This window comes from Hydrotalea sandarakina, from assembly GCF_003254115.1.
GTDB lineage: Bacteria > Bacteroidota > Bacteroidia > Chitinophagales > Chitinophagaceae > Hydrotalea > Hydrotalea sandarakina.
Genome location: NZ_QKZV01000003.1, coordinates 115,344 through 230,686 on the forward strand (window position 1 = coordinate 115,344; position 115,343 = coordinate 230,686).

The window sequence follows — 115,343 nt, forward strand, 5'->3', positions numbered from 1 at the left end:
TTTGTTATACAAAAGCAATCAACAAAATCCTCAATTCATACAATGGTTTAATACAAGCTGGTTTGCCGGTGGTGCGCACCCGGCTAAATTAGTACCTTATAACGGATATATAGCCCCACCCTTAGATGGTGTATGGGTAACGGCACCCTATTTTCATAATGGCTCTGTTCCAACCTTAGAAGGCGTTTTAAATAGTAAAAAGCGTCCCAAATATTGGAGCCGAAATTTTATAAAACCTAGTTATAATTATGAATCAGTAGGTTGGAATTATACAGAACATCAAGAAGCTAATAACAAAAAAATTTACAACACTACCTTACCGGGCTATGGAAATTACGGCCACAATTTTGGGGACGAACTATCTGAAGCAGACAGAAAAGCTATTATTGAATACTTAAAAACATTGTAATCAATAATTTTTTAATACAATCCCTTGATAAATTGATAGTGTTCCTCTTCCGGCACATGTTGCTTCAACAAAGCCTCATCTTTTTTTAAGGCAATTACATATGCATATAAGCGAAAAATTTGAATCACTATAAAAAGAATTAATAATAAAGCTACTAAAGTAAAGATTACAGTATTCATAACATTTTTTTTATTGAACAGATAGAATATATTTTGCCAAGTTTTCTCTATCAGCATCTGATAATTGACTTAATGTAGGCATTTGCGGATAATCGGGCCTTTTTTTACCCGGTGCTTTTATCCATTGTTCTAATCCTGAAATATTATTTTTATAAATACTTACCATTTCGGTTATTGGGGGACCCACCAATTTGGTATCTTTTTGATGACAAATACTACAATTGGTTTTAAACAATGCAGCCCCTTTTTCTACCGGACTTAATGCATTATCTGACAATTGTGATGCTTCATCCTTGTTAACATTTAGACGAGCATTGGCTGATAATTTTTCAAATTCAGCAGTTTTAATAGCCATTAATTCCCTATGTGGATTTAAAGCATTAGCTCTGTACACATGTCTGCCACTTCCCATAAATAAAACGGTAATAGTCATTAATACAACAATACCGCCGAAGCGTTTATTAATGGCTTCTTTAGGACCGCTCAAGGCTTTCCATATCCACCACATAGCTATTAATGCCAATGAAGCACCTAATAAAATAATACTTAACAATCCCCATCCAAAACCCTTCGAAGGCAAAGAAATAAGTACAATCGGACCAATTAAAAACTGCGCAACACTTGCACCCAATGTTAATGAATAAGCAATTTTTTTAACATCATATCTTGTATAGTTATTCGGAAAAATGGTTTCAAACGGATAATTTTTTCTACCAACGTACCAAAATAAAAACAAACCTGTAACGGCTAACGATGCAAATAAAAAATGAAAATAACGCGGAAAAACATTTGGCAAAAACAAAGCACTGATAAAGCCATGAATGCTTGACCATTTTTCAGGAAATAACATTAAGTTAATGTTCACTAAAAAAATGAGTGGGATAAACAAAAACAACAACACCGATAATGCAATAATTCCAATATGTAAAATTTTAAATCGCTCCATACTGTGCCAAGTGTACTTATGTAAATAAGTAAGCAAAAATGCAATGGCTACTAATGGAATAATTAAAATCCACATGATGCCGGTAAGTGCATTAGCTGAATAAAAATATATAGTGTACAATGCATTAATACTTAACAAAGGCGCAACACCTAATACTACTGCCAAACTTTTATTTACCGTAATTGTTCGGGCTACTTCGTATGCTAATGTATCGTAAAATTTATTTTTTAACCCTTTTATTTCAGCCCATAGTGTTACAATAGATCCACCTAACATTAGGTTTACAAAAACAATGTGTAACAAAAAAGAAAAAACCAATAAAACTACCAATAGCCATTCCGGCAAAGGCAAAGGAATAGGAATATCGCGAGGTACAGGAGTATTTACCTGTAAAAAGTGTACGAATAAAATATTCATATAAAACTATTTATTACTGAAAATTATTTTTGCGCTGTTTTAATGGTATCGTTTGTATGTGCCGCTAATTTTTGTTGAATAGCAGCATCCATATTATTCAAAGGATTAATGACAACACCGGATGTTTGAGCTCCGTCTAATGTTTCATGACTTTGCTGTAAAAACTTTATATATGCAGCCAAGGCTTCTGCCTCTTTTTGATTACCCGGAAATGGTGGCATAAATGTTCTTCCGTTATGCATATTAGGTATGTATGCGGCCATAGCACTCTCATCTAAAGGTTTATTAAAACTGCCATACATTCTTTCAAACACATAGGTAATTGAGTTAATGCCTTGTGTGGTATGACATCGACTGCAAGAGAGCATAAATACATTTTTACCTGCCTCAATTTTATTGCTTTCCGTAACTTCAGGAGTAGAAGTATAAGTGGCATACTTCAATATTCCGTCTCTTTGGTATAAAGGATAATCTTCTTTTCTTAATAAGTTCGAGTACATATATCCTCCAATAACATAAGGCTTTCTGATAAATTCACGTACACGCTCAAAAATGCCTAAAAAGCCGAATGCCATTACGGTAGGAAATACAACCATGTACCACCTAATTTTAGAAGGCTTAATAACACCAAGCAAAGCAATTAAGAGAACAGATGCTGTAGCACCTAAAATAATATATTTTAAAAGATTATAATACTGCTGAAACTCTATGGTTCCAACTGCAGTGCTCATATTATCTCGCATGGCAGCGGGCATGGCTTTGTAATAATATATGGCACCCAGAATTGACAATGGTGTCCAAAACAAAACCCATTTAGCGGTTGTTGATATTGTTTTTGTACGTAAATCGCTTCCTCTTTTTGTAAAAATAAAAACCAAAAAATAGCCGAATGTCCCGGCCACAATCATGGCAGTTGGTGTTCGGAATAATAATTGCGGCAAATAAATTGGATTGGTAAATCCGTTAATAAAACTGTGATGCGTATTCCAGTTGCCCGGATCCATCATAAAACCTAAAATAGCAACAATAATAGCCATTGTAAACCACGAAAAAACAGATAAATACCAACCAAACCGAATATGCTTCAATTTAGCCTGCAACGAGCGATTGGCATTTTTCCAAGTTAAATAGTAAACCATTATTAAAACTACTTCAGTAACAAAAATGGTCCACTCAGTAAACCATGCCCAATAAAAAACTCTTATTAAACTTCCAATAGAAGCAGGACTAACCAATGCTGCAGAAAACCAAATACCCACACCTGTCATAGCCCCCACAGTAGTTGTAATAATAAAAGCAACTTTCATCATTTTTTCTGCAACAGCATCCCATTGCAAATTGGTAATTTCATCAGGCTTACTATTCTTCACCCCTTTCTGCTCAAGCCAAGTAATATATGGCACAAAACCAACTGCAATACCATGATTAATGAGTACATGTATAATAGCAATCATTGCTATTAAAAATCTATCATTCAACCAATCTAAATGAAACATAGGGAAATCCATAAAACAATATTTGTAACTGCAAAGCTACTTTAGCCTAATGGGCCACCTATTTACCCTTTTACGGAAACTATGTACTTATTTATGGAAACTATTAGTATGGAAATTTTATAGACAAAAAATTAATATATACAACTTTTTGTATTTGAAATTTGCTTTCTAAATAATTCGGGGGTTATAGAGGTATATTTTTTAAAGAATCGGGAAAAATAAGAATGATTCTCAAAGTTTAATGCCCATGCAATTTCATTGATGGTTAATGAAGAATTAACCAAAAGTCGTTTAGCTTCAAGAATAATTCGATTGCGAATATGTGTACCTGCAGAGTGGCCAAAATGACTAATACACAGCTCATTTAAATAATTCGGGGTTATATATAGCATTGCTGCATAATCCTTGGGCAATCGTAATGTTGTATAATGTTCTTCAATTAATCTATCAAACTTTTGTAAAATATTGGCTCCTTGTCTTAATTCATAAGGCTTACTAACGTTGTTTAAAGGTCGGCTCATCCACTCTAATAGCTGCAATAAATATAAGCGAAGCATATATCGCGCACTTTCATCATTACGGGCATATTCATGCTTAATTTGTTGAAATAAAATCTGAACATTGCTTGATATACTTTCAACATTAACAACAGAGCCATTTCCATTCGCAATAAAAAACGGATAATTTTTTAAATGATTCAAATTGGCCAGAAATAATGAAATATAAGATTCAGTAAAATTAATTAATATGCCCTTGGGCTTGTAATCAAATTGCCACTCATGAACTTGTCCCGGATTGAGAAAATAGATTGTATTTTCTTTTATTTCAAATTTCGTAAAATCAATAATATGATATCCGGAACCCGATTCAATAAACATTAACTGATAAAAATTGTGTCGATGTGGAAACTGCATGTTATTGTGATACGCCAAAAAATCAGCTAACTCAAACACCAAAATTTCGTGTTCAGTTTCACTTGCATCTACCATATTACAAATATCCAATACCGGAATTTTTTCTTTGCTAAAAACCATACAGCCAAAATTAATTTTTATAAAAAAAATGTATGGTGACTTTTAACACATTGGTAATTTTACATGTTATACGGTAACTTTTACTGCTATTAAAATCATGCACCAACAGCATTCTAAAGGCTTTAAAATTATAGAACAATACCTGGCTGGTATGCAGCAAACAGCTTTCCCTTTTCAAATAGCTGCATGGCATGCTATTCAGAGTGGAAAAAGTGGTTTGGTGAATGCACCTACCGGTATGGGAAAAACATTTGCAGTTTTTTTAGGCAGTATCATTCAGTTTATTGATGAACATCCCAACACTTATACCCAACAAAATAATAATGGATTACAATTACTTTGGATTACACCATTAAAAGCATTGGTAAAAGATTTAGCCCGTGCCATGGAAACCACTTTAAAATATTTGAATATTCCATGGCAAGTAGGCATACGTACCGGTGATACAACAACCCAAGAAAGACAACAACAAAAAAAACAATTACCCGAAATTTTATTAATTACCCCCGAAAGTTTACACTTGTTGTTTACGCATAACAACCATGCTAATTATTTTAAAACATTAAAAATAATTGCAGTGGATGAATGGCACGAATTGCTGGGAAGTAAAAGAGGTGTTCAAGTTGAATTGGCAATAGCACATTTAGTTCAATTGCACCATACACAAAAAATTAAACACAAACATAAGCTATGCATCTGGGGTATTAGTGCTACCATTGGTAATTTAGAAGAAGCAAAAAATGTTTTATTATTTCCATTAAAAACAAAAGGTGTAATTATACAAGCCCCCCCCACTAAAAAAATAAATGTTCATACCATTATACCCGATGAAATAGAAACCTACCCTTGGGCAGGCCATTTGGGTCTTAAATTGGCACACAAAATTATTCCGATTATTGAGCAAAGTAATTCAACCCTAATTTTTATTAACACCAGAGGAATGACAGAAACCTGGTACCAAACTATTTTAACGGCTGCACCACAATTAGCAGGTGCCATCGCCATTCATCATGGAAGTATAGAAAAAGAATTGCGTTTGTGGGTGGAGGAAGCATTGCATCAACAAAAATTAAAAGCCGTAGTTTGTACTGCCAGTCTTGATTTGGGAGTTGATTTTAAGCCTGTTGATACGGTTATTCAAATTGGTTCACCTAAAGGTATTGCTCGATTTATTCAACGAGCCGGAAGAAGCGGTCATCAACCCAACGCAACATCGCACATTTATTTTTTACCTACACATTCGTTGGAATTAGCAGAAGTAGCAGCATTAAAACATTGTTTACAAAATAATATCATTGAATCGAAGCCAACCCTTTTATTGTGTTATGATGTGTTAGTGCAATACCTATGCACATTGGCCATAGGTGGCGGTTTTAATGCTAAAGAACTGCTTGAGGAAGTTCAACAAACATATTGTTACCAACAGCTTAGTATTGACGAATGGAATGAAATTTTATTGTATTTAACAAGTGGCGGTGCCGCTTTTCATGAATATGAAGATTTTAAAAAACTGGAGTTAGATTCGAATGGAAAATATGTAATAAGAAATAGAAGATTGGCTATGCAACATCGCATGCATATTGGCACCATTGTAAGTGATGCGATGTTAAAAGTAAAATGGATGCATGGCAGTTATTTAGGGGTAATTGAAGAATGGTTTATTAATAGATTGAATATTGGCGACAGTTTTGTTTTGGGAGGAAGGAATGTAATGCTAACCATGATAAAAGATATGACGGTTTGGGTAAAGGCATCTCAAGCAACAAATACCATAATTCCCAGTTGGATGGGTGGAAGAATGTCATTAACAGCCAATTTAGGGTCAGAATTAAGAAATATTTTTTCAAATGCATTGCATAGTCAATTACCTGAAATGAAAGCATTGGCACCTTTGTTTCAATTACAACAACAACTATCCGTTATTCCCAATAACAATGAATTACTCATTGAAATAATTCAAGAAAAAAAACATTGGCATATTGTTGTATATCCTTTTGAAGGCAGATTGGTGCATGAGGCCATGAGTGCATTAATGGCATACCGACTTTCTAAATTACAACCCGTTTCATTTTCCATTGCCATGAATGATTATGGATTTGAACTTTTATGTGATGAACGGATTGATTTAACCCCGCAAGTAGTTGTACAATTATTTAGCACCGAAAATTTAATTACCGATTTACAAAACAGTGTAAATGCTACAGAAATGGCAGCCCGTGCATTTAGGGAAATTGCAGTAATTGGTGGACTAATTTTTCAAGGATATCCCGGAAAAAATAAACGTACCCATCATTTACAAGCTTCAGCAACTTTATTATTCAAAGTATTAAATGAATATGACAGCAAAAATGTTTTGCTGCAACAAGCGTTTAAAGAAGTATTTGAAAAACAGATGGAAGAAGTTCGTTTAAGAAGTGCATTAAAAAGAATTCAAGAGGCTGCCATTCGTATTACCCATCCCAAACAATTTACTCCTTTCAGTTTCCCAATTGTTGCCGATGGTTTAAACAGAAACCATATTTCATCTGAACAATTGGAAGATAGAATAAAAAAAATGCAGCAACAGCTTATTCATTAAAACTGTTGCTGCTTCAAAACACCCATTCCTTTACTTGTTAGTCAAATATTTTATTTGGCTGGAATATAAAATAATAAACAAGACAATGAATCCATAACCCAAATATGCCCCTAATCCCGTAATAGAAGATTTACCCAGCAAAATAATAGAAGCAATAACTGGAAAAATTTCTCCAATTATCCACATATAATATCCCTGCATTTTCAATTTTCGCATATCAATGGCACCTAAAATACAAAGTATGGCACCAATAAGCGTTACAACCAGTATGGGTAATTTATTTACGACTGATAAGCGAACAAGTTCTATTGCCTCAGGTGAATAGAACTTTTTAGCAAAATCAGGCATTTTATCGAAATCAGGACTATTAGCCATTTGCTGCATGGCAGCAAGGCTTTTATCAGCAGTCATATATTGATAAATGCCGGATAGTATGGCAATGCCACTTCCAATAAATGTAAGTATGGTAAGTACTTTAAGCATTCCATATCTGGGCGCAATGGGTTCATTGCCTTTTAAGTTGTATTCCATCATTGTAATAAAAAATTAAATTGATCTAAAAATATTATTCTCAATTCATTCAGCAAAATTTAATGTATTAAATTTTTAAGCATTGTTTTTACATTTGCTACTATGTTTGCGCCATACCTTTTTCCATTTAAAAACCAGCACTTATGGTTAGTTGCCGAAAAATGTATTTTTTGGGAAGAAGAAGGCGCACTTATTCTCTCAGACACACACATAGGGAAAACTGCTCATTTTAAAGCCAATGGTATAGCTGTTCCTGAAGCCATTTTTAAAGATGATTTGCGTAGGCTATGGCAAGTTATTTCGGTATTCAATCCAAAAAAAATATTAATTGTTGGTGATTTATTACACAAAAAAAACAATCAAGAAGTAACTCATTTTTTAAAATGGAAAAATGAAACCACAAAAGTTCCATTTCATTTAATAAAAGGCAATCACGATATATTATCTGAAGAATGGTATAACGATGCGGGTATTATATTGCATCAACACCAATTGCTGCTTCCACCATTTTTATTTATTCATAATCCCAATGAAACTGAAAATGATGAAGAAAAAGATGTATATACCATCTCCGGACATATTCATCCCGGCATTCGTTTAAAAATAACAGGCAAACAACAAATAAAATTGCCTTGTTTCTATTTCGGTAAACACCAAGCAATATTACCTGCCTTCAGCAATTTCACAGGTTTAGCTATGCTAAAACCTACTAAAAAAGACAAAGTTTTTGCAATAGCGAATCAAAACATAATTGAAATAAAATGATTGAAATTGCTTTTCATCCATTATATGCACATGCCCTTCCTGCCGGTCATCGATTCCCAATGGAAAAATATGAACTAATACCAGCACAGTTATTACATGAAGGAAGCATAACCAAAGAAAATTTAGTACAACCCATACCCGTTGACGATGAAATTGTTTTATTAACTCATGATAAGTATTATGTTCAAAAGCTAAAAACACAAACACTTTCATTGGCTGAAGAACGTAAAATCGGTTTTCCTCAGTCAGTTGCATTAACCCACCGTGAATGGTTGATTACGCAAGGCACCATTAACTGTAGTTTAAGCGCATTTAAAAATGGTATTGCATTAAATGTTGCAGGTGGCACCCATCATGCTTTCAGCGATCATGGCGAAGGTTTTTGTTTGCTGAATGATTTTGCAGTTGCAGCCAATTATTTATTATGGGAAAAGTTAGTCAATCAAATATTGATTATCGATGTTGATGTACACCAAGGTAATGGTACAGCTGCTATTTTTGAACATAATCCTAACGTATTTACATTTTGCATGCATGGTGCACATAATTATCCATTCCATAAAACCATTTCAAATATTGATGTTCCATTACCCGATGGTACGGATGACTACACTTACTTAACACAATTACAAGAAGCCATTCAGTATTTATTACCTTTAGTAAAGCCCAATATTGTTTTTTATTTATCGGGAGTAGATGTTTTACAAACCGATAAATATGGTAAGCTGAATATTTCGATGAATGGTTGTAAAAAGCGAGATGAAATAGTTTTTAAAGCATGCAAACAACAAGGCATACCCGTTGTTGTAGCAATGGGTGGTGGCTATTCGCCCGATATTCGAACAATTATTGAAGCCCACTGCAATACTTTCAGAACCGCTTTACATTTGTACTGATTTATTTCTGCGAAGTTGGTTATAATCAATGAAATAAATAAACTTTGCTGAAATTTGATTACTTAAGGGAGAAGCAAATGCCTCAAACAAATTATCCATGTATTTTTTGTATTGTTCCCCATTAATAGTAACATCGGGACCTATAGCGTTCTTCCAGGCAATAATCAACCTGCTTCCCAATCTAAAATCCCAGGTATAAAAAGCATCAACATTTAATGCATTAAAATTATTATCATAACCGGGAACAACAGGAATTTCAAGATTTTGAAAATTGCCTTCACTATCCACATGAAACATTTTTACATAGTGCACTCTACTCCAATAATGCCTTACACGCAAAGTAACATTCATTCTTGCCTGAAAATTATATATAGCATTGAATACATTATCCATGCGAATTACTCTGCGTTGGCCAATAACAGGTACATTGGTACCCGATTCAAAAAATACCCAGCCGAATTCGCCGGCATCAAATTCTTTTTTACTATTTAAACTAACAGAAAATTGATTATTGAACCTAAATCTTATTCCTCCTGTGACTACTGAGTAAGGAATATGTTCACTGTAGTCATATGCAGTTGCATAACCTATTCCATAATTAAAAAACAATTTTTTTCTACTATCTGAACTACCAAATACTCCGGAAAAAACATAAGGTACCCTTTTAAGTTTTGCACCGGGAGTTCTTAATTCAAAATAATCGTTACTCCATACAGGGCTACCTTCAACAACTAATTTCGCATCGTAAAAGTTTTTAAACACCTTTAAAAAGGTAGTGTAATAATATAGGCTGCTAAATGAATAGGGTTTATATAAATTTTGATATTTTAAACTAAAACTGTATATTTTAAAATTATAATTTTTACCGGGTTTATATTGGTTATAAGATACGTTTGCAGTATAACTTACTTCATTTGGCGCTTTCAAATAGCCTAAATCATTAGGATCGTATTGATCGCTTTCAATATTGTTAGAAAAATTCCATTGCCACAAACCACTCACTTTTCCAAAACTATTCATTAGTTTAAATCCGTTATGTGCATAGGCCCCTCCTACTGTGCTATAAGCTGCTTTGCTTTGCAATGAATATTGGTTGGCTTTATCAAACAAGCGTAAGTCAACTGCACTCACATTAGCCAATTGATCACCGCCACGTCTAATAACATTTGTGTTTGTAAATGAAATACTGCTTCTATTGGCCAAAGCTTGATCGAGTACAATGATATTGTAATTTGAAAGAGGTTCTGTTTCAATATGGTGCACACTACCCTTATTGTCGCGTACATCTGCAAACATTGGCGCGGTTACTGCATTAAAAACACCTATTCCCAAATTATGCTTGGTACGACCTGAAAATTTAGTGGCATTATATAATTGTGTTAGGGAAGGATTTTGCAAAATAGTATAACCACTATCAACTGCTAATTGATTAATACTGTCATATAAAGTTGGTGTTTTCCCTATACGTCTGGAATAAAAAATTCCGGCTTTATTAAACAATTCGGTTCCTTCGGTAAAAAAGGGCCTGTTTTCCGCAAATTGAACTTCATAAGGTGATAAGTTAAGAATTACATTATCACTCAATGTTTGTCCAAAATCAGGTACTAATGTCATATCCAACGTAAAACTTTCATTAATGCCATATTTTACATCCATACCGCCATTATGTAAAACATTTTTAATAGTTCCGGTAGCCGTAGGCACCGTACTATATCCTGCTGACACATAGGGCAAGAATGAAAGTCGCAAAGGAGGTTGTAAATTCTCTAAACCGCTTAAAACACCGAATTGATTTACCAAACCAGCAATATTGGGATTGACAGGATTCCAATAGCTTACTTCATTTAAGCGCCGGGTTGATCGATAAAAATTAACACCCCAATCTTGCACATTTTTTTGTGCAAACCGAAGACTCATGTAAGGAATTTTTATTTCTACTATCCACCCATCATTCACTATATTCACATGGCTATCCCATACCGCATCCCAATTATAGTCAACGCCATTATTCAAATTAAAATTCCCGGAAAGTTTTGCATCGCTTTGAACATTGGCTGCAGTTACCATAAACATGAAAGCATTTTGCCCATCATGATAAGTATCAAATGCAACGCCAAAAACGTCTACATCTTGCCGCTGTTCACCATCGCGTAAGGTCATTTGTCTGCGAATTAAAGTGGGGTCATCATGCAAATAGGCGCTTACATATATTGCATTATCATCATACAAAACTTTAACTTCCGTGCTTTGAGAAGCGGTTGCACCAAATTGAGGTTGATTTACAATAAAATTATTGGCAACTTCAGCTACTGCCCATTCATTTTCATTTAAAATTCCGTCTATTTTAACGGCATGTTGCGTACGAAATGCCTTGAAATGTTTTTGTTGGGCAAAAACCTGACAAGCCAATAAAATTAGCAAAAAAGATAATTTTAATTTATTATCCATGGGTTACATGAGCTTCTTTCAAAACTACACGAAAACAAAATTTTGCAATAATGAAAATAGGATGAATGGCAGAAATAAAGGGATGTAATGAAAAAAGCTGCTTGATAATGAGCAGCTTTGAAAATTGGCAAAATTAGATGTGAATTGTTTAATTAAGTTTCTTTTTTAATGTGGAAACCTGTGCCTGCAAATTATTCACCATACCGGCTAATTGGTTTACATCCCAGCGTTGCACGGTATTGGCTTTTTGTAAAATGAAAACGGCTTTCCAAACTTCCAAAATATCATCAGTAGAAACCGAATAAGGTTCATAAACCGGATTATCACTTACCAAGGTTAATTTATTTTTAGCTCTGTTATTTTTTAAAATGCGTTTGTAAACAATGCCGTCTTGCTTAGATAGCACAACATAGGTATTACTCGATTTAACTTCTTCAACATTTTCTACTTTTTCACCCACAATTACGCTGCCACTTGGCGTAGGTAACATACTATCGCCAATAATTTCAAAAGCACGGTACTGACCGGGCGCTAACATGGGTAATGTAAAAGTGTTTAGCTCATCTAAAAATTCAGTATCGGCATAACCGGCTAAATAACCTGCAGCAGCTTTAACCGGAACAAAAGATATTAATGCAGTATTTTCGGAAGCCATCTTCAACTTCCTACGTTGTTCTATATAACTGGTGCCTTTTGCTGCCGATAAATCTTTCAGTAACAATTCATCTAAACTGAGTTTATACATTTGAGCCACATCTTCTAAAACTTCTAATTTAGGCTCTGCACGCTCTTCTTCATATGCACCAATTAAGGAACGTTTAATACCTAATTTTTGTGCAAATTCTTCTTGGGTATAACCTCTTAATTTGCGTAAATAGCGTAAGTTTTTTCCAGCAAAACTCATAAACTAACGATTTTAGCGGCAATATACTAATTTTTTTAGTAAAAAAATATTTTTTACCAACTTGCCCTTGCAGAAGGTGAAATACTTAAGTCGGAGAATTGGTTTGCCCGGTATTTATAATATGCCGTAATAGCTATCATTGCTGCATTATCGGTACAATATTCAAAAGGAGGAATAAAAGTTTCCCAACCTTTTTCTTTTCCTAAGGTTTCAAAAGCATGCCGTAATCCTTTATTAGCACTTACACCGCCTGCAATACACAATCGTTTAACACCGGTTTGTTTTACTGCTAATTGTAATTTGTGCAACAACATGGTAATAATGGTGTATTGAATAGATGCACATAAATCATTCATGTGAGCAGCAGCAAAATTTGGAGGTTGTTTTTGTAAGAAATATAAAACGGAAGTCTTTAATCCGCTGAATGAAAAATTTAATTCGGGCACTTGTGATTGGGCAAACTTAAAGGCATGAGGGTTACCTGACTGAGCATATTTGTCAACTAAAGGCCCACCCGGATAAGGCAATCCAAGCAATTTAGCCGTTTTATCAAATGCTTCTCCGGCAGCATCATCAATTGTTTCGCCCAGCACTTCTAAGTTTAATGGGCTATGAGCTAAAACAATTTGTGTATGCCCCCCACTTACCGTTAAACATAAAAATGGAAATTGAGGTGCCGGTTCTATAATTAAATTAGCTAAAACATGTGCTTGCATATGATGCACTGCGATTAAAGGTTTTGCCAATGCCAATGCTATTGATTTTGCAAATTGTGTTCCAACCAATAAACTACCTAACAAACCCGGGGCCTGTGTAAACGCAATGGCATTTACGTTAGCTAAACTAATATTTGCTTTTTTAATGGCAGTATCAACTACCGGTACAATATTTTGTATGTGTGCTCTGCTGGCTAATTCAGGTACTACGCCACCATACTCAGCATGTATGGCTTGCGTTGCAATAATATTTGAAAGAATTTTTCCATCTACACAAACTGCAGCAGACGTTTCATCACAAGAAGACTCAATTGCTAAAATAGATAATGACACAATTTTTTTATCAAAGGTACATGCTATTTACTTCTAATAGCCACTACCGGATCCATTTTGGCAGCAATAGATGCGGGAATAATGCCTGATAAAATTCCTAAAACAATACAAATACTTAATGCCAATAAAATGATATTAGGGGCAATAAATATTGGAAAGGGTAAAACCTTACTTAAAGCAAGTGTTAAAACCCAAACTAAGAATAACCCTAACAAGCCGCCTATTACACATAAGAAGGCGCTTTCTAACAAAAACTCGGTTAATATGGTTCTTTTTTTAGCACCTATGGCTTTTTTTAAACCAATTTGTGCGGTGCGCTCTCTTACTGTAACAAACATAATATTGGCTACGCCGAATGCACCTACCAATAAACTTAAACCGGCTATTGCCCATCCGCCTAAATTTAGCGACCCAAATAATCCATTCAATGAATTACCTAATAAGTTTACGTCGTTTAGAGCAAAATCATCGGCTTGTTGGGGGCTTAATTTACGAGCTTGCCGCATTATTCCATCCAGCTCATCCGACAAACTGGTTGTGGCAATATTTTTTTTGGCCTGAACCATTATAAAAGGGCTACTTTGTTTTATGACATAAATGGAAGCAAAGTAGCGATAAGACAATAATATGCAATCGTCATAGTTAAACCCGCCTAATAAGCTGTTTCCTTGTTTTTCCAAAACCCCAACAACTATGGCTTTATGGTTATTAAAATCAAGCTGTTTACCAATTGCTTTGTCAGGATTACCGAATAATTCCTCAGCAACCTTATGTCCTATTACAGTTGAATTGGTGCCATATGTAAAGTCATAATCATTGATATAACGACCGGCAGCTAAATTAATAGATTGAATTTTCATGAAATTTTCCGTAATGCTATATATGTTCACATTGGTTAAGCTGTTATCACCGTAAGAAACGGTAGCATTCCGCGAAGCAAAAAAAGCAACAGCATCGGATAACTCACTTTTTGACTCAATAAATTTCATTTCTTCATAGGTGGGTGTCGGTCTTTTTACAAACTTCCACCATGGGTAATTATCACCACCTCCACTATATTCCCATTTATCAATGTAAATTGTATTAGTTCCTAAAGTTTGTACTTCACCACTTACTTTTCTCTTTAAACTATCAACAGTAGCCAATACACCAATAATGCAAAATATTCCAATGGTAATACCAAACAATGATAAAAAAGTACGCAGCTTATTTACCCGTAATTCTTGCAGGGCCATTTTAAAACTGTTCCAAACAATGTTGAGCATTTTCAGCATATTCCAAAAATAGTATGTTATTTCTCAAAATTTTAAAATAATGGTTCAATGATATAATTACGTGATGAACGCAAAAAATAAACCATGAGCAATTACATACCGATTCGAAAATTCAATGCAAAATTTCAAATTATAAATATTTATAGTGGTTTTGTTATTAAAATATACTAAAAAACAGCGTTTCAACAGTAAAATTCAACAAAAATTTACAGCTACTGTTATATGTTTCAAATACGTTCCAAAAAAATAAAAAAAGTATTTGTCTATAACATTACATCGGTTTGTATTTTTGCACAGATTTATTTATCAAATTCAATTTTGCTATATGACCTGGAAGCAAGCTTTTACCTCATCAGTAGGAAAGAAATTAGTAATGGGTTTAACTGGAATTTTCCTCATTTTATTTTTAATAGTACACGCCGGATTAAATGCCTGCATTTGGGCTAACGATGGTGGCGTTATGTTTAATCGTGCTGCTCATTTTATGGGTAGTAATGTAATTCCGAGAATATTAGAAATTGGGCTGTTTCTTTTCATTTTTATCCACATTATACAAGGTTATGTTTTAGAAGCCAGTAATCGTAGCAAAAGAAAAATCGGTTATGCGGTTTCGTATGGTAACAGAGGAAGTAAATGGTATAGCCGCAGCATGGCCATTTTAGGTACCATCTTACTTTTATTCTTTATTGTTCACTGGAAACAGTTTTGGATACCTTCACGTTTTACAGGTATTGAAGAAACAACATTACCTAATGGTATTCAAGTACACAACTTATATGCCTTAATGCAAAGCACTTTCTCAGAGTTGTGGGTGGTTATTTTTTACATTATTTGCTGTATTAGTTTAGGTTACCATTTAGCCCATGGCTTTCAAAGTGCATTTAAAACAATAGGTGTACATAACAAAAAATATCAGCAAGCGCTTAGCTCATTTGGCTATGGTTTTGCAATTGTAATACCACTCATTTTTGCTTTAATGCCAATTAGTTTTTATTTCCATTGGATTAATTAATACAACAAAAATTCTCTAAATGAAAAAAACTTGGTTCAACAAAACAAGTTTAACGTTTAGAAAAACACCAACTTTAATCTACAAAAAAGTAGTACCATGATACTAGATGCAAAAATTCCATCAGGCCCTATTGAACAAAAATGGACCAATTATAAAGGCCATTGTAAATTGGTAAATCCGGCCAATAAGCGCAAGTTAGAAATAATTGTTGTAGGTACCGGATTAGCCGGAGCCAGTGCTGCTGCCAGTTTAGGCGAATTAGGTTATAAAGTAAAAGCATTTTGTTTTCAGGATAGTCCTCGCAGGGCACACTCCATTGCAGCACAAGGTGGAATTAATGCTGCTAAAAACTATCAAAATGATGGCGATAGCACTTTCAGATTATTTTATGATACAATAAAGGGTGGCGACTATCGAAGCAGAGAAGGTAACGTTTACCGCCTTGCCGAAAATAGTGCCAATATTATTGATCAATGCGTTGCGCAGGGTGTTCCCTTTGCCAGGGAATATGGTGGCGTTTTAAGCAACCGTTCTTTTGGTGGTGTACAAGTGCAACGTACTTTTTATGCTGCCGGACAAACAGGACAACAACTTTTAATAGGTGCTTACCAGGCATTAGAACGCCAAGTTGCATTAGGCAATGTAAAAATGTATGCTCGCCATGAAATGCAGGAATTGGTAATTATAGATGGAAAGGCACGAGGAATTATTGCCCGCGATTTAGTTACCGGAAAATTAGAACGCCATTTCGGTCATGCGGTTTTACTATGCAGCGGTGGCTATGGCAACGTTTTCTATTTGTCAACCAATGCAATGGGCAGCAATGTTACTGCAGCATGGAAAGCACATAAAAATGGTGCTTTAATGGGTAATCCCTGCTTTACACAAATACACCCAACTTGTATTCCTGTTTCCGGTGACCACCAAAGTAAATTAACCTTAATGAGTGAATCATTAAGAAATGATGGTAGAATTTGGGTACCTAAACAAAAAGGCGATACACGCAAACCCAATTTAATTCCGGAAGATGAAAGAGATTATTATTTAGAAAGAAGATACCCCGCTTTTGGTAACCTGGTTCCACGCGATGTTGCCTCTAGAGCTGCAAAAGAAAGATGTGACGAAGGTTATGGGGTAGGTTCATCTAAACAAGCTGTTTATTTAGATTTATTTGATGCATTTGACAGATATGGCCACACAGAAGCCGTTAAAAAGGGTATTGATAATCCAACTAAAGAACAAATCAGAGCATTAGGCGCTGAAGTAATAAAAGAAAAATATGGTAATTTATTCGATATGTATGAAAAAATTACCGGTGAAAATCCTTATGAAGTTCCCATGCGCATTTACCCAGCCGTTCACTATACAATGGGTGGTTTATGGGTTGACTATGAATTAATGACTACCATTAAAGGACTATATGCATTGGGTGAAGCTAACTTCTCCGACCACGGTGCCAACCGTTTGGGTGCAAGTGCCTTAATGCAAGGATTATCAGATGGTTACTTTATTATACCCTACACAATTGGTAATTACTTGGCAGATGAGATTTATAATAAACCAATTTCAACAGACCATGAAGCTTTTGCCCAAGCAGAGAAAAAAGTTCAAGAACGTTTAGAAAGCTTGTTAAGCATAAATGGCACCCAACCTGTTGAAAATTTCCACAGACGTTTAGGTAAAATTATGTGGGATAAATGTGGAATGGCCAGAAATGCCAATGGTTTACAGCAAGCCATTCAGGAAATTCAACAATTGAAAAAAGAATTTTGGACAGATGTTAAAGTACCCGGCGGTTTACATGAGTTAAATCCGGAACTGGACAAAGCCGGACGGGTAGCAGATTTTATTGAATTAGGGGAGTTAATGTGTATTGACGCTTTACACCGCAATGAAAGCTGCGGCGGACATTTTAGAGAAGAATATCAAACACCTGATGGCGAAGCATTGCGTGATGATGTTAACTTTATGTACGTTGCTGCTTGGGAATATAAAGGCGAGCACCAATGGGAATTGCATAAAGAGCCATTGCAATACGATGTAATTAAACCAACACAAAGAAATTACAAATAATTTAGTAAGGAATGATATTCAATTTTTAAAGATTTTAAATTTTTACTATGGAACACTATACCATGAATCTAAACTTAAAAGTTTGGAGACAAAGCAGCAAAGAGGCAAAGGGTAGTTTTAAAATGTACCGAGTTGAAAATATTTCATCGGAAATGAGTTTTTTAGAAATGTTTGATGTATTAAATGAACAACTCATAAAAGCCGGTGAAGACCCTATTGCATTTGACCACGATTGCAGAGAAGGAATTTGCGGTATGTGTTCTATGTACATTAATGGTAAACCGCATGGCCCTTGGCAAGCCAACACTACTTGCCAATTACACATGAGAGCCTTTAAAAATGAAGATACCATAGTAGTTGAACCTTGGAGAGCCAATGCATTCCCTGTAATAAAAGATTTAGTTGTAGATCGTTCAGCGTTTGACCGAATTATTCAGGCCGGCGGATATATTTCTGTAAATACCGGTAACGCTGTAGATGGAAACGCAATTTTAATTGACAAAGACGATGCAGATAAAGCTTTTGCCGCAGCCATGTGTATTGGTTGTGGTGCTTGTGTTGCTGCTTGTAAAAACAGCAGCGCAATGCTTTTTGTATCTGCCAAAGTTTCTCACTTAGCTTTATTACCACAAGGCCATCCCGAACGTCATACCCGTGTTTTAAATATGATTGCACAAATGGATAAAGAGGGTTTTGGTGCTTGTACTAATACCGGTGCCTGTGAAGCAGCTTGTCCTAAAGAAATTTCTTTAACAAACATTGCCCGCTTAAATAGTGAATATATAGCAGCAAGCTTAGTGGCAGAAAAGTAGAAACTATATTATATCCCTACCACATCTCACCACTGACAAAGGGTGGTGAGATTTTTTTTGTAATTAATTATTACGTTAAGTTTTATTGTATATTGTATATTCGTATTATTCATTAAAATACATATTATGCTTGCCAGAAAAACGTAATCAACAGTTTACATAACCCCTTACCTATTCAGTTCAATTTTTTATGCCTAACAGTTTTTTTGCTTTTAAACAGTTTACCATTCATCAGGATAAATGTGCAATGAAGGTTTGTACAGATGCCTGTCTTTTCGGTGCAATTTTGGCTAATTATCTTCAAAAACAAAAATTGAATAGTCTAGCAGACATAGGAACAGGAACAGGTTTATTAAGCTTAATGGTGGCACAGAAAAATAAATGTTTAATTGACGCATATGAAATAGATGAAAATGCCGCTTTACAAGCAGAACAGAATTTTAATCGTTCACCATGGCATGCACAACTTCGCCTTATTAAAGGCAACATAAAAACACTGCACATTAATAAAAGCTATGATTGGATTATTTGCAACCCACCTTTTTATGAAAACAGCCTGAAAAGCAATAACCAACATAAAAATATTGCCATGCACAGCCAGGAATTATTACTGGAAGATGTATTAAATATTTGCAATAAATGTTTAAATGAGCAAGGAAAATTTGCTGTTTTACTTCCCTACTTTCGAAGCACTGCTTTTATAAGCATGGCTCATCAAAAAAAATTTTTTCTTGAATACAAGATGGATGTTAAGCCAAGTCCTAAGCATCACTTTTTTAGAGCTATTTGTATTTTTTCTAAACAACCAACACCCTTGTTGGCTGATGATACCCTTACCATTCGTGAAGTCAATAACAATTACACTTTACCTTTTACCGAACTGCTAAAAGACTACTATCTCTTTTTGTAACAGCCTTACTTTTAGTGAGCTGCATAATCAGCTAAATAATTAAAATGATTGGTTAATTGGCCTTGTTTTAATATGGTAGCCCGCTCTACCATATCATTACCGGAACCCAACAAATCGGGTAATACATGTTTTATCAATTGTTCACCAAAATAACGACTGGCATCGCATGGCAACTCATTAGGTAAATTACCCACTGCAATTACATCAATACTGCCCGGTAAATAAGGAGCTGTTTTAGTAAAATTTTTTCTATCAACACCATAAACTGGGTCTTCAATAGTTTGGTCACCTAAGTTTATCGGAATTGAACCATGCGCATCATCAGTAATGTCAGAAATAGTTTGAATAGCAAAGTGTTCATCAATATCGGATAACTCAAATAACCGAGGCATATCTTCTGTCCAAAATATTCCATTCATTAAAATGTCTGAACAATGGGCATAAGGCAAAAAACGACTTCTATAATCAGAAGGATTTGCATGAAAATGTTCTCGTTGATATGTTTTTAAGTGCTTATGGGTAAATAAATCAGGCCCTTTCAATTGTACATAAACCGGATAGGTAAACTTTTTTTCCAAATATTCATCAGGTTCTACTTCTGTAATTCCCATTAAATTCATCACCTCTAAAATTCCATGTGCCACTCTTCCACTGCCGGTTACAACAATTTTTACGTTGGGTAATTTTAAACCAAAATATTGATGGATTAGTGAACGATAATCTTTCTCTTCATAAACTCTTCCCAGTTTATATAAACCCGTTCTGTTGCCATAACACATCATACCATTATGGGCACCTACAACACCTGCAAAAAAACCAAAGCCAATAACACGTTGCCCATCTTCATGTTCTAAGCATTCATAATCAATTAAAGTAATTTTTTTATCCATCATTGTATGAAATAATGCTTGATTATATGGTTGCTTTTTCCGAGTATGCGAGAAGAATAAATAAGTTTTGTTGGGAACCAGTGCATCTTTAGGTACTTCCTTAATGCCCATTAAAATATCGCAATCAGAAATATCGTTCACTACAGCAATGCCGGCACGTTTGTATTCTTCATCACTAAAACAACGAGTATTTGATGATTCTACCACAATATTAATATCCTTAAAATGTTGCATTATCCATTTGCATTGTGCAGGTATTAATGCTACTCGGCTATCGGAAGGAACCTTACCTTCTTTAATCAATCCAATCTTAATCATACAGCAAACTTTTACTGCCTAAAGTTATTTTATTCAATACAAATTGTAACAATTTAGGCATCTTTTAATACGAATTAGTTAGATGCATTAAAATAGTTGGAAGATAAGTTATTAAAATAAATTGCATTATTTTAATTTATTGAAATAGGCAAACCTAACAAAAATCATTTTTTAAAATTTCCATCAAATGTTATTTTGCAAATAAAACATGCAAACAATTGAGTATGTAACTGCAGCCAATGCATTATCCATTATACAAAGCAATCAAAGAGTATTTATACACGGCAGTGCCTGTACACCACTTTTTTTATTAAGAGAATTAGCCAAAGAAGCACCACGCTTACAAAATGTGGAAACTGTATTTATTACGGTACAAGGTGATATCGTAATTGATAAACCGGAATATCAAAACGCTTTTCACATTAACTGTTTGTTTGTATCTGCATCTGTTCGCGAAGCCGTAAACAGTGGTCGTGCCGATTTTATTCCCGCATTTTTAAGTGATATACCCGATTTGTTTAAAAAGAATGTGCTTCCCATTGATGTGGCCATTGTTCAAGTTTCACCACCCGATGAGCATGGCTATTGCACTTTAGGCTTATCGGTTGATATTGCTCGTACAGCTGTAAACACGGCTAAATATATTATTGCGCAAGTAAACCCCAATATGCCCCGAACACATGGAGACGGGTTGTTGCATGTTAGTCATATTACAAAAATGGTTTATCACGAAGAGGCTTTACCTGAATTAGATTATGCCAGTAAAACCGGTGCAGCCGAAATTCAAATTGGAAAATATATTGCTGAAATGATTGATGACGGAAGCACACTTCAATTGGGAATCGGCACCATTCCAGATGCTGTTTTAAAATCATTACACAATCACAAAAACTTAGGTTTACATACCGAAATGTGTAGTGATGGTGTGATAGATTTAATGGAAAAGGATGTAATTAACAATAAGTTTAAAAAAATTCACCCCAATAAAAATGTTACCAGCTTTGCTTTTGGTACCAAACGATTGTATAGTTATGTAAATGATAACCCTGCTTTTGCTTTTTTAGATATTGATTATGTAAATGACCCTCATGTTATTAGAAGAAACAATAAGGTAATTGCCATTAATAGTGCTATTGAGGTTGATATTACAGGGCAAATTTGTGCCGATAGCATTGGCACCTATCAATATAGCGGTATTGGTGGCCAAATGGATTTTATGCGAGGTGCTGCTTTAAGTGAAGGAGGTAAACCCATTATTGCCTTAACAAGCAGAACTAAAAAAGGAATATCACGCATTACCCCACATTTAAAAGAAGGAGCCGGCGTTGTTACAACACGTGGCCACATTCATTATGTTGTTACAGAATTTGGAGTTGCTTATTTATATGGAAAAAATTTACGGCAACGTGCAAAAGCTTTAATAGCCATTGCTCACCCCGATGACAGAGAGACATTAGCCAAGAGTTGCTTTGAACGATTTAAAATTTTTGTTTAATCAATAAAATTATGGCACCGAATTTTGTGTATTAAAGCATATAATGTAATATTGCAGCCCCAAGCCCAGATGGCGGAACTGGTAGACGCGCCAGACTCAAAATCTGGTTATCGCAAGGTAGTGCAGGTTCGATTCCTGTTCTGGGCACAAAAGTGGTTGTAAAACCACTTTTTTTATGCCCCATTGCTATTAAAACATAATAGATTGTACACACCAATGATTCCTTATTTTTTGTTGTTACAATAACACAAACAAATGTTCATATTAATTATCTTTAGCCGCTAAAACCAGAGAAGCATGTTGAAAGTAGGAGTATTTGGCGTTGGCCATTTGGGAAAATACCACTTAAATAATTGGAAAGAAATTGAGGGTGTTAAATTAGTTGGTTTTTTTGATCCGAATAATGAAGAAGCAAAATTGGTTGCTGAGCAATATGGCATAAAACGCTTTTTAGATGAAGAAAAGTTGATAGATGCTTGCGATATTATTGATGTTGTGGTGCCCACCGACAAACACTTTGAAATATGTATGTTAGCCATTCGAAAAGGCAAGCATGTATTTGTTGAAAAACCTTTTACCCATACCATACAGGAGGCCAAAAGCTTGGTAAACATGGTTAAAGAAGCGAACGTTAAATTACAGGTGGGTCATGTTGAACGCTTTAACCCGGCTTATTTAGCACTAAAAGATGTACAATTAAACCCCATGTTTATTGAAGTACATCGTTTGGCTCAATTCAACCCTAGAGGAACTGAAGTAAGTGTTATCCTTGACTTAATGATCCATGATATAGATATTATTTTAAGCTTAGTTAAAAGCGGGGTAAAAAATATTTATGCAAGTGGTGTTGCAGTTATGACAGAAACACCAGATATAGCCAATGTTCGTATAGAATTCAATAATGGTTGTGTTGCCAACTTAACCAGTAGCCGTATAAGCATGAAAAAAATGCGTAAAATTCGTTTGTTTCAAAAAGATGCTTATTATGGCATTGACTTCTTAGAAAAGAAAACGGAAATAATTACGCTAAAACAACCGCAAGACGACAATAGCTTTACGTTTGATATTGAAACACCACATGGAACCAAAACCATTGCTGTATCAAATCCTGAAATTCAACCGGCTAATGCTATTTTGTTAGAATTACAAAGTTTTGTTGATGCCATTAACAACAATACCCCCACGTTAGTTAGCGAAATAGATGGATTGTTGGCGCTTGAAGTAGCCCACCAAATTCTGCAGAAAATTAATAGCAATAATATTGCTATGTCATAACTTAATGCCATGTTTTATAAAACTTTGGAAATAGAGTTAGCAGATAAAAAAGGTCAATGGCAGCCCATGCAAAACAAACATATTTTGTATGGAATAACTAAACGCGTTATTGATGTTTTATTTTCAATAACAGCAATTATTCTATTACTTCCGCTGATTATTTTCATTGCTATTAAAACCAAATTTTCTTCACCGGGAAGTGTTTTTTATTCTCAACAACGTGTAGGATATAAAGGAGTGCCGTTTACTATTTATAAATTTAGAAGTATGTACGCTGATGCGGAAGTAAATGGGCCTCAGCTATCAAGTGATACGGATGACCGTATTACCCCCTGGGGAAAAATTATGCGGAAATGGCGGTTAGATGAAATACCACAATTATGGAATATTATTAAAGGGGATATGTCGCTGGTTGGACCAAGACCTGAAAGGCAGTTCTATACTAATCAACTAATACAAATAGTACCCAACTATGCCTCACTGTTTCTGGTAAAACCGGGATTAACATCCTTAGGCATGATAGAGTTTGGATATGCATCAAACCTCAATGAATTAATAGAAAGAGCGGAATATGATTTGATTTATATTCAGAAAAGATCATTTTTATTAGACATGGCCATTATTTTAAAAACCTTCCTTATTATTTTATTAGGCAAAGGGAAATAAAGCGTTATGCAGGATAGCAATTGGCAAATAATACCCGCATCCGCAATAGATGAAGTAAAATGGAACCATTGCATTAATCAATCAATCCAACCAAGCATTTACGCCCAATCATTTTATTTAAATGCTTTATGCGCAAATTGGTTAGCATTTGTTTATAAAGATTATGAAGCTGTTATACCGGTTCCATTTAAAAAAAAATGGAGCTTTCAGTATTGTTATCAACCCCCATTTATACAACAATTGGGTTTATTTGCTGCTAATATTAATGAAGACTTACTAAAAGGAATTAATCATGTTATAAAACATTTCAACTACGGAGATTTATATATTCCGTACCCACAATTACCTAAAGAACTTAAAAAGTGCAAAGCGATATTAAAAGATAACTTTGAGTTACATCTACATAACGGCTATGCATTTATACAACAAAATTATTCTGGTGATTTAATTCGGAATTTAGAAAAAGCACAAAAGCATAATTTAGTACTTGCGGAAGACCTTCATCCGCAGGTGGTATTAGAAGCATTTTATAGATTATATGGTAATACCATGAATTTATCCCGGCAACATACCAACACGTTTTTACAGCTTTTATTAAAAACAGAGATGCAAAATAAATTTTTGGTATTAGGAGTTCATAATACCAACCAAAGGCTTGTTTCGGGGGGCATTTTCTTAATGCATGAAAGCAGCGTTTATAACATCATACATTTTGTGAATGAAGAAGGAAGAAAACAAAGTGCAGGTCATTTTTTAATTGATCAATGCATAAGAAAGGTTGCGGGTAATAGCAAAATTTTCGATTTTGAAGGCTCATCTTTGCCGGGCGTACAGTCGTTTTACAAAAACTTTCATCCAAAGCACAGTCCTTATTGGCATATACACATTAATCAATTACCAATTCCATTGCGTTGGTTAAAACAATGAAGGATCATCAAGAAACTTTTCGGCTATCAGTAAGTCAATAGGGCGTGTAATTTTTATGTTTTGATGTTCACCTTCAATTAAGTGTATGGGGACACCACTATACTCAACCACAGTTGCTTCATCGGTAAATTCAGGTTGATGTTCTTGCTGAAAAGCAGACAACAAAATGTCACTTCTAAAGGTTTGTGGTGTTTGAACTAAAAATATTTCATCGCGATTTAAAGGCTTTGAAGTATCATTAATTGTTTGCCGAATACTATCAGTAGCTTTAATGGCAGGTATTGCACTTCCCTTTTCCATGGCTTGCTGATAACATTGTTGAATAAGTTTTGTACTAATTAAACAACGCACTGCATCATGAACAAAAATAATAGCATTGGTTTGTGGTGGAATAACAGATAAACCGGCCTTTACCGAATGAAAACGTGTAACACCACCAGCAACAAGCCGTATACGTTGATGAAGCGGTATTTTTTCAATAAGTTCCATACCCATGTTTAAATAGGCATCCGGCAATACCAATATAATTTGTAAGTCAGGAAACGACAACAAAAAAGTTTCGAGGGTATATTGTAATACAGGCTTGTTTTTAAGCGGTAAAAACTGTTTAGGTAAGGCACTTCCCATTCTAACTCCGGAGCCACCGGCAACAATTATCGCAATTTTTTGCATGGAATGAATATTCGTTAATTGCAAAAGTAGCTGTAAATCTGAATTACAAAACTAGTAGCCGCTATTGTTCACCATATATACCAATTTCGAATAAACCATTACTGGTTTTTGCAGCACGATACATACCGGCACTATTAAATACCATTGCAATATTTCCTTTCGCATCAACGCCAATCATACCTCCTTCCCCATTCATGGCAACTAATTTTTTATGTACCACTTCGTGCATAGCCTCTTGCAATGTAAAGCCTTTATATTCCATTAAGCAACTAACATCATGTGCTGCAACAGCTCTTAAAAACATTTCACCATGGCCGGTACAACTAATACCACAAGTTGCATTATTGGCATAAGTACCTGCACCGATTACGGGGCTGTCGCCAATGCGACCATATTTTTTATTAGTCATGCCACCTGTACTGGTTGCTGCGGCAATATTTCCATCTGCATCGCAAGCCACAGCACCAACGGTTCCAAATTTTTTATCACGGAGTAACTCTTCCAAATGGTGGTTGGTATGATCTAAAGAATAATTATCACTATCGCGAATCGCTTTCCATTGTTCATATCTGAAAGGCGAGAAAAAATATTCATCGGGTTCCAACTTAACTCCTTGTTTAATAGCAAAGTCATTAGCACCCTTGCCACTTAAAAAAACGTGATTACTATGCAGCATTACTTCAGTGGCCAATACAATGGGATTTCGAACATTACGAACACCGGCAACTGCACCGGCATTTAATGTATTACCATCCATAATAGCTGCATCCATTTCTTGAACGCCTTTTTTTGTAAAAACAGCACCACGTCCTGCATTAAACAAAACATTATCTTCTAATACAACAATTGCTGCTTTAACTGCATTTATGGCACTTCCACCATTTTCCAAAACTGCATATCCGGCTTGCAATGCAGCATTCAAACCTTGTTCATAAGCCTTTTCTAACTGTGGAGTCATATCTTCTTTTAAAATAGTGCCTGCTCCACCATGAATTACCAATGCGTATGTTGACATTCCTTTCAAAATTTCTTCCCCGAAATTAGAAAATGGAATGAAACAGAATTTTGAAATATATTGAACGAATGCTGAACAACCTGCAATAAAAATGCGGAAATTTTAAACAAAGCTATGAAAGCAGTTTTTTACATTCATTTAAAAACTTTTGTTTTTGTATGGCTGCTGTTCCCACTTCTTCACAAACCAAACCACCGGCAATATTGGCCATTTCAGCTGCCAATTCAATTTTACCGGTAGTTGCATAAACCAATGATGCAACGGCAATAACAGTATCGCCCGCCCCACTAACGTCAGCTATATTGCGTACATGTGTAGGAATTATTTTGGATTCATTGCCGTTTTGATAAAACACCCCTTTTTCAGAAAGTGTAATTAAGGATATACTATGCCCAAGTATTTGTTGTAATTGAATATGAATTTTTTGCAATACAGGAAGCGACACATCATCAATCAATAAATTCAAACCATCTTTTACTTCTTTTAAATTCGGTTTAAAAATATCTACCGATTTAAATGACAAAAAGTTTTTGCGTTTTGGATCTACTGCAGTTAATACCCCATATTTTTTACAAAGTGAAATTACCTCATTGATGACTGTAGCAGTTAACACACCTTTATTATAATCTTCAAAAATGAGTACGTGTGGTTGCTCTGTTTTAAAATATTCTTCAATTTTTTGAAGTAGTTGTTTTTCCGTATCTGCATTGATATCTGTTGTTACTTCACAATCTAACCGTAGCATTTGTTGATTACGGCTCATAATACGGGTTTTATTGGTAGTAACCCTATTGGGTGCAGTAACAATATATTTTGTACTAATGTTGTTTTGTTCTAATAAATTCACCAATTGTTTACCATCATTATCATTGCCAATCACTGTTAAGATGGTGGTGGAAGCTCCTAATGATACGGTATTCAAGGCCACATTTCCAGCCCCGCCAATACGTACTTCCCTTTTATCGAATGCTACTACCGGAACAGGTGCTTCGGGTGAAATTCTATCTACGTGTCCCCACCAATAAGTGTCCAACATTACATCGCCTAATACGGCAATTTTCATTTGGTTAAACTGCTGAAAAATAGATTCAAAATTCATGAATTAAGACTTTGACTTTGTTGCGAGTGCAAGATAATACAAAGGAATACCCAATAGTGCAAAAATTAATCCGTAAATGGTATAATCAGGTTTATAGATGATAAGCAACGTGCAAAATGCTAATCCCATTATAATGTATAATGCAGGTAGAATAGGATATCCAAATGCACGGTAAGGCCTTTCTGTATTAGGCATTTTTTTACGCAAAATAAAAATGCCAATAATTGTTAAAACATAAAAAATAACCACAACAAAAGAAACCATATCGAGCAAATCGCCATATTTGCCACTTAAACACAATAAACAAGCAACCAAACATTGAATCCATAATGCAAAAGCAGGTACCGCTTTTTTGTTAAGTTGGGCGGTTTTTTTAAAGAATAACCCATCATTGGCCATTGTATAATAAACTCGGGCTCCTGCTAAAATAAGCCCATTATTACAGCCAAAAGTTGAAATCATAATCATAACTGCAATGATAATGGTACCAATATTCCCAAAAATTACGTGCGAGGCTGCTATGGCTACCCTATCATTTTCAGCCGAAGCAATGGCCTGCATGGGCAATAAACCGGTATATACAAAGTTGGTAGAAACGTAAACGATAGTAACTAACAGTGTACCTAAAAACAAACTTAAACCAATATTACGTTTGGGGTTTTTAATTTCACCGGCAATAAATGTTACATTATTCCAGGCATCGCTGCTAAATATGGAACCAACCATTGCTGCAGCAATTGCGCCCATAGCAGCAGCTAATCCATACGATTGAATGCTGCCATCTTTATTCAAATGCTGTAAACTCCAGGCATTTCCCGACCAGTTCTGATGCCATATTTGCGGTTGAAGGGCAATAAATCCAAATATGATTAATCCAAATAAACTTAGCAATTTGGTTAAGGTAAATGTTGTTTGAATAATTTTACCGCTTTGAATACCCCGCGTATTAATATATGTTAAAAATATAATAAGAATGATGGCTAAAATTTGTGCAGGTGAAATATGCAATGCGCCAATACTGAATAATGTAATTTCATCGCTTACCTGTGGAATTAAATAAGCAGTAAATTTTGCAAAAGCAACCCCTACTGCAGCAATGGTACCGGTTTGAATAATGGCAAAAAAACTCCAACCGTATAAAAAGCCAACTAAGGGGTTATAAGCTTCTTTTAAATACACATACTGCCCACCGGCTTTAGGAAACATGCCGCTCAATTCTCCATAACTAACGGCAGCAATTAATGTCATTAAACCGGTTAATAACCACACAATAATTAGCCAACCGGCAGAACCTACATTTCTAGTTATATCGGCACTAACAATAAAAATACCGGATCCTATCATACTTCCGGCAACAATCATGGTGGCGTCTAATAAACCTAAGCTGGGTTTGAACGAGGGTGTATCCATAAAAAAAGTCCCTTTATTGCATTTGGGACTTTGAAGATAACGATTTGCTACAAATAATTATTTTTTCTGTTTGTATTGTTCATTCAAGCCTTTCACGATATCAGCTGTAATGTTATATACAGTATCTTTGTAATACATCATATCGGGTACATTAGAAAAAATATAAGCGTACCCTTTGTCCTTATTATATTCTTTCAAATAGTCTTCAATTCTTTTTTTCACATCCTGCAGCTTTTTAAAACTTTCATCTTGCATTTCCTGTTCCATCATTTGGCGCTTATTTTTCAGGTTTTTATCCAAATCCATAATTTCCTGCTGACGATTGGCGATTTCTGCTTGGCTAAGTGAGTTGCCATTCTTTTGCAATTCCTGATATTTATTTCTTAAAGAATTTTCCATGTTCGATAATTCTTTACCCATTTCCTGATCTTTAGCCATTAAAGCAGTTCTTACTTCTTTTAATAAATTGTATTGATTTTGTAATGAATCCATTTCAAAATAAGCAATTTTAAAACCGTTGGCAGTTAATGCAGCATTGTTATTGGCAGCCGACATTACTTTTTGAGGCCCTTTAAAATGTTCATATAATAAATAAGCAACGGCAATTACTAATAGGGCATTAACAATGAGTAAAACATTTTTCATATACAAAATGATGTTTAATTAAGTTTTATAAATGCTCCGATTTAAGTACAACAAACCGGTACATATTTTAAAAATGGGAACGAATATACAGGCAAATCATTCATTTAAAAAATTAGCTTGCACTTTTAAATTTTAATTAGGATTTAATGAAAAAAAACCTGCAATATTTTTTTAAAAAATTGCAGGTTACATTTAAAAGCTCAGTAATTAATTACTTCACTATTCGTCTTCATCAAAGTTCATAGCCTCACGAGTGGTAGAAAGTACTTCAAAATCTTCTTTACTGCCAACAATTAAATTTTCGAAATCACGAAGGCCTGTACCGGCAGGTATTAAGTGTCCGGTAATAACGTTTTCTTTCAAGCCAATCATTTCATCGGTTTTACCTTGTATAGCTGCTTGGCTTAATACTTTGGTTGTTTCTTGGAATGAAGCGGCTGAAATCCAACTCTTCACACCTAAAGACGCTTTTGTAATACCTAATAAAACAGGTTTTGCCGTTGCAGGGCGTGCATCCCGAACTTCTACCAATTTTTTGTCCGCACGACGAAGGATTGAATTTTCTTCTCTCAGTTCGCGTAATGTTACAATTTGACCTGCACGTAACTTAGTACTGTCACCGGGATTTGTAACTACTTTTTTATCGAATATTCTATCATTTTCTTCAATAAATTCAAACCTGTCTTCTAAATCTTCTTCCAGGAATTTAGTATCACCCGCATCAACAATTTCTACTTTCTTCATCATCTGTCTTACAATCACCTCTATGTGTTTATCATTAATGTCAACACCTTGTAAACGATAAACTTCCTGAATTTCGTTTACTATGTATTCCTGAACAGCATAAGGACCTTTGATGGTTAGAATATCATAAGGTGCAATTTGCCCATCTGATAAAGGCGCACCGGCTTTCACGAAATCTCCATCTTGTACTAAAATTTGACGCGTTAATGGAACTAAATATTTCTTAATAACTCCATCTTTTGCTTCTACTACAATTTCGCGGTTACCACGTTTTACATTACCGAAGGTTACTACACCGTCAATTTCGCAAACAATTGCAGGATTGGCCGGATTTCTTGCTTCGAATAATTCGGTTACACGTGGTAAACCACCGGTAATATCGCGCAACTTACCTAATACACGAGGAATTTTAACCAATACCTGACCCGCTTTTACCTCTTCACCTTCCTCAATAGCAATATGGCTACCTACGGGTAAGTTATATTGTTTGGTTTCCTTACCTGCAACAATAATGGTAGGTATTTTGGTTTTATCTTTTGATTCAATTACTACCTTTTCACGGTGACCGGTTTGTTCATCGGCCTCATCACGATAGGTGTAACCGTCAATAATATTTTCAAATTTAATAACACCGTTTTGCTCGGCAACTATTACGTTATTGAATGGATCCCATGTACAAATAACATCGCCTTTTTTCACCTGTTGGCCATCTTTTACCAATAAAGTAGAACCATAAGGTATATTGTTAGTTAATAAAAGGCGATCATTTTTTTCATCCATTAAACGCATTTCACCGGTACGACCAATAACAATGTTTACTTTATCACCTTCATTGTTTACATTCGATACAGTACGCAATCCATCGAAACGAACGGTACCATCGAACTTAGCTGTTAATGATGATTCAATAGATGAGCTACCCGCAACACCACCTACGTGGAAGGTACGTAATGTTAACTGTGTACCGGGCTCACCAATTGACTGAGCGGCAATAATACCAACAGAGTCGCCGCGTTGTGCCATATAACCGGTGGCTAAATTTTTACCATAACATTTAACGCAAACTCCTTTTTTAGCTTCGCAAGTTAATACTGAACGAATTTCTACACTATCAATACCTGCTTCTTCAATACGTTTGGCAATGTCATAAGTAATTTCTTCGCCGGCTTTAATGATTAACTCATCTGTTACCGGATGTAAAACATCATGTAAAGAAGTTCTTCCTTCAATTCTGTCTGATAAAGGCTCTATGATGTCTTCGTTATCTTTTAATGCGCTTATTGAAATACCTCTTAAAGTACCACAATCATCTTCTGCAATTACAACATCCTGTGCCACGTCAACCAACCTACGGGTTAAGTAACCGGCATCAGCAGTCTTCAAGGCCGTATCAGCCAAACCTTTACGAGCACCGTGGGTAGAAATGAAATAATCTAATACATTCAAGCCACCTTTAAAGTTAGACAGAATGGGGTTTTCGATTACCTCACTGCCTGAACTTCCACTTTTTCTTGGTTTAGCCATCAATCCCCTAATACCCACCAATTGTTTTACCTGTGTTTTAGAACCGCGAGCACCGGAATCCAGCATCATAAACACGGAATTGAATCCTTGCTTATCGCTAGCCATTTCACGGATTAAAGTTTCTGTTAAACGCATGTCCACTCTTCCCCAAATATCAATTACCTGGTTATAACGTTCATTATTGGTAATTAAACCCATGTTATAACTTTCGCGTACTTCATCAACTTCAGCTTTGGCATTTTCCAGTAATTCTTCACGAACATCGGGTACAATTAGGTCGTTAATGCTAAAGCTTAATCCGCCTTTAAAGGCCATTCTAAAACCTAAGGTTTTAATATCATCGAGGAATTTTGCAGTTTTAGGAACATTGGTAATTTTAATAATATTACCAATAATTTCCCTTAAACTTTTTTTGGTTAACAGGGTGTTGATGTAACCTACTTCCTCAGGAACATATTGGTTGAATAAAACTCGTCCAACGGTTGTTTCTATAATCTTCTTTTCTAAAACACCTTCTGCATTCCTAATTTTTGTTCTTAATTTGATGTGTGCATGAAGATCAACGCGTTTTTCATTGTACGCAATGATAACTTCATCCATGCTGTAAAACACTTTTCCTTCACCTTTAACAGGTTCGGTTTCTGTGCTTTTCTTTCCTTTGGTAATATAGTACAGCCCAAGTACCATGTCTTGTGAAGGCAGCGTAATGGCGGTACCGTTTTGCGGGTTCAAAATGTTATGAGAAGACAACATTAACAATTGCGCTTCCAATATTGCGGCATTGCTTAGCGGTACGTGAACAGCCATTTGGTCACCATCAAAGTCGGCGTTGAAAGCAGAGGTTACCAATGGGTGTAATTGAATGGCTTTACCTTCAACCAAGCGAGGTTGGAATGCTTGAATTGACAAGCGGTGTAATGTTGGGGCACGGTTTAGTAATACAGGATGACCTTTTAAAATATTTTCTAAAATATCCCAAATTACCGCTTCTTTTTTATCTACTAATTTTTTAGCAGACTTAACTGTTTTTACAATACCTCTTTCAATTAACTTACGAATGATAAATGGCTTGAATAATTCGGCAGCCATATCTTTAGGCAAACCACATTCATGCATTTTCAGTTCCGGGCCTACCACAATTACAGAACGACCGGAGTAATCAACCCTTTTACCCAATAAGTTTTGACGGAAACGACCTTGTTTACCTTTTAATACGTCGCTTAATGATTTTAAAGCTCTACCACCTTCTGCTTTAACTGCATTCGATTTTCTACTATTATCAAATAGTGAATCGATGGCTTCTTGTAACATTCTTTTTTCGTTACGAAGAATTACTTCCGGTGCTTTAATTTCCAATAAACGTTTTAAACGGTTATTACGAATAATTACCCTGCGATAAAGGTCATTTAAGTCGGAAGATGCAAAACGACCACCATCTAGAGGCACTAAAGGTCTTAATTCCGGTGGAATTACAGGTATATATTGCATTACCATCCATTCCGGACGGTTGCTAATTCTTGAATTGGCATCTCTAAATGCTTCTACTACGCTTAAGCGTTTTAAGGCATCAGCTTTACGTTGCTGTGAAGTTTCATTTGCAGCAGCATTTCTTAATGAGAAGCTTAGTTCATCTAAGTCTAAACGGGCCAGTAAATCGCTAATGGCTTCAGCTCCCATTTTGGCAATAAACTTATTGGGATCTTCATCAGGAAGCATCTGATTTTCTTTTGGCAGAGCATCAATGATATCTAAATATTCTTCTTCAGATAACAAATCGCCTGTTGCCAAATTTTCTTTAATACCGGCTTGTATTACAACATATCTTTCGTAGTAAACGATGCTTTCTAACTTTTTTGAGCTCATTCCCAACAAATAGCCAATTTTGTTAGGCAAGCTTTTAAAATACCATATATGTACTACGGGCACCACCAATTTAATGTGCCCCATTCTTTCACGACGAACTTTCTTTTCAGTTACTTCAACACCACATCGGTCGCACACAATGCCTTTATAGCGAATACGCTTGTATTTACCGCAGGCGCACTCATAATCTTTTACCGGCCCAAAAATTCTTTCGCAAAACAAGCCATCTCTTTCAGGCTTATAGGTGCGATAGTTAATGGTTTCGGGCTTTAACACTTCTCCGAAACTTTTTTCCAAAATAGAGTCGGGAGAAGCCAAACTAATGGTGATGGTAGAAAAACTTGATTTTGGACGATTGTCTCTTTTAATGGCCATAGTACATTTTATTTGATTCCTGACCCGAAATACCCCATTCATTACAATAAAAAAAAGCGGACAATGCAGCATGCATACTGCATTTACCCACTATGGTATTAATTTTTTATATAAAATGTAATGGAATACTTCAAAATCATTAAGGGGGCAAAGGTAAGGACTGGTTTTTAAATAGAAAAAAGAAACCCCAAAATTTTAAAGACACACTTTATTATGATAATTGTCATTCTGTCAGGTCAAGGCAATTTTTACAGGATTATTAACATTACAAATGTATATGGAAATTTATATGTTCCCCACACTTCAATAGAATATGATAAAAATCAGTGTTTAGGCCAATTAGCCCAAATAATTTTGTTTAGAAGAATGAATATTATGCAGATTATTATAGATGATACCAAAAATGTGCAAACCCTGCAATCGGAATTTAACCAAATGTTTCCTTACCTAAGATTATTACTGGTTAAGATGCAACCCGGACAGGAAAGTGGGAAAATTGGGCAAGATCAACCTCAACCTACGCAGAATACAACTTTATTGGAATATAAAATAAATAATGATAAAACTCCCTTTTTCATTTACCCGGAAATGACGGTAGCAGAACTGGAGCAACAGTTTACTAAGCTTTATGGACTGGAACCGATTATTTTACGAAAATCGGGAAATGTATGGATAGAAACCTCTATTACAGATGATTGGACACTGGAAGAACAAAACACCCAAGGTGAACTAATTACTCAGCAAATCAACGAGCGGCAAAAGCCACCTAATATGGTTTAATTGCGTAATGCCGCTAATTTTTCATAATTGATGATAGTTATTTTGCCGGATTGTATTTCAATCAATTTCTCATCCTTTAAATCGCTAAGTGTTCTAATAGTACTTTCAGTGGCAATACCTGCAATATTGGCTAAATCTTCTCGTGAAATTTGCATACTAAAATTACCTTGTTTACCCTGTTGGAATTTATTGTGAAGGGTAATGAGAGCATCAGCTACTTTTTTGCGTGCTGAGTTATAGGCTAAGCGCAATAATTGCTCCTCACGTTGCTGAACCTGGTGCGATAACATTTGAATAAATTTCTTGGAAACCTCAGCATTTTTATAAATTAATTCAAAAAAATCGTTTTTGGGCATCATGCAAACCTGCGCGTCTTCTAAAACAACGGCACTCTCTTTATGTTTGGTATCTTCTAATAATGCTACATAACCAAAATAATCACCTTCACTATACAAGCCTGTAATCAGCTCTTTACCATCTTCATTCGTTTTACAGGTTTTTACTTTTCCGCTTACCAATAAATAAATTCCTTTAGGATAGCTGTCTTCTTTATAAATCTCTTCTTTTTTTCGATAATTTCTGAGTTCGTTTTCTTCGGAAATCTTTTTTAAAGTGTCAAATCCTTTAACGGTTTCAATAAATTGATTTAAGCCGCTAACATTATTGGCAAACTCTTGCCGCATAAGCTCGGACTTTTTTAAGCGACTTTCAATGGCATTTAGTAATTCAATATCATCAAAGGGTTTGGTTAAATAATCATCTGCACCCATTTCCATGCCTTTTCTAAAATCAGAACGTTCAGCTTTAGCTGTTAAAAAAATAAACGGAATACCATTGGTGTTTTTATTCTTCGATAATAAATGCAATACCCCATAGCCATCTAATACCGGCATCATAATGTCGCAAATAATCAAATCAAAATGCTCTTTTTCGGCCATTGCAACGCCTTCTTTACCATTTTCAGCAGTTTTTACTTCATAATTGGCCAATTGCAATATTTCAGCGGTGTTTTCCCGCATATCTAAATTATCTTCAATTAATAAAATTTTTTTACGCATTTTCAATGATATTTGGAATTACAATGGTAAATGTGGTGCCTTGTTCTAAACGACTTTCAAAGGTAATATTCCCGTTTAATAATTCAACATAGCGAGCTATGATATTCAACCCCAAACCGGTGCCTTGTATATTGGTAACATTTTTTGCCCGGAAAAATCTATTGAACAAATTTGATTGATCTTCTTCCGGAATGCCCATGCCCTCATCTTTCACAACAATAGTCAATTGCTCATCTGTAATATTTAAATTCAAATAAATAGGTTTATTTACCGGTGAAAACTTTATTGCATTTGAAAGCAAATTAGTAACAATCGTAATAAATATATTGGGATCAATATAAGCCAACTCCTGACCGGCAGGATGAAAATGAATGACTTGGCCAGCTTTTAATATGGGTTGAATTTCTTGTATTATGTTTTGTGAAAGCTGTACAACATTTACCCAATCTTTTTGAACAACAATTTTCCCTTCTTCAATTTTACTGATGGACAGCATATCGTTTAAAATATCAGTCATATGGTTAATGGCTGATTTGATGCGTAAAATATGCCTTTGCTGGTTTTCTCTATCATTCAGTTCACCATACTTTTCTACTAAATTTAGTGATGATAAAATAGTAGCCAATGGTGTTCTAAATTCGTGTGAAGCCATTGAAACAAATCTTGACTTTAACTCATTAACTTCTTTCTCTTTTTCCAATAGTTGGCTTAATTCTTCCCTTGAACGCTCCAATTCGTGCAATGCCTCTTCCAAAATGAGTGTACGATGACGTACCCTTTTTTCTAATTCGCTATTCAACTTTTCTAATTCTTCTTTCTGCTTTAGCAAAGCACTTTCCGTTTGTTTACGAATAGTTATATCTATAATAAAAGCAATAACAAAATTGCCTTCCGCTGTTTTAAAAGGACTTAAACTAACTTCAACCGGAAATTCAGTGCCATCTTTTCGCAATGCAAATAAATTCATACCAATTCCCATAGAACGGGCATACGGCTGATGAGCATATTGATTGCGATATTGTTGATGCGATTTTGTAAAGCGTTTTGGAATCAGATTTTCTAACTGTATGTTTAATAATTCACCTGATTCATATCCGAATAGCTTTTCGGCTGCAGGATTGGCCATGGTTAAATATCCCCTTTCATTTACTACAATAATTCCCTCAGTTGCATATGTAAACAACGCACTAAACCCCTCTTTATTAGGCATTTTGCTTTATTATTTATTTTTCAGAATTTACTTTTATTTTACCAACGGAACCGGATTTTCTTCCTTCCAAAAATTTTCTTCTTCGAACTTCTTGTACCGGTACTCCTTCAATTTTACTTTCTAACCATCCAATAATATCTAAGTACATGAATGAACGTGTTTCCAATGGTTCGCCTTGCAATTGCTCTAATTTTTCTTTTAAACTTTTGAAAGCCGGTAATAATTTTTTGGGTGAAAGATTAAATGATTTGCGTATAAATTTAAAAATCTCTTCTTCCACAATACTTAAATTTTTCATTTTAGCCATAAACCGATATACAGATTTAATTAAGTATTCCAGTAAGTTGTCATTGCCTAATTCATAATGAGCAATTAAGTGTAACAAGCGGGCATAACATTGTAAATCTGTACGTAAATCAACTTTCCAATTAATAATTTTATTTAAGTAATCAATTGCTTTTTCATTATCACCGCTGCCAAAATACAAACAGGCAATTTTATAATAAAATACCAACACCCTATGCCTATCTAAATGCAACTTATATTCATCCAAGTGTTTTTCAATTTCAGGTACCAATTGCAAACCTTCCGTAAATGTTCCCTCTAAAAAATGTTTATTAATTCTGGCAGTATTTAAATATACAAAAGTTTGTATGCGAATATTATCATTACTGTTGCCTAAATCTGATTGAGCAAAGGCTTCAAATTGCTGCAAGTATTCATTAAATTTATCAAAGTTATTTAAGTTGAACTGAGCCCCCAATAAATTGTGCATACCTCTAATGTATTGTCCGGTTTCAATGCGCATCATAATTTCATTTTCGTGAAATAACGAAACCCATTTTTGTGTGTACCGATAATACATTAATAAATCTTGCAAAATAAATCCATACCAGCAGTAGGATTGATATAAATATAATTTTTCGTAAAAGCCCAATTCATCATAATGTATGGGTGGTAAATTCGATTCAAAAAAAACTTTAACGGCATGTACATCGCGTTTATCACGGGCATGCCCGTTTTGTATATACCAACTATATAATTCTAAGGCTAAATTGGACAGTTTATTGCTTAATGCTAATTGATGATAAATTTTTTCCGATTCTCCGCTCAATGTTTCCGCACGGTTTTCCATACTGCGCGTAATATGCATAGACTCAATTTTTTTCTCAAATTGAAGGGTTAGCAACGAATAAATATATTGATGTTGAGAATTGGCAACTTCTTTCAACTTATCAAGCAACTTTAAACTTTGCAAATAAAGCCCTTTGTTGTATAAAATTCCGGCAAAGTCAAGTTGCTCATGGGCATAGCGAACTATATTATCCGATGGCTGAATTAGCCGCAAACTAGATAGCAATTCTTTATACAAATGGGCTTTCATATTGGAAAGCTGCTGCTTCTTTATGCTCGGATTTTTTTGTAATAATTGCACTTCATCATAATCTTTCATTTTATCTAAGGCATCAAACAACTGTACAATTTTCAACTCTTCGCCTGATGCATTGCGTTTTACATACAGCTTAAAATTGCGTTTTTCACCCTTTTCAAGCGATTTTATGAGTTGAAACAACATATCGGTACTTCGGTTAGGCATCGTAATTCGTTTTATTTAAAATGCAGTACTGTAAAGGGTTTTAGTCAATTATATACCTTTTATCCAGCGTAAAATACTAGTGAATTTAACGCATTCCAGCATTATTTATAAGCTACATTCGGTATCCCGTAAAATTACAAAGGGTTTTTGGTTTCATTAATATTAACGTTTAACCATTATTTCATGAGTGAAAAAATATATATATTCGATACTACTTTACGCGATGGTGAACAAGTGCCCGGTTGCAAATTAAATACTTCAGAAAAAATTGAACTGGCGTTGGCACTGGAAGATTTGGGTGTAGATATTATTGAAGCAGGTTTCCCCATTTCTTCACCGGGCGATTTTCATTCCGTACAAGAAATTTCAAAAATTATTCAACACGCATCGGTATGTGGCCTTAGCAGAGCTGTAAAAAAAGATATTGAAGTTGCTGCCGAAGCCCTTAAATATGCCAAAAAACCAAGAATACATACCGGCATTGGCACTTCTGATTATCATATTAAAGGAAAATTCAACTCAACAAGAGAAGAAATTTTGGAAAGGGCCGTACAATGTGTGCAATGGGCTAAAAATTTTGTAGATGATGTTGAATTTTATGCAGAAGATGCAGGCAGAACCGACAATGAATATTTGGCACGTGTAGTTGAAGCGGTAATTAAAGCCGGCGCAACCGTGATTAACATTCCCGACACAACCGGTTATTGTTTGCCTTCACAATATGGGGCCAAAATTGCATTTTTAAAAAATAATGTTCCCAACATAGACAAAGCTATTCTTTCCTGCCATTGCCATAACGATTTAGGTTTAGCCACAGCTAATTCAATTGAGGGAATAATACATGGCGCCAGACAGATTGAATGTACAATGAATGGCTTGGGTGAACGTGCAGGCAATACTTCGCTGGAAGAAGTGGTGATGATTATTCAACAACACAAGCATTTAGGCTTTCATACCAATATTAAAACAACACAATTAAACCCTATGAGCCGGTTGGTTAGCGATACCATGCGTATGCCCGTTCAACCCAACAAAGCTATTGTGGGTGCAAATGCCTTCTCGCATTCTTCCGGTATTCATCAAGATGGATTTTTGAAAAGTGCTATTACCTATGAAATTATTAATCCAAAAGATGTGGGTGCCGATACCTCAAAAATTGTATTAACTGCACGCAGTGGCAGAAGCGCATTGGCTTATCGATTAAAGAACTTAGGTTATGAATGTACCCGAAACGATATTGATACTTTGTATGAAAGATTTTTACAAATAGCCGATCAGAAGAAAGAAGTATGTGATGACGATTTGCATGCAATGGCTAAACAACACCAACGGATTGAAGCATAATGTATGAATAACTTACCTGCAATACAAGTTACCCATTTAAATATACAACAATATGGCATTACCATTTTGCAGGATATAAGTTTCACCATTCAAAAAGGCGAACACTTGTTCGTAACCGGAATGGCGGGCAGTGGAAAAACCACATTGGGTAAGGCTTTGGCTGCTAAAATATTTTTTAAAGGAAAAATTGCTTTTCCTGCATTTGAAAACGCTAATCAATTACCCGGAATAGTTTATATTGAGGATACTCACCAATGGAAAAACCTTACCAACCTTTCCGATTTTTATTACCAACAACGATACAATAGTTGTGATGCTGATGATAGTGAAACCATAGTACAACATTTAGCACATTACACACAACAATTAAATAATAACGGCAAGGACACCGAAAATTATTATGAGCTGTGCCAAAAATTCAATTTGCTGCATCGTTTAGATACTCCGCTTATCCAACTTTCCAACGGAGAACAAAAAAAATTACAAATTATAAAATGCTTATTGCATGACCCCGAAATTTTAATTGTTGATAATATTTTAACCGGATTAGACAAAGCAGCACAAAATACTTTATTACAACTTTTAGAAAAATATGCAATTAACGGTGTTACTATTGTGTACATAGGGAATGATAATATTGTTCCTAACTTTATAACACATGTACTGGAATTAAATGCGCAGAAAACAAGTAGGTATTTTTCTAAAGAAATGTACTTGCCGCAAAATGAACATCAAATCTTACCTAACTTTAAAAAGCTTTTAATTGCTAATCAATTGCCAACAAGTGAAACGAGGGTAATTGAAATGCAGGACACAACTGTTATCTACGGTGATAAAAAAATTTTAGACAACATAAATTGGAATGTACGTACAGGTGAAAAATGGTTAATAAAAGGACATAATGGCGCAGGTAAATCTACCCTACTCAGCTTAATCAACGGTGATAATCCACAAGCTTATGCTAACGTTATTAAAATTTTTGGAACAAAAAGAGGTGGTGGTGAAAGCATCTGGGATATTAAAAAAAGAATTGGGTACATATCGCCCGAATTGCATAAATACTTCGACAAACAACTGAGTGTTGAAAAAACTATTGCATCCGGTTTTTTTGATACGATGGGTGTATATAAAAAACTGAATGAAGTGCAAATACAAACCCTTAACACCATCATTCAAGAATTTCAATTAGAAAATGTAATACATAAACAATTAAGAGCACTATCGTTTGGTATGCAACGTTGGGTGTTATTGGCAAGAACATTGGTAAAAAATCCCCCCCTACTTATTTTCGACGAACCTTGTCAGGGATTAGATGCCACTTTCACAAAATTATTTTTAAATACCATACAACAAATTGCCGCTCAACAACCTACTACTACGCTACTGTATGTAACACATGTAGATGATGAAATTCCTGATTGTATAAACAAGGTATTAATCTTACAAAACGGGAAAGCAAAAATTGAAGAAGCAAAAAAAATTCAAAATATAGAAAATAAAAAAATAATACATAGCAACAGTTATTGTGTACAACATTTAAATGCTTAAAGTATGAAAAAAAATATTGCAGTAATACATGGTGATGGCATTGGACCGGAAGTAACTACACAGGCTACAAAAGTATTACATGCCATTGCAGAAAAATTTAATCATGAATGGCAATTTACTGATTGCTTAATGGGTGCAGTAGCCATTGACAAAACCGGGAACCCCTTGCCGGATGAAACAATTGAAGTTTGTTTAAACAGTGATGCTATTTTATTTGGTGCAATTGGCGATCCAAAATATGATAATGATCCTTCGGCTAAAGTTAGACCTGAACAAGGTTTATTGAAACTAAGAAAAGCCTTACAACTTTACGCAAATGTGCGACCGGTTACAACGTACCCGGCTTTACATCATTTATCTCCTTTAAAAGAAAAACAATTAAAAAACGTTGATTTTGTAATCTATCGAGAATTAACCGGAGGAATTTATTTTGGCAAAAAAGAACTAAGCAGTGATAAAACCCAAGCCATTGATGAATGTATTTATAATACCAATGAAATAGAAAGAATTGCACATGCGGCTTTTAAAGCAGCCATGCAGCGAAAAAAACAATTAACCTTGGTTGACAAAGCCAATGTACTGGAAACATCACGTTTATGGCGTTCCGTTGTGCAGAATGTAGCTCAAAATTATACTGACGTAAAAGTGAGTTATTTATTTGTTGATAATGCAGCCATGCAAATCATTCTTAATCCTGCTCAATTTGATGTAATACTTACGGAAAATATGTTTGGTGATATTTTAAGCGATGAAGCAAGTGTATTATCCGGTTCACTGGGCTTGCTGCCATCTGCATCATTTGGTATTAGTACCGCTTTATTTGAACCTATACATGGATCGTATCCACAAGCTGCCGGAAAAGATATTGCTAATCCACTGGGTGCCATTCTTTCCGCTGCCATGATGTTAGATTATTTTGGATTAAACACAGAAGCAGCCGTAGTAAAGGCAGCTGTAAACTGGACGTTGACACACAAATTTGTTACGAAAGATATTGACCCCATTAATTTCTATTTCACCTCTACCATAGGTGAATTGATTTGCGATTTTATATCGGGCAATAACAATTTCGAAGACATTAATCATAAAAATATTGAGTTGAGAAAGTCAACCATTATTTAGCATATAAAAAGTTCTTTGTTCATTCAAATACAACAGGTATATTTGTTCAATACAAAAAAATAACCGTGGCGAACAAATTACATAATGCAATTTTTAATAACAGCACTGCAATTATTGCTGTCATTATTATTGTCATTATTATACCTGTCTTCAGAGGAGGGTAGTTTGTTTGTTTACAGCATTCATAAAACAATTCAACCCGCCTCAAAAAGGCGGGTTTTTTATTTCATATAAAACACAAAACACCATGTATTATAACCAAAATACATTCATTTACTTCAATGGCAGCTACATAAAAGCGGCAGATGCAACTACTGATTTATATAGCCAAACCTTACATTATGGTTATGGAGTTTTTGAGGGCATACGTTCTTATAAAACTGTAACCGGTCAAACTAAAATTTTTAAAGCTGAAGCTCATTTCGAAAGATTACGACAGTCGGCCTTAGCATTGAATTTACCTTATACTTACTCAGTTGAAGAATTAATTGAAGCCTCATACAAAGTACTAGCATTAAATGATTTACAAGATGCTTATATACGACCATTGGTGTTTGCACCAGCTAATATGAGTTTTGCCAAAAATACTGTTTCACATATAGCTATTGAAGCATGGCGCATGGAGCCTTTCTTAGGTAACAAAATGTTGCGGGTAGTTACTTCGTCTTTTGAAAGACCTAATCCAAAAGCATTTCACATTCATGCAAAAGCAACAGGGCATTATGTTAATTCAATTTTAGCCAGCCAGGAAGCAAAACAAAAAGGGTTTGATGAAGCTTTATTGCTAGATATGCACGGTTACATTGCAGAAGCCCCGGGTGCCAATGTATTCTTCGAAAAAAATGGAACACTCTTTACTCCCCAATTAGGAAATATATTACCCGGTATTACACGTGCCACAATTTTAGATTTATGCAGCGAATTAAACATTCCTGTTAAAGAAACCAAGCTGAAACTGGAAGATATATACCATGCTGATGCAGCTTTCTTTTGCGGCACTGCCGCTGAAGTAATTGGCATTGAATCTTTAGACAACAAGCCCTTTACTAAGCCTTGGGCTGAAACCATTAGTAGACTGATTCAAACTTCTTACAAAAACTTAATTACCGAAAACCAAAAAACAATTTTAAACGAAGTATTAGGAACAGAATAAAATTAATATAAAATAAATACTATGCAAAAAGAATTAAACAAATACAGCAAAACGCTTACTCAAGATGAAACACAACCGGCAGCACAAGCAATGTATTATGCACTTGGCCTTAAAGAAGAAGATTTAAAAAAAGCGCAGGTAGGCATTGCCAGTATGGGATGGGATGGGAACCCTTGTAATATGCACTTGAATGATATGGCTACTGTGGTGAAGAAAAGTGTTGATAACACTGAAGGTTTATTGGGTTTACGTTTTTATACTATTGGTGTTAGTGATGGTATTAGCATGGGAACAGATGGCATGCGTTATTCATTAGTGAGTCGCGATTTAATTGCCGATAGCATAGAAACCAATGCTGCCGCACAATATTACGATGCATTAATTACTATACCCGGTTGCGATAAAAATATGCCGGGTTCCATTATGGCTATGAGCCGTTTAAACCGTCCAAGTTTAATGATTTACGGAGGTACCATTGCTGCAGGCCATTATAAAGGCGAAGATTTAAATATTGTTTCTGCATTTGAAGCATTAGGGCAAAAAATTGCAGGAAAATTAAGTGAAGGAGATTTTAAGGGTATCATTCAGCATGCTTGCCCGGGAGCGGGTGCTTGCGGTGGCATGTATACCGCTAATACCATGGCTTCGGCCATTGAAGCATTGGGCATGAGTTTACCTTACTCATCTACTAACCCTGCTTTGAGTAATGACAAACAAAAAGAGTGTGAAGCAGCTGGAAAGGCTATTAAGCTTTTAATGGAAAAAGACATTAAACCTAGCGACATTATGACCCGCGAAGCTTTTGAAAATGCTGTAACAATCGTAATGGCATTAGGTGGAAGTACCAACGCCGTATTGCATCTTATTGCAATGGCTAAAACCATTGGTGTGCCTTTTACTATTAACGATTTCCAAAAAATAAGTGATAAAGTTCCTGTATTAGCTGATTTTAAACCCAGCGGAAAATATTTAATGGAAGATTTACATCAACACGGAGGTTTACCGGCTGTAATGAAATACTTATTGAAAAAAGGTTTTCTGCACGGTCAATGCCTAACCGTTACGGGTAAAACAGTAGCAGAAAATGCTGAGGAAGCAAGAGATTTAGATTTTGAAAAACAACAAGTAATTAAACCCGTTGAAACCCCTATTAAAGCAACGGGACACTTACAAATTTTATTTGGCAATTTGGCAAGTGAAGGTGCAGTAGCTAAAATTACCGGCAAAGAGGGTACTCATTTCAAAGGCCCAGCTCGTGTATTTAATGGTGAACATGATTTTATTAAAGGAATTGAAAACAAAGTAATTAAACCCGGCGATGTGGTCGTTATCCGATACATTGGCCCTAAAGGTGCACCGGGCATGCCCGAAATGTTGAAACCTACCAGTGCCATTGTAGGGGCCGGCTTAGGGAAAAGTGTGGCTTTAATTACCGATGGCAGATTTAGTGGTGGTACACATGGTTTTGTGGTTGGCCACATTACACCCGAGGCATTTACAGGAGGCCTATTGGCGTTAGTAGAAAATGATGATATTATTGAAATTGATGCCATTAAAAACACCATCAATTTATTGGTAGACGAAAAAACCATTGAAAGCAGAAAACAACAATGGAAACGCCCCGAATTAAAAGCCACAAAAGGAGTACTGTATAAATATATTCAATTGGTAAAATCAGCGTCTGAGGGCTGTGTTACCGATGAGCAAACCTTTTAATCACAATAAAATATTTAATAATGGATACTGTAATCACTGCACCTAATAAAACAGCTACATCAACACCTAAACCAACTGTTTCCATTTCAGGATCACAAGCGGTGTTAGATGCGTTATTAGCTGAAAATGCAACTACCATTTTTGGATATCCCGGGGGTGCAATTATGCCGATATATGATGCTTTATACGATTATACCAACCAAATAAAGCATATATTGGTTCGCCACGAACAAGGCGCCATTCATGCAGCACAGGGCTATGCCCGCAGTTCGGGTAAAACCGGTGTAGTATTTGCAACCAGTGGTCCTGGTGCCACTAATCTTGTTACCGGTTTAGCAGATGCAATGATAGATAGTACTCCGTTAGTGTGCATCACAGGCCAGGTATTTGCACATTTATTAGGAACAGATGCATTTCAGGAAGTGGATGTAATCAACATTACAACCCCGGTAACCAAATGGAATTATCAAATTACAGACGCAACTGAAATACCGCATGTTTTAGCGAAGGCATTTTTTATTGCCGGCACCGGAAGACCGGGCCCTGTTTTAATTGATATTACCAAAAATGCGCAACTGCAAAAGTTTGAATACAGTGGTTACGAAAAATGTAATCACATAAGAAGTTACAGGCCCAAACCTATCATTAGAAAAAGTTATATAGAAGAAGCTGCGAAAGTGATTAATGAAGCCAAAAAACCATTCGTAATTTTTGGACAGGGTGTTATTTTAGGAAAGGCAGAACAGGAACTAAAAGCATTTATTGAAAAAGGAAATTTTCCCGCTGCATGGACTGTATTAGGTTTAAGCGCTTTACCAACAGAGCATCCCTTAAACATGGGTATGTTAGGCATGCATGGCAACTATGGACCAAATGTTTTAACCAATGAATGCGATGTGTTAATTGCGGTAGGAATGCGCTTCGACGATCGTGTTACCGGACGTTTAGATAAATACGCCAAACAAGCTAAAGTTATTCATTTAGATATTGATCCTGCAGAAATTGATAAAAACGTTCAAACCACAGTTCCTGTTTGGGGCGATTGTAAGGAAACACTTCCCATGTTAACCCAACTCATTCAACCCAATAACCACACAGCATGGATTAATCGTTTTCGCGAATATGCACAGCAGGAATATGATGTAGTTATTCAAAACGAATTAAATCCAACATCGCCAATTATGACAATGGGTGAAGTAATTAAAACCTTGAATGAATTGACCAACGGCGATGCCATTGTTGTAACTGATGTTGGGCAACACCAAATGGTTGCCTGCCGCTATGCAAAATTCAATCAATCAAAAAGCAATATCACATCCGGCGGAGCTGGAACTATGGGCTTTGGCTTACCGGCAGCAATTGGTGCAAAATTTGGTGCACCAAACAGAACCGTAGTAGCAATTATTGGCGACGGAGGATTTCAAATGACTTTACAGGAATTAGGTACCATCATGCAATTTAATGTTGATGTAAAAATTTTAATATTAAATAATGAGTTCTTGGGTATGGTACGTCAATGGCAACAGTTATTCCACGATAAAAGATATTCGTTTGTAGATATTACCAGCCCCAATTTCGTGCAACTTGCCAAAGCCTATCATATTGAAGGCAATAGCATTAAAGATAGAAGCCAATTGAAAAATGCGTTACAAACCATGTTAAACCACAAAGGGAGTTATTTATTAGAAGTTATGGTAGGAAAAGAAAATAATGTATTCCCCATGGTTCCGCAAGGCTGCAGCGTAGCTGAAATTAGATTACAGTAATTGCATTTTAAAAATACAAATATGAAAAAGGAATATACCATAACCGTTTATACCGAAAATCAAATTGGCTTATTGAATAGAATTGCCATCATTTTTTCGCGTAGAAAAATTAATATAGAAAGCTTAAACACTTCACCCTCTGAATCGGAAGGCATTCATCGCTTTACAATTCTAATTAATGAAACAGAGGAAGTGGTAAGAAAACTCTGCAGGCAAATTGAAAAACAAGTTGAAGTTTTAAAAGCATATTACAATACTGAGGATGAAATTGTATGGCAAGAACTAGCCATGTATAAAGTATCAACCGACGCAATAGCTGAAAAAGTAAAAGTTGAAAGGCTACTACGTGAATATGGAGCCCGTGCAGTTGTAATTAGAAAAGATTATACAGTTTTTGAAACATCAGGTCATCGCGAAGAAACCGACCGCTTAATAAAAGTGTTAGAGCCGCATGGCTTAATTGAATTTGTTAGAAGTGCAAGGGTAGCCATCATTAAATCAAGCAATGGCTTCCACGAAAAATTAAAACAATTTGAGCAATTAGAACCCGGTGAAGAGGTAATTGAAAATGAATACCTGAGTAAACAGGCTGAAGTATTTTCTATGTAATAAACCATTATACAAACAACCAACATTAAAAACTAAAAATTAGCAAAATGGCAAAACTGAATTTTGGCGGCGTTGAAGAAAATGTAGTAACCCGCGAAGAATTTCCTCTTTCAAAAGCACAGGATGTATTGAAAAATGAAATTGTGGCTGTAATAGGATATGGCGTTCAAGGTCCCGGACAGGCTTTGAATATGCGCGACAATGGCATTAACGTTATTGTAGGCCAGCGCAAAAATTCGAAAACGTGGGATAAAGCCATTGCCGATGGTTTTGTTCCCGGACAAACTTTGTTTGAAATTGAAGAGGCTTTACAAAAAGGCACCATTATTTGTTACCTGCTCAGCGATGCTGCTCAAATTGCTTTATGGCCAACCGTAAAAAAACACTTAACACCGGGGAAAGCATTGTATTTTTCGCACGGCTTTGGTATTACTTTTAATGATCAAACCGGTATTGTTCCTCCTAAAGATGTGGATGTATTTTTAGTTGCCCCAAAAGGTTCCGGAACTTCATTAAGAAGAATGTTTTTACAAGGACGTGGCCTAAACAGCAGTTTTGCCATATACCAAGATGCTACAGGAAAAGCTAAAGAAAGAGTAATTGCTTTAGGCATTGCCGTTGGTAGTGGTTATTTATTTGAAACTGATTTCAGAAAAGAAGTATACAGCGATTTAACCGGTGAAAGAGGCACATTAATGGGTGCCATACAAGGCATATTTGCTGCACAATACCAGGTATTGCGCGATAAAGGCCATTCACCCAGTGAAGCATTTAATGAAACTGTTGAAGAACTTACCCAAAGTTTAATGCCTTTAGTTGCAGAAAATGGCATGGATTGGATGTATGCCAACTGTTCAACTACTGCACAACGGGGAGCACTTGACTGGTGGAAAAAATTCAGGGATGCTACCGCACCTGTTTTTAAGGAATTATATGAAAGCGTTGCCAGTGGGAAAGAATCACAACGCTCCATTGATTCCAACAGTCAGCCTGATTACAGAGAAAAATTAGAAAAAGAATTACAAGAATTACGCGATAGCGAAATGTGGCAGGCCGGAAAAACTGTACGCAGTTTAAGGCCTGAAAATCAGTAATAAAATGTGTGTCAAGATGATGGTGTAGCGTTACACCATCATCTTTAAAAAAAATTGTGGCAATGCAGGTTCAGGAAAAAATAGAGGTATTCAATTTTCAAGAGGCTTATCAAAAACTAAAGCAGGTAGTAGTAAAAACACCACTACAATACAATGAAGTTTTATCAAAACAATACCATTGCAAAATATTTCTTAAACGCGAAGATTTGCAAATCGTTCGTTCCTACAAAATTCGCGGCGCATATAATTTACTAAACAGCATTCCTACACAACAATTACAAAAAGGCGTTGTATGTGCAAGCGCCGGTAACCACGCACAGGGCTTTGCGTATAGCTGCAAATACCTGGGCATTAAAGGTGTAATTTTTATGCCGATAATCACACCCAAACAAAAAATTAATCAAACTAAAATGTTTGGGGAGGATGCAATTGAAATTATTTTAACGGGTGATACTTTTGATGATTGTGCCGCAGCCGCACAAGAATATACCTTACAACACGGAATGACCTTCATTCCCCCATTCGATGATTTTAAAATTATTGAAGGACAAGCAACAGTGGGAATGGAAATTCTGGAGGAATTGCACTTAATTGATTATTTGTTTTTACCCGTTGGGGGCGGTGGATTAGCCGCAGGTGTTGGCAGCTATTTCCAAAGGCAAGCACCTCAAACAAAAATTATAGGTGTTGAACCAGAAGGGGCTCCATCCATGACACGAGCTTTTGAATGCGGTTATCCGGTTGCCTTACCAACTATTGACCGATTTGTAGATGGTGCTGCCGTTAAAAAAGTGGGTAATCTTACCTACCCCATTTGTAAATCAACACTTTCAGAACTATGCCTGGTTCCCGAAGGAAAAGTGTGTACCACAATTTTAAATTTATACAACCAAAACGCCATTGTTGCAGAACCCGCCGGCGCTTTAAGTATTGCTGCATTAGATGCATTTGCAGACCAAATTAAAAACAAAACCGTTGTTTGCATTATTAGCGGAGGCAACAATGATATTGACCGAATGCCCGAAATAAAAGAAAGGGCTTTGCAATTTGAAGGTTTAAAACATTATTTCTTAATACAATTTGCACAACGTCCCGGTGCACTCAGAGAATTTTTAAACGATGTGCTGGGTAAAAACGATGACATTACCCGCTTTGAATACATGCAAAAAACCAATAAAGAAAAAGGTCCTGCATTGGTAGGCATTGAATTAAGTAATCGTAACGATTATACCGCACTTATTCAACGCATGCAACAACATCAAATAGATTTTACGGAAATTAATAAACAAAACACACTTTTTAGCTATCTTATCTAATTTTTTAAGCAAAAACTTAGATAATTTAAACAATTTTCCCAAAAAATTAAATATATTTGAACAATTACCGCCATTACATAAAATAATTCAAACAACAATGGTAAACTTTAACAACACAATGGCTGCAAACGAAGGTTTATACAACCCTGCTTTTGAACATGATGCTTGTGGTATTGGTTTCGTTGCCAATATTAAAGGCAATAAGTCGCATCAAAATGTATTAGATGCCCTTACCATTTTAGAAAACATGGAGCATAGAGGTGCCTGCGGATGCGAAAACAATACGGGCGATGGTGCGGGCATTATGATTCAACTACCCCATGAATTTTTCTTTGAAGAATGTGTAAAACTTGGGGTACATCTGCCCAGTTTTGGAAAATACGGAGTTGGCATGATCTTCTTTCCAAAAGATATTCGATTAAAGGAAGAATGCCGCGATATATTTAACAGAGCTGCTGAAACACTCGGACTTGAAATTCTTGCCTATAGAAAAGTGCCTGTTAATCCTTCAAACATAGGTGCAACAGCTCTTTCAGTAGAACCTGAAATTGAACAAGTTTTTATAGCATGCCCCGATCATATTAACCATGCCGATGCATTTGAAAGAAAATTATTTGTATTAAGAAACTATGCTACACATACAATTCAAAATACAGTAAAAAAAGATAATATTGGTTTTTACATTGCTTCACTTTCTTATAAAACAATTGTTTATAAAGGGCAATTAACCAGCATGCAGGTTCGCACTTATTTTCCCGATTTGCAAAATAAAAGAGTAGTAAGTGCATTTGGCTTGGTACACTCACGCTTTGCTACCAACACATTTCCTTCATGGAAATTAGCACAACCATTCCGTTACATTGCACACAATGGCGAAATCAATACATTACAAGGCAACTTAAACTGGTTAAAAACCAGTGAGAAAGGATTCACTACACCTTATTTTACTAAAGAAGAAATGGAAATGCTTTTGCCCATTGTTTCTGAAAACCAGTCTGATTCTGCTTGTTTAGATAACATGATTGAATTGCTAACCTTATCAGGTCGATCACTTCCGCATGTAATGATGATGCTGATTCCGGAAGCTTGGGATGGTAATGAACAAATGGATCCGGTAAAAAAAGCGTTCTATGAGTTTCATGCGGCTTTTCAGGAACCTTGGGACGGGCCTGCTTCCATTTCATTTACCGATGGCAAAATAATTGGTGCCACTTTAGACAGAAATGGATTACGCCCATCACGTTACTGTGTAACAAAAGATGATAGAGTAATTATGGCTTCTGAAACCGGCGTATTGCCCGTTGATCCTGAGCTAATAATTGAAAAAGGTCGCCTACAACCCGGCAAAATGTTTGTGGTTGATATGGAACAAGGTAGAATTATTAGTGATGAAGAATTGAAGAAAGATATTTGTTCCAGAAAGCCTTATGCAGAATGGTTAAACAAATATAAAATTCGTTTAGAAGAATTACCTGAACCCAGGGTAACGTTTACCCATTTACATCACGATCAGGTATTCAAATACCAAAAAGCGTTTGGCTACACCACAGAAGATTTAGAAACCATTATTGCCCCTATGGCATTAGATGGCAAAGAACCCATCGGTTCAATGGGTACTGATACACCATTGGCCATTTTAAGTAATCAACCACAGCATTTAAGCCATTATTTTAAACAATTGTTTGCGCAGGTTACTAATCCACCTATCGATCCTATTCGCGAAAAGATGGTGATGAGCCTTGCCACATTTGCAGGAAACAATGGAAATATATTGGTAGAAGATCCGCTTGATTGCCATAGTGTAGCACTGAAGCATCCAATTCTAAACAACCACGAACTAGAAAAAATTAGAAGTATTGATACCGGAATTTTTCAAGCAAAAACACTTCAAACCTATTTCCGTGCTGATGGACAACCCGGTTCATTACAAAAAGGCATTGACCGACTTTGTCGTTATGCAGTTGATGCGGTTGAAGATGGCTTTGAAGTACTCATCCTCTCCGATCGCGCAATTGACAGTGAACATGCACCTATTCCAACTTTATTAGCAACTGCTGCTGTACATCACCATTTAATTAGAAAAGGATATCGTGGGCAAGTAGGTATTATTGTTGAGGCAGGCGATGTTTGGGAAGTACACCATTTTGCCTGTTTAATTGGTTTTGGTGCAACTGCAATTAACCCATATTTAGCATTGTCAACCATTCGCGATATGAAGATGAATGGACAATTAAAAACTGACCTGGATGTTGATCAGTTGAAGAAAAATTATATTAAAGCAGTTTGTGACGGGTTATTGAAAGTGTTTTCCAAAATGGGTATCTCAACCTTACAATCCTACCAGGGTGCGCAAATTTTTGAAATTGTGGGATTGAATCAATCCGTAGTTGATAAATATTTTACCGGTGCCACTTCCCGTATTCAAGGAATGGGGTTAGATGAAATTGCTCGTGAAGCTTTGGCAAAACACCAATTAGCTTTCAGCAAAAAAGAAGCACCTGTTCAGCGATTAGCAGTTGGTGGGTTATATCAATGGAAAAGAAAAGGAGAAGAACATTTGTTCAATCCTCAAACCATTCATTTATTGCAATATGCTACGCGAATGAATGATTATAATACCTACAAAAAGTACGCAAAGCTTATTAATGAGCAGGGCGCAAAAGCATGCACTATTCGCAGTTTATTAGATTTTAAAAGAACAAGACAACCTATATCCATTGACGAAGTAGAACCTGCAGAAAATATTTACAAACGCTTTGCCACAGGCGCAATGAGTTTCGGCTCTATTTCCCATGAAGCTCATAGTACATTGGCTATTGCCATGAATCGTCTTGGTGCAAAAAGCAATACCGGCGAAGGCGGCGAGGACGAAATAAGATACACGCCTTTACCCAACGGCGATAGTATGCGCAGTGCTATTAAACAAGTAGCCTCTGCACGCTTTGGTGTAACCAGTTTATATTTAACCGAAGCCGATGAATTGCAAATTAAAATGGCACAAGGTGCAAAGCCCGGTGAAGGCGGACAATTACCCGGCCATAAAGTTGATGAATGGATTGGAAAAGTACGGCATGCAACGCCGGGTGTAGGATTAATTTCACCTCCGCCCCATCACGACATTTATTCAATTGAAGATTTAGCACAACTGATATACGATTTGAAGAATGCCAATAGAAAAGCACGCATTAGTGTTAAATTGGTTGCGAAAGCCGGCGTTGGAACCATTGCTGCCGGTGTTGCAAAAGCTAAAGCAGATGTAATTCTTATTTCAGGGTACGATGGGGGCACAGGCGCCTCACCCATTAGCTCCATTAAACATGCAGGTTTACCATGGGAATTAGGATTAGCAGAAGCGCACCAAACCTTAGTAAAAAATAAATTACGCAGCAGAGTGATTTTACAAGCTGATGGACAAATGAAAACCGGCAGAGACATTGCTATTGCCACTTTAATGGGTGCTGAAGAATGGGGCGTAGCAACTGCAGCATTAGTTGTAGAAGGCTGTATTATGATGCGTAAATGCCACCTCAATACTTGTCCGGTAGGTATTGCTACGCAAGATGAAACACTTAGAAAACAATTTACCGGCAATCCCGACCATGTAATTCATTTCTTCCAATTTATTGTACAGGAATTGCGTGAAATTATGGCCGAATTGGGTTTTAGAACTATTAACGAAATGGTAGGACAGGTTGATAATCTTACCGTTCGTGATAATATTCATCATTGGAAATATCAACACCTCGATCTTTCACCAATTTTATATAAGCAACCTGCTTCACCATATGTTGGTTTATACCAGCAGGAAATACAAGATCATGGATTAGACAATGTACTTGATTGGCAATTATTGGAAAAAGCAAAACCTGCTATAGAGGAAGCCAAAAAAGTACAAGCACAATTCAAAATTAAAAACACAGACAGAACTGTTGGCGCTATTCTTTCAAATGAAATTACGAAACGATATCGTTCAAAAGGACTTCCTGAAAATACCATACATTTTAAATTTTTGGGAACTGCCGGACAAAGTTTTGGCGCTTTCAACACAAATGGCATTACGTTAGAATTGGAAGGCGATGCCAATGATTATTTTGGAAAGGGTTTAAGCGGTGCTAAACTGATAGTTTATCCGCCCAAACAAGCTTCATTTGTGCCGGAAAACAATATCATAATCGGCAATGTAGCCCTGTATGGTGCTACTTCGGGCGAAGCATTTATTAGAGGAAAAGCAGGGGAACGTTTTGCCGTTAGAAATTCCGGCGCTATTGCGGTTACAGAAGGAGTTGGCGATCATGGATGTGAATATATGACCGGTGGTAAAGTGGTAGTATTAGGTAATACAGGCCGAAACTTTGCTGCAGGCATGAGTGGCGGAATTGCCTATGTGTACGATGTAAACAATAATTTCAAAACCAATTGCAATACTGAAATGGTTGATTTAGATCCATTAGATGAACAGGACAGCCTTGAATTATTTCAACTCATTCAGCAACACCATCAATATACCGGAAGTACCGTTGCCAAGTTTGTTTTAGATGATTTTGAAAATCAATTAAAAAACTTTATTAAAGTGTTCCCAAGAGATTATAAAAAGGTGTTACAAGAAAAAAACAAAGCAACCGTAACACAAAAAAAATAACTCAACTTATTGCATCAACCCACATCATTTAAAAAAATTTCAACATGGGAAAAACAACAGGATTTTTGGAATTTGAAAGGGAATTACCCAAAAAAAGGCCGGTTGAAGAACGTATTAACGACTACAAAGAATTTGTACTTCCTTTCACAGCAGAACAATTACATCAACAATCTGCACGTTGCATGAATTGCGGAGTTCCTTTTTGCCACAATGGATGTCCGTTGGGAAATGTAATTCCTGAATTTAATGATGCAGTGTATAATGCCAACTGGCAGGAAGCATATGAAATTTTAATTTCAACCAATAATTTTCCGGAATTTACCGGACGCATTTGCCCGGCCCCTTGTGAAAGCGCATGCGTATTAGGCATAAATCGCCCCGCGGTTACCATTGAAGAAATAGAAAAACATATTATTGAAATTGCCTTTGAAAAAGGATTTGTACAACCAAGAAAACCCAACATAAGTACCGGAAAAAAAGTTGCCATTATAGGTTCCGGTCCTGCCGGATTAGCGGCGGCGGCTCAACTAAATTATGCAGGCCATAGTGTTACCGTATTTGAACGCGATGATGCACCGGGCGGCTTATTAAGATATGGCATACCCGATTTTAAATTGGAAAAATCGGTATTGGATAGAAGAATTCAATTAATGGAGCAAGAAGGCATTGTATTTAAATGCAATGCCAATGTGGGCGTAAATGTGAGTATTAACGATTTACTGCGAGAATTTAATGCCATTATATTGGCGGGTGGTTCCACCAAGCCACGAGATTTACCTATACCCGGCAGAGAATTAGAAGGTGTTTATTTTGCCATGCAGTTTTTAAAACAAAATAATAAACGAGTGGCAGGTAAAGCACCTACAGCATCTACCGGTAATACCATAGAAAGCAATATGCTTGCTAATGAAATTATGGCCACTGACAAAAATGTAATTGTAATTGGCGGTGGTGATACGGGAAGTGATTGTGTAGGTACTTCCAATCGTCATAAAGCTAAATCAGTCACTCAATTTGAATTATTACCCAAACCACCTGAAAGTCGTACACCATTCATGCCCTGGCCTACCTACCCCATGCTATTAAAAACAACTACTTCGCATGAAGAAGGGGGTAATCGCCATTGGGCTATTGTTACCAAAGCATTTTTAGGTGATGAAAATGGGAAATTAAAAGCAGTTAAAGTAGTTGATGTTGAATGGACGGTTAGTAATGATGGCAAGCCAACTCGGTTTGTAGAAATACCGGGTACAGAAAGAGATTTGCCTTGTGAATTAGCTTTATTAGCCATGGGTTTTGTACATCCGGAACATGCCGGTTTATTGGAGGAAATAGATGTGGAATTAGATGAAAGAGGCAATGTAAAAGCTTCTGAAAAAAATTACCAAACTAATATTACTAAAATATTTACAGCCGGTGATATGCGTCGCGGACAATCATTAGTAGTATGGGCAATTAGTGAAGGCAGAGAATGTGCCCGTAAAGTGGATGAATTTTTAATGGGACAGTCAGTTTTAGAAACAAAAGATGCATCGCTCTGGGAAATTGCATAAATTAATTATTTTTTAATACTTATAATTTTAGCCGCTACATGAGCGGCTTTTTTATTTTTTGAATAATAAGTACTGAAAATCAATTACTTAAGAAAATATCGCAGTTCTTGTTATTAATATTATATTTATTTACATTTGATAATTTATTTCATTTTTCTATTTTTTTTGTTATTTTAGCAAAATAAAATAAATATATTTATTTTTATAACATAAAATGAGCATCATGGTGAACAAACTGTCATTTAAAACTATTGCCCCTTTTACTTTATTAGGCATTGTAGCAATTGCTGCATTATTCGTTCCAACTATCCCAGATTTTGCTGATTCGAAAGGACATTATAATACGGCAGATATTGCTTGGATTTTAGTTGCAACTGCATTGGTATTTTTAATGACACCCGGCTTAGCATTTTTTTATGGTGGCATGGTACATCGCAAAAATGTACTTTCAACTATGATTAAAAGTGTGGTTGCTGCCGGTATTGTAAGTATACTATGGATTGTAGTGGGGTACAGCTTAGCTTTTGGCCAATCTATTGGCGGCTTTATCGGTAATCCTTCCACGCACTTTTTCTTTAAAAATGTAGCTTCCGGAGCACCATGGGCAGGTGCACCTACCATTCCACTCACCTTATTCGCCTTATTTCAATTAATGTTTGCCATTATTACGCCCGGATTGGTGGTAGGTGCTGTTGCTGAACGCATTCGGTTTACAGCCTATATTTTATTTATTGCTTTATTTAGCTTACTGGTTTATGCGCCAATTGCACATTGGACATGGCATCCCGATGGATTTTTAGCTAAAATGGGTGTTTTAGATTTTGCCGGTGGAACGGTTGTACACATATCAGCCGGTTGTGCAGCTTTAGCAGGTGCTTTGGTTTTAAAACGTAGAAAAGTTCATATTGAGCAACGCGAAATTCCACCCGCCAATATCCCCTATGTATTAATAGGCACCGGTTTATTATGGTTTGGTTGGTTTGGTTTTAATGCAGGCTCTGCATTAGCAGCTAACTCATTAGCGGTATCAGCATTTGCAACCACCAGTATTGCAGCCGCTGCTGCGGGTTGTGCCTGGATGTTTTTTGATGCCATGAAAGGCAAAAAACCTTCTGTTTTAGGATTTTGCATTGGGGCTGTGGTGGGTTTAGTAGCCATTACACCTGCCTCGGGTTTTATTGGTATTCCTCAAAGCATATTTGTGGGCGTAATTGCTGCAGTTATTTCGAACATTGCTGTTCACTATAAATCAAAATCGAAATTAGATGATACATTAGATGTATTCCCTTGTCATGGTTTGGGCGGCATTGTAGGCATGTTATTAACCGGGCTATTGGCTACCAAAGCAGTAAATGCTGCCGGGAACAATGGATGGTTGTATGGCAATGCTGCTTTATTCTTTACCCAAATGAAAGCCATGTTAATAGTTGTAGCCTACAGTTTCATTATGTCATTTGCTATTTTCAAGTTTATCAACTTCATTTTACCGCTGAGAGTTAGTTTGGCTGAAGAAGAAGTGGGATTGGATAAATCACAACACGATGAAAAATATGTACAAGGAACATTAATTGTAGAAAAAATTGAAGAAACAGAACCGGGATTAATCACTCAAAAAGAAATTATCATGCATGCATCATAACACGAAAAAGGTACAGCAGGTAACAAGCTTCTGACCAAGCCTATTTGCTGTACCCTTTTATTAACAAAAAACCAACCACAATGTTAAAGAAAATTTGCCAACTAACTGCAATAAGTTTTGCAGCGGTCACTTCTATTGAAGCACAAACCGACACAACCAAAAAATTGGAAACGAGCTCTACCACTTTCACCTATTCAGTAGATGCTTATTACAGAACCGATTTTACAGACCCTGCTTCCGACAGCAAAACAAACAGCTTAACCAGTTTTACCAATTCTAAAAATTCATTTGAATTGGGCATGGCTTCTGTGAGAGTAGATCAAACTTTTGGAAAAGTAGGAGCTACTGCTGATTTGGGTTTTGGACAACGTGCCGAAAGTTATTCTTATAACGATGTAGGAACCATGGCAGCTATTAAACAACTATTCCTCACCTATCACCCATTTAAAAACTTAACCTTCACCGCCGGAAAATTTGGCACCTTCATTGGCTATGAAGTATTAGATGCTTACGCTAACAGAAACTACAGTATGAGTTATGGGTTTTCCTACGGCCCATTCTTTCATACCGGTATTAAAGCCGATATTTCTTTGGGGGGCAAAACCGCCATCATGGTAGGAATAGCCAATCCAACAGATTATACAACCACTTCCTCATCTAACAAAGTGGCATTGGCGCAAATAAGCACAGGTACTAAAGATGATCATTTTAAAGCCTTCCTCAATTTCCAAGGTGGTACCGGTTTTAATCAATTCGACTTAGTATTGAATGCAACGTTATCAGATAAACTAAGCCTTGATTATGACGGGACTATTAAAACCGTGCATGAAAATGGAGTAAGTAATAACTGGACTAGCAATGCATTGTACATTAATTACGACATCAACAAAACAGTGGGGTTCACTTTAAGGAATGAATATTTTAACGACAAAAAAAATGTAGCCGGTGTTGGTGCAGCCATTTTTGCCACAACACTTTCCGGAAATATTCACATTAATAATCTTACACTCATTCCGGAATTCAGAATAGATAATTCACAATCAGCCATTTTCTCTAAAAGCAGCTTATATAATTCCAGCAAAAATGATATCAGCTGCCTGCTTGCAGCCGTTTACAAATTCTAACCTACACCAAAACCAAACTAACTAAAAACAAACTTATTATCATGAAAAAATCAAAACCGTCCTTTTTAGGAAAAAAATATTTATATACACTAATATTGTTATTTGTATTTACGATAACATTTATACCATCACACAGTTTTGCACAAGACCCCACAGGAGCCAAAACCGGAACATTAGCGGATATTGATACATCTGCCGTTAAAACATTAGATACAATAAGCAAAGCAAAAGATAGTAGTACCGCAAAATTGGCTGAACATATTAGCCAATTAGCAAGCACAGTTCATAGTATTGGAGATGCAGATGGCCACAATAAAATTGCAATTAATATTATGTGGACCTTAATTGCCGGTTTTTTGGTAATGTTTATGCAGGCAGGATTTGCCATGGTTGAAACAGGATTTACACAAAAGAAAAATGTGGCACATACCATGCTCATGAATTTTTTAATTTATGCAATTGGCATGTTAGGATTTTGGATAGTTGGATTTGCTATTATGTTTGGCGGATCTCTAAATCCTGCAACATTGGGTGGTGCACCGGGCGTTTCCAGTCATGAAGTAATCATTCATTTATTTGGTAAAGATTTTGGCATTGCCGGAACTGCTGCCTACTTTTTAAACAGTAAGGTTTATGACGTAGGGGTATTTACGTTGTTTTTATTCCAAATGGTTTTCATGGATACAACTGCCACAATTCCTACCGGGTCAATGGCTGAACGTTGGACTTTAAAATCATTTATTGTATATGGCTTTTTTATCTCCATGTTTGTTTACCCACTTTATGGAAATTGGGTATGGGGCGGTGGATGGCTTTCAGCTTTAGGCACCAATTTTGGTCTGGGACATGGTCATGTTGATTTTGCTGGCTCTTCTGTTGTTCATATGGTTGGCGGCGTTGCAGCTTTAGCCGGAGCAATAGTAATTGGTCCACGTTATGGTAAATATGGGAAAGATGGATCAGTAAAAACAATTCCCGGACATAATATTCCAATGGCCATTATTGGTACGTTTATTTTAGCATTCGGTTGGTTTGGATTTAATCCAGGATCAACATTAGCCGGTGGTGATTTACGTATTAGCATTGTTGCAGTAAATACAATGTTAGCCTCAGCAGCAGGTGCTATTGCAGCATTGTTTTACATGTACATTAAGGGCGGAAAAGCTGACCCAGGCATGGTTGCAAATGGAATGCTGGCGGGCTTAGTTGCCATAACAGCACCCTGTGCATTTGTTACAGCAACATCAGCAGTAATTATTGGTGCTATTTCAGGTATTCTGGTGATTTTAGTATACAATTTTGTAGATACCAAATTAAAAATTGATGACCCTGTTGGAGCATTTGCTGTACATGGCGCAAATGGAGCTTGGGGTGTGTTAGCACTTGGTCTATTTGCCGATGGATCGTATGGTGATGGTTGGAATGGCATTTCAGGCACAGTAAAAGGTTTGTTTTATGGTGATTACAAACAATTTATTGCCCAATGCATTGGCACAATTACCTGTTTTGTTTTTGTATTTGTAGTGATGTATGTGTTTTTTAAACTACTTAACAAAGTAATTCCTTTAAGAACAAAAGAAGCCGATGAAATTGCCGGTTTAGATATTCCGGAGACCGGCGTGTTGGGATATGTTGATTAATTAATGATCAATAAAATGTTTTCATAAATAAACATGAGGAGGGATACACAGGGATGGGGTTGCATAACCCCTTCCCTTCTATCATTATTAAATTAAACATTTACTATATGTATCCAAAAATTAAAAAAGCTATTCAACCATTTAGGTTACTATTAAACGATAGTAGGGTAACCGGAATTTTATTAATAACATGCACATTGGTATCAATAGTGCTTTCAAATGCAACATCTACGCACAACTATCTTTTATTTTGGCATAAAAGCATTCTAAAAACCGATGCTGAAATTTTTCCTAACACCCCTTTAAGCTTCGTTAATACGGCACTCATGTCATTCTTTTTTCTTTTAGCCGGAACTGAAATAAAACGAGAATTGAGCAATGGTGAATTATCTGCTTTCAAAAAGGCAATACTACCTTTTGGAGCAGCTTTAGGTGGCATGGTTGTACCTGCATTATTATATTTTTTATTCAACCGAACCTCAGGTCATTTATCCGGATGGGGTATTCCAACTGCAACAGATATAGCATTTTCATTGGGCATTGCTTCTATCATAGGCAAAAGATTCCCCGTTTCCCTAAAAATATTTTTAATGGCTTTAGCTATTATTGATGATTTGGGTGCAATTATTATCGTAACTTTTTTTTATGGTGGTGCTATTGATTTCAATTATTTTATTGCTGCAGTAGTTTTATACGGCATCCTATTGCTGATGAATTTTACTAAAACAAAAAATTCAGCACTATACATTATCATATCTATTGCGTTATGGTATTGTCTTTATCAATCAGGTATAGAAGCTGCAATAACCGGTGTATTAGTAGCATTAGCACTACCTATTAGCAGTTTAAACAAACTAGAGAAAATAATTCATACTCCTGTCAACTTCATCATTCTACCTTTATTTGCATTAGCCAATACGGCAATAATCTTACCCAACAATATATGGCAAAATATATTTACGCCCATTAGTATGGGCATTCTTTTAGGTTTAGTAGTTGGTAAACCAATTGGCATCTTTTTATTTAGTCGGATATTAGTATATTTAAAAATTGCACATTTACCCGCTAAAACATCTTGGATTCAATTTATAGGTATGGGAACATTAGCCGGCATAGGTTTTACCATGTCCATTTTTACAACAACACTGGCATTTGATCATTCTATCCTAAAAGAACAAGCAACGGTGGCCATTTTATTAGCCATGTGCTTATCATTTGCCATTAGCAGTATTTACTTTTTTATATTAGATATAAAACAAATAAAAATAGCTCGTTCACAACAAATGCTAAAGACCAACCAAGCCAACAACTGGGTTATTCACCAAAACTAACCACCTATTAAGTTGTGAGCACTTTCTTATAAAAGAAAGTAAAAGGCCTTCTATATAAAGAAGGCCTTATTTAAATAGTTTATGCAGAATTCCTCCCTGCATTAATAATTCCAAACGAGCATCGCATGGCCAGCTTTTCGTAAATATTTTTCAACGGTTCTTTTGAGGGTATATTTTCTAGTTCTCTAATTTTGGTAATTGCATATTGCTGAATAGTAACCAATGGCAATACTATTCTCTCACGCATTTGAATAGATAAATGATCAACCGGATAATCGGCCATTAAAGTAGTTTTACCATTTAGCAATAAAACATATTTTTTTGTTAGCTCATATTCATGAAACAACATATTCCAAATATCGCTGTATTTTTCATCGTTCGCTAAAAAAGCAGTTAATGGGAAGAAGCATTTCTGCATGGCCATTTCACAATTATCAATCAGTGTTTTGAAAAATAAAGAATGTTGATACATGGCTTTTATATCATTCCATTTGCCTTGCTTTTCGGCAGTTTGCAAAGCAGTACCTACACCAAAATAACCGGTTACATTAATCTTAATTTGACTCCATGAACCTACAAATGGAATGGCACGCAAATCGTTTAACGTTAGTTTGGTTGAGCTACCTCGTTTGGTAGGCCTACTGCCTATATTGGTTTCAGAATACAATTTTAAAGGACTAACATGCACTAAGAAATCAATGAAATAGGGATGATTTTTCAATTGCAGAAAAGCATCATAGCTGATTGAAGCAATTTCACTCATTAACGCTTCTTCTTTTTCAGTAAAAGTGATAGCATTATTTGAAAATATTTCATTATACATACCTGCATGTATCAGTTGCTCAATATTGTATTGGGCAGAATCAACAGTTCCAAAATTAGAACTTACAGTTTGACCTTGTATGGTTAATTGTATTTCTTTATTGGAAATATTCTTACCCATTGAAGCATAAAACTGGTGGGTTTTACCGCCACCACGTGCAGGAGGACCACCCCTACCATCAAAGAATACAACGTCAATGCCATATTGTTGTGAAATAGCAGTTAAAGCTTCTTTAGTTTTATAGATACTCCAATTGGCCATTAAATAACCCCCATCTTTGGTACCATCACTAAAGCCTAACATAATGGTTTGTTTGTTATTCCGATATTTTAAATGAGCACGATACACCTTATGTTGGTACAAAGTTTCCATAATATGTGCTGCATTTTGCAAATCGTCAATAGTTTCAAAAAGGGGAACAATATCAATTGACATTTTTTCTTTTGGCCACCCCATCATTAAAAACATACCAAACACTTCCATTACATTCACAGCACTAAAGCAATGGCTAATGATATAACGATTACAACCGGCTTCACCATTTAACTGTTGAATTTGACGGATAGCACCAACAATTTCCAACGTATCTTTTTGCACTGCATCGGCGAACAAATTAGTATCTATAACAGTTGAAATATTAGCAAGTAAATTCAATTGCTCATTCTCAGATACATCATTAAAGTTTTTGGGCAAAATAGCGTTGTTAGCAATAATCGTTTCGTAAATTTTTCCGTGAATACTACTATCCTGCCTTATATCTAAGGTTGCAAAATGTAAACCAAACAACTCTACTTTATTAATTAATGAATCAACTAAACCTACAAATAGTTGGTTATACTCATAAATTAACTGATGCTTAATTTTTTCGAGTGCGTCTAATATTTCAGCTTTAGTTAAATCGAATGCATGACCAGGAACAAACAAGTTATCATACAATCTTTTTTCCAAATTAGTTAAGGCTGCATCTACACCTTTAAAAGTTAGCCTACGTTTTAATTTACGTACTTCAGTATAATATGATTTTACAATACTTTCTCGCAATGAGTTAGCCACTTTTACTGAAATATCTTTCGTAACAAATGGATTTCCATCACGGTCGCCACCCGGCCAAAAACCCATTCGCAAAATGGTATGATGCGGCTGCAATAAATCGGGCATATTTTCTTTCATGTAAGAAATAATTTTCCCGGCAGCATGGTAAAAAACATTTTCTAAATACCAAATTAAACTTACTGCTTCATCGTAAGGAGTAGGTTTTTGTTGTTGAAAAAAAGGAGTACGACCCAGTTGTTGTAAATAAGTATAAATCTGTTTTTCATTATTGGCATTAATAGCACTCGATAAATCGTGAATGATTCCCAAAACAGCACCTCTATAAAATTGAGTTGGATGTGCCGTTAATACCAATTGAATATGAAAATCATTCATTCGTTTTTTTAAAACTTCTAACAATTGCTTTTGTTCTGCTTCAATTAACAACTGCTTCACTGTACCTTTTCCTTGCATATCATTCACTTCACGAAAAGCAGCATCTTCCAATGCATCAAACAAAACAACTTGTCGTTCAACATATTGAACAAATCGAAATAACAAATCAATTTTTTCTTGTTCGTTTAATATTTCTGTTTGTGTTTGAAAAAAATGTTCAATAATTTCCGAAGGTGCCTGCTTTTTCTTATATCCTTCTTCACAATGCAATAATAACATTGACACCAATATTCCGGTTTTTTCAATTTTATGGAAGGGAAGAGATGTAAAAAGACTATTATATAATTGAAATTTAATAGCTACCTGACTTTGGAATACGGATAAATTTGCAGAACCAGACATAATAAACTTTATATTTTAAACGAATGATACAAATTCTTAGATATTTCAGGCTTGAAAATTAATAAATATTTTGGTAGAATTATTGAATTTTATTTATCTTAGCAACCGAAATTGTAAATATCGTCAATTCAACACGCATTATTAGCAATGTTGTACACAACTTTAAACATACTTGCTATTACAACCACCACCACAACTACCCTGTAAAGGGTAATACTACATTTATATAATACTCCGGGCAATTTTGCTGATTTTAGTTCCTGAAACTAGTATGCACTTTAGTTTAATTTTTACATTTTAAATAGTATAAATTTTATATAAAATAATTATTTTATGATAGTAATGAAATTCGGCGGTTCGTCAGTAGCCAACGCAGATAACATTAAAAAGGTAGGTGAAATTGTAGCTAAGCAACAAAATGAACGTTGTTTAGTTGTTGTTTCAGCACTGGGCGGCGTTACCGATGCTTTAATTCAAGCAGGCCAAACAGCATCTAAAGGCAATGAAAATTACAAACAATCGTTAGGTAATTTAGAAGCAAGACACTTAGATACTATTAAAAACTTATTGCCTATTACTGCTCAAAGTAGTTGTCTGAGTAATGTGAAACAAAAGTTTAATGAATTGGAAGATATTTGCGAAGGGGTATTCAGATTAGGGGAACTTTCAAAGCGTACATTAGACAGAATTATTAGTTACGGTGAACTTCTTTCGTCCGTAATTATTTCCAGCTATTTCAATGCCATTGAAATAAAAAACGTTTGGATAGATAGTCGAAAACTTATCATTACCAACAGCAACTTTGGATTTGCACAAGTAAATTTTGTTGAAACCAACAAAAACATTCAAGCATTTATCAACAATAGCAATGCGAATCTATTTGTAGCTCCTGGTTTCATTGCTTCAAATGAAACAGGACTAACAACCACTTTAGGCAGAGGGGGTTCTGATTATACAGCAGCTATTTTTGCAGCAGCTATTCATGCCAATGCTTTAGAAATATGGACTGATGTTACAGGCATGATGACAGCTGACCCGCGTTGGGTAAGTAATGCAAAAACCATTCCTTCTACTTCATATAAAGAAGCCATGGAATTATCGCACTTTGGTGCAAAAGTAATTTATCCTCCTACTATACAACCTGCCATGCAACAGCTTATTCCGATTTGGATAAAAAACACTTTTGAACCACAACAACCCGGTACCGTTATTGAAAACATTTCTAAAAAAGAAAATGAAATAATTACCGGTATTTCAAGTATCAACGCTATTAGCTTATTAAGTTTAGAAGGAAGCGGCATGGTGGGAATACCCGGTTTTTCTAAACGCTTATTTGAGGCATTATCTTCTGCAAACATCAATGTAATTCTAATTACTCAAAGTTCTTCTGAACACTCAATATGCGTAGCAGTAAATACTGCAGATGCAATTATTGCTCAGCAAGTTGTTGATGAGCATTTTACACACGAAATTAATACCGGAAAATTAGAGCCATTGAAATTAGAACACGATTTATCAATAGTAGCATTGGTTGGTGACAAAATGAAGAGCCATCCGGGTATTGCCGGTAAAATGTTTGCTGCATTAGGAAGAAACGGCATTAATATAAGAGCTATTGCACAAGGATCATCAGAACGAAATATTTCTGCAGTAGTAGCTAATAAAGATGTAAAAAAAGCAGTGAATGTTTTACATGAAGCTTTCTTTGAATCATCCTACAAGCAATTAAATCTATTTATTGTTGGAACCGGTAATGTTGGCAGTAAATTAATAGAACAAATTAATCAACAACAAAAATATTTATTAGAAAATTTAAATATTCAAATTCGAATAACCGGAATTGGAAATAGCAGGCACATGTTGTTTAATGACGAAGGTATTGATTTATCAAAATGGCATCAGTTAATAAACGAGGCACCGGCTATGCATTTACATTCATTTGTGAAAAGCATTATTACAAAAAATTTACGTAACAGTGTTTTGGTAGATGTTACAGCAAATGAACAAGTAGCTGAAACATATGCCGAACTTTTAGCCAACTCCATAGCAGTTGTAGCTTGTAATAAAATTGCAGCTGCATCAACTTATAACAATTATAAAAAATTAAAAAACTTATCGCGAGAATATAATGCTCCTTATTTTTTTGAAACCAATGTGGGTGCCGGATTACCCATAATTGGAACTTTAAACGATTTAATGAAAAGTGGTGATACCATTCATTCAATACAAGCCGTTTTATCAGGTACTTTAAACTATGTATTTAATCACTATGATGGTAAGGAACCCTTTGCGGCGATAGTAAAACGCGCACAAAATGAGGGCTACACAGAACCTGACCCGCGATTAGACTTAGGTGGAACTGATGTAATGCGCAAGATTTTAATATTGGCACGTGAAGCCGGCACAACAATGGAAATTGAAGAAGTTGAGAATCATAGCTTTCTTCCCGCCTCATGCATGGAAGGAACAGTTGAAGACTTTTACAATGAATTAGCAGCTCATGAATTACACTTTAAAGCATTATACGAGAATGCACAAAAAAATAATTGCAAATTAAAATTTGTGGCAGAGTTTAAAAATGGAAAAGCAGAGGTTGGATTAAGAGCTATTCCATCTAATTCAGATTTTTATCATTTATATGGAAAAGACAATATTGTGCTCTTCTATACCAAACGTTATCCGGAACAACCTTTAGTAGTAAAAGGTGCCGGTGCCGGTGCAGACGTTACCGCATCAGGTGTTTTTGCCGACATAATTAGAGTAGCACAATAATTTTAAGCCACCTGACACACTTAGAAAATGATAACAATTAAACATCAAAGCATTACCGTTAGTAGTCCGGCAACCGTTGCCAATATGGTTTGCGGTTTTGACATTTTAGGCTTTGCATTACAGGCACCTTATGATATTTATACCTTAACAATCAGCAATGAAAAAGGCATAAAAATTATTCAGGAGGATGCTTTTGATTTACCTGCAAACCCTGAAGAAAATGTTTCAGGTGCCGCACTATTAGCATTTTTGGAAGCAGTTCCTGAAATACCGGGATTAATATTACACAGTAAAAAAAACATTAAACCCGGAAGTGGCATTGGCTCAAGTGCTGCAAGTGCTGCCGGCGTAGTGGTTGCAGCAAACCATTTAATCAATAATTATTTTCCTAAAGAAGAACTGGTGCGGTTTGCTATGTTTGGTGAAAAAGTAGCCAGTGGCGTTAAGCATGCCGATAATATTGCCCCTGCTATATATGGCGGCGTAACCTTAATTCGTTCTATTTTCCCCTTAGATATTATTCCAATTCAAGCCCCGGATTTGTACGTAACAATTGTACATCCACAAATTGAAATTCGTACAGCTGATGCCAGGCAAATTTTAAAACAGAATATTTTATTAAAAGATGCCATTAAACAATGGGGAAATATTGCAGGCTTGGTAGCAGGCTTAATACATCACGATTACGATTTAATTGGCAGAAGTTTGGAAGATGTAATTATTGAGCCCGTTAGAAGTATACTTATACCAGGATTTAATGAAATTAAAATTAAATGCAAAGAAGCAGGCGCATTAGGAGGTGGTATATCAGGCTCAGGCCCATCTATTTTTATGCTAAGCACCACATTACAAATAGCCAATTCAGTTGAACAAATTATGCAAGAAGTTTATAACCAAATTGGATTGGCATATAACACCTATGTTACCACCATTAACCATGAAGGTGTAAAAATATTGGATTCAAAATAAAATGAACAACAACGCTACAAACAGAAAAGTTTGAACAATGAAATACTATAGTTTAAATAAACAATCACCGGTAGTTGATTTTGCACAAGCTACAATTCAAGGACAAGCACCTGACAAGGGTTTATATTTCCCTGAAACCATTCCTACTTTACCAAAAGGATTTATTGATAATATTCATCAATACAATAAAATTGAAATTGGCATTACGGTTATGTTACCGTATATAGGCAACAGCATGCCACTTCAACAATTGGAAAAAATTATTGAAGAAACCATCAACTTTCCATTTCCATTAATATCTATTACACCTTCCATACATGCTTTAGAATTGTTTCATGGACCAACATTGGCTTTTAAAGATGTTGGTGCCAGATTTATGAGTAGAAGCTTAGGTTACTTTAACAGGAATAATTCCAAACCGGTAACCGTTTTAGTAGCAACATCGGGTGATACAGGTGGTGCAGTTGCAAATGGTTTTTTAGGAGTACAAGGTGTTGAAGTAATTATTTTATTTCCTAAAAATAAAGTAAGTAAGGTGCAGGAATTACAACTCACTACACAAGGTAATAATATTACTGCCTTGGAGATTGAAGGTAACTTTGATGATTGCCAAGCAATGGTAAAAGATGCTTTTATAGATAAGGATTTACAGCAACATTATACACTCACATCTGCCAATTCGATTAATGTAGCAAGATGGTTACCACAGCAACTTTATTATTTTTACGCATACCAACAATGGCAGCAGCAATTGCCCCCCGTTATATCTGTACCAAGCGGCAATTTCGGGAATATTTGTGCAGCTATACTTGCCCATGAATCAGGCTTACCCGTACAACATTTCATAGCAGCATGTAATTCCAATAAAGTTGTAACCGATTATTTAAGCAATGGTGTTTATCAACCACAAAAAGCTATTCCAACATTTTCAAATGCAATGGACGTGGGCAATCCCAGCAATTTTATTCGAATACTAGAAATTTTTCATCAATCGTTTCAAACACTAAAAAATAAAATAAGCAGTTATAGCATTAATGACGATACAACTTTACAAACCATACAAGAAGTCTATCAACAACATCATTATTTACTTGACCCGCATGCTGCAGTGGCTTTTGCTGCAATCAATCAATATTTACAGCAACATCCTAATTTAAAAGGATATATAGCTGCAACTGCCCATCCTGTAAAATTTCCGGATGTTGTTAAAAAGGCTACTCAAATAGAGGTACCTATTCCCGAGAGCATTCAAGATTTATTTAGTAAACCACAAAACAGTACAGTATTGCCTGCACATTTCTCAGCGTTAAAAGAGTTTTTATTGAACAGGAAATAATTTAATACACACAGGCTTTTCTGTTTTTATTTGAACACCGGTTGGCATAAGCATTCCGGTGCTTTTATATATTGAAAATACAACAATGTTGTTCGTATCGCGATTGGCTACTAATAAAAATTTTCCTGTTGGGTCAATGGCAAAATTGCGTGGATGTACGCCTAGGCTTGATTGATGTCCCAATTCTGTTAGTGTTCCATTTGCAGCAATTCTGTAAATAGTAATATCATTTGCCTTTCCTCTGTTTGAAGTATATAAATATTTACCATCGGGAGTAATGTGTATATCAGCACTACCTCTATCATTAGGGTCACCAACGGTGCAGGAATTGACGGTTTGTATAGCATGCAAACGGCCTGTTGTACTATCGTAATCAAAACAAATAACTTTACCAGCTAATTCAGTAATTAAGTAAGCAAATTTTCTATTAGGACTAAACGTTAAGTGCCTAGGGCCATAACCATCCGGAACATCAAACAGTGCCGTATCTGTTTCCGATAAGGGTGCTGCACTGTTACTTGGGTTAAACTTATATTGATATACTTTATCAGTACCTAAATCATCAACAAATAAATATTTATTATCGGGTGAAAAAATGGTACAATGTACATGTGCTTGTTCCTGACGTGTAACATTTACGCTATAACCATGGTGTTCAATATTCTGGGCAAGTGGTTGTAAAGATCCATCTGCATTTATTTTTAACATAGACAAACTACCACTGCTATAATTAGCAACTGCAGCCCATGTATTTGTAGCATCTACATCAATATAACAGGGATCATCGCCCCCACTTGGGGTAGAGTTGAGTAATTGTAATGTGCCATTTTTTTTATTAAATGAAAAAGCGCTTACGCCACCCGGTACCTCTTTATGATTTTCGTTAACTGCATAAACATATTGTCCATTATGGGTTACAGTTAAATAAGATGGATTTGAAGTACCGTTAAAAGTACTTACCAATTTAGCCTCACCATTGGTAGCATTAAATTTATACACTTCAATGTGATTGGTATAGCTACCTACCAACATGTAATATTGATTAGGCTGACTAATACCGAAAATACTAATACAAAAAAAACAAAGGGTTACCAACAAACGCATAAAAATAGTTTTATAGTACAAGATAAATATTTTGCTACGAAACAGTTAGTTAAAAACCAATGAATGGAAGTTTTTGATATTTGCTAATTGTGCATTAAATGCATGCGAATAAAAAAAGCCATTTGAAAAAAAATCAAATGGCTTTTATGATTAAACTTTCAGGCAGATTATTCAAATTTTAAATCTAAACCTAAACCTCGTAATTCATGTACTAATACATTGAATGATTCAGGCACACCGGCTTTAGGAATATTTTCGCCTTTCACAATAGCTTCATAAGTTTTAGCACGGCCAATGATATCATCAGATTTTAATGTTAACAATTCCTGCAATATATTGGCAGCACCATAAGCTTCTAAAGCCCATACTTCCATTTCACCAAAACGCTGACCACCAAACTGTGCTTTACCACCTAATGGCTGTTGTGTAATTAAGCTGTAAGGCCCAATTGAACGAGCGTGCATTTTATCATCAACCATGTGGTGTAACTTAATCATATAAATAACACCCACGGTAGCTTTTTGGTCGAAACGTTCACCGGTTTCACCATCATATAAATAAGTGTGACCGTTTAATGGTATTTGCGCTTCTTCACAATATTTTTCAATTTCACCGGTAGTAGCACCATCAAATATTGGAGTAGCAAACTTCAGTCCCAGTTTTTTTCCGGCCCATCCTAAAATGGTTTCGTAAATCTGACCTAAGTTCATACGAGAAGGTACACCCAGAGGATTTAAAACAATATCTACCGGTGTTCCATCTTCCATGAATGGCATATCTTCTGCACGTACAATTTTTGCCACAATACCTTTGTTACCATGGCGGCCGGCCATTTTATCGCCCACTTTAAGTTTGCGTTTAACGGCTAAATAAACTTTAGCCAATTTCAATACACCTGCAGGTAATTCATCACCAATTGATATATTGAATTTTTCACGCTTATATCTGCCTAACTCTTCATTATATTTAATATTGTAATTATGCAATAATGTATTAATATAATGATCGGTTTCAGCTTCGCCGGTCCAACCTAATGGGTTTACACTTTGGTATTCAATTGCAGCAATATTTTTGGCATTGAACTTAGCGCCTTTACCAATGAGCACTTCACCGAAAGTATTGGTTACACCTGCAGAAGTTTTGTCTTTCAACAATACCTGCAATTTGCCGATTAATTGCTCTTTTAAAGCTTCAACATTTTGTTGGTGTATTTTTTCTACTTTTTCAAGTTGTGCTTTTTCTTTCTGTTTGCTGTTTTTATCTTTCTTAGCACGTTGGAATAGTTTTTTATCAATTACTACTCCTTCTGTACCGTTAGGTGCTTTCAAAGAAGCATCTTTTGCATCACCGGCTTTATCACCGAAAATTGCTCTTAACAATTTTTCTTCGGGTGTAGGATCTGATTCTCCTTTAGGAGTTATTTTTCCTATTAAAATATCACCTTCCTTAATAGCGGCACCAATTCGTATAATTCCATTTTCATCCAAATCTTTTGTTGCTTCTTCTGAAACGTTTGGAATATCGGGTGTTAATTCTTCTTCACCTAATTTGGTATCGCGTACTTCTAATTCATATTCATCAATATGAATTGAAGTAAATAAATCTTCTCTTACAACCCTTTCATTTATCACAATTGCGTCTTCGAAATTGTAACCTTTCCAAGGCATGAAGGCTACTTGTAAATTTCTACCTAATGCCAATTCACCGTTTTGGGTTGCATATCCTTCAGTTAAGAAATCGCCTTTTTTAACAATTTGTCCTTTTTTAACAGCAGGACGTAAATTGATAGAGGTGGCTTGGTTGGTTTTTACGAACTTGGTTAGTTTATAAATACGCAAGTCATCATCAAAAGAAATTAAACGTTCAATTTCATTTCTTTCATAACGAACATGAATTTCATTGGCATCAACAAATTCAACAACGCCATCACCCTCAGCATGAATTTGAATTCTGGCATCACGAGCAGCTTTACCTTCTAATCCGGTACCAACAATTGGTGCCTCTAAACGAATAAGGGGTACAGCTTGACGTTGCATGTTAGAACCCATTAATGCACGGTTAGCATCATCATGCTCTAAGAATGGAATTAATGAAGCACTTAAACCTACAATTTGGTTAGGTGCCACGTCCATATATTCCACTTCATTTTTATCTAAAATGGGGAAGTCGCCGGTTTCACGAGAAATAACCTGATCAACAGCAAATTCACCATTTTCATTTAATGGGGTATTACTTTGCGCAATTTTGGCTGTATCTTCTTCTTCAGCACTTAAATAGGTTAATTCTTTCAAATTTACTTTACCATTTTCCACCTTACGATAGGGTGTTTCTATAAAGCCCATTTCGTTTATGGTAGCATGTACGCATAAAGTAGAGATCAAGCCGATGTTAGGTCCTTCGGGAGTTTCAATGGTACATAAACGTCCGTAGTGAGAATAGTGAACGTCACGCACCTCAAAACCTGCTCTTTCGCGGCTTAAACCACCGGGTCCTAAAGCTGAAATCCTTCGTTTATGTGTAATTTCTGATAAGGGATTGGTTTGATCTAAGAATTGAGAAAGCTGAGAAGTACCAAAGAATGAATTGATTACAGAAGATAATGTACGAGCATTGATTAAATCAACGGGTGTAAATACCTCATTATCGCGAACATTCATTCTTTCACGAATGGTACGAGCCATACGAGCTAAACCAACACCAAATTGAGCGTATAATTGTTCGCCTACGGTTCTTACTCTACGATTGCTTAAATGGTCAATATCATCTACTTCTGCTTTACCATTGGTTAAGCGAACCAAGTATTTAATAATTTCAATAATATCTTGCTTGGTTAATACCTTTTTTTCAATGGATAAATCCAGATTTAATTTTCTATTGATTTTGTAACGACCTACTTCTCCTAAATCGTAACGTTTATCAGAAAAGAATAATTTATCTATAATGCCTCTTGCTGTTTCATTATCAGGGGCATCAGCACCACGCAATTGGCGATAAATGTGCTGTACAGCTTCTAATTCACTGTTAGAGGTATCTTTATTTAAAGTGTTATAAATAATTGCATAGTCCCCACCTACATCTTCTTTTTGAATGAAAACGCTTTTAACGCCAAGTTCAACAATTGTTTCAATAGCATCTTCATCTAAAATGGTGTCGCGCTCCATTACAATTTCATTTCTTTCAATGGAAACTACTTCACCGGAATCTTCATCCACAAAATCTTCAACCCAGGTTCTTAAAACACGAGCTGCTAATTTTTTTCCAATGTATTTGGATAATTCTTTGGCATCGGCTTTTATTTCATCAGCCATTCCAAAAAGTTCCAAAATATCTTTATCGGTTTCGTAACCAATGGCACGGAGTAATGTTGTTACGGGAAATTTCTTTTTACGGTCAATGTAAGCATACATTACGTTGTTAATATCGGTAGCAAACTCCATCCATGCACCTTTAAACGGAATAACACGGGCAGAATAAATTTTAGTACCGTTGGGGTGTACAGACTGACCGAAAAATACACCGGGTGAACGATGTAATTGAGATACTACTACCCTTTCGGCACCGTTAATAACGAATGTACCGCGGGGAGTCATGTAAGGAATATTCCCTAAGAATACATCCTGAACAATAGTTTGGAAGTCAACATGTTCTTCATCGTTACAACTTAAACGCAGTTTTGCTTTTAAAGGAACTGCATAAGTTAATCCACGTTCCATACACTCTTCAATGGAATAACGGGGTGGGTCGATGAAATAATCTAAAAATTCCAGTACGAAAATGTTACGTGTGTCGGTTATAGGAAAATTTTCCTTGAACACACGAAACAGGCCTTCATTATTCCTTTTATCAGGCGTAGTTTCTAACTGAAAAAATTCACGAAATGATTCAAGTTGAATGTCTAATAAATCAGGTGCTTCTGCTAAGTTTTTTGTTTTGCCGAAGTTGATCCTTTTGTTCAGTGTTGTTGTTGACATAGTATTTTGTAAAACCGGTTTTAGCTCAATAAATAAGGAAACATATTGTTTCCAGCGCTTTTCCTAACACGATGAAGGGGTTTCAATGGCCATTCCCCATCATTAAAAAAGTAAATGCCTTAAAATAAGGATGGCAAAGGTATGGAAACCATATGAAAGTAAAAACAAAATTTATTTCCCCATTCATTACTGCATCATACGAGGGAAGTAGAGCGGTAAATGAGGGGATAATTGCGTTTTTACAAAAAAATTACCTCCGAAGCAATTTCGGAGGTAATAAAAGCTTATGTGTAAGGTAGTTTATTTAATTTCTACTTCAGCACCGGCTTCTTTCAGCTTGTTGGCTAATTCTTCAGCTTCAGCTTTAGAAATACCTTCTTTTACTGGTTTTGGAGCGCCATCTACTAAATCTTTAGCTTCTTTCAAACCTAAACCGGTTAATTCTTTTACAATTTTAACCACGTTTAATTTGCTGGCACCACCATTTTTCAAAATAACATCAAATGAAGTTTGCTCAGCAGCAGCAGCGGCACCACCACCATCACCACTTGCAACTACTACAGCTGCAGCAGCAGCGGGTTCAATACCGTATTCTGCTTTTAATACGTCTGCTAATTCTTGTACTTCTTTTACTGTTAAACCTACTAAGGTTTCGGCTAATGCTTTTACGTCTGCCATAATATTTAAGTTTTAAAAACCGCCTTCATTGCTATTGCTCCGGCGGAAGGTTATGGAAAAAATACCTCATTTTTACCTCAGAGGTGTTGGTTTTAGCTATTTTAATTTTATTTATTCTGCAGCTGTTTCAGCCTGCTTTTCGTGATGGTGTAACAATGCAGCCAATACACGCTTAGCAGGTGATTGTAATAAGCCGATTACTTCGCCTATTAATTCTTCCTTCGACTTGATTTTTGTTAATGCAGCTAAGTTTGTATCGCCACTATAAATTTCACCGTTTATGAAAGCGGCTTTTAATTGTGGCTTTTCATTGTTGCTTTCTTTTCTGAAAGAAGAAATGATTAAAGCAGGTTCTTTTGGATTTTCAGAAAACAATAAAGCGGTTACATTGTGCAATGAATCGTAAACGCCTGTATATTTTTCTGCGTCAATGGCTTCTAACGCTTTTTTAATGAGCGTATTTTTGGCCACTTTCATTTCTACTTTCTTATCGTAACAAGCTTTACGTAATTTACCAATTTGTTCTACCGTTAATGATTCGGTATCGGTAACGTAGAAGTTGTTGTATTGAGAGAACTTTTCTTTTAAAAGTTCAATTACTTCATTTTTTTGTTCTTTGGTCATAACTAAATTTTTAAATACCCGGGTCATTTTCGAATTAACGAATCACCGGGACTTAGTTGGCTAATGATTTTGCATCTAAAGTAATACCGGGGCTCATGGTAGAAGCCATGCTTACACCTTTCAGATAAGTTCCTTTTGCTGTAGCCGGTTTTAATTTTAAAATTGCATTGATTAATTCGGCAGTATTTTCAGCAATTTTTTGAGCATCGAAAGAAACTCTTCCAATTGAGGCGTGAACAATTCCTGCTTTATCAACTTTGAAAGCAATTTTACCGCCCTTTACTTCATTAACGGCTGCTGCAACATCATTAGTTACAGTACCGGTTTTAGGGTTAGGCATTAGGTTACGAGGGCCTAATACTTTTCCTAATTTACCAATTTTGGGCATTACAGAGGGGGTAGCAATAATAACATCTACATCTACCCATCCGCCCTCAATTTTTTGAATAAATTCATCTAAACCAACATAGTCGGCTCCGGCTTGTTTAGCTGCATCTTCTTTATCGGGAGTACACAATACTAATACACGCTTTGTTTTACCGGTACCGTGTGGTAAACTTACTGTTCCACGTACTTGTTGATCGGCTTTTTTAGGATCAACCCCTAAACGAATATGTACGTCAACAGAGCTATCGAATTTTGTACAATTAATTTCTTTCACTAATGCAGCTGCTTCTTTCAGGGAATAAACTTTGTTTTTATCCACCTTACTTTCTGCTACTTTTCTTTTTTTAGTCAGTGCCATAATTAAAAATATTATTTAAGGTGAATAATTAGTTTTTCCAGGGAGCGTCTCCCTCAATGTTTAAACCTAAACTACGTGCAGTGCCGGCTACCATTTTCATGGCGCTTTCTAAAGTAAAACAGTTCATATCGGGTAACTTGTCCTTAGCAATAGCTTCAATTTGCTGCCAAGTTACTTTGCCAACTTTTGATCTGTTTGACTCTTTACTGCCCTTTTGAATTTTAGCCGCTTCCATTAATTGAACAGCAGCGGGTGCAGTTTTGATAACAAAGTCGAAGGATTTGTCTGAGTAAACGGTGATAACAACAGGTACAACTTTACCCATTTTATCCTGAGTTCTTGCATTGAATTGCTTACAGAACTCCATAATGTTAATTCCCTTAGAACCTAAGGCAGGTCCAACAGGTGGTGCCGGATTGGCTTGGCCACCTTTTACCTGTAGCTTAACAAAGCCGGTAATTTCTTTTGCCATAATTTTCGATTTTATTGGTGATAACGTGCTTTTTACAAGCACTCCCAAACTCCATCATTTACTTATAAGAACTAATTTGGGACGGCAAAGGTAATAGAAAAATGAATATACAAATGTGTTTAAACAAAAAAATCTCCGAAATGGGAGATTTTTTAAAGAGGTAAGTTAATTTTTATGATGCTAACTAATTTTTTCAACCTGCATGTAATTCAATTCTACCGGTGTTGAGCGACCAAATATTTTTACGGTAACTTTTAATTTTTTCTTTTCATCATTCACTTCTTCAATTATACCGTTAAAGTCATTAAATGGACCTTCAATAATTTTAATGGTTTCACCAACTATAAATGGTTCGCTAATGCTAATACCTTGATCATTCATTTCATCAACCTTACCCAACATTTTATTTACTTCCGATTTGCGCAAGGAAATAATATTGCCTTTTGAACCTTTACCATCAGTTAGAAAATGCATTACATTGCTAATATTGCTAATATGCTGTATAATTTCGTCAGTTAATTTTCCATCGGCAACTTCAATCATTACATAACCGGGGAAGTAGTTTTTTTCGCGCATTATTTTTTTACCATTTTGTACTTTATAAACTTTTTCCATTGGTAAAAAAACCTGCTTGATAATATCAACCCATCCACTGCGTTGAATGTCTTTATCCAAATATTCTTTTACTTTTCTTTCTTTACCACTAACTACACGAAGCACATACCACTTGGTTTCAGGCTGTGGTGCAGTAATGGCATTGATAACTTCAGAAGAAATTTCCATGGATAAAAAATTACTTAAATAATGAATAAATTAATTTTAGAACCTGGTTGGAGCTAAAATCCATTAACCAAACAATTCCTGTAATAATGATGGTTGCAACCAACACAATTACGGTACTTTGTTGTAAATCGTTCCAAGTTGGCCAGGTTACTTTCTCAACTAACTCGCGATAGCTGTCTTTGAAATAGGTAGTAACTTTATTCATTTAAATTAAAATTAGGTAATTATTACTGCCATTTAATCAGCAATAATTACAGTTAAACGTTTAACCAGATGCACGGGTACTAGGATTCGAACCCAGATCAAAGGTTTTGGAGACCTCTATACTAACCGTTGTACTATACCCGTATAAACTTAAAAGCTATCCCGAAAATGCCTCGGGACAGCCTTTAAGAAATTTAATTGATGCAAATATATAAAAATTGCAACAAAAGGTTTTATTAAAATAAAGAGCCTATTTTAAAATTTCAGTAACCTGTCCGGCACCTACTGTTCTTCCACCTTCCCTGATAGCGAATTTCAAACCTTTTTCCATAGCTATGGGTTGGATTAATTTTACAGTTAGGTTAATGTTATCACCAGGCATTACCATTTCAGTTCCTTCAGGTAAATGTACTTCACCGGTTACGTCAGTAGTACGGAAATAGAACTGAGGACGATATTTGTTGAAGAATGGAGTGTGACGACCACCTTCTTCTTTACTTAATACGTAAACTTCGCCTTTAAATTCGGTATGTGGAGTAATGCTCTTTGGTTTACAAATTACCATACCACGACGGATATCTTTCTTTTCAATACCGCGTAATAATAAACCTGCATTATCACCAGCCTGACCTTCATCTAATAATTTTTTGAACATTTCAACGCCGGTAACAGTTGAAGAAAGTGGGGCTTCCATTAAACCTACAATTTCAACGGCATCACCAACTTTTACAATACCACGCTCAATACGACCGGTAGCTACAGTACCACGACCGGTAATAGAGAATACGTCTTCAACGCTCATCAAGAAAGGCTGATCGATTGGACGGGGAGGTAAAGGAATGTAAGAATCTACAGCTTCCATTAACTCATCAATTTTACCAACCCATTTTGGATCTTCAGCTAAAGCACCGGTAGCAGAACCTTTAATAATTGGGGTATTATCGCCATCGAAACCATATGAGCTTAATAACTCACGGATTTCCATTTCAACTAATTCTAATAATTCCGGATCGTCAACCAGGTCAACTTTATTCATGAACACTACAATACGAGGTACACCTACCTGACGGGCCAAAAGAATGTGCTCTTTTGTTTGAGGCATGGGACCATCAGTTGCAGCAACTACCAGAATTGCACCATCCATTTGCGCAGCACCGGTAATCATGTTTTTCACATAGTCAGCGTGACCAGGACAGTCAACGTGAGCATAGTGACGATTAGCGGTTTGATATTCCACGTGTGCAGTATTAATAGTAATACCACGCTCTTTTTCTTCAGGTGCACCATCAATCTCATCATATTTACGAGCTTGTGCAAGACCTTTTTTTGATAAGATTGTAGTTATGGCTGCAGTTAAGGTGGTTTTACCATGATCCACGTGACCAATTGTACCAACGTTTACGTGGGGTTTATCCCTCAAGAAGCTTTCTTTTGCCATTTTATTTGTTTTTTAGTTGTGTTTAAAAAATTGCGGCTTTCGCCATTTTATTGTTTTTATTTTTAGGATTTGTTCATCCTATTTTAAATAATCTTCTACACATTCATTGCAACACATTCCATTGTAAAAATGGAGCCGTTGATGAGAGTTGAACTCACGACCTCTTCCTTACCAAGGAAGTGCTCTACCCCTGAGCTACAACGGCCTGATAAAAAAACTAGATTCTGTAAAATTTTTGAACCTACTTTTTTTATTTCCGTTATTTCAGGCAAAGAGCGGGAGACGAGGCTCGAACTCGCCACCTATAGCTTGGAAGGCTATCGCTCTACCAAATGAGCTACTCCCGCTTGAAATGATATCAGAATTAAGTTGTTTTAAAAGAACTTTTTTTCGAATAAACAGTGGGCAGGAGTGGATTCGAACCACTGAAGTCGAAAGACAGCGGATTTACAGTCCGCCCCATTTGGCCGCTCTGGAACCTGCCCGGTAAATTTATTGAGCCGAAGAAGGGAGTCGAACCCACGACCTGCTGATTACAAATCAGCTGCTCTACCAGCTGAGCTACTTCGGCTTAAAAAAAGAACTACTGTTTTTTTCGGGATGGCAAAGGTAATGGAAAACTTATTTCAACAAAATTCTTCAACAAATATTTTTAACCAGTTTTCAACTTTTTTTTTAACACCGCAAATTTAATGAATTAAAAGTGCCATAAATACAGCATTACCAACATAAAAAAACCCTCATTTCTGAGGGCTTAATTTTTTGCTAAGCAAGGGTTAGCTTTTCTTTTTTGCGCTTAATTTGATTAATTAATGATTCAAAAGCCATATCAAATGATTCTTCAAATGACTTAGAAGAGGCTTTTACAAAAAAATCGTGCTTAGGCACATGTACTCGTATTTCCACTATTTTGTCCTTTATTTTATGAACAACGTTATCCAGCTTCAGAAAGACATCTACTTTTAAAATCTGGTCGTGAAATGTGTTTAGTTTTTCTGCTTTTTTAGTTACATAATCTAATAATTTTAAATCTGCTTCAAAATGCACAGTTTGAATGTTGATGTTCATAACAACACACGTTTAAATGGTGAAAAAATATGGTAAAGAACTGAATGAAAACAATGCGATTTTCTCGTTTTATTTTCAATTATAAATCTACTGCTTTCATTTTATAAAATAAAGCTAATTCATCATTGTTTTTTTAAAATAATTCCTGTATAACAAAATATTTACAGCATTAAGCTTTTGGGTGCGCCTTTTTATAAATTTCCTTTAGCTTTTCTATTGTAGTATGTGTATAAACCTGAGTGGCGGCTAAACTGCTATGGCCCAATAATTCTTTTACTGCATTTAAATCTGCACCATTATTTAGTAAATGCGTGGCAAAACTGTGGCGCAAAACGTGCGGACTTTTTTTCTTTAGGGTTGTTACTAAACCTAATCTTTTTTTTATCTGCTCATATACTTGTCTGGGTTGTAGAGGTTTGTTTTTATGAGTAACAAAAACCTGTTCAATTTCAGTACCGAATTGTTGATGTTTTTCATGAATATAATCCATTATTTGCTGCAGCAGTTGGTGGTGTATTGGAATGATTCGCTCCTTATTTCCTTTTCCCAAAACTTTTAATTGGTAATTGGCAGCATCAATTTGTTTTTCAGTTAAATAAATTAATTCACTTAAACGCATACCGGTATGGTAAAATAATTGAAGCACCAGGAAATAAGTCCTTTCCTCCCAATTGGTTGCATCTATGGGCATTTGCAATAATGCGTTCATTTTAGCTTCTTCAACAAAAACAGGCAACTGCTTTTTTGCTTTAGGGGCAACAATAGTAACCATTGGCGATTGTTGAATACATCCTAATTTTTGTAAAAAACGAAAAAAAGATTTTAATGTGGAAATTTTACGGTTAATGCTTTTTGATTCAATTCCCTGTTCTTTTAAAAATGCCAGCCAGGTTTTTATAAATGGGGCTTGAATATCGGCCAGTGCTGGCGCGTTGAATTGATGGATTTGAAAATGCAAAAATTGCATCAAATCGTTTTCATATGCTATAAGCGTGTGTTTTGAATACCTTTTTTCATACCGTAGGTATTCAACAAATTTTTGCGCTTCAGTATATACTTCAGTTACAGACATAAAAAAGTAGCCTAAAATTAAATATCTCAGGCTACCAAATATATGAATGGGTATAAAAGCAAACTAGGCTTCTATTTTTCCACTGGCAATTTTTTGTCTGTATATAGCTCTTAAAACAGTTTCTCTGCGTTTAACAGATGGCTTAACATAAGTTTGACGCTCTCTTAGCTTCAATAAAGTTTTACTTTTTTCAAACTTTTTCTTATACTTTTTTAAAGCCTTGTCTATATTTTCGCAATCTTTTGAATCAATGATAAGCATAATAAAATGTCTCCTTTTTTGAATGAATGGGGTGCAAAGATAAATGGTTTCATTAAATTTCCAAATATCAAAATTATTTTTTAGGGTTTTACTGCTAACTTGCAACCATGTTTACCGGAATTATTGAATGTTTAGGCACTATAATCCAAATTGAGAAAAAAGGTAGTAATGCCAGTTTTTTCATCGAATCGCCTATTAGTAACGAGCTAAAAGTAGATCAAAGTGTTGCACATAATGGGGTTTGTCTTACCATTGAACAAATTGAAAACAACATACACAAGGTAACTGCAATTGAAGAAACGCTGCTAAAAACCAACTTGGGCTTTTTGAAACCCGGAGATGCCGTTAATATTGAACGTTGTTTATCTATGAATGGTCGTATTGATGGGCACATTGTTCAAGGACATGTTGATTGTACCGCAACTTGTTTACAAAAGAAAACAATGGATGGCAGTTGGGAATATGTGTTTCAATTCTCGGAAAAATTTGCGCCTTTGGTGATAGAAAAAGGTTCAATATGCGTAAACGGTATTAGCTTAACTTGTTTTAATGTTACCAAAAACACTTTTACGGTAGCTATTATACCTTACACTTATGAGCATACCAACATTGGCCACATTCAAGAAAATGATAGCGTTAATATTGAGTTCGACATTATTGGTAAATATTTGTTACGCCTACAAAATTTAAACAAATAACCAAGCATTATAATACATAAGGCTTATGCTTCTACTACCCTAGTCTTACTCAAATAATCATGTAATGGCATTTCTAAAAAAGGAATAAAAAATGCATCAATAATTGTTAAGCGAATGATACTGCGTACAATAAATTGCCAAAATACAGGTCTGCCCCCTGTTTTGTTCTTCACTTTACTTCCTGTTAACCATTTTCCGGGTGTTCTTGTAAAAATTAATTCAAATAAAAAATAATATATTACCAAAACCGGTGCAAATATTTCACCAAAATTGTAAGGGGTATATTGGTAAAAAATCACATACCAATCCCACACTTTTTTTAAGATGTATGCAATTATAAAAATAATAGCGGTATCTATTAAAAAATTTAGAACACGGGTGCCGAAACCTACTATTCGCATATTGATTATTTTACTTTGAATGATTATAGTGAACAACCTGCATTAATACTCAATAAATAAGTTTATTGCAAACATACACGAACAATTACATTTACACCAAACAGCATTTGTAATTACATTTGCCCAAATTGAAAATTGTATGACTTTAATGGAAGAATTACAATGGCGGGGATTAATTCAAGACATAATGCCCGGCACCATTGAGCAGCTAAATAAAGAAATGACTTCAGCATATATTGGATTTGACCCTACCGCTGATAGTTTGCATATTGGTAGCCTCGTTCCTATTTTATTGTTAGTGCATTTGCAAAAAGCCGGGCATAAGCCTTATGCATTGGTAGGTGGTGCAACCGGTATGGTTGGTGACCCCAGCGGCAAAAGTGAAGAAAGAAACCTATTAAGTGAAGAAGTGCTGCTACACAATGTACAATGCGTAAAAAAACAATTAGAGAAATTTTTAGACTTTGATGCTTCAAAACCAAATGCTGCGGAAATAGTGAATAACTACGATTGGTTTAAAAACATGAGTTTCTTGCAGTTTATTAGAGATGTAGGAAAACATATAACCGTTAACTACATGATGGCAAAAGATAGTGTGAAGAAAAGATTGGAAAATGAAAATGGGATGAGCTTTACAGAATTCACTTATCAATTGGTTCAGGGATATGACTTTTACTGGCTTTACACGAATAAGAATTGTAAACTGCAAATGGGCGGTAGCGATCAATGGGGAAATATTGTTACCGGCACTGAACTAATTCGGAAGAAAGCCGGTGGCGAAGCTTTTGCATTTACATGCCCTTTAATTACCAAAGCCGATGGTGGCAAGTTTGGAAAAACGGAAAAAGGAAATGTTTGGTTAGATGCCCAAAAAACTTCACCCTACCAATTTTATCAGTTTTGGTTGAATGCCAGTGATGAAGATGCCAAAAAATGGATTAAAATATTTACCCTTTTACCCAAAGAAACCATTGAAACCTTAGTGGAACAACATGATGCTGCTCCACACGAAAGAATTTTACAAAAAAAATTAGCTGAATCTTTAACCATTTTTGTCCATAGCAAAGCTGATTTTGAATTTGCACTTCAGGCATCTGAAATTTTATTCAATAACGAAACTGCCGATATTTTAAGCAGTTTAAATGAACAACAATTGTTGCAGGTATTGGAAGGTGTACCTACCATACACGTTGAAAAATCGCAATTAGATAACGGTAGTGACTTGGTGAATTTTTTAACTGAAACAGGAATTTTCCCCAGTAAAAGTGAAGCAAGAAAAATGTGGCAAAATGGTGGAATACGCATCAATAAAAAGAAAGTTGAGACCAACTATACCCACATTACTTCAAATGATTTATTGCAAGATAAATACCTGCTAATTCAAAAAGGAAAGAAAAATTATTATTTAATTGTTGCAAATTAATACATCAATTCTCAGAAACATTCAGCATGAAAGCAGTTATTGTTAACTGCTTTCATTATTTCATAACAGGCAATGTTTGCAAAACATCCCAAATTTTGGTTGCCACTAAATTATTACCGACATCATTTAAATGTACTCCATCCTTGGTTAAAAATCCTCTGTCAAAATTTGAAGTATTGTTTTTTTGAATATAATCAATTGCCGCTTTTCGCAAATCGCACAAGGGCAAATTATGGGTAACTGCTAAGTTTCTGATAATACCATTATACAAATCAATATCCTCGTCTTGCGGATTTTGACCTTGCCATTTTTCTCCAATGCTCAAAATGGTACATAATACAGTAGCTATACCCTGCTGTTTAAGTTGTTGAATGATAGCTGTATAAAATTGTTCAAATTTTCCTGCATCGGTTCCTGTGCCATGCGACAACTTATGCCAAACATCATTTACACCAATGAAGATAACTACCAAAGCAGGTTGCTGTTCTATTACATCTTGTTGCAACCTAAGATACAAATCATAAATTTTATTTCCACTAACTCCGGCACCAACACCAATCAAGTTATTGAAATGATGCTGCTTAAGCATATTGTTAAAAATTTGAATATACCCGCCGGGTAACAAGCCCATTTCAGTAATTGAATCACCGAAAAAAATAATTTTCTTTTTATTTTTTAAATGTGTTTGCGACATAAGCAACATTACAATTACAAATAAGGTTAAAAGAATGAGTTTACTTTCCATTAGCCATTAAGCTTCTTAAAGTTAATAATAAACCTTTTTGCCGTAAATATTTTATTTTTTTGTCAATATTTAATTTTACCAAATAATAGGCTGAACTTAGCTGTGCATTTACTTTTAAAATTTTGCCATGAAGCGACTATTGTTTTTAAATATATTTATATCATTATTTGTATCATTTGCTGTGGCAGCGGAACCTGATACTACCAGCGCACGTATATATTTTCCATTACAAGGATATAAACTTACCCAAAATGCCAAAATAATTTTAAATGATGTACTTCCCGATGATTCATCTATAACCCTAACCGGTATAACGATTTACGGCACTTCATTAGCCATTGAAAATCATGAAAAGCTGGCTTTAAAGCGTGCTCAACAAATAAAAAAATATTTAGTACACTTAGGAATTAAGTCATCTATTATACATATACAAACAATGATTGATACTTCAAATCAACTTAGCACAAACCATGAAGTAATGGTACCTATTAAAATTGATTATGATGCTGCACTAATTGAAAAAACAATTATTATAAGACCTCCGGCTAAACAAACAGAAGAATTTTGAATAAATAAGGTTCGGTAAATTAACATGCAATAACACTGCTAAAAAAATATACAGAATTGTGCGAAAATTTTTTGGAACAAACCTATTGCTACCCTATTTTTGCAGCCCAATATAAACATTGGACACCAGGATTGGGTTATGGTGTAACGGTAGCACTACAGATTTTGGTTCTGTCTGTCTAGGTTCGAATCCTAGTAACCCAACCAAAAAGCCGGTTCAACATTGAGCCGGCTTTTTTATTTTGCCTCCTCAAAATTTCTTTGCCCTAACAATTGTAAACAGGTTATGCAACCAAAAAAAAGCCGAAACAAACAGTTTGTTTCGGCTTATATATTCATTCAAAGAAATTAATTGGTTGCTTTAATTTCCTGCATTGGGTTAGGTGGATTCACCGGGTTCCTTCTATTCATCAATCCGGCTTTAAATAATTCAAACTTTGTGGGTTCATTTACTTTTGGCCATTGGTTGTTTGAAACATCAATATCGGCAGTTTCACGATAGGGATCTAACAAGATGGAAGTAACGGGCTTATTGGTAACGAAAACTTTGGTTACTTCATTTTCATTCTTACGCCAAATTTGTGCGGGTATTCTTTCAATTTCTTTGGTGCCATCATTAAAAGTAAATTGAACAATAATTGGCATCACCAAACCACCTTTATTTTTAAAAGTTACCTCGTATAAATGTTTACCTAAATATGGTTTTAATTCTTCTGCAGTAAATGGTTCAACTGCAGCAGGTTCAGGTAATTTTACTTTTATGGTAGAATCGTATGCAATAATTCCACGATCATATTTCCAATAAAAATCATGTAATGAAGTGTCTGCATCGGTTAAAAAAGTAATACTGCTATTTTCTCTATTCCTGATTTTAGAAATATCATCGAATTGTGGAACAGCAGGTTTTGCTAAAGGAATCATTCGTGCACCATTACGTTGCGGCATAATGCCGGTTGAATTTTCATTCACAACTGCATGTTTAACAGTATCAATAGCTATGTCGCAAGGTTCAGTAGTAAAAAACCAACCTCTCCAAAACCAATCTAAATCTTCACCGCTGGCATCTTCCATAGTTCTAAACAAATCGGCAGGTGTAGGATGTTTAAATGCCCAACGACGTGCATATTCTCTAAATGCGAAATCAAACAATTCACGCCCCATTACTGTTTCACGTAAAATATTTAATGCTGTTGCAGGTTTGGTATAGGCATTGGGCCCGAACTGAACAATATTTTCACTATTTGTCATAATAGGTTCTAATTGATCTTTCGGTAAACGCATATAATCGGTAATAGTCCATGCAGCACCTTTTCTGGAAGGAAATTTATTATCATACAATTCTTCCGTAAGGTATTCTACAAAACTATTCAAACCTTCATCCATCCAAGTCCATTGGCGCTCATCACTATTTACAATCATTGGGAAGAAGTTGTGGCCTACTTCATGAATAATAACACCAAGCATTCCATTTTTTACTGCTTCACTATAAGTGCCATCTTTTTCTGTTCTTCCGTAATTAAAGCATATCATGGGATATTCCATACCATTACTAGCTTCAATACTTTGTGCTACCGGGTAAGGATAAGGGAAAGTAAACTTAGAATAGGTTTTAATGGTATGTGCTACCACTTTGGTAGAAAATTTCCGATATAATCCATAAGCCTCTTTACCATAGGCGCTCATACACATAATTTTTTTACCTTCTATATAAGTAGGCATGGCATCCCAAATAAATTTTCTGGAAGAAGTCCAAGCAAAGTCGCGAACATTATCGGCATTAAAAATCCAGGTTTTCGTGGTGGTAGCTTTCCCCTTTTCTGCATTTTTTGCCTCATCTAAAGTAACAATTTCTACAGGCTCTTTGGCAGTTTGTGCTTTTGTCCAACGTGCATATTGCTGAGGACTTAAAACCTGTTGATAGTTTTGACAAGTACCGGTAGCCATTACAATATGGTCGGCGGGAACTGTCATTTGCACTTTAAAATTACCAAAGGTTAAAGCAAACTCACCGCGACCGGTGAATTGATGGTTTTGCCATCCTTGAAAATCGCTGTAAACGCACAAACGTGGATACCATTGCGTTATGGTAAATAAATAATTTCCATCTTCAGGAAAATATTCATAACCACCACGGCCACCCATTTGCATTCTGTCAGAAATTTTGTAGCTCCAGTTAATTTTAAAATTGAATTGCTGACCGGGTTTTAAAGGTTGCGGTAAGTCAATCCGCATCATGGTTTTATTAATGGTATAAGGTAAAGCCTTTCCCGTAGCTAAGTTAATTACAGCATGAATTTTATCGCCATATCCATTGTCTTCTTTTGAACTTTCTAAGCGATCAATCATGGTATTGGTTAAACGGTTACTTAAGTAACTGGCATCTTGGTAATTGGCATTATGTAAATTATTATGTTCGTTTTCATCTAACTGAATCCATAAGTACGTAAGCACATCGGGCGAATTATTATAATAGGTAATGTTTTCCGTACCGGTTAAGGTTAAATTTTTTTCATCAAGCGAACACTTAATATCATAGTCGCAACGTTGCTGCCAATATTTTGGACCCGGGGCACCACTGGCTGTGCGATATTCATTAGGTGTAGGTAAAATGGTACCCAATTGTTCAAACCTATTACCATGATTTGAACCCGGGTTGTTTTGAATGTTTTGCGCTTGCAAGTGCTGCACAAAAGGGAATAAAAAGCATAAAAAAATCCATTTTCTCATAGCATTCATGTTTTATATATGAAAAGGTAGTCTTTGAAAACACATTTCTAAAGATAGGGCAATAATGGCGGCTGACAAAAATAACAGATAATCACGCCTGCTTACCTTTAAAATAGAAACCAAGATAAAAGCAATAATTAAAATAATAAGCACAATGATTAATTGTCCTATTTCCAAACCACAATTAAATGCAAATAATTGCCAAATAATATTTTCGTTTTTTCCCAATAAACTTTTTAAATAGTTACTAAAACCTAACCCATGAATAAGTCCGAAAAACAGAGCAAAGAAATAAATGAGCGGAAATTTTGATTTAAATACGAATTTCTTTACAAACAAATTACTAAAAGCCGTAATAAAAATGGTTATTGGTATAAGAAACTCAATCCAGGCAGTTGAAAAGTGAATAATGTTTAAGACACTTAATGCTAAGGTTATAGAATGACCTATGGTGAATGCGGTTACCAACACCAATAATTTTTTCCAGTCGGAAAACTGATAGCGGGTACATAAAGCTGCCAAAAACAAAATATGATCTAATGCAGTGATATTGGCAATATGTTGACGACCAAGGGTAAAATACAAATTAAAATCGCTCATGGCGATGAATATAATACCGACATTTGTATCCACCAAAAAATTGCGATAAATGGTTGCTATTCTGTATAAATGGGTATTACTGGCTTTTATAAGCATGGCCCATCCGTTTTATGTGTCGGTTACCGACTTGCATTATAATGATAAAGAGAAAATGGTTGAAGTAAGCATTAGAATTTTTACTGATGACCTTGAAAAAACACTGAAAAATAATTTTAATAAAAATATCGACCTAACGCATCCTACCAATAAAGCTGAAGTAGATAATTATATTAACCAATACATTCTAAAGAAACTAAATATAAAAATCAACAATAGCATTGCAAAAATGAAATATGTTGGTTATGAAATTCAACAAGAAAGTACCTGGTGTTATTTTGAAATTGATAATGTAAATAGCATTCAATCCGTAGCTATTACTTCTACTCTATTATATGATTATCAACCAAGTCAAATAAACATATTTCATATTACGTATAACGGTAAGGAGAAAAGTTACAAATTAGATAATCCGAATAGCTTTGTAAGCTTTAGTTTTTAGTTATTTTTTTATTGGGAATGGTTAAATCAACAATAGCATAATGTTGTAAAACTTCAGGTCTGGTTTCAGGGTTTAAAAATGTAATGTTCAATTGGCTTACATGAAAATTATCTCCTTTATGCAACACTTTAGCATAGGGAAATTTTTGTTGAATGCGTTCTAAACTATCGGCATTGGTTACTACAATTTCATTTGGTTGTAATGCATTGATAGCAGTATCGGGAAAAATATATTGCCCATAAAAATAAAATGGATATCCGGGATGAATGCCGGCAGTAACAACCTTGCTTTTATCAATATGTTGTGCATTAATATATTCCGCTGCTGTATTGCCCATTTGGTATTGCAGTAAAGTTGGATAAAAGGCAGTATTCAAAAAAACATTAATGCCTATAATGGTAAAGAACGCAATAATCAACAACCGGTGAAAGTGTAATCGTTTAGAATAAAACAACGAATACATTAACAATAAACACAACGACGAAAGTGCAGCCACATATTTTGGAATGTCTGAAAAAGGGAAAGCAATTAAAACTATTAATGCCATCCATAATAAAGTAAATACAATTAAATGCAACAAAACCAAAGTTCGCCGCAAATGCCTCCATTGGTGTTCAAAAAATAATTGATATAAAAATTTAGCGGTAATAATTGCTGCTAACGGAAAAACCACAAATATGTAATGGGGTAATTGAGCCTGACTTCTTGCTAATACACAATATGTTAATATAAAACCGCCTGTTGTAATCCATTCTTGGTTCAACTGTAATTTACCTTTTTGTTGTATCAGCTTTTTAACTTCCAAGAACAATGCTATTAAGAAAAACAAGATCCACGGCAAAAAACTCCAAAGCATATTTTGAAGCAAGAAAGTAAATTCATTCATTTCTCTATTGGCATTCTCGCCGGTGTATCTACCAAAACTTTGTGTCCAGTAATAAAATTTTAGTCCGGATGTTATATAGTTACCCCCTACAATTTTTCCCGGATGCATATCAAACTGCCTATAAAGTCCTATGCTCATGGGTAACAATAAAATGGCAATGATTGCAATGCCTAATACATATTCCCAATGCCAAAAATGTTTCCAATCTCTACGCAAAATAAAATGAGGTAAAAAACACAATATGGGTACAATTAATGCAATGGGACCTTTTGTTAGCATTCCACCAGCAACGGCTATACTGGCAATAACAAAATGAATTATTTTTTTTGTGTTGAACCAAGTTGCAAATTGCCAAATACTTAACATTACCCAACCCATTAACATGGTATCAGTTCTTACATCATGATTCATTAAAAAAAGGGCTTGGCAAGAAGCTAATACCATTGCACTTAAATAAGCTATATCTTTTTTGTAATAAAGCAATGCAAAACGGTAGGTTGCATAAATAGCAAGTAATGAAAAGAAAAAAGAAGGTAAGCGATAAGCCCAATCATGTACACCCAAAACATACATACTAAAACCTGATAGCCAAAAAAGCATGGGTGGTTTATCTAAATAATCATGGCCTAAATCATATACCTGCAAAAAACTTTTATGCACATACATTTCACGGGAAATAGATGCGTATTGGGCAGCATCAATATCCATTAAAGGAATTAAAAATATTCCCAACAGGTAGGTAATAATACACAAACCAATAACCAATAAAACAACATTTTTTTTTAACATATCCGTTGCCTTAAGCCACCCATTCAAACATTTTTGCGCAAAATACAGTTAAATTAATGAGAATTATACAAACAAAACCTAAATATAACCTTAGTATTAAAAACCAACAATGCTGCAACTACTATGCCATGGTAAAAAATTATGCCTTTTAAGTATTGAATGCCAATAGAATACTAATATGTACCAACTATTTCAATTCATTATTTACTGCAACAATTTGTTTTTATGGCTGAATTACTTATAAAATTATCGGCAGATTCTATAAATTTGCAGACACACCTCTGCTGAGAAAATAATCCAAACTTATATGTCATTAATCAAAAGCATTTCAGGAATTCGAGGAACCATTGGCGGTAAACCCGATGAAAATTTAAGTCCGATTGATGTTGTAAAATTTTCTGCAGCATTTGGCACTTGGTTATTACAACAAAACACAACCAATAAAAAAGTAATTATTGGTCGCGACGGAAGAATAAGTGGTGCCATGGTACAAGAATTAGCTGCAGCCACACTAATAGCCCTTGGAATAGATGTAATTGATGCAGGTTTAAGTACAACACCTACCATTGAAATGGCGATTCAATTTGAAAAAGCGGCAGGTGGTATGATTATCAGTGCCAGCCATAATCCTAAAGAATGGAATGCATTGAAATTATTTAACCATTTAGGCGAATTTATTTCGGCTGAAGATGGAAAGCAAGTATTATCAATTGCAGAAAAAAACGAATTTAATTTTGCTTCAGTTGATAAATTAGGTAACAAAACTTTTGATGATACATTTATTCAAAAACACATACAAGCCATTGTTGCTTATGATTTGGTAGATGTACAAGCCATTAAGAAGAGAAAATTTAAAATTGTAATTGATGCAATAAACAGTACCGGCGCCATTGCAGTACCTGCATTATTACAAGCATTAGGTGTAAAGGATAGTGATATTGTTGTTTTAAATAGTGAAGTAACCGGAAAATTTGCACATAACCCCGAGCCTTTACCCGAACATTTACAAGAATTGTGCAATGCCGTAAATAAACATAAGGCAGATATTGGCATTGCAGTTGATCCTGATGTTGACCGTCTATCCTTTGTTTGTGAAGATGGAAGTTTATTTGGTGAAGAATATACCTTGGTGGCTGTTGCTGATTATGTGTTGAATAATAGAAAAGGCAATACCGTTAGCAACATGTCAAGCACCCGAGCATTAAAAGATGTTACCTTAAAACATGGTGGTAACTATTACCCTTCAGCAGTGGGTGAAGTAAATGTGGTAAATAAAATGAAAGCGGTTAATGCCGTAATTGGTGGTGAAGGAAATGGCGGTGTTATAGTTCCAGACTTGCATTATGGTCGTGATGCCTTAATTGGCATAGCGTTATTTCTAACCTTTTTAGCCAAAGAAAAGAAAAGTGTAAAGCAACTTCGCAATACCTATCCCGATTATTTTATTAGTAAAAATAAAATTGAGTTAGGTAAAGACTTTAACATTCAACAAATTTTTGACCAAATCACTAAGAAATATAAAAAATACCCCATTAATACAGAAGATGGTTTAAAAATTGAGTTTGAAAATGATTGGGTTCATTTACGCACCAGTAATACCGAACCTATTATTCGCATTTATGCCGAAAGCAACTTTTCAACCACAGCCGACAACATTGCCAAAAAAATGATGCAAGACATAAGAGAAGTAATGTAATAGGCTAAAAGTATATTAGTTTTATAAAAATTGCGGTTTACATGCTCATGTAAACCGTTTTTTGTAAGCACAATTACAGTATTTACCTTTACACATCATTATACTATACCTATCACCAACATGACCAAGAGAATTTATTTCGACAATGCAGCCACCACCCCACTCGATCCGGAAGTTTTAGCTGCTATGATGCCTTATTTAACTGAACATTTTGGAAATCCATCTTCTATTTACAGTTATGGCAGAGAAACGCGTATGGGCATTGAAAATGCACGTAAAACCGTAGCTAAGCTATTAAATGCCCATCCTGCAGAAATATTTTTTACCAGTGGTGGAACGGAAAGTAGTAACACGGCAATCAATGCTGCCATTGCAGATTTAGGTTGTAAACACATTATCACATCACCTATAGAGCATCATGCAACTTTACATACCGTTGAGCATTTACAAAATGCACACAACATAAAACTCAGTTATCTAAAGATTTTAGAAAATGGACATGTTGATTTACACCACCTTGAACAAATTTTAGCTGACAGTAAAGAAAAATGCTTTGTAACCTTAATGCATGCCAACAATGAAATTGGCAATATTACAGATATAGAAGCAGTTGGAAATATTTGCAAAAAATTTAATGCTATTTTTCATAGCGATACAGTACAAACTGTTGGGCATTTCCCATTTAATTTAAGAGAATTGCCTGTTCATTTTATTACCGGTGCTGCCCATAAATTCCACGGACCAAAAGGAGTTGGCATGCTGTATATTAATGAGAATATTAAAATACATCCGTTTATACAAGGTGGCGCACAAGAAAGAAATATGCGTGCCGGTACTGAAAATGTTTATGGTATTATTGGATTTGCCAAAGCCTTAGAACTTGCAACAGCCAATTATGAAACCAATAGCACCTACATTCGATCATTGAAAACCTATATGATGGAACAATTAAAAATGCACATTCCAGGCATTGGTTTCAATGGTGATACGTCTAATAATAGCCTATATACAGTACTGAATGTAAGTTTCCCCAAAACTGAAAAAAGCGAAATGTTATTATTTAATTTAGACATTCATAACATATGTGCCAGTGGTGGAAGTGCCTGCACCAGCGGAGCCGACCAAGGTAGCCATGTAATTAGAGCCTTTAACAATAACCCCAATAAAGTTGCGGTACGTTTTTCATTTAGCAAGCACAACACAAAGGAAGAAATTGATGAGGTGATTCAACACTTAAAAACAATGATTTAATTGAGTAGCCTTTTTGAAAATGCTGTATTAAAAAGCTTAATTAATCGATACGTACTGAAAAGAATTTTCAACTTATCCCAAAAACAACTGCGGCTGATTAATATTAATCAGCCGCAGTTGTTGTATAAAGTTTATGCCTTTATGCTATTGTAGTTTCATTGCCAGTTTTTTGAATGAAAGCATATGATAAATCATTAACAATACAGGCACAAAAACAAGTGTTGATAGTAAAGAGTTTTTATAAAATGGCAATCCATCTGTTAAACACATACCTAGCCCTTGCAATGTTAATGGACGTTGGTATCCGCCATGGGTAGCCCATACCCAACCATTGGAAAGTAAATAATAAATAGTAGGTCCGGCAATAATACCTATCAATATAGCACCATAACTTTTCCCTTTCAATAACCAGCCTGTAATAACCAACACACTTAAAAATAAATAATTCAAAAACTGATAACTATATATTCCGGGAAAGCCAAATAAACCGTTTAAATAAAGTATTTCTATAATTACATCGCTAGCTATCAAAGCAATTAACGGAAACAAAAAGGTAGAATGTTTTTGGTGTATCATCATGCCTGATACGAGTGCTATGGCCATAATGGGTGAGAAACCACTCCAGCTAATATTATTTGCAAAAACCAACTTGCAGCTAAGTGTAAGTGCTATTATTACAATACCATAAATAATATTTTTCAATGAAAGTTGCATAGGGTCATTTTATATATTTCAAAAATAAAAATTAGTTAATCATTGCAACAAAAATAAGCATTCTGGCGGTTATATTACTGCAACATTTTATAAAACCGGAACAAATGCCTTAAACAATTGTACACTACCACTACTGTTAATCTTGTATTCCGTATTAGGTGTAATAAAACAAGCTTCGCCCTGTTTTATTACTTTATTTTTGCCTGTGTTATCTTGAATAATAAAGCCACCCTCCACTGCTAAAATAATTTCCGGGGTAGCAGCCACTGTTTCATATTGTTTTGTCCCTTGCCATTGAATTTTATTTAAAGCAAAATCACTTACAGGACAACGATATTCACTTTCCGGTGAATGAAGGGTTATTGGTTTTCCTAATAAAACTTCCGGAATAATGGGTTCAATAATGGTATGCTTTAATAATTCAGCTACATCAATATGCTTGGGGGTTAAACCTGCTCGCAAAACATTATCACTATTGGCCATTAACTCAACATTTTGTCCTTCCAGGTAAGCATGCGGAACACCAGCCTGTTGAAATATCCCTTCGCCTTTTTTTAAACAAACTATGTTGAAAAAATAAATTGAAAAAATTCCCCTATCAATATTTTTCAATTCATCACTATTTTCAAAAAGCTTTGCCACCCACCAACCTGCATCAAATTTTGTTAGTTGCCCGGTAGCTTTTTTATGTAATTCCTTTCGAACTAAAGTATGTAACATAGCATTCACATCAGCTTGTTCCATTTCCATTACAAACTGATAAAGTGCTTTCAAACCTTGTTTTTTAAACAAAGGCAATAAAATACTTAACTCGGTTGTGTTGGCAAGTGTAGCTTCTATAGCATTTAAGCTTTTAAAACCGTGTAATAACCAAAACTCATCGCTCAAAGCAACCATTACTTCAGGCTTATGGTTTTTATCCCTATAGTTACGATGAGGTGCATTTATCGGAATCCCCGCATTTTCTTCGTTTTCAAACCCTTTTAAAGCATTTGCTTTAGTTGGATGCACTTGAATAGAAAGCATTTCGCGTACATCTAACACTTTTAATAAAAATGGTAATTCACCAAAAACTGAAAATACCTTGTTTGATAAAGTAAATTCAGGGTTAGCTTGAATGAAATCATATAAACTTATACAGGAGCCATCATCTAAAATTATTTCAGATGTGTGTAAGGCATGGGCACCTAACCAATATTCAGCATAAGGTTTATGTTCTGCATTATGAATACTTAATAAATGCGGTATAAAATCATACCCACCCCATGCATAGTGCTGAACTTTACCCTTTATTTTATATATCTTATCTTGCATGTATATTTATGAATTTAAATACAAATATGCCTACATTAGAATGTAAAAATTTGTATTACTATTGCTAAACTATGTTTTCCTTTGACTTGTAAAAATAAATTTTTACACATGTCATTAACCAAACAAACCGGCAATTATGGTGAAGAACTAGCTCAAAAATATGTAGTAGAGCAAGGCTTTAAAATACTACATACCAACTGGCGTCATAAAAATTGGGAAGTTGATATTATTGCAGAAAAAGAGGACATTTTACATTTTATTGAAGTAAAAACAAGGCAGTATTCCCCATTCGGATATCCGGAAAACAATGTAAAGCAGCAAAAAATGAATGCTTTGAAAAATGCAGCTGCTGTTTATTTAGAAAAAAATCCACAATGGCATTCCATTCAGTTTGATGTAATTGCCATTACACTTCAGAACAACTTGGTGAAGGAAATTTGTTGGATAGATGATGTGTTCTTTTAAATTTAAAGAAATACCCCTTTTTTCTTAAATTTAAGAAAAACCCCTCCTTTTTTTAAATTTAAAATTTCCAAACTAAAGCGGAATAGCCGCCATCATTTTTTCAACCATTGAATACGTAGCCGGGCAATATTGTACATTTTGCTGATGTACATGCAAGTATTGCACAACAGGCTTTTTAGTTAAATGTGGAAACCCGGCACAACTTTGTGGCCTAACGGCATAAATGCTACACTTGTTATCTTTTAAATTTAAAAATTGACAAGGTTGTTTATCATTTACCCAATCTTTATCTTTTTTATCGAAGTGCAACCAACGATTTTTCATTTCATCTACTGTCATGTTTAAGTGGGCTGCAATACGCTTCATGTCTGCATTGGTAAAAGTAGGAGTCATTGTTTTGCAGCAGTTAGCACATGTTAAACAATCAATTTCCTTCCATACAGCATTATTCAAAGTAACCACTAATTGATTCAATGAACGTGGTGCTTTTTTTTCAACTTTACGAAGATATTTTTTAAAGGCAGACTGATGATGCCTTACTTTTTGTTTAAACGAACGCAAGTTTACAGGTTGCATAAAATGTAAATATTACAAGTATTGCGGTAAATGTATTGTGGTTTTAGCAAATACAAAAATTAATGTTACAACTGATACAAGCAGTAATACTTAAAATAATGACAAAAACCTAAAACACATTAAAAGCCAGTTGTAATTTTAAATACATTATTTTACAACCTCATTTTAGGTTATGTGGGATTCATTTAAGAAAGGCTTTAAAATGTATTTACAGCTTGAGCGTTCCTTAAGCAATCATTCTATTGAAGCTTATTTACGCGATATAGATAAGCTAACCCAATATCTGCAACTAAACAATGCCAATAAAAATCCTTCAGAAATTGAACTAAATGACTTACAAAAATTTTTAGAATGGATTAGTGATTATGGGCTCTCTTCTACTTCGCAGGCACGTATTATTTCAGGTATTAAGCAATTTTACAAATACTGTTTGAGTGAACAAATGGTAAAAATTGATCCTACCCAACTATTAGAAGCACCAAAAACCAAACGCAGTTTACCTGAAGTACTCAGCTTTGATGAAATTGAAAGAATGATTGCACAAATTGATGTTAGCACTAATGAAGGCACCCGAAATAAAGCCATATTAGAAACCATGTACAGCTGTGGTTTACGAGTAAGTGAAGTGATTAGCTTAGCCATTAGCCAAATTTATGTTGATGTGGAATTTATTAGAGTTACCGGCAAAGGCAATAAAGAAAGATTAATACCCATAGGGCAATCTGCTTTAAAATATATACAGCTATACATTGATGGTGTACGCAAACACCTAAACGTTAGCAAGGGCTGTGAAGATATTTTATTCTTAAACCGCAGAGGCGGCCAACTTACCAGGGTTATGGTGTTTTACATTATTAAAGATTTAGCCCAAAAAGCAGGCATTCAGAAAAATGTTTCACCACACACCTTTCGGCATTCATTTGCCACACATTTAATTGAAGGGGGGGCCGACCTTAGAGCTATACAGGAAATGTTGGGCCATGAAAGCATTACCACAACAGAAATTTATACCCACCTTGATCGTAATTTTTTACGATCAACCCTACATAGCTTTCACCCGGCCTTTAAAAATTAACACCAAGAACTGGCTTATTCCAAAAAGGTTTAATAGGTTTGTAATTAAATAAACGCTGTAATATGAAAAAAATAGTATTTGCATCCATTGCATTATTAACCATGCAATTAGGATTTGCTCAAATTAAAGTTCCGGCTGCCAGCCCAACTGAAACCATTACGCAGGACTTTGGCATGGGTAAACTTGAATTAACCTACTCCAGGCCTAACTTAAGAGGAAGATCTGTTTTTAAAGATAATAGTGAATTGGCACCACTTGGAAAGGTTTGGCGTACCGGGGCTAATGCTTCCACTAAATTAAAAGTTACAGACCAAATTGACTTAGCAGGTAACCGACTTGATTCAGGTACATATGCCATTTTCACTATACCGGGAAAAAAAGAATGGACCATCATTATTAATAAAGATTCAAAAAATTGGGGAACTGATTACAGTGCGAATGATGATTTATTTCGATTCAATGTTCCGGCCGAAACTACTAAAGAATCAATGGAAACTTTTACCATGCAATTCACCAACATTCAACCCGAAAGTTGTGAATTACATTTAATGTGGGGAAATGTTGATGTAAAAGTGCCCATTATTACGCACATTGTAAGTAGGTTAAATGCTCAATTTGAAAAAGCACTTTCGGCCGACAATGTAAATCCTAACTTGTATTTTACTGCTGCAAATTTTTATTACGATATTGCCAAAGACTACAACAAAGCATTAACCAACGTAACCAAAGCAACTGATAATAATCCTAAAGCCTACTATATGTTTTTATTGAAAGCTAAAATTGAAAAAGCTTTAGGCGATAAAGCCAGTGCGAAAGCCGATGCTGAAAAATGCGTGCAATTGGCTACAGAAGCAAAAAATGATGATTATGTCCGCGGTGCTAATATGTTATTGAAATCATTATAACCATTTACTACCCCCAACAAAAAACTGCCGCTCAAATATTTTGATGCGGCAGTTTTTTTATTAATAACGAATAAGATTAATGCACTTCAGCCATATCAGGAATAGCATCTACCTTATATGCACCTGCATCTAATTTTGCTTTTGTTTCACTAAATGCATGCAATGTTTCTTGAATATCTGCATCAGTATGCACTGCAGTAGGAATTAATCGGTAAATAATATGTCCCTTCGGAATTACCGGATATACTACAATTGAACAGAAAATATGATAGTTCTCACGCAAATCCATTACCATGGCTGTTGCTTCCTCAACGCCCCCCTTCATGTAAACAGGTGTTACTACTGAATCGGTTTTACCAATATCAAAACCTCTTTCCTTAAGCCCTTTTTGTAATTGTAAAGCATTGTGCCACAATTTAGCTTTCATTTCGGGCATGTTTCTTAACATTTCCAAACGCTTTAAATTACCAATTACAATAGGCATTGGTAAGCTTTTGGCAAATATTTGCGAACGAATATTGTAGCGTATATAATCAATAATTACTTTAGGACCTGCTATAAAAGCACCAATAGAGGCCATTGATTTAGCAAATGTGGAAAAATAAAGATCAATTTCATCTTGGCATCCTTGCTCTTCACCGGCACCTGCCCCGGTTTTACCCAAAGTGCCAAAGCCATGCGCATCATCAACCAATAACCTAAATTCAAATTGCTTTTTTAAAGCAGTAATTTCTTTTAGTTTTCCCTGATCGCCGGCCATTCCAAAAACACCCTCTGTAATAACTAAAATACCGCCGGCTTTTTGTTTATCAATTAAAGCAGTAGCTCTCTCCAATTGCTTTACTAAATCTTCCATATCATTGTGCTTGTACACATAACGATGCCCTGTATGTAAACGAAGACCATCAATAATACAAGCATGGCTTTCAGCATCATAAACAATTACATCATGTCTGCTGCAAAGCACATCAATGGCACTCATTATTCCCTGATAACCATAATTCAATAAAATAGCATCTTCTTTATGCTCAAAGGCAGCCAACTCTTTTTCCAATTGTTCATGATAGTTACTGTTACCACTCATCATTCTGGCACCCATGGGAGCAGCTAAACCAAATTCTTTAGCAGCTTCTGCATCCGTTTTTCTAATTTCCGGATGATTGGCTAAACCCAAATAGTTATTTAAACTCCACACTATCATTTCTTTACCGCGAAATTTCATGCGACTTCCAATCTCACCCTCTAATTTCGGAAAGGCAAAATAACCATGCGCTCTCTCCCGGTGTTGCCCAATGGGGCCGTAATGCTTTACTAATCTTTCAAAAATGTCTGCCATGCCACAATTAAGTTTTTTAAATAAAAAAATTACTTACATATTGAAAAACCTGTCCATCGTTAAAATGGCTTGGTTAATAGCGATATGTTAGTCAGGTTGCAAAATTAGTAAATTGCTAAAATGATGGCCCAAAAAAGATTTTTGAATGTAAAATGGGAAGTTTAAACAATAAATTAATCAACCCAACAAGCTTATGGTGCTTATCTTTAACCCTTTAAACGGAAATTATTATGAATAGAAAAAAAATGTTAATGTCGCTTGCAATGGTCATTTTAGCCATTTCAGGTGCAGTTGCGCAAAATAAGCCAAATAACAACGCTTCAGATGCAACGATTGCCAGACCCAAATTAGTGGTTGGAATTATTGTAGATCAAATGAGATGGGATTATTTGTATAGATTTTATAATGTTTATGAGCCTAACGGTGGATTTAAAAGACTATTAAATCAGGGTTTTTCATGCGATAATACTTTAATGCCTTATTTACCCACAGTAACAGCAGTTGGTCATACCTGTGTGTATACCGGTAGTGTACCTACCATTGCCGGCATAACCGGCAATAACTGGTATGATAACAATACCCATAAAACCGTTTATTGTACCGATGATGCCAGTGTAAGCACTGTAGGAAGCACTACCAAAGCAGCCGGAGAAATGAGCCCTCGTAACCTTTGGGTAACTACTATTACTGATGAGTTACGACTTGCCACCAATTTTAAAAGCAAAACAATTGGCCTATCCATCAAAGATCGTGGTGCCATTTTACCCGCAGGCCATGCAGCCAATGCGGCTTACTGGTATGACTATCAAACCGGTAATTTCATTTCAAGCACTTATTATATGAACCAATTACCGGAATGGTTAACGGCTTTTAATAATAAAAAATGGGTAGATACTTATTATGAAAAGAATTGGTCTCCTTTATTACCCAAAGCCACTTATGAGGCACTTTGCGATGCAGATGTGAATGATTATGAAAGCCAACCTTTTGGAAAAGACCAAAAAGGTTTTCCTTACAACTTAGAGAAATTTAAAGGGAAAGATTACAGCAAAATTGCCAGCACTCCCTATGCGAATGAATTGTTAGAAAACTTAGCTGAAACCACCATTGCCAATGAGCAATTAGGCAAAGGGAATGCCACCGATTTCTTAGCGGTTAGTTTTTCAAGTACAGATTATATCGGGCACGCATTTGGTCCAAATAGTTGGGAAGTGTTAGATGTTTATGCCCGTTTAGACAGAACATTGGGGAAATTCTTTGATTATTTGGATAAAACAATAGGCAAAAATCAGTACACCGTATTTTTAACTGCCGACCATGCAGGCGCACAAATTCCGGAATTCTTGGCTAAACACAATATACCGGGTGGCAGAGCCGATGATCCGGATATTAAACGTTCTTTAAACCAATATTTGGCAGAACAATTTCATCAGCCCAATTTAATTAATGCCGTTTGGGAATTTGATGTGTATTTAAACCACAACTTAATTGATTCATTACAATTAAACCAAGCTGCCATTGAAAAAAGCATTGCTCAATACTTACAAAAAGATGACAGGGTTTTAACTGTAGTAAACAAAGCGAAAGCTGCTACTGCTTCATTACCCGTAAATATTAGAGAAATGATTGTAAATGGATATACACCAAAACGCAGCGGTGATTTACAAATCATCATGAAATCAGGTGTTATGGATGCAGGTAAAACAGGAATGAGTCATGGCGTTGCTTATACCTATGATACACACATTCCTTTGTTGTTTTATGGTTGGGGTATTCAAAAAGGGCACTTAAACAGAACAACTTACATGACAGATATTTCAGCAACCATTGCTGCTTTATTAAAAATACAAATGCCTAGTGGATGTATTGGCCAACCAATAACTGAAGCGTACAGAAATAACTAAAAGCAAGTCAATACATAAAAGAAAAGCAGTGCTTATAATTGGGCACTGCTTTTTTGTTGAAATGGTTTAAGAAAAATTTATTGAGCAAGTTTGGCTTGCAAATTAGTATTTAAAGTTTCTAAAAACTCTTCAGTATACAAATAATGTTCGCCATGTTTTACTTTATTGCCATAAATACAAACGGCCAAGTCTTTGGTCATTTTTCCGCTTTCTACGGTTTCAATACAAACCGCTTCTAAAGCGTGACAAAAATGAATAAGTGCTTCATTGTTATCTAATTTGCCTCTAAATTCCAAACCACGAGTCCATGCAAAAATGGAAGCAATGGGGTTGGTTGAAGTAGGATTACCTTTTTGGTATTCACGATAATGGCGTGTTACAGTACCATGTGCAGCTTCAGCTTCCATAACTTTTCCGTCAGGTGTAATTAATGTTGATGTCATTAAACCTAATGAACCAAAGCCTTGTGCAACGGTATCGCTTTGTACATCACCATCATAGTTTTTACAAGCCCAAACAAAATTACCATTCCATTTTAAAGCTGAGGCAACCATATCATCAATTAAGCGATGTTCATAAGTAATGCCTGCTGCTTCGAATTTGGCTTTAAATTCATTTTGATAAATTTCCTCGAAAATATCTTTAAAGCGACCATCGTATTTTTTTAAGATGGTATTTTTGGTTGATAAGTACAATGGCCATTTTTTATTCAAAGCTTGATTAAAGCAAGCATGAGCAAACCCACGAATACTTTCATCGGTATTGTACATAGCCAATGCTACACCGTCACCTTTAAAATTATACACCTCAAATTCTTGAATATTACCATCTTCACCCTCAAACTTTATGGTAAGTTTACCTTTACCTTTTGTAACAAAATCGGTTGCACGATATTGATCGCCGAATGCATGACGACCAATGCAAATAGGTGCTGTCCAGTTAGGAACTAAACGAGGTACGTTTTGACAAACAATTGGTTCACGAAAAACAGTACCATCTAAAATATTTCGGATTGTGCCATTGGGGCTTTTCCACATTTGTTTCAGGTTAAACTCTTTTACTCTTGCTTCATCGGGCGTAATAGTAGCACACTTAATACCAACACCTACTTTTTTTATGGCATTGGCGGCATCTATGGTAACTTGGTCGTTAGTGGCATCGCGGTGCTCAATACCTAAATCAAAGTATTGAATATCTACATCTATATAAGGTAATATCAACTTATCTTTAATGTATTTCCAAATAATGCGGGTCATTTCATCACCATCCAGTTCCACAACGGGATTAGCTACTTTAATTTTTTCTTTCATATAACAATTGATTTATTTAAGGGATACAAAAGTAGGGTTTTTGGCATTTTATTGAACTTTAGTATTTACAACTTCTACCCTATTTATTTCATGCCACTAAATGTTCACTACTAACACCGGAATTTTAACGCGATGCCTTACAGTTTCAATGGTTTCACCAAATAAATAATCTTTAATGCCCCTGTGTTGATGGGCGCCCATTACCAATAAATCAGCTTCGTATTCTTCTACAATTTTCACAATAGCTCGCTTTCGGTGATTAAAACCTAATACAGTAATAGCACTATGCCCCATTTGTGTTAATTGTTCAGCATATTTGTTTAATCGCTCTTGGTCGCGTCGTGTTTCATCATCATCACTCATTTTTCCGGAAAAAATTGAGGACACACTTTCTACTATGTGAATAAGAATATACTCGGTATTTTCATTGCCTTGTGCCAATGCATAAGAAATGAGTTTTTCATCTTTATTGGAAAAACCAAGAGCTATGGCAATTCTTTTATTTTCTTTCACAGGTAAGGTTTGAAGTTGCGGAATTTCGCCATGCATTTTAAATATTTTGTGCATTCGATGCCGCACTACTAAAGGTAAAAAAGTGGTGGTTAAAAATAGCCAGGTGAAAAAAACAGCTGCAATGGCAACAACAATTTTCCAACCTAAATTTCCGGGTTCGGCATATAACTCAGCGGCCTGCTCTACCACCATTTTTACATTCAAATAAATTAGAATAAGGGCAACAAGCCATGAAACAAGCTTTAGGGGTAACCCAATGGCAAATTTTCCCATGGTAGCCTTATCGCTTACAAAATGAATAAGTGGCACCATGGCAAAACCAAGTTGTACACTTAATACTACCTGACTTAAAATTAACAATGCGTCTATTCTGTCATCACCATAAACCAAAATAGTAAACACAGCAGGGATAATGGCTAGTAAACGAGTAATAAGTCTACGCAACCAAGGGTCTATACGAATATTAATATAGCCCTCCATTACAATTTGCCCTGCGTAAGTACCTGTAATAGTTGAGCTTTGCCCTGCAGCAATTAAAGCAATAGCAAATAAAAGCGGTGCTAATTTTGTACCCAATAAAGGTTCCAGTAATCTATGGGCATCTTCAATTTTAGCCACATCTGTATTTCCCGTAGTAAAGAAAACAGAAGCAGCTAAAACTAAAATGGCTGTGTTTACAAAAAAAGCTGCATTCAATGCCACAGCGCTATCAATATTATTGTATTTTATAGCACGTTTTAGCCCTTCTTCATCGGTACTTATTTTGCGCGTTTGTACCAAAGCAGAGTGTAAGTATAAGTTATGTGGCATAACGGTAGCCCCAATAATTCCTACGGCAATATAAAGTGCACCACTACTTAAATGATGTGGAACAAACCCCCTAACAACATCACTTAAAACAGGTTTTGCCAAAAGTATTTCCACCAAAAAAGAACCACCGATAATTAATACCAATGCAATAATAAAAGCCTCTAACTTTCTAATACCAAAATTCTGTAATAAAAGCAAAATTAAAGTGTCGAATACCGTAATACATACTCCCCAAATTAAAGGCAAGCCGGTAAGTAAATTAATACCCAAAGCCATTCCTAAAACTTCTGCCAAATCACAAGCAGCAATGGCAATTTCCGCCAAAACATACAAACTAAAATTAATAAATTTGGGATATACTTCGCGGTTAGCTTGCGCTAAATCTTTTCTTCTTACAATACCTAACCGTGCACTTAAACTTTGCAATAATAAAGCCATTAAATTACTCATTAGCAATACCCAAATAAGTGTATAGCCAAATTGTGCACCACCTTGTAAGTCGGTAGCCCAGTTTCCGGGATCCATATATCCAACACTAACCAAGTAAGCCGGGCCAATATATGCTAAAATTCTGCGCCATCCCTTTTTAGGTTGCTTTGTAGTATCTACACTTTCATGAACCTCGCTTAAAGATGCCTCGCTACTGTGTTGTATTATTTTATTCATAAATATTCCACACAAATTTAACTGTTTCAATATGGCAAAACAATTAAACTTAAATGATAATTGTTATTTTTAAACTTCGAAATTAACAACATGAAAAAACTGCAACAATTATTGGGAATTACATTTGTTATTTTTTTTATTTGTTGTCAGCAACAAAAAAAAGATTTCAGTGGTTCAAAACCCATTAATAGCAATGATTTTTTTGCGGCATTTCCTCCTATTAATTTACCCGTAACAATTGCTGATACTAATATTAATTCATTTTCCGACACAACCTCTATTGGCTTAAAAGCAATGGAACAATTTATTCCGGACAGTTCAGTAATTCCCTACAGCTTCAATAAAAAAGCTGTTGTACATCCGGTTGGAAGTATTCAAAAGGCAAAAGAAAAATACTTATTAGCCAATTTCACCATAAAAAATAATACCCATTTGGTTGTATATGTGTTTAATGAAAAGAATCAATTCATGGCAGCGAAAGAATTGGTAACCATGAAAAATAATGATGGATATTTTCATAATGTTTACATTAATAAAGAACCCACTTTTTTAATTAGCCGAGAAAAATACAGCTCTGACAAAAAACTATTGTACACCCGAAATGGCTGGGTTTACAATAACGGTAACACATTTATGATAGCCATGAGTGATGGGAATGAGAATACAGTAAAAAACAATACCATTATTAATCCTATAGACACATTACCACAAAAAAATAAATTGAGTGGTAACTACGTAAAGAATAGTAAAAATTTTATTGCCATTCGAGATGGCAAAACACCTAAACTTTACCATTTTTTCATACACTTTGAAAACAGTGACAATTGCACAGGTGAATTAAAAGGCACATTAAAAATGATTAATGAAGAAAAAGGGGTTTACAAAGAAATAGGTGAACCTTGCGGCATTGAATTTATTTTCAAAAACAATGAAGTTACATTTAAAGAAAATGGTAAATGCGGCAATAAAAGAGGTATTCAATGCTATTTTGATGACACTTATCCCTTACAAAAAAAACATAAAGCAGCAAAAAAGAAATAACGCTACTATTCTATAACTTTTATAGAATAAACACTACAAACGTTTGCAGTTCATAATTTTTACAATTTTATACCGCAACTTTCAAACAATTAACATAGCTTCAACTTTCATAACAAAACAATGTGTAAAAAATACATTTTAAATAAAACAGTTAAATTGCATTCCCAATTCAAATAACCAACCAAGAAAAAACAACGTATGAACTTTCGAAGCTTTCAGGTGCCATATGCAGTTAGTGAACAATACAATAAGCGCGCCGCCTACTTTTCAATGGAATTTGCGATACACCAACCTTTAAAAATTTACAGTGGTGGTTTAGGATTTTTAGCAGGCTCACATTTAAGAAGCGCTTACGAGTTGCGGCAAAACATGATAGGTATTGGTATTTTATGGAAATACGGTTATTACGACCAAACACGCAACCAAGACCAAACTTTGCAGCCCACATGGATGGAAAAAATTTATTCATTTTTAGAAGATACAGGTATAAAATTCCAAATTATTATTCATGACCATCCGGTTTGGGTAAAAGCCATGTATTTAAATCCGGAAACATTTAAAACAGCGCCTTTATTTTTATTAACTACTGATTTACCGGAGAATGATTATGTTTCACAAACAATATCGCATAGGCTTTACGATGCTAATGTATCAACCAAAATTGCTCAATTTATGTTGTTGGGCATTGGCGGTGCTAAATTAATTGATGAAATAGGCTTTAATCCGGATGTATATCATTTAAATGAAGCACATGGAGTTTCCGCTGCATTTTATTTATTGAATAAGTTTAAAAGTGTTGAAAAAGTAAAAGAACACTTGGTGTTTACCACTCATACTCCCGAAGAAGCCGGCAATGAAAAACACGATATTTACTTGTGCCAGAAAATGAGTTACTTCAGTGGTATCAGCATTGATGAAGTGAGGAAATTAACCGGCATTCAGGATGATTTGTTTAATCACTCACTAGCTGCTCTTCGCTTTGCACGTAAAGCCAATGGCGTTAGTCGTTTACACGGAGAAGTAAGTAGAAAAATGTGGAGTCATTATGATGGCATCTGTGAAATCATTCACATTACTAATGCACAAAACTGGCGTTATTGGGCTGATAAACAATTGTACAAAGCCATGGAGGAAGGTAACGACCTGGCTTTTGACGATAGAAAAAATTATTTAAAAAGAAGGGCTTTTGAAATTGTTGCTGACCAAACCGGAAAGTTATTCGATCCAAATGTATTAACTATAGTTTGGGCAAGAAGATTTGCAGGCTATAAACGTGCAGATTTCTTAACGCAAAACTTAGAACGATTTGAAAAATTAATTAACAACCCATCAAAACCTGTTCAAATAATTTGGGCCGGTAAGCCCTACCCTGTTGATTATCCGGCTATCAGCCAATTCAACAATTTAGTGCACTTAAGTAAGAATTATAAAAATGTAGCCGTACTAATTGGGTATGAGCTTACACTTAGCAAACGTTTAAAACAAGCAGCAGATGTTTGGCTAAACAATCCAAGGGTACCAAGAGAAGCTTCAGGAACAAGTGGTATGACGGCTGCCATGAACGGAGCAGTTAATTTTTCAACAGATGATGGATGGATTCCGGAGTTTGTGAATCATGGTAATAATGGTTTTGTTGTACCGAAGGCCGATTATGAAAACTTAAGTGTTCATGACCAGGATAATTACGACTTAAATAAAATGTATGAAATTTTAGAGCAACAAATTGTTCCATTATACTATAACAATTTTGAAACCTGGCGCCAAATTATGAAAAATGGAATGCGAGATGTTCGCTTCCAATTTGATAGTAATAGAATGGCACATGAATACTATGAGTTAATGTATAAATAATCATTTCAAGCATCCAAATAGTATATAACCGCAGCCACATAAAAAAAGTAAGGGGAAACAAAAAACCCCTTACTTTTTTAGTTAGGGGTTTTTGATATTGCTGAAAATTTAAGTTGCTGTTAATAATAGCGCAGCTTTAATTCAACTCTTCTATTCATAGCTCTACCCTTAGCAGTTTTATTGTCCGCAATGGGTTTGCTTGAACCGTAACCGGCTGCATGTAAGCGATCTGCGTTTATTCCTTTTGAAATAAAGTATTGCATAACCGCATAAGCACGTTTTTCACTTAATGCCTGATTTACTGCTTCACTTCCTACATTATCGGTATAACCTTCTACATCTAATTTCAAATTTGGATCGTCTTGTAAAATTTTTACCATTTCACCCAAAGGCTTGTAGGAGTTTGCAATTAATTGAGCACTGCCTGTTGAGAAGAAAATATTTTTAGCAATTGTATTCACCTTTACAATTACTTCTTCTTTTATAACAGGACAGCCAAAGTTTTCCTTAACGCCAAATACATTTGGACATTTATCTTCTTCATCATTAATACCATCACCATCTGTATCAGGTACAGGACATCCTTGGTAACGAGCTACACCGGCAACTGTAGGGCATTTATCTTCTTCATCATTAATACCATCACCATCGGTATCGGGTACAGGACAACCATTGTATTTAGCCAAACCAGGTACAGTTGGACATTTATCATTTTCATCATTAATACCATCGCCATCTGTATCGGGTACAGGACAACCATTGTATTTGGCAACACCCGGCACATTTGGGCACTGATCTTTATCGTCGGGAATACCATCACCATCAGTATCTTTTGGCGTTTCTTTTACCGGTGGTGGAGGCGTTGGTGCCAATTTCACTTCTTTTTTTCCGGGTGCAATTGGTGATGCAAAACCTAAACTATATTGAAAATTATAGTTGGTTAAATCAGATACGCCTAGATGATAGGAGTACTGCAAATTGATGAAATTACCTTCACCTAAATTGAACTGCAATCCGGTTCCAACAGGAATATAAGCACCAAAATAAGTTCCTGCATACATAGAGGCACCAATACCGGCTGATAAATACGGTACCATGAAGTACTTATCAGTCAATAACTTCAGATTTACATTGGCATCGGCTTCCAATAAAAATTTATCCTGAACAGGAGTTTGAACGCCACTTTTGTAAAGGAAGGGGTATTTTAAGAATGAACCGCCTAATCCTGCCATGAAATCTAAATGATCAGTGAGACCTTGGAAATACTGCACATTTAAGCCGGGCGCCATGTCTTTCATTTTCGTCCATTGCTTGTTTTCAAAAACAGTAGTAATGGAACTGCTGCTAATTAACTCGGGGGTTGCGAAATCCTTCAGGAAGAAGTTGATACTCAATGAAGGCCTTTTTATCAGCTGAGTTGCATCCTGCGCGAAAACAGATAGCATACCGCCAATACTGATTAAAAGTAGTAGGGTTTTCTTCATAATGTTAATTTTATTATAGCAAAAATAAAGGGGTTATTGAATTTTAATAAAATTTTTGCTATTTTAATATTCAGTTAATATTCACAACCTCTTCACCCGAAGGTTCATTGGGTAATTCTTCTACCTTTACTTTTACCAAACCCATCTTCATAAACTGTAGCTTTTTGGCAGCAATTCTACTCAAATCAATCACTCTGCCCTTTTTAGACATCCGCTTGTTCATCCGGTCATTAATCCGCACAATTACTGATTTGTGATTCCGAAGATTGGTAACTTTTACCCAGGTATTCAGTTTAAAATTGTTGCTGGCGGCAGTTAATTTTTTATGTTCATATATTTCACCGGTAGCAGTTTCAGTTCCTTGCAAGTTTGAACTGTAAAAACTTGCTATTCCTGTTATTGTTTTTAATGGTTTTACGGGATCATTTGCCGTACTATCCTGGCCTTTTACCTGAAAAGTAAAAAAAACACACACCAATAAATTCAAAATCACAAACTTCATACTACATCAATTTTTGTTAAAAAATTCCTTCATTTGGGTTTACTCAGCAGCAGAATTTAATTTCATAGGCATTTTCATTCGTTAAAAAAAGCATTGCAGGTATTTCATTCCGTCAAATGACCTGGAAAATGAAAAAAATGCTTTAAAATATTTAAAAAGTACCAATTTTAATTAACCAACCAATTGAGGCGATGAACTTTGCTAATTTAAAATATCCATGGTACTTCAATTACCGGAAATATAGTGCACTGCTGTGCTTGATATTTGGATGCTTGGCCTGTACAACTACTATGCCAAAGCGCAAAAGTAAGGTAAATTTCGCTGAAAATCAACACTTTTTCAAAAAGAACGACAAACGCTATGATAGTTTAAGCATGATTAACTTAACACAATATATTCCGGGTATTGTGATTGATTTAAGATATGCAGGCTACAATAATTTCATGCATATACCTATGTATAAACAGCACCCTAACACTACTTTTTTAAGAAAACCTGCTGCCGAAGCTTTAAAAAAGGCACAAGAGGCGCTTAATCAACAATCACTTTCGCTGGTTATTTGGGATGGTTACCGTCCTTATGATGTTACAGTAGATTTCTGGAATAAGGTGCACGATGAACGTTATGTAGCTAACCCTAAAAATGGTAGTGGTCATAATAGAGGCATTGCTGTAGATGTATCCATTATCAACTTAAAAAATGGGCAATTGCTAAATATGGGTACTGATTTTGATAATTTTACCGATAGTGCACATGCTAACTTCATGGGCTTGCCCGATTCTGTTTTGGCAAACAGAAGATTATTACGACAAACTATGCAAGCATTTGGTTTTGAAGCACTACCTACTGAATGGTGGCATAATAGCTGGCCCAATGCAAAGCATTTTCCCATTTTGAATGTTACGTTTAAGCAACTGCAGCGAATGACTAAGTAATGTTATTGGTTACTGCTGAAATTTTTGCGTTTTTTCTAAACCGGTAATATCGCCCTTACTTCTAATCTGTATTTGAATATTTTGAATCCATTCCTCACAACCCAAACTGTATAAATACTCATTAATATTTTGAATAACCTGCATCACTTCAGTATATTTTCCTTCAATTACCGTTGCGAAAGGCCCAACTTCATAAGTAATACCTGATTGCTGAATGATACTGATTGCTTCATCTACCCACAAATAGGGATGCTTATCTGTTACAACGGGGATTAACTGAATAGAAGCATTGACTATAAATTGATGCATGATTATTGATTTATATATTGGATATTAACGATTTCTGTCAATGGTATTCTGCAATACACATGTGGGAAAAGTTCAGGAACCATGGGTGAAGGTTCAAATTTGATGTTGCTTTTTAAATTATTGGTAAGTATGGTTAATTGAACTAAATTTTGTATGCCTAAAAAATATCGTTCTAAAACACCATCCATTTGCTGCAAGGTACAACAGTGAATAAATCCTTCTTTTAACAAACTTGGGCTTTCATAGTACCCCTTTTCTTGAGCAGCTATCCATTCATTTTGCGTGGTAATATGATAAATGAATGCATCTTCTTTCATACAACTATTTGTTTGATTGATTCCAAATACGAGGAATGAGTTGATTCATTAACATAAAATCGGCTAATACAATGGCTGTAACTGCTTCTAATACAACGGGAACACGAAGCGCTATACACAAATCGTGGCGACCTTTTACTGTAAATGGCTCTACTGTATTGGTTTCCCAATTGAATGACTCTTGTATTTTAGGCGTTGATGATGTTGGTTTTACTGCCACCCTAAACACCAATGGATTGTTATTAGAAATACCTCCCACAATTCCACCGGCGTGATTGGTTTTCGTTAGTCCATCTGAATTGAGAATGGCATCATTGTGTTCACTTCCCAACATTTTTGCTGCTGCAAATCCGGCACCAAATTCAATTCCCTTAATAGCGGGAATAGCAAAAACAGCATGCGCTAATACACTTTCAAGTGAATCGAAAAAAGGCTCACCTAATCCCATAGGTAAACCGGTAACCGTGCATTCAACTATACCGCCTACTGAATCTTTAGCGGCTATGGCTTTTTCAATTCCGGCATCAACTGTTGGTAAACCTCCCACTTCTGTAATAGTAGCCTGAACAGTAATATGCTTCAATAATTTTTTTGCAATAACACCGGCAGCAACTAAAGCAACAGTAAGTCTGCCGCTAAAATGGCCGCCTCCTCTGTAATCTTCAAACCCACCAAACTTTTGGTGGGCAACAAAATCGGCATGTCCGGGCCTTGGAATGGCACGTTGTTTATCATAATCACCACTACGGGTATTATTGTTTTCAAATAAAATGGTTAATGGTGCTCCGGTAGTGTGATGATTAAATACACCGCTTTTAAAAATAGGCAAATCTGTTTCTTGCCTAGGCGTTGTTGCCTTTTGAATGCCACCTTTTCTGCGTTCAATATCCGGCAAAAAATCATCAATGGTTAAAGGCAAACCTGCAGGTATTCCATCAATACAAATGCCTACACTTTCGCCATGCGATTCGCCAAAAATATGCACCCGAAAAATTCTGCCAAATGAGTTCAAAATATTTCAATTAAGTTGTTAATGATGTAAAGATACAATAGCTCCTAATTCGTTAATATGGTGATAGAAGTCAGGATAAGATTTATTAATAGCCTCAGCATCGTTAATTTCCACTGCTCCATTTGCTTTTAATGCAGCCAATGCGCAAGCCATAGCTATTCTATGGTCATGATGCGATGAAACATTAGCAGCCTTAATTTCATTCCCACCTTCTACCAGCATTAAATTGTCCTGTAATTTAATTGTAACACCCAATTTTGCAAATTCTTGCTGTAATGTCAATGCCCTGTTACTTTCTTTATGTGCTAAACGTTCAATACCTTCTATAACGGTAGTGCCTTTGCAATAAGCAGCTAAAGCTACTAATGGCGGAAATAAGTCGGGGCAATCTGTTGCATTGAAATGAAAGGCACTTAATGAACTTTGTTGAATGTGAATTTGCTGTGTTTCAATTGACATAATTGCACCGGCATCCATCAATGCCTGTAAAATAGCTTTATCGGCCTGAACAGAATCTACATCAAGTCCTTTAACAGTAATATTACCTGCAATAGCACCGGCCACCAATAAAAAAGCAGCACCGCTCCAATCGCCTTCTACAGTATATTCAACTACAACATTTTGCGCAGCATTATGCGAAGCTGCATCAAAATAAAAAGATTCATAATGATTGTTATGCGGCGTTTTCAAACAAAAATGCTGCATCACTTTTAAGGTTAAATCAATATAGGGTTTGCTTTTCAAATCGTTTACGGTAATGGTTACGTTTTGGGCATGAGCTGCAGAAAATGCCATTAATAAACCCGTTAAAAATTGAGAACTTAAATGTCCATCAACCGTAATATTAGCAGGTTGCAAGGGGCCTTTCACTTGTATAGGCAACTTACCATTGTTAGATTTTATTTGCACATTCAGATCGGGGAAAATAGCATCGAAAAATTGC

93 protein-coding genes and 7 tRNA genes (2 of these 100 cut by a window edge) are annotated in these 115,343 nt (G+C 35.4%); 46 read left to right on the top strand and 54 right to left on the bottom strand.

The window, feature by feature from the left end; translation table 11 throughout:
- Positions 1-409: the end of a c-type cytochrome gene (locus LX80_RS05700; RefSeq protein ID WP_111294165.1), read on the top strand. Its footprint begins 983 nt before the window's first position; 409 of the gene's 1,392 nt are visible here — the last part of the coding sequence; the start codon falls outside the window, past its left edge; its stop codon occupies positions 407-409.
- Positions 410-420: 11 nt separating this feature from the next.
- Here LX80_RS05700 and LX80_RS14445 read toward each other — a convergent pair whose 3' ends face one another.
- From LX80_RS14445 to LX80_RS05715, 4 genes are all read right to left on the bottom strand, one after another.
- A complete protein-coding gene (locus LX80_RS14445; protein ID WP_170120388.1) occupies positions 421-588 on the bottom strand; it encodes a hypothetical protein in 168 nt (55 codons plus the stop codon).
- A gap of 10 nt (positions 589-598) precedes the next feature.
- Positions 599-1,951, bottom strand: coding sequence for a c-type cytochrome (locus LX80_RS05705; protein ID WP_111294167.1), 1,353 nt, complete (start codon positions 1,949-1,951; stop codon positions 599-601).
- Positions 1,952-1,974: 23 nt separating this feature from the next.
- Entirely contained in the window at positions 1,975-3,459 is a 1,485-nt protein-coding gene (locus LX80_RS05710; RefSeq protein WP_111294169.1) for a c-type cytochrome, read from the bottom strand.
- A 119-nt stretch (positions 3,460-3,578) separates the two neighbouring features.
- Positions 3,579-4,481, bottom strand: coding sequence for a helix-turn-helix domain-containing protein (locus LX80_RS05715; protein WP_111294171.1), 903 nt, complete (start codon positions 4,479-4,481; stop codon positions 3,579-3,581).
- Between the two features lie 97 nt (positions 4,482-4,578).
- On the opposite strand from LX80_RS05715, the gene LX80_RS05720 reads away from it, so the two are divergent.
- Positions 4,579-7,059, top strand: a complete 2,481-nt coding sequence (locus LX80_RS05720) for a ligase-associated DNA damage response DEXH box helicase (RefSeq protein WP_111294173.1) — start codon at positions 4,579-4,581, stop codon at positions 7,057-7,059.
- A 30-nt stretch (positions 7,060-7,089) separates the two neighbouring features.
- Here the strand turns inward: LX80_RS05720 and LX80_RS05725 are convergent, their stop codons facing one another.
- Positions 7,090-7,593, bottom strand: a complete 504-nt coding sequence (locus LX80_RS05725; RefSeq protein ID WP_146250399.1) for a hypothetical protein — start codon at positions 7,591-7,593, stop codon at positions 7,090-7,092.
- A gap of 99 nt (positions 7,594-7,692) precedes the next feature.
- Here LX80_RS05725 and pdeM point away from each other — a divergent pair, with 99 nt between their 5' ends.
- Positions 7,693-8,355 (top strand): ligase-associated DNA damage response endonuclease PdeM, encoded by a 663-nt coding sequence (pdeM, locus tag LX80_RS05730; protein WP_111294177.1) that lies wholly within the window; start codon positions 7,693-7,695, stop codon positions 8,353-8,355.
- Positions 8,352-9,251, top strand: coding sequence for a histone deacetylase family protein (locus LX80_RS05735; protein ID WP_111294179.1), 900 nt, complete (start codon positions 8,352-8,354; stop codon positions 9,249-9,251). The genes pdeM and LX80_RS05735 overlap by 4 nt, the downstream gene beginning before the upstream one ends.
- On the opposite strand, the gene LX80_RS05740 is transcribed toward LX80_RS05735, so the two are convergent.
- From LX80_RS05740 to LX80_RS05755, 4 genes are all read right to left on the bottom strand, one after another.
- Positions 9,237-11,699 carry a DUF5916 domain-containing protein gene (locus tag LX80_RS05740; RefSeq protein WP_111294181.1) on the bottom strand — a complete coding sequence of 821 codons (2,463 nt, stop codon included), beginning with the start codon at positions 11,697-11,699 and terminating at the stop codon, positions 9,237-9,239. The two genes, LX80_RS05735 and LX80_RS05740, sit on opposite strands and share 15 nt — an antisense overlap.
- Positions 11,700-11,847: 148 nt before the next feature.
- Positions 11,848-12,603, bottom strand: a complete 756-nt coding sequence (locus tag LX80_RS05745; protein WP_111294183.1) for an XRE family transcriptional regulator — start codon at positions 12,601-12,603, stop codon at positions 11,848-11,850.
- Positions 12,604-12,656: 53 nt separating this feature from the next.
- A complete protein-coding gene (gene tsaD, locus LX80_RS05750) occupies positions 12,657-13,652 on the bottom strand; it encodes a tRNA (adenosine(37)-N6)-threonylcarbamoyltransferase complex transferase subunit TsaD (RefSeq protein ID WP_211307711.1) in 996 nt (331 codons plus the stop codon).
- A 23-nt stretch (positions 13,653-13,675) separates the two neighbouring features.
- Positions 13,676-14,926, bottom strand: coding sequence for an ABC transporter permease (locus tag LX80_RS05755; protein ID WP_111294187.1), 1,251 nt, complete (start codon positions 14,924-14,926; stop codon positions 13,676-13,678).
- 325 nt (positions 14,927-15,251) lie between these two features.
- Between LX80_RS05755 and LX80_RS05760 the strand changes: the two genes are divergently transcribed.
- From LX80_RS05760 to LX80_RS05775, 4 genes are all read left to right on the top strand, one after another.
- The gene (locus LX80_RS05760; protein WP_111294189.1) at positions 15,252-15,938 is read left to right on the top strand and encodes a succinate dehydrogenase cytochrome b subunit; all 687 of its coding nucleotides are present in this window, start codon (positions 15,252-15,254) and stop codon (positions 15,936-15,938) included.
- A 96-nt stretch (positions 15,939-16,034) separates the two neighbouring features.
- Positions 16,035-18,011, top strand: a complete 1,977-nt coding sequence (locus LX80_RS05765) for a fumarate reductase/succinate dehydrogenase flavoprotein subunit (protein WP_111294191.1) — start codon at positions 16,035-16,037, stop codon at positions 18,009-18,011.
- Between the two features lie 47 nt (positions 18,012-18,058).
- On the top strand, positions 18,059-18,823 hold the full coding sequence (locus tag LX80_RS05770) for a succinate dehydrogenase/fumarate reductase iron-sulfur subunit (RefSeq protein WP_111294193.1): 765 nt from the start codon (positions 18,059-18,061) through the stop codon (positions 18,821-18,823).
- 190 nt (positions 18,824-19,013) lie between these two features.
- Positions 19,014-19,733: a tRNA1(Val) (adenine(37)-N6)-methyltransferase gene (locus LX80_RS05775; protein ID WP_111294195.1), complete on the top strand. Its 720-nt coding sequence runs from the start codon at positions 19,014-19,016 to the stop codon at positions 19,731-19,733.
- An 11-nt stretch (positions 19,734-19,744) separates the two neighbouring features.
- On the opposite strand, the gene LX80_RS05780 is transcribed toward LX80_RS05775, so the two are convergent.
- Positions 19,745-20,941, bottom strand: a complete 1,197-nt coding sequence (locus LX80_RS05780) for an NAD(P)-dependent oxidoreductase (protein ID WP_111294197.1) — start codon at positions 20,939-20,941, stop codon at positions 19,745-19,747.
- A gap of 208 nt (positions 20,942-21,149) precedes the next feature.
- Here LX80_RS05780 and LX80_RS05785 point away from each other — a divergent pair, with 208 nt between their 5' ends.
- The 5 genes from LX80_RS05785 (at position 21,150) to LX80_RS05805 (ending at position 25,304) form a co-directional block, all read left to right on the top strand.
- Entirely contained in the window at positions 21,150-22,436 is a 1,287-nt protein-coding gene (locus LX80_RS05785) for an acetyl-CoA hydrolase/transferase family protein (RefSeq protein ID WP_111294199.1), read from the top strand.
- 63 nt (positions 22,437-22,499) lie between these two features.
- Positions 22,500-22,583, top strand: a tRNA-Leu gene (locus LX80_RS05790).
- A gap of 150 nt (positions 22,584-22,733) precedes the next feature.
- The gene (locus LX80_RS05795) at positions 22,734-23,711 is read left to right on the top strand and encodes a Gfo/Idh/MocA family protein (RefSeq protein ID WP_111294201.1); all 978 of its coding nucleotides are present in this window, start codon (positions 22,734-22,736) and stop codon (positions 23,709-23,711) included.
- A 9-nt stretch (positions 23,712-23,720) separates the two neighbouring features.
- A complete protein-coding gene (locus tag LX80_RS05800) occupies positions 23,721-24,377 on the top strand; it encodes a sugar transferase (RefSeq protein ID WP_111294203.1) in 657 nt (218 codons plus the stop codon).
- A 6-nt stretch (positions 24,378-24,383) separates the two neighbouring features.
- Positions 24,384-25,304, top strand: coding sequence for a GNAT family N-acetyltransferase (locus LX80_RS05805; protein ID WP_111294205.1), 921 nt, complete (start codon positions 24,384-24,386; stop codon positions 25,302-25,304).
- Here LX80_RS05805 and LX80_RS05810 read toward each other — a convergent pair.
- The 6 genes from LX80_RS05810 to rpoC form a co-directional block, all read right to left on the bottom strand.
- Entirely contained in the window at positions 25,293-25,976 is a 684-nt protein-coding gene (locus LX80_RS05810) for a 2-C-methyl-D-erythritol 4-phosphate cytidylyltransferase (protein ID WP_111294207.1), read from the bottom strand. The two genes, LX80_RS05805 and LX80_RS05810, sit on opposite strands and share 12 nt — an antisense overlap.
- 61 nt (positions 25,977-26,037) lie before the next feature.
- Entirely contained in the window at positions 26,038-26,991 is a 954-nt protein-coding gene (locus LX80_RS05815) for an isoaspartyl peptidase/L-asparaginase family protein (protein ID WP_111294209.1), read from the bottom strand.
- Between the two features lie 112 nt (positions 26,992-27,103).
- Positions 27,104-28,090: a bifunctional heptose 7-phosphate kinase/heptose 1-phosphate adenyltransferase gene (locus LX80_RS05820; RefSeq protein WP_111294211.1), complete on the bottom strand. Its 987-nt coding sequence runs from the start codon at positions 28,088-28,090 to the stop codon at positions 27,104-27,106.
- Positions 28,091-28,093: 3 nt separating this feature from the next.
- The gene (locus LX80_RS05825) at positions 28,094-29,500 is read right to left on the bottom strand and encodes an APC family permease (RefSeq protein WP_111294213.1); all 1,407 of its coding nucleotides are present in this window, start codon (positions 29,498-29,500) and stop codon (positions 28,094-28,096) included.
- A gap of 57 nt (positions 29,501-29,557) precedes the next feature.
- Positions 29,558-30,145 carry an OmpH family outer membrane protein gene (locus LX80_RS05830; RefSeq protein ID WP_111294215.1) on the bottom strand — a complete coding sequence of 196 codons (588 nt, stop codon included), beginning with the start codon at positions 30,143-30,145 and terminating at the stop codon, positions 29,558-29,560.
- A 219-nt stretch (positions 30,146-30,364) separates the two neighbouring features.
- On the bottom strand, positions 30,365-34,651 hold the full coding sequence (gene rpoC, locus LX80_RS05835) for a DNA-directed RNA polymerase subunit beta' (protein ID WP_111294217.1): 4,287 nt from the start codon (positions 34,649-34,651) through the stop codon (positions 30,365-30,367).
- Between the two features lie 213 nt (positions 34,652-34,864).
- Between rpoC and LX80_RS05840 the strand changes: the two genes are divergently transcribed.
- Positions 34,865-35,431 carry a hypothetical protein gene (locus LX80_RS05840; protein WP_111294219.1) on the top strand — a complete coding sequence of 189 codons (567 nt, stop codon included), beginning with the start codon at positions 34,865-34,867 and terminating at the stop codon, positions 35,429-35,431.
- Here the strand turns inward: LX80_RS05840 and LX80_RS05845 are convergent.
- Genes LX80_RS05845 through LX80_RS05855 form a run of 3 tightly spaced genes read right to left on the bottom strand, consistent with a single transcriptional unit; the run spans position 35,428 to position 39,296 of the window.
- Complete coding sequence (locus LX80_RS05845) at positions 35,428-36,489, bottom strand: response regulator (RefSeq protein ID WP_111294221.1); 1,062 nt, start codon at positions 36,487-36,489, stop codon at positions 35,428-35,430. The genes LX80_RS05840 and LX80_RS05845 overlap by 4 nt on opposite strands.
- Entirely contained in the window at positions 36,482-37,699 is a 1,218-nt protein-coding gene (locus tag LX80_RS05850) for a PAS domain-containing sensor histidine kinase (RefSeq protein ID WP_111294223.1), read from the bottom strand. The genes LX80_RS05845 and LX80_RS05850 overlap by 8 nt, the downstream gene beginning before the upstream one ends.
- Positions 37,700-37,712: 13 nt before the next feature.
- Positions 37,713-39,296: a hypothetical protein gene (locus tag LX80_RS05855; protein WP_111294225.1), complete on the bottom strand. Its 1,584-nt coding sequence runs from the start codon at positions 39,294-39,296 to the stop codon at positions 37,713-37,715.
- Between the two features lie 183 nt (positions 39,297-39,479).
- On the opposite strand from LX80_RS05855, the gene LX80_RS05860 reads away from it, so the two are divergent.
- The 15 genes from LX80_RS05860 (at position 39,480) to nhaA (ending at position 62,890) form a co-directional block, all read left to right on the top strand.
- Positions 39,480-40,640 carry a 2-isopropylmalate synthase gene (locus LX80_RS05860; RefSeq protein WP_111294227.1) on the top strand — a complete coding sequence of 387 codons (1,161 nt, stop codon included), beginning with the start codon at positions 39,480-39,482 and terminating at the stop codon, positions 40,638-40,640.
- Positions 40,641-40,643: 3 nt separating this feature from the next.
- Complete coding sequence (locus tag LX80_RS05865) at positions 40,644-42,188, top strand: ATP-binding cassette domain-containing protein (RefSeq protein WP_111294228.1); 1,545 nt, start codon at positions 40,644-40,646, stop codon at positions 42,186-42,188.
- Positions 42,189-42,191: 3 nt separating this feature from the next.
- Positions 42,192-43,310, top strand: coding sequence for a 3-isopropylmalate dehydrogenase (leuB, locus tag LX80_RS05870; protein ID WP_111294229.1), 1,119 nt, complete (start codon positions 42,192-42,194; stop codon positions 43,308-43,310).
- A gap of 247 nt (positions 43,311-43,557) precedes the next feature.
- Positions 43,558-44,463, top strand: coding sequence for a branched-chain amino acid transaminase (locus LX80_RS05875; protein ID WP_111294662.1), 906 nt, complete (start codon positions 43,558-43,560; stop codon positions 44,461-44,463).
- 21 nt (positions 44,464-44,484) lie between these two features.
- Positions 44,485-46,179 (top strand): dihydroxy-acid dehydratase, encoded by a 1,695-nt coding sequence (ilvD, locus tag LX80_RS05880; protein ID WP_111294231.1) that lies wholly within the window; start codon positions 44,485-44,487, stop codon positions 46,177-46,179.
- Positions 46,180-46,199: 20 nt separating this feature from the next.
- Positions 46,200-47,945, top strand: coding sequence for a biosynthetic-type acetolactate synthase large subunit (gene ilvB, locus LX80_RS05885; RefSeq protein ID WP_111294233.1), 1,746 nt, complete (start codon positions 46,200-46,202; stop codon positions 47,943-47,945).
- Positions 47,946-47,966: 21 nt separating this feature from the next.
- On the top strand, positions 47,967-48,554 hold the full coding sequence (gene ilvN, locus LX80_RS05890) for an acetolactate synthase small subunit (RefSeq protein ID WP_111294235.1): 588 nt from the start codon (positions 47,967-47,969) through the stop codon (positions 48,552-48,554).
- Positions 48,555-48,601: 47 nt separating this feature from the next.
- Positions 48,602-49,648 carry a ketol-acid reductoisomerase gene (gene ilvC / locus LX80_RS05895; RefSeq protein ID WP_111294237.1) on the top strand — a complete coding sequence of 349 codons (1,047 nt, stop codon included), beginning with the start codon at positions 48,602-48,604 and terminating at the stop codon, positions 49,646-49,648.
- Positions 49,649-49,710: 62 nt separating this feature from the next.
- Complete coding sequence (gene ilvA, locus LX80_RS05900; protein WP_111294239.1) at positions 49,711-50,964, top strand: threonine ammonia-lyase IlvA; 1,254 nt, start codon at positions 49,711-49,713, stop codon at positions 50,962-50,964.
- A gap of 118 nt (positions 50,965-51,082) precedes the next feature.
- Entirely contained in the window at positions 51,083-55,603 is a 4,521-nt protein-coding gene (gene gltB / locus LX80_RS05905) for a glutamate synthase large subunit (RefSeq protein WP_111294664.1), read from the top strand.
- A gap of 44 nt (positions 55,604-55,647) precedes the next feature.
- Positions 55,648-57,156: a glutamate synthase subunit beta gene (locus tag LX80_RS05910; RefSeq protein ID WP_111294241.1), complete on the top strand. Its 1,509-nt coding sequence runs from the start codon at positions 55,648-55,650 to the stop codon at positions 57,154-57,156.
- A 223-nt stretch (positions 57,157-57,379) separates the two neighbouring features.
- Positions 57,380-58,795, top strand: coding sequence for an ammonium transporter (locus LX80_RS05915; protein ID WP_111294243.1), 1,416 nt, complete (start codon positions 57,380-57,382; stop codon positions 58,793-58,795).
- Between the two features lie 80 nt (positions 58,796-58,875).
- Complete coding sequence (locus LX80_RS05920) at positions 58,876-59,919, top strand: outer membrane beta-barrel protein (protein ID WP_111294245.1); 1,044 nt, start codon at positions 58,876-58,878, stop codon at positions 59,917-59,919.
- Between the two features lie 41 nt (positions 59,920-59,960).
- Positions 59,961-61,559, top strand: coding sequence for an ammonium transporter (locus tag LX80_RS05925; RefSeq protein ID WP_111294247.1), 1,599 nt, complete (start codon positions 59,961-59,963; stop codon positions 61,557-61,559).
- Positions 61,560-61,666: 107 nt separating this feature from the next.
- The gene (gene nhaA, locus LX80_RS05930; protein WP_111294666.1) at positions 61,667-62,890 is read left to right on the top strand and encodes a Na+/H+ antiporter NhaA; all 1,224 of its coding nucleotides are present in this window, start codon (positions 61,667-61,669) and stop codon (positions 62,888-62,890) included.
- Positions 62,891-62,969: 79 nt separating this feature from the next.
- Here nhaA and LX80_RS05935 read toward each other — a convergent pair whose 3' ends face one another.
- Complete coding sequence (locus tag LX80_RS05935; protein WP_111294249.1) at positions 62,970-65,543, bottom strand: phosphoenolpyruvate carboxylase; 2,574 nt, start codon at positions 65,541-65,543, stop codon at positions 62,970-62,972.
- A 333-nt stretch (positions 65,544-65,876) separates the two neighbouring features.
- Between LX80_RS05935 and thrA the strand changes: the two genes are divergently transcribed.
- The 3 genes from thrA to thrC are packed head-to-tail and all read left to right on the top strand — an operon-like array spanning position 65,877 to position 70,620.
- A complete protein-coding gene (thrA, locus tag LX80_RS05940) occupies positions 65,877-68,315 on the top strand; it encodes a bifunctional aspartate kinase/homoserine dehydrogenase I (RefSeq protein ID WP_111294251.1) in 2,439 nt (812 codons plus the stop codon).
- Positions 68,316-68,342: 27 nt separating this feature from the next.
- Entirely contained in the window at positions 68,343-69,284 is a 942-nt protein-coding gene (locus LX80_RS05945; protein WP_111294253.1) for a homoserine kinase, read from the top strand.
- A gap of 37 nt (positions 69,285-69,321) precedes the next feature.
- Entirely contained in the window at positions 69,322-70,620 is a 1,299-nt protein-coding gene (thrC, locus tag LX80_RS05950) for a threonine synthase (RefSeq protein ID WP_111294255.1), read from the top strand.
- Here thrC and LX80_RS05955 read toward each other — a convergent pair.
- From LX80_RS05955 to rpsU, 17 genes are all read right to left on the bottom strand, one after another.
- On the bottom strand, positions 70,603-71,724 hold the full coding sequence (locus LX80_RS05955; protein ID WP_111294257.1) for a lactonase family protein: 1,122 nt from the start codon (positions 71,722-71,724) through the stop codon (positions 70,603-70,605). The two genes, thrC and LX80_RS05955, sit on opposite strands and share 18 nt — an antisense overlap.
- 167 nt (positions 71,725-71,891) lie before the next feature.
- Complete coding sequence (rpoB, locus tag LX80_RS05960; protein WP_111294259.1) at positions 71,892-75,695, bottom strand: DNA-directed RNA polymerase subunit beta; 3,804 nt, start codon at positions 75,693-75,695, stop codon at positions 71,892-71,894.
- A 300-nt stretch (positions 75,696-75,995) separates the two neighbouring features.
- Entirely contained in the window at positions 75,996-76,373 is a 378-nt protein-coding gene (gene rplL / locus LX80_RS05965) for a 50S ribosomal protein L7/L12 (protein ID WP_111294261.1), read from the bottom strand.
- Positions 76,374-76,484: 111 nt separating this feature from the next.
- Entirely contained in the window at positions 76,485-76,997 is a 513-nt protein-coding gene (rplJ, locus tag LX80_RS05970; RefSeq protein WP_111294668.1) for a 50S ribosomal protein L10, read from the bottom strand.
- 52 nt (positions 76,998-77,049) lie between these two features.
- Positions 77,050-77,742: a 50S ribosomal protein L1 gene (rplA, locus tag LX80_RS05975; RefSeq protein WP_394338603.1), complete on the bottom strand. Its 693-nt coding sequence runs from the start codon at positions 77,740-77,742 to the stop codon at positions 77,050-77,052.
- Between the two features lie 28 nt (positions 77,743-77,770).
- A complete protein-coding gene (gene rplK, locus LX80_RS05980; protein ID WP_111294265.1) occupies positions 77,771-78,214 on the bottom strand; it encodes a 50S ribosomal protein L11 in 444 nt (147 codons plus the stop codon).
- 180 nt (positions 78,215-78,394) lie between these two features.
- Positions 78,395-78,997, bottom strand: a complete 603-nt coding sequence (nusG, locus tag LX80_RS05985) for a transcription termination/antitermination protein NusG (protein WP_111294267.1) — start codon at positions 78,995-78,997, stop codon at positions 78,395-78,397.
- 10 nt (positions 78,998-79,007) lie between these two features.
- Entirely contained in the window at positions 79,008-79,202 is a 195-nt protein-coding gene (gene secE / locus LX80_RS05990) for a preprotein translocase subunit SecE (protein ID WP_111294269.1), read from the bottom strand.
- Positions 79,203-79,273: 71 nt separating this feature from the next.
- A tRNA-Trp gene (locus LX80_RS05995) sits at positions 79,274-79,345 on the bottom strand.
- 106 nt (positions 79,346-79,451) lie between these two features.
- A complete protein-coding gene (gene tuf, locus LX80_RS06000) occupies positions 79,452-80,639 on the bottom strand; it encodes an elongation factor Tu (RefSeq protein WP_111294271.1) in 1,188 nt (395 codons plus the stop codon).
- Between the two features lie 130 nt (positions 80,640-80,769).
- Positions 80,770-80,844 (bottom strand) — tRNA-Thr (locus LX80_RS06005).
- 69 nt (positions 80,845-80,913) lie between these two features.
- A tRNA-Gly gene (locus LX80_RS06010) sits at positions 80,914-80,986 on the bottom strand.
- A 55-nt stretch (positions 80,987-81,041) separates the two neighbouring features.
- A tRNA-Tyr gene (locus tag LX80_RS06015) sits at positions 81,042-81,124 on the bottom strand.
- A gap of 13 nt (positions 81,125-81,137) precedes the next feature.
- Positions 81,138-81,210 (bottom strand) — tRNA-Thr (locus LX80_RS06020).
- 194 nt (positions 81,211-81,404) lie between these two features.
- Entirely contained in the window at positions 81,405-81,707 is a 303-nt protein-coding gene (locus LX80_RS06025) for an HPF/RaiA family ribosome-associated protein (protein WP_111294273.1), read from the bottom strand.
- Between the two features lie 169 nt (positions 81,708-81,876).
- Positions 81,877-82,779, bottom strand: a complete 903-nt coding sequence (locus LX80_RS06030) for a tyrosine-type recombinase/integrase (RefSeq protein WP_111294275.1) — start codon at positions 82,777-82,779, stop codon at positions 81,877-81,879.
- 63 nt (positions 82,780-82,842) lie between these two features.
- Positions 82,843-83,040, bottom strand: a complete 198-nt coding sequence (gene rpsU / locus LX80_RS06035) for a 30S ribosomal protein S21 (RefSeq protein ID WP_111294277.1) — start codon at positions 83,038-83,040, stop codon at positions 82,843-82,845.
- Positions 83,041-83,147: 107 nt separating this feature from the next.
- On the opposite strand from rpsU, the gene LX80_RS06040 reads away from it, so the two are divergent.
- On the top strand, positions 83,148-83,738 hold the full coding sequence (locus LX80_RS06040) for a riboflavin synthase (RefSeq protein ID WP_111294279.1): 591 nt from the start codon (positions 83,148-83,150) through the stop codon (positions 83,736-83,738).
- 23 nt (positions 83,739-83,761) lie between these two features.
- Here the strand turns inward: LX80_RS06040 and LX80_RS06045 are convergent, their stop codons facing one another.
- Complete coding sequence (locus LX80_RS06045) at positions 83,762-84,139, bottom strand: RDD family protein (protein ID WP_111294281.1); 378 nt, start codon at positions 84,137-84,139, stop codon at positions 83,762-83,764.
- A gap of 139 nt (positions 84,140-84,278) precedes the next feature.
- On the opposite strand from LX80_RS06045, the gene tyrS reads away from it, so the two are divergent.
- Entirely contained in the window at positions 84,279-85,562 is a 1,284-nt protein-coding gene (gene tyrS / locus LX80_RS06050; protein ID WP_111294283.1) for a tyrosine--tRNA ligase, read from the top strand.
- A 55-nt stretch (positions 85,563-85,617) separates the two neighbouring features.
- Here the strand turns inward: tyrS and LX80_RS06055 are convergent, their stop codons facing one another.
- A complete protein-coding gene (locus tag LX80_RS06055; protein WP_245897999.1) occupies positions 85,618-86,256 on the bottom strand; it encodes an SGNH/GDSL hydrolase family protein in 639 nt (212 codons plus the stop codon).
- Between the two features lie 178 nt (positions 86,257-86,434).
- Here LX80_RS06055 and LX80_RS06060 point away from each other — a divergent pair, with 178 nt between their 5' ends.
- Both LX80_RS06060 and LX80_RS06065 read left to right on the top strand, forming a co-directional pair.
- A complete protein-coding gene (locus LX80_RS06060; RefSeq protein ID WP_111294287.1) occupies positions 86,435-86,875 on the top strand; it encodes an OmpA family protein in 441 nt (146 codons plus the stop codon).
- Between the two features lie 132 nt (positions 86,876-87,007).
- Positions 87,008-87,081: transfer RNA gene (locus tag LX80_RS06065), tRNA-Gln, on the top strand.
- Between the two features lie 141 nt (positions 87,082-87,222).
- Here the strand turns inward: LX80_RS06065 and LX80_RS06070 are convergent.
- Both LX80_RS06070 and LX80_RS06075 read right to left on the bottom strand, forming a co-directional pair.
- Positions 87,223-89,601, bottom strand: coding sequence for a M1 family metallopeptidase (locus LX80_RS06070; protein ID WP_170120389.1), 2,379 nt, complete (start codon positions 89,599-89,601; stop codon positions 87,223-87,225).
- Positions 89,602-89,613: 12 nt separating this feature from the next.
- Positions 89,614-90,297, bottom strand: a complete 684-nt coding sequence (locus LX80_RS06075) for a HupE/UreJ family protein (protein WP_245898000.1) — start codon at positions 90,295-90,297, stop codon at positions 89,614-89,616.
- Between LX80_RS06075 and LX80_RS06080 the strand changes: the two genes are divergently transcribed.
- On the top strand, positions 90,296-90,739 hold the full coding sequence (locus tag LX80_RS06080; protein WP_170120390.1) for a DUF6702 family protein: 444 nt from the start codon (positions 90,296-90,298) through the stop codon (positions 90,737-90,739). The two genes, LX80_RS06075 and LX80_RS06080, sit on opposite strands and share 2 nt — an antisense overlap.
- Here LX80_RS06080 and LX80_RS06085 read toward each other — a convergent pair.
- Entirely contained in the window at positions 90,729-92,414 is a 1,686-nt protein-coding gene (locus tag LX80_RS06085) for an ArnT family glycosyltransferase (protein ID WP_111294293.1), read from the bottom strand. The genes LX80_RS06080 and LX80_RS06085 overlap by 11 nt on opposite strands.
- 307 nt (positions 92,415-92,721) lie before the next feature.
- Here LX80_RS06085 and glmM point away from each other — a divergent pair, with 307 nt between their 5' ends.
- The gene (gene glmM / locus LX80_RS06090; RefSeq protein WP_111294295.1) at positions 92,722-94,110 is read left to right on the top strand and encodes a phosphoglucosamine mutase; all 1,389 of its coding nucleotides are present in this window, start codon (positions 92,722-92,724) and stop codon (positions 94,108-94,110) included.
- A gap of 120 nt (positions 94,111-94,230) precedes the next feature.
- A complete protein-coding gene (locus tag LX80_RS06095; protein WP_111294297.1) occupies positions 94,231-95,361 on the top strand; it encodes a cysteine desulfurase family protein in 1,131 nt (376 codons plus the stop codon).
- 144 nt (positions 95,362-95,505) lie between these two features.
- Here the strand turns inward: LX80_RS06095 and LX80_RS06100 are convergent, their stop codons facing one another.
- Together LX80_RS06100 and manA are read right to left on the bottom strand one after the other, a co-directional pair.
- Positions 95,506-96,075: a DUF6580 family putative transport protein gene (locus tag LX80_RS06100; protein ID WP_111294299.1), complete on the bottom strand. Its 570-nt coding sequence runs from the start codon at positions 96,073-96,075 to the stop codon at positions 95,506-95,508.
- 87 nt (positions 96,076-96,162) lie between these two features.
- Positions 96,163-97,389, bottom strand: a complete 1,227-nt coding sequence (manA, locus tag LX80_RS06105; protein ID WP_111294301.1) for a mannose-6-phosphate isomerase, class I — start codon at positions 97,387-97,389, stop codon at positions 96,163-96,165.
- 108 nt (positions 97,390-97,497) lie between these two features.
- On the opposite strand from manA, the gene LX80_RS06110 reads away from it, so the two are divergent.
- Positions 97,498-97,854, top strand: coding sequence for a YraN family protein (locus LX80_RS06110; protein ID WP_111294303.1), 357 nt, complete (start codon positions 97,498-97,500; stop codon positions 97,852-97,854).
- 72 nt (positions 97,855-97,926) lie between these two features.
- On the opposite strand, the gene LX80_RS06115 is transcribed toward LX80_RS06110, so the two are convergent.
- A complete protein-coding gene (locus LX80_RS06115; RefSeq protein ID WP_111294305.1) occupies positions 97,927-98,430 on the bottom strand; it encodes a YkgJ family cysteine cluster protein in 504 nt (167 codons plus the stop codon).
- A 172-nt stretch (positions 98,431-98,602) separates the two neighbouring features.
- Here LX80_RS06115 and xerD point away from each other — a divergent pair, with 172 nt between their 5' ends.
- Both xerD and LX80_RS06125 read left to right on the top strand, forming a co-directional pair.
- Positions 98,603-99,505, top strand: a complete 903-nt coding sequence (gene xerD / locus LX80_RS06120; RefSeq protein WP_111294307.1) for a site-specific tyrosine recombinase XerD — start codon at positions 98,603-98,605, stop codon at positions 99,503-99,505.
- A gap of 62 nt (positions 99,506-99,567) precedes the next feature.
- A complete protein-coding gene (locus LX80_RS06125) occupies positions 99,568-100,410 on the top strand; it encodes a DUF2911 domain-containing protein (protein WP_111294309.1) in 843 nt (280 codons plus the stop codon).
- A gap of 76 nt (positions 100,411-100,486) precedes the next feature.
- On the opposite strand, the gene LX80_RS06130 is transcribed toward LX80_RS06125, so the two are convergent.
- The gene (locus LX80_RS06130) at positions 100,487-101,746 is read right to left on the bottom strand and encodes an aminotransferase class I/II-fold pyridoxal phosphate-dependent enzyme (protein ID WP_111294311.1); all 1,260 of its coding nucleotides are present in this window, start codon (positions 101,744-101,746) and stop codon (positions 100,487-100,489) included.
- Positions 101,747-101,976: 230 nt separating this feature from the next.
- On the opposite strand from LX80_RS06130, the gene pafA reads away from it, so the two are divergent.
- Positions 101,977-103,650, top strand: coding sequence for an alkaline phosphatase PafA (gene pafA, locus LX80_RS06135; RefSeq protein ID WP_111294313.1), 1,674 nt, complete (start codon positions 101,977-101,979; stop codon positions 103,648-103,650).
- Between the two features lie 77 nt (positions 103,651-103,727).
- On the opposite strand, the gene LX80_RS06140 is transcribed toward pafA, so the two are convergent.
- On the bottom strand, positions 103,728-104,960 hold the full coding sequence (locus LX80_RS06140) for an NADP-dependent isocitrate dehydrogenase (RefSeq protein WP_111294315.1): 1,233 nt from the start codon (positions 104,958-104,960) through the stop codon (positions 103,728-103,730).
- Between the two features lie 96 nt (positions 104,961-105,056).
- Positions 105,057-106,949 (bottom strand): Nramp family divalent metal transporter, encoded by a 1,893-nt coding sequence (locus LX80_RS06145; RefSeq protein WP_111294317.1) that lies wholly within the window; start codon positions 106,947-106,949, stop codon positions 105,057-105,059.
- 90 nt (positions 106,950-107,039) lie between these two features.
- Here LX80_RS06145 and LX80_RS06150 point away from each other — a divergent pair, with 90 nt between their 5' ends.
- Positions 107,040-107,990, top strand: coding sequence for a hypothetical protein (locus LX80_RS06150; protein WP_111294319.1), 951 nt, complete (start codon positions 107,040-107,042; stop codon positions 107,988-107,990).
- Between the two features lie 198 nt (positions 107,991-108,188).
- Positions 108,189-109,841, top strand: a complete 1,653-nt coding sequence (glgP, locus tag LX80_RS06155; RefSeq protein WP_111294321.1) for an alpha-glucan family phosphorylase — start codon at positions 108,189-108,191, stop codon at positions 109,839-109,841.
- 119 nt (positions 109,842-109,960) lie between these two features.
- On the opposite strand, the gene LX80_RS06160 is transcribed toward glgP, so the two are convergent.
- Both LX80_RS06160 and LX80_RS06165 read right to left on the bottom strand, forming a co-directional pair.
- Complete coding sequence (locus LX80_RS06160; RefSeq protein WP_111294323.1) at positions 109,961-111,325, bottom strand: OmpA family protein; 1,365 nt, start codon at positions 111,323-111,325, stop codon at positions 109,961-109,963.
- A 70-nt stretch (positions 111,326-111,395) separates the two neighbouring features.
- Complete coding sequence (locus LX80_RS06165; RefSeq protein ID WP_111294325.1) at positions 111,396-111,827, bottom strand: septal ring lytic transglycosylase RlpA family protein; 432 nt, start codon at positions 111,825-111,827, stop codon at positions 111,396-111,398.
- A gap of 290 nt (positions 111,828-112,117) precedes the next feature.
- Between LX80_RS06165 and LX80_RS06170 the strand changes: the two genes are divergently transcribed.
- Positions 112,118-112,762: a M15 family metallopeptidase gene (locus LX80_RS06170; RefSeq protein WP_170120391.1), complete on the top strand. Its 645-nt coding sequence runs from the start codon at positions 112,118-112,120 to the stop codon at positions 112,760-112,762.
- Positions 112,763-112,771: 9 nt separating this feature from the next.
- Here the strand turns inward: LX80_RS06170 and LX80_RS06175 are convergent, their stop codons facing one another.
- The 4 genes in view from LX80_RS06175 to aroA are tightly spaced (at most 18 nt apart) and all read right to left on the bottom strand, a layout consistent with a single transcriptional unit that may run on beyond the window.
- Positions 112,772-113,071, bottom strand: a complete 300-nt coding sequence (locus LX80_RS06175) for a thiamine-binding protein (protein WP_111294329.1) — start codon at positions 113,069-113,071, stop codon at positions 112,772-112,774.
- A 2-nt stretch (positions 113,072-113,073) separates the two neighbouring features.
- Positions 113,074-113,388 (bottom strand): DUF952 domain-containing protein, encoded by a 315-nt coding sequence (locus tag LX80_RS06180; protein WP_111294331.1) that lies wholly within the window; start codon positions 113,386-113,388, stop codon positions 113,074-113,076.
- A 4-nt stretch (positions 113,389-113,392) separates the two neighbouring features.
- On the bottom strand, positions 113,393-114,400 hold the full coding sequence (locus tag LX80_RS06185) for a chorismate synthase (protein WP_111294333.1): 1,008 nt from the start codon (positions 114,398-114,400) through the stop codon (positions 113,393-113,395).
- A gap of 18 nt (positions 114,401-114,418) precedes the next feature.
- Positions 114,419-115,343 carry the 3' portion of a 3-phosphoshikimate 1-carboxyvinyltransferase gene (gene aroA / locus LX80_RS06190; RefSeq protein WP_111294335.1) on the bottom strand. The gene runs 356 nt beyond the window's last position, so the window shows 925 of its 1,281 coding nt (coding positions 357-1,281); its start codon lies off the right edge, out of view — the gene reads right to left on this strand; it ends in the stop codon at positions 114,419-114,421.

Excerpts from the sequence above, each read along its gene's own strand:
- secE (WP_111294269.1), bottom strand. The coding sequence starts at position 79,202 with ATGAATAAAGTTACTACCTATTTCAAAGACAGCTATCGCGAGTTAGTT.
- pdeM (WP_111294177.1), top strand. The coding sequence starts at position 7,693 with ATGTTTGCGCCATACCTTTTTCCATTTAAAAACCAGCACTTATGGTTA.
- LX80_RS14445 (WP_170120388.1), bottom strand. The coding sequence starts at position 588 with ATGAATACTGTAATCTTTACTTTAGTAGCTTTATTATTAATTCTTTTT.
- LX80_RS06150 (WP_111294319.1), top strand. The coding sequence starts at position 107,040 with ATGAAAAAACTGCAACAATTATTGGGAATTACATTTGTTATTTTTTTT.
- LX80_RS05925 (WP_111294247.1), top strand. The coding sequence starts at position 59,961 with ATGAAAAAATCAAAACCGTCCTTTTTAGGAAAAAAATATTTATATACA.
- nhaA (WP_111294666.1), top strand. The coding sequence starts at position 61,667 with ATGTATCCAAAAATTAAAAAAGCTATTCAACCATTTAGGTTACTATTA.
- LX80_RS06025 (WP_111294273.1), bottom strand. The coding sequence starts at position 81,707 with ATGAACATCAACATTCAAACTGTGCATTTTGAAGCAGATTTAAAATTA.
- LX80_RS06125 (WP_111294309.1), top strand. The coding sequence starts at position 99,568 with ATGAAAAAAATAGTATTTGCATCCATTGCATTATTAACCATGCAATTA.
- xerD (WP_111294307.1), top strand. The coding sequence starts at position 98,603 with ATGTGGGATTCATTTAAGAAAGGCTTTAAAATGTATTTACAGCTTGAG.
- LX80_RS05785 (WP_111294199.1), top strand. The coding sequence starts at position 21,150 with ATGCAAACAATTGAGTATGTAACTGCAGCCAATGCATTATCCATTATA.
- ilvC (WP_111294237.1), top strand. The coding sequence starts at position 48,602 with ATGGCAAAACTGAATTTTGGCGGCGTTGAAGAAAATGTAGTAACCCGC.
- LX80_RS05805 (WP_111294205.1), top strand. The coding sequence starts at position 24,384 with ATGCAGGATAGCAATTGGCAAATAATACCCGCATCCGCAATAGATGAA.
- thrA (WP_111294251.1), top strand. The coding sequence starts at position 65,877 with ATGATAGTAATGAAATTCGGCGGTTCGTCAGTAGCCAACGCAGATAAC.
- ilvD (WP_111294231.1), top strand. The coding sequence starts at position 44,485 with ATGCAAAAAGAATTAAACAAATACAGCAAAACGCTTACTCAAGATGAA.
- LX80_RS06130 (WP_111294311.1), bottom strand. The coding sequence starts at position 101,746 with ATGGCAGACATTTTTGAAAGATTAGTAAAGCATTACGGCCCCATTGGG.
- thrC (WP_111294255.1), top strand. The coding sequence starts at position 69,322 with ATGAAATACTATAGTTTAAATAAACAATCACCGGTAGTTGATTTTGCA.
- LX80_RS06055 (WP_245897999.1), bottom strand. The coding sequence starts at position 86,256 with ATGTCGCAAACACATTTAAAAAATAAAAAGAAAATTATTTTTTTCGGT.
- LX80_RS06040 (WP_111294279.1), top strand. The coding sequence starts at position 83,148 with ATGTTTACCGGAATTATTGAATGTTTAGGCACTATAATCCAAATTGAG.
- LX80_RS05710 (WP_111294169.1), bottom strand. The coding sequence starts at position 3,459 with ATGGATTTCCCTATGTTTCATTTAGATTGGTTGAATGATAGATTTTTA.
- rpoB (WP_111294259.1), bottom strand. The coding sequence starts at position 75,695 with ATGTCAACAACAACACTGAACAAAAGGATCAACTTCGGCAAAACAAAA.
- rplK (WP_111294265.1), bottom strand. The coding sequence starts at position 78,214 with ATGGCAAAAGAAATTACCGGCTTTGTTAAGCTACAGGTAAAAGGTGGC.
- manA (WP_111294301.1), bottom strand. The coding sequence starts at position 97,389 with ATGCAAGATAAGATATATAAAATAAAGGGTAAAGTTCAGCACTATGCA.
- LX80_RS06110 (WP_111294303.1), top strand. The coding sequence starts at position 97,498 with ATGTCATTAACCAAACAAACCGGCAATTATGGTGAAGAACTAGCTCAA.
- glgP (WP_111294321.1), top strand. The coding sequence starts at position 108,189 with ATGAACTTTCGAAGCTTTCAGGTGCCATATGCAGTTAGTGAACAATAC.
- rplJ (WP_111294668.1), bottom strand. The coding sequence starts at position 76,997 with ATGACCAAAGAACAAAAAAATGAAGTAATTGAACTTTTAAAAGAAAAG.
- LX80_RS06145 (WP_111294317.1), bottom strand. The coding sequence starts at position 106,949 with ATGAATAAAATAATACAACACAGTAGCGAGGCATCTTTAAGCGAGGTT.
- LX80_RS05920 (WP_111294245.1), top strand. The coding sequence starts at position 58,876 with ATGTTAAAGAAAATTTGCCAACTAACTGCAATAAGTTTTGCAGCGGTC.
- LX80_RS05795 (WP_111294201.1), top strand. The coding sequence starts at position 22,734 with ATGTTGAAAGTAGGAGTATTTGGCGTTGGCCATTTGGGAAAATACCAC.
- rplL (WP_111294261.1), bottom strand. The coding sequence starts at position 76,373 with ATGGCAGACGTAAAAGCATTAGCCGAAACCTTAGTAGGTTTAACAGTA.
- LX80_RS06095 (WP_111294297.1), top strand. The coding sequence starts at position 94,231 with ATGACCAAGAGAATTTATTTCGACAATGCAGCCACCACCCCACTCGAT.
- LX80_RS06165 (WP_111294325.1), bottom strand. The coding sequence starts at position 111,827 with ATGAAGTTTGTGATTTTGAATTTATTGGTGTGTGTTTTTTTTACTTTT.
- ilvN (WP_111294235.1), top strand. The coding sequence starts at position 47,967 with ATGAAAAAGGAATATACCATAACCGTTTATACCGAAAATCAAATTGGC.
- rplA (WP_394338603.1), bottom strand. The coding sequence starts at position 77,742 with ATGGCACTGACTAAAAAAAGAAAAGTAGCAGAAAGTAAGGTGGATAAA.
- pafA (WP_111294313.1), top strand. The coding sequence starts at position 101,977 with ATGAATAGAAAAAAAATGTTAATGTCGCTTGCAATGGTCATTTTAGCC.
- LX80_RS05910 (WP_111294241.1), top strand. The coding sequence starts at position 55,648 with ATGGGAAAAACAACAGGATTTTTGGAATTTGAAAGGGAATTACCCAAA.
- LX80_RS06080 (WP_170120390.1), top strand. The coding sequence starts at position 90,296 with ATGGCCCATCCGTTTTATGTGTCGGTTACCGACTTGCATTATAATGAT.
- LX80_RS05825 (WP_111294213.1), bottom strand. The coding sequence starts at position 29,500 with ATGGATACACCCTCGTTCAAACCCAGCTTAGGTTTATTAGACGCCACC.
- gltB (WP_111294664.1), top strand. The coding sequence starts at position 51,083 with ATGGCTGCAAACGAAGGTTTATACAACCCTGCTTTTGAACATGATGCT.
- LX80_RS06045 (WP_111294281.1), bottom strand. The coding sequence starts at position 84,139 with ATGCGAATAGTAGGTTTCGGCACCCGTGTTCTAAATTTTTTAATAGAT.
- LX80_RS06140 (WP_111294315.1), bottom strand. The coding sequence starts at position 104,960 with ATGAAAGAAAAAATTAAAGTAGCTAATCCCGTTGTGGAACTGGATGGT.
- LX80_RS06170 (WP_170120391.1), top strand. The coding sequence starts at position 112,118 with ATGCCAAAGCGCAAAAGTAAGGTAAATTTCGCTGAAAATCAACACTTT.
- LX80_RS05840 (WP_111294219.1), top strand. The coding sequence starts at position 34,865 with ATGATAATTGTCATTCTGTCAGGTCAAGGCAATTTTTACAGGATTATT.
- leuB (WP_111294229.1), top strand. The coding sequence starts at position 42,192 with ATGAAAAAAAATATTGCAGTAATACATGGTGATGGCATTGGACCGGAA.
- tyrS (WP_111294283.1), top strand. The coding sequence starts at position 84,279 with ATGACTTTAATGGAAGAATTACAATGGCGGGGATTAATTCAAGACATA.
- LX80_RS05915 (WP_111294243.1), top strand. The coding sequence starts at position 57,380 with ATGGTGAACAAACTGTCATTTAAAACTATTGCCCCTTTTACTTTATTA.
- LX80_RS05720 (WP_111294173.1), top strand. The coding sequence starts at position 4,579 with ATGCACCAACAGCATTCTAAAGGCTTTAAAATTATAGAACAATACCTG.
- LX80_RS06075 (WP_245898000.1), bottom strand. The coding sequence starts at position 90,297 with ATGCTTATAAAAGCCAGTAATACCCATTTATACAGAATAGCAACCATT.
- rpoC (WP_111294217.1), bottom strand. The coding sequence starts at position 34,651 with ATGGCCATTAAAAGAGACAATCGTCCAAAATCAAGTTTTTCTACCATC.
- LX80_RS06030 (WP_111294275.1), bottom strand. The coding sequence starts at position 82,779 with ATGTCTGTAACTGAAGTATATACTGAAGCGCAAAAATTTGTTGAATAC.
- LX80_RS05770 (WP_111294193.1), top strand. The coding sequence starts at position 18,059 with ATGGAACACTATACCATGAATCTAAACTTAAAAGTTTGGAGACAAAGC.
- nusG (WP_111294267.1), bottom strand. The coding sequence starts at position 78,997 with ATGGAAATTTCTTCTGAAGTTATCAATGCCATTACTGCACCACAGCCT.
- LX80_RS05850 (WP_111294223.1), bottom strand. The coding sequence starts at position 37,699 with ATGCCTAATAAAGAGGGGTTTAGTGCGTTGTTTACATATGCAACTGAG.
- ilvB (WP_111294233.1), top strand. The coding sequence starts at position 46,200 with ATGGATACTGTAATCACTGCACCTAATAAAACAGCTACATCAACACCT.
- LX80_RS06070 (WP_170120389.1), bottom strand. The coding sequence starts at position 89,601 with ATGAGAAAATGGATTTTTTTATGCTTTTTATTCCCTTTTGTGCAGCAC.
- LX80_RS05830 (WP_111294215.1), bottom strand. The coding sequence starts at position 30,145 with ATGAAAAATGTTTTACTCATTGTTAATGCCCTATTAGTAATTGCCGTT.
- LX80_RS05740 (WP_111294181.1), bottom strand. The coding sequence starts at position 11,699 with ATGGATAATAAATTAAAATTATCTTTTTTGCTAATTTTATTGGCTTGT.
- LX80_RS05800 (WP_111294203.1), top strand. The coding sequence starts at position 23,721 with ATGTTTTATAAAACTTTGGAAATAGAGTTAGCAGATAAAAAAGGTCAA.
- LX80_RS05815 (WP_111294209.1), bottom strand. The coding sequence starts at position 26,991 with ATGTCAACATACGCATTGGTAATTCATGGTGGAGCAGGCACTATTTTA.
- LX80_RS06175 (WP_111294329.1), bottom strand. The coding sequence starts at position 113,071 with ATGCATCAATTTATAGTCAATGCTTCTATTCAGTTAATCCCCGTTGTA.
- LX80_RS06160 (WP_111294323.1), bottom strand. The coding sequence starts at position 111,325 with ATGAAGAAAACCCTACTACTTTTAATCAGTATTGGCGGTATGCTATCT.
- LX80_RS05780 (WP_111294197.1), bottom strand. The coding sequence starts at position 20,941 with ATGATTAAGATTGGATTGATTAAAGAAGGTAAGGTTCCTTCCGATAGC.
- LX80_RS05765 (WP_111294191.1), top strand. The coding sequence starts at position 16,035 with ATGATACTAGATGCAAAAATTCCATCAGGCCCTATTGAACAAAAATGG.
- LX80_RS05745 (WP_111294183.1), bottom strand. The coding sequence starts at position 12,603 with ATGAGTTTTGCTGGAAAAAACTTACGCTATTTACGCAAATTAAGAGGT.
- LX80_RS05860 (WP_111294227.1), top strand. The coding sequence starts at position 39,480 with ATGAGTGAAAAAATATATATATTCGATACTACTTTACGCGATGGTGAA.
- ilvA (WP_111294239.1), top strand. The coding sequence starts at position 49,711 with ATGCAGGTTCAGGAAAAAATAGAGGTATTCAATTTTCAAGAGGCTTAT.
- LX80_RS05865 (WP_111294228.1), top strand. The coding sequence starts at position 40,644 with ATGAATAACTTACCTGCAATACAAGTTACCCATTTAAATATACAACAA.
- LX80_RS05935 (WP_111294249.1), bottom strand. The coding sequence starts at position 65,543 with ATGTCTGGTTCTGCAAATTTATCCGTATTCCAAAGTCAGGTAGCTATT.
- LX80_RS05955 (WP_111294257.1), bottom strand. The coding sequence starts at position 71,724 with ATGCGTTTGTTGGTAACCCTTTGTTTTTTTTGTATTAGTATTTTCGGT.
- LX80_RS05875 (WP_111294662.1), top strand. The coding sequence starts at position 43,558 with ATGTATTATAACCAAAATACATTCATTTACTTCAATGGCAGCTACATA.
- LX80_RS06115 (WP_111294305.1), bottom strand. The coding sequence starts at position 98,430 with ATGCAACCTGTAAACTTGCGTTCGTTTAAACAAAAAGTAAGGCATCAT.
- LX80_RS05755 (WP_111294187.1), bottom strand. The coding sequence starts at position 14,926 with ATGCTGAAAATGCTCAACATTGTTTGGAACAGTTTTAAAATGGCCCTG.
- LX80_RS05735 (WP_111294179.1), top strand. The coding sequence starts at position 8,352 with ATGATTGAAATTGCTTTTCATCCATTATATGCACATGCCCTTCCTGCC.
- LX80_RS05845 (WP_111294221.1), bottom strand. The coding sequence starts at position 36,489 with ATGCGTAAAAAAATTTTATTAATTGAAGATAATTTAGATATGCGGGAA.
- LX80_RS06100 (WP_111294299.1), bottom strand. The coding sequence starts at position 96,075 with ATGCAACTTTCATTGAAAAATATTATTTATGGTATTGTAATAATAGCA.
- LX80_RS05810 (WP_111294207.1), bottom strand. The coding sequence starts at position 25,976 with ATGCAAAAAATTGCGATAATTGTTGCCGGTGGCTCCGGAGTTAGAATG.
- LX80_RS05715 (WP_111294171.1), bottom strand. The coding sequence starts at position 4,481 with ATGGTTTTTAGCAAAGAAAAAATTCCGGTATTGGATATTTGTAATATG.
- LX80_RS05855 (WP_111294225.1), bottom strand. The coding sequence starts at position 39,296 with ATGCCTAACCGAAGTACCGATATGTTGTTTCAACTCATAAAATCGCTT.
- LX80_RS05760 (WP_111294189.1), top strand. The coding sequence starts at position 15,252 with ATGACCTGGAAGCAAGCTTTTACCTCATCAGTAGGAAAGAAATTAGTA.
- LX80_RS05725 (WP_146250399.1), bottom strand. The coding sequence starts at position 7,593 with ATGATGGAATACAACTTAAAAGGCAATGAACCCATTGCGCCCAGATAT.
- LX80_RS06060 (WP_111294287.1), top strand. The coding sequence starts at position 86,435 with ATGAAGCGACTATTGTTTTTAAATATATTTATATCATTATTTGTATCA.
- LX80_RS06085 (WP_111294293.1), bottom strand. The coding sequence starts at position 92,414 with ATGTTAAAAAAAAATGTTGTTTTATTGGTTATTGGTTTGTGTATTATT.
- glmM (WP_111294295.1), top strand. The coding sequence starts at position 92,722 with ATGTCATTAATCAAAAGCATTTCAGGAATTCGAGGAACCATTGGCGGT.
- tuf (WP_111294271.1), bottom strand. The coding sequence starts at position 80,639 with ATGGCAAAAGAAAGCTTCTTGAGGGATAAACCCCACGTAAACGTTGGT.
- LX80_RS05820 (WP_111294211.1), bottom strand. The coding sequence starts at position 28,090 with ATGAATTTTGAATCTATTTTTCAGCAGTTTAACCAAATGAAAATTGCC.
- LX80_RS05775 (WP_111294195.1), top strand. The coding sequence starts at position 19,014 with ATGCCTAACAGTTTTTTTGCTTTTAAACAGTTTACCATTCATCAGGAT.
- LX80_RS05705 (WP_111294167.1), bottom strand. The coding sequence starts at position 1,951 with ATGAATATTTTATTCGTACACTTTTTACAGGTAAATACTCCTGTACCT.
- LX80_RS06180 (WP_111294331.1), bottom strand. The coding sequence starts at position 113,388 with ATGAAAGAAGATGCATTCATTTATCATATTACCACGCAAAATGAATGG.
- LX80_RS05945 (WP_111294253.1), top strand. The coding sequence starts at position 68,343 with ATGATAACAATTAAACATCAAAGCATTACCGTTAGTAGTCCGGCAACC.
- rpsU (WP_111294277.1), bottom strand. The coding sequence starts at position 83,040 with ATGCTTATCATTGATTCAAAAGATTGCGAAAATATAGACAAGGCTTTA.